General features: G+C 67.8%; 75 protein-coding genes. 39 read left to right on the top strand and 36 right to left on the bottom strand.

Annotation, left to right across the window (positions count from 1 at the left end; all coding sequences use genetic code 11):
- Positions 1 to 118: 118 nt before the first annotated feature.
- Both NLI01S_RS00775 and NLI01S_RS26185 read right to left on the bottom strand, forming a co-directional pair.
- Positions 119 to 1057: a VOC family protein gene (locus tag NLI01S_RS00775; RefSeq protein ID WP_067597468.1), complete on the bottom strand. Its 939-nt coding sequence runs from the start codon at positions 1055 to 1057 to the stop codon at positions 119 to 121.
- Between the two features lie 102 nt (positions 1058 to 1159).
- Positions 1160 to 1468: a hypothetical protein gene (locus NLI01S_RS26185; protein WP_223809054.1), complete on the bottom strand. Its 309-nt coding sequence runs from the start codon at positions 1466 to 1468 to the stop codon at positions 1160 to 1162.
- Between the two features lie 274 nt (positions 1469 to 1742).
- Here NLI01S_RS26185 and NLI01S_RS00765 point away from each other — a divergent pair, with 274 nt between their 5' ends.
- The 3 genes from NLI01S_RS00765 (at position 1743) to NLI01S_RS00755 (ending at position 6972) form a co-directional block, all read left to right on the top strand.
- Complete coding sequence (locus tag NLI01S_RS00765; RefSeq protein WP_223809053.1) at positions 1743 to 2351, top strand: transcriptional regulator; 609 nt, start codon at positions 1743 to 1745, stop codon at positions 2349 to 2351.
- Positions 2348 to 3736, top strand: coding sequence for a PEP/pyruvate-binding domain-containing protein (locus tag NLI01S_RS00760; RefSeq protein WP_067597459.1), 1389 nt, complete (start codon positions 2348 to 2350; stop codon positions 3734 to 3736). The genes NLI01S_RS00765 and NLI01S_RS00760 overlap by 4 nt, the downstream gene beginning before the upstream one ends.
- A gap of 98 nt (positions 3737 to 3834) precedes the next feature.
- Positions 3835 to 6972, top strand: coding sequence for an alpha-mannosidase (locus NLI01S_RS00755; RefSeq protein WP_067597456.1), 3138 nt, complete (start codon positions 3835 to 3837; stop codon positions 6970 to 6972).
- A 44-nt stretch (positions 6973 to 7016) separates the two neighbouring features.
- Here the strand turns inward: NLI01S_RS00755 and NLI01S_RS00750 are convergent, their stop codons facing one another.
- The 3 genes from NLI01S_RS00750 to NLI01S_RS00740 form a co-directional block, all read right to left on the bottom strand.
- Positions 7017 to 7901 (bottom strand): carbohydrate ABC transporter permease, encoded by an 885-nt coding sequence (locus tag NLI01S_RS00750; protein ID WP_067597453.1) that lies wholly within the window; start codon positions 7899 to 7901, stop codon positions 7017 to 7019.
- Complete coding sequence (locus tag NLI01S_RS00745; protein WP_084392219.1) at positions 7898 to 8734, bottom strand: carbohydrate ABC transporter permease; 837 nt, start codon at positions 8732 to 8734, stop codon at positions 7898 to 7900. Before NLI01S_RS00745 ends, NLI01S_RS00750 begins: the two co-directional genes overlap by 4 nt.
- A 99-nt stretch (positions 8735 to 8833) precedes the next feature.
- Positions 8834 to 10198, bottom strand: coding sequence for an extracellular solute-binding protein (locus NLI01S_RS00740; protein WP_067597447.1), 1365 nt, complete (start codon positions 10196 to 10198; stop codon positions 8834 to 8836).
- 173 nt (positions 10199 to 10371) lie between these two features.
- Here NLI01S_RS00740 and NLI01S_RS00735 point away from each other — a divergent pair, with 173 nt between their 5' ends.
- Positions 10372 to 11580 carry an ROK family transcriptional regulator gene (locus NLI01S_RS00735; protein WP_067597445.1) on the top strand — a complete coding sequence of 403 codons (1209 nt, stop codon included), beginning with the start codon at positions 10372 to 10374 and terminating at the stop codon, positions 11578 to 11580.
- 43 nt (positions 11581 to 11623) lie between these two features.
- Here the strand turns inward: NLI01S_RS00735 and NLI01S_RS00730 are convergent, their stop codons facing one another.
- Complete coding sequence (locus NLI01S_RS00730) at positions 11624 to 12709, bottom strand: hypothetical protein (protein ID WP_067597441.1); 1086 nt, start codon at positions 12707 to 12709, stop codon at positions 11624 to 11626.
- Positions 12710 to 13168: 459 nt separating this feature from the next.
- Here NLI01S_RS00730 and NLI01S_RS00725 point away from each other — a divergent pair, with 459 nt between their 5' ends.
- The 6 genes from NLI01S_RS00725 (at position 13169) to NLI01S_RS00700 (ending at position 21785) form a co-directional block, all read left to right on the top strand.
- On the top strand, positions 13169 to 15268 hold the full coding sequence (locus tag NLI01S_RS00725) for an acyltransferase family protein (protein WP_084392214.1): 2100 nt from the start codon (positions 13169 to 13171) through the stop codon (positions 15266 to 15268).
- Positions 15269 to 15517: 249 nt separating this feature from the next.
- Positions 15518 to 16933, top strand: coding sequence for a hypothetical protein (locus NLI01S_RS00720; protein ID WP_067597435.1), 1416 nt, complete (start codon positions 15518 to 15520; stop codon positions 16931 to 16933).
- Positions 16930 to 18129: a TRAFAC clade GTPase domain-containing protein gene (locus NLI01S_RS00715; protein WP_067597432.1), complete on the top strand. Its 1200-nt coding sequence runs from the start codon at positions 16930 to 16932 to the stop codon at positions 18127 to 18129. The genes NLI01S_RS00720 and NLI01S_RS00715 overlap by 4 nt, the downstream gene beginning before the upstream one ends.
- A 20-nt stretch (positions 18130 to 18149) precedes the next feature.
- The gene (locus NLI01S_RS00710) at positions 18150 to 20111 is read left to right on the top strand and encodes a GTPase-associated protein 1-related protein (RefSeq protein WP_067597429.1); all 1962 of its coding nucleotides are present in this window, start codon (positions 18150 to 18152) and stop codon (positions 20109 to 20111) included.
- A complete protein-coding gene (locus tag NLI01S_RS00705) occupies positions 20108 to 21571 on the top strand; it encodes a TRAFAC clade GTPase domain-containing protein (RefSeq protein ID WP_067597426.1) in 1464 nt (487 codons plus the stop codon). The genes NLI01S_RS00710 and NLI01S_RS00705 overlap by 4 nt, the downstream gene beginning before the upstream one ends.
- 1 nt (position 21572) lies before the next feature.
- Entirely contained in the window at positions 21573 to 21785 is a 213-nt protein-coding gene (locus tag NLI01S_RS00700) for a hypothetical protein (protein WP_067597423.1), read from the top strand.
- Between the two features lie 120 nt (positions 21786 to 21905).
- On the opposite strand, the gene NLI01S_RS00695 is transcribed toward NLI01S_RS00700, so the two are convergent.
- The 3 genes from NLI01S_RS00695 to NLI01S_RS00690 all read right to left on the bottom strand — a co-directional run bounded on the left by NLI01S_RS00695 (position 21906) and on the right by NLI01S_RS00690 (position 23304).
- Positions 21906 to 22511 carry a hypothetical protein gene (locus NLI01S_RS00695; RefSeq protein ID WP_067597421.1) on the bottom strand — a complete coding sequence of 202 codons (606 nt, stop codon included), beginning with the start codon at positions 22509 to 22511 and terminating at the stop codon, positions 21906 to 21908.
- Positions 22512 to 22530: 19 nt separating this feature from the next.
- Entirely contained in the window at positions 22531 to 22704 is a 174-nt protein-coding gene (locus NLI01S_RS25490) for an FAD-dependent monooxygenase (RefSeq protein ID WP_157090893.1), read from the bottom strand.
- Between the two features lie 183 nt (positions 22705 to 22887).
- Complete coding sequence (locus NLI01S_RS00690) at positions 22888 to 23304, bottom strand: YkvA family protein (RefSeq protein ID WP_067597418.1); 417 nt, start codon at positions 23302 to 23304, stop codon at positions 22888 to 22890.
- 610 nt (positions 23305 to 23914) lie between these two features.
- On the opposite strand from NLI01S_RS00690, the gene NLI01S_RS00685 reads away from it, so the two are divergent.
- The 8 genes from NLI01S_RS00685 (at position 23915) to NLI01S_RS00650 (ending at position 31353) form a co-directional block, all read left to right on the top strand.
- A complete protein-coding gene (locus NLI01S_RS00685) occupies positions 23915 to 25024 on the top strand; it encodes a hypothetical protein (RefSeq protein ID WP_371850593.1) in 1110 nt (369 codons plus the stop codon).
- A gap of 79 nt (positions 25025 to 25103) precedes the next feature.
- Positions 25104 to 25862 carry a Flp pilus assembly protein CpaB gene (cpaB, locus tag NLI01S_RS00680; RefSeq protein ID WP_067597415.1) on the top strand — a complete coding sequence of 253 codons (759 nt, stop codon included), beginning with the start codon at positions 25104 to 25106 and terminating at the stop codon, positions 25860 to 25862.
- Between the two features lie 6 nt (positions 25863 to 25868).
- On the top strand, positions 25869 to 27263 hold the full coding sequence (locus tag NLI01S_RS00675) for an AAA family ATPase (RefSeq protein WP_067597412.1): 1395 nt from the start codon (positions 25869 to 25871) through the stop codon (positions 27261 to 27263).
- Between the two features lie 49 nt (positions 27264 to 27312).
- Positions 27313 to 27723 (top strand): pilus assembly protein TadE, encoded by a 411-nt coding sequence (locus NLI01S_RS00670; RefSeq protein ID WP_067597513.1) that lies wholly within the window; start codon positions 27313 to 27315, stop codon positions 27721 to 27723.
- Positions 27720 to 28073, top strand: a complete 354-nt coding sequence (locus tag NLI01S_RS00665) for a TadE/TadG family type IV pilus assembly protein (protein WP_067597409.1) — start codon at positions 27720 to 27722, stop codon at positions 28071 to 28073. Before NLI01S_RS00670 ends, NLI01S_RS00665 begins: the two co-directional genes overlap by 4 nt.
- A gap of 35 nt (positions 28074 to 28108) precedes the next feature.
- A complete protein-coding gene (locus NLI01S_RS00660) occupies positions 28109 to 29434 on the top strand; it encodes a CpaF family protein (RefSeq protein ID WP_067597406.1) in 1326 nt (441 codons plus the stop codon).
- 64 nt (positions 29435 to 29498) lie between these two features.
- Positions 29499 to 30431, top strand: coding sequence for a type II secretion system F family protein (locus tag NLI01S_RS00655; RefSeq protein WP_067597403.1), 933 nt, complete (start codon positions 29499 to 29501; stop codon positions 30429 to 30431).
- A gap of 25 nt (positions 30432 to 30456) precedes the next feature.
- A complete protein-coding gene (locus NLI01S_RS00650) occupies positions 30457 to 31353 on the top strand; it encodes a type II secretion system F family protein (RefSeq protein WP_067597400.1) in 897 nt (298 codons plus the stop codon).
- Between the two features lie 10 nt (positions 31354 to 31363).
- Here NLI01S_RS00650 and NLI01S_RS00645 read toward each other — a convergent pair whose 3' ends face one another.
- Entirely contained in the window at positions 31364 to 31948 is a 585-nt protein-coding gene (locus NLI01S_RS00645) for a hemerythrin domain-containing protein (RefSeq protein WP_084392212.1), read from the bottom strand.
- Between the two features lie 480 nt (positions 31949 to 32428).
- Between NLI01S_RS00645 and NLI01S_RS00640 the strand changes: the two genes are divergently transcribed.
- Positions 32429 to 33592, top strand: a complete 1164-nt coding sequence (locus tag NLI01S_RS00640; RefSeq protein WP_067597398.1) for a DUF418 domain-containing protein — start codon at positions 32429 to 32431, stop codon at positions 33590 to 33592.
- 3 nt (positions 33593 to 33595) lie between these two features.
- On the opposite strand, the gene NLI01S_RS00635 is transcribed toward NLI01S_RS00640, so the two are convergent.
- The 3 genes from NLI01S_RS00635 to NLI01S_RS00625 all read right to left on the bottom strand — a co-directional run bounded on the left by NLI01S_RS00635 (position 33596) and on the right by NLI01S_RS00625 (position 39451).
- Positions 33596 to 35641 (bottom strand): serine/threonine protein kinase, encoded by a 2046-nt coding sequence (locus tag NLI01S_RS00635; RefSeq protein ID WP_067597395.1) that lies wholly within the window; start codon positions 35639 to 35641, stop codon positions 33596 to 33598.
- Between the two features lie 343 nt (positions 35642 to 35984).
- Positions 35985 to 38195: a serine/threonine-protein kinase gene (locus NLI01S_RS00630; protein ID WP_067597390.1), complete on the bottom strand. Its 2211-nt coding sequence runs from the start codon at positions 38193 to 38195 to the stop codon at positions 35985 to 35987.
- 929 nt (positions 38196 to 39124) lie between these two features.
- Complete coding sequence (locus NLI01S_RS00625; protein WP_067597387.1) at positions 39125 to 39451, bottom strand: ArsR/SmtB family transcription factor; 327 nt, start codon at positions 39449 to 39451, stop codon at positions 39125 to 39127.
- A 113-nt stretch (positions 39452 to 39564) separates the two neighbouring features.
- Here NLI01S_RS00625 and NLI01S_RS00620 point away from each other — a divergent pair, with 113 nt between their 5' ends.
- Positions 39565 to 40629 (top strand): LLM class flavin-dependent oxidoreductase, encoded by a 1065-nt coding sequence (locus NLI01S_RS00620; RefSeq protein WP_067597384.1) that lies wholly within the window; start codon positions 39565 to 39567, stop codon positions 40627 to 40629.
- A gap of 189 nt (positions 40630 to 40818) precedes the next feature.
- On the opposite strand, the gene NLI01S_RS00615 is transcribed toward NLI01S_RS00620, so the two are convergent.
- From NLI01S_RS00615 to NLI01S_RS00590, 7 genes are all read right to left on the bottom strand, one after another.
- Positions 40819 to 41706, bottom strand: coding sequence for an immunity 49 family protein (locus NLI01S_RS00615; RefSeq protein WP_223809052.1), 888 nt, complete (start codon positions 41704 to 41706; stop codon positions 40819 to 40821).
- A 295-nt stretch (positions 41707 to 42001) separates the two neighbouring features.
- Entirely contained in the window at positions 42002 to 42364 is a 363-nt protein-coding gene (locus NLI01S_RS26180; protein WP_223809051.1) for a toxin-antitoxin system YwqK family antitoxin, read from the bottom strand.
- A gap of 112 nt (positions 42365 to 42476) precedes the next feature.
- Positions 42477 to 42881: a hypothetical protein gene (locus NLI01S_RS24940; RefSeq protein WP_084392206.1), complete on the bottom strand. Its 405-nt coding sequence runs from the start codon at positions 42879 to 42881 to the stop codon at positions 42477 to 42479.
- 11 nt (positions 42882 to 42892) lie between these two features.
- Entirely contained in the window at positions 42893 to 45943 is a 3051-nt protein-coding gene (locus NLI01S_RS00605) for a YwqJ-related putative deaminase (protein ID WP_067597381.1), read from the bottom strand.
- A 60-nt stretch (positions 45944 to 46003) separates the two neighbouring features.
- A complete protein-coding gene (locus tag NLI01S_RS00600; protein WP_067597378.1) occupies positions 46004 to 46387 on the bottom strand; it encodes a DUF6507 family protein in 384 nt (127 codons plus the stop codon).
- The gene (locus tag NLI01S_RS00595) at positions 46384 to 46608 is read right to left on the bottom strand and encodes a hypothetical protein (RefSeq protein WP_067597375.1); all 225 of its coding nucleotides are present in this window, start codon (positions 46606 to 46608) and stop codon (positions 46384 to 46386) included. The genes NLI01S_RS00600 and NLI01S_RS00595 overlap by 4 nt, the downstream gene beginning before the upstream one ends.
- A gap of 387 nt (positions 46609 to 46995) precedes the next feature.
- The gene (locus NLI01S_RS00590; protein WP_067597371.1) at positions 46996 to 47238 is read right to left on the bottom strand and encodes a GntR family transcriptional regulator; all 243 of its coding nucleotides are present in this window, start codon (positions 47236 to 47238) and stop codon (positions 46996 to 46998) included.
- Between the two features lie 163 nt (positions 47239 to 47401).
- Between NLI01S_RS00590 and NLI01S_RS00585 the strand changes: the two genes are divergently transcribed.
- The gene (locus tag NLI01S_RS00585) at positions 47402 to 47740 is read left to right on the top strand and encodes a hypothetical protein (protein WP_067597368.1); all 339 of its coding nucleotides are present in this window, start codon (positions 47402 to 47404) and stop codon (positions 47738 to 47740) included.
- On the top strand, positions 47737 to 48093 hold the full coding sequence (locus NLI01S_RS00580) for a hypothetical protein (RefSeq protein WP_067597364.1): 357 nt from the start codon (positions 47737 to 47739) through the stop codon (positions 48091 to 48093). The genes NLI01S_RS00585 and NLI01S_RS00580 overlap by 4 nt, the downstream gene beginning before the upstream one ends.
- A 58-nt stretch (positions 48094 to 48151) precedes the next feature.
- Here the strand turns inward: NLI01S_RS00580 and NLI01S_RS26175 are convergent, their stop codons facing one another.
- From NLI01S_RS26175 to NLI01S_RS24930, 4 genes are all read right to left on the bottom strand, one after another.
- Positions 48152 to 48577: a hypothetical protein gene (locus tag NLI01S_RS26175; protein WP_223809050.1), complete on the bottom strand. Its 426-nt coding sequence runs from the start codon at positions 48575 to 48577 to the stop codon at positions 48152 to 48154.
- A gap of 72 nt (positions 48578 to 48649) precedes the next feature.
- Positions 48650 to 49042 carry a hypothetical protein gene (locus tag NLI01S_RS00570; RefSeq protein WP_067597361.1) on the bottom strand — a complete coding sequence of 131 codons (393 nt, stop codon included), beginning with the start codon at positions 49040 to 49042 and terminating at the stop codon, positions 48650 to 48652.
- A 161-nt stretch (positions 49043 to 49203) separates the two neighbouring features.
- Positions 49204 to 49593, bottom strand: coding sequence for a hypothetical protein (locus NLI01S_RS00565; protein ID WP_157090892.1), 390 nt, complete (start codon positions 49591 to 49593; stop codon positions 49204 to 49206).
- Positions 49594 to 50046: 453 nt separating this feature from the next.
- Complete coding sequence (locus NLI01S_RS24930; protein ID WP_084392203.1) at positions 50047 to 51669, bottom strand: polymorphic toxin-type HINT domain-containing protein; 1623 nt, start codon at positions 51667 to 51669, stop codon at positions 50047 to 50049.
- A gap of 1145 nt (positions 51670 to 52814) precedes the next feature.
- Here NLI01S_RS24930 and NLI01S_RS00560 point away from each other — a divergent pair.
- From NLI01S_RS00560 to NLI01S_RS00545, 6 genes are all read left to right on the top strand, one after another.
- Positions 52815 to 53024, top strand: coding sequence for a hypothetical protein (locus NLI01S_RS00560; RefSeq protein WP_067597356.1), 210 nt, complete (start codon positions 52815 to 52817; stop codon positions 53022 to 53024).
- 87 nt (positions 53025 to 53111) lie between these two features.
- The gene (locus NLI01S_RS24925) at positions 53112 to 54185 is read left to right on the top strand and encodes an OmpA family protein (protein ID WP_223809049.1); all 1074 of its coding nucleotides are present in this window, start codon (positions 53112 to 53114) and stop codon (positions 54183 to 54185) included.
- 360 nt (positions 54186 to 54545) lie between these two features.
- Positions 54546 to 54722, top strand: coding sequence for a hypothetical protein (locus tag NLI01S_RS00555; protein ID WP_223809048.1), 177 nt, complete (start codon positions 54546 to 54548; stop codon positions 54720 to 54722).
- Between the two features lie 202 nt (positions 54723 to 54924).
- Positions 54925 to 55422, top strand: a complete 498-nt coding sequence (locus NLI01S_RS00550) for an aggregation-promoting factor C-terminal-like domain-containing protein (protein WP_067597350.1) — start codon at positions 54925 to 54927, stop codon at positions 55420 to 55422.
- A 704-nt stretch (positions 55423 to 56126) separates the two neighbouring features.
- Positions 56127 to 56309, top strand: a complete 183-nt coding sequence (locus tag NLI01S_RS26170) for a hypothetical protein (RefSeq protein ID WP_157090891.1) — start codon at positions 56127 to 56129, stop codon at positions 56307 to 56309.
- A 585-nt stretch (positions 56310 to 56894) separates the two neighbouring features.
- Positions 56895 to 59417, top strand: a complete 2523-nt coding sequence (locus NLI01S_RS00545) for a glycosyltransferase family 4 protein (protein ID WP_067597347.1) — start codon at positions 56895 to 56897, stop codon at positions 59415 to 59417.
- A 109-nt stretch (positions 59418 to 59526) separates the two neighbouring features.
- Here NLI01S_RS00545 and NLI01S_RS00540 read toward each other — a convergent pair whose 3' ends face one another.
- Both NLI01S_RS00540 and NLI01S_RS00535 read right to left on the bottom strand, forming a co-directional pair.
- A complete protein-coding gene (locus tag NLI01S_RS00540) occupies positions 59527 to 59916 on the bottom strand; it encodes a hypothetical protein (protein ID WP_067597344.1) in 390 nt (129 codons plus the stop codon).
- Complete coding sequence (locus NLI01S_RS00535; RefSeq protein ID WP_067597340.1) at positions 59913 to 60098, bottom strand: hypothetical protein; 186 nt, start codon at positions 60096 to 60098, stop codon at positions 59913 to 59915. Before NLI01S_RS00535 ends, NLI01S_RS00540 begins: the two co-directional genes overlap by 4 nt.
- Before the next feature lie 174 nt (positions 60099 to 60272).
- On the opposite strand from NLI01S_RS00535, the gene NLI01S_RS00530 reads away from it, so the two are divergent.
- Positions 60273 to 60509 carry a GntR family transcriptional regulator gene (locus tag NLI01S_RS00530; RefSeq protein ID WP_067597337.1) on the top strand — a complete coding sequence of 79 codons (237 nt, stop codon included), beginning with the start codon at positions 60273 to 60275 and terminating at the stop codon, positions 60507 to 60509.
- A 103-nt stretch (positions 60510 to 60612) separates the two neighbouring features.
- Here NLI01S_RS00530 and NLI01S_RS00525 read toward each other — a convergent pair whose 3' ends face one another.
- Positions 60613 to 61020: a hypothetical protein gene (locus NLI01S_RS00525; protein WP_067597334.1), complete on the bottom strand. Its 408-nt coding sequence runs from the start codon at positions 61018 to 61020 to the stop codon at positions 60613 to 60615.
- 365 nt (positions 61021 to 61385) lie between these two features.
- Here NLI01S_RS00525 and NLI01S_RS00520 point away from each other — a divergent pair, with 365 nt between their 5' ends.
- The 4 genes from NLI01S_RS00520 (at position 61386) to NLI01S_RS00505 (ending at position 65265) form a co-directional block, all read left to right on the top strand.
- Positions 61386 to 61757 (top strand): hypothetical protein, encoded by a 372-nt coding sequence (locus NLI01S_RS00520; RefSeq protein WP_067597331.1) that lies wholly within the window; start codon positions 61386 to 61388, stop codon positions 61755 to 61757.
- A 323-nt stretch (positions 61758 to 62080) separates the two neighbouring features.
- A complete protein-coding gene (locus NLI01S_RS00515) occupies positions 62081 to 63175 on the top strand; it encodes a pilus assembly protein TadG-related protein (RefSeq protein ID WP_157090889.1) in 1095 nt (364 codons plus the stop codon).
- A gap of 649 nt (positions 63176 to 63824) precedes the next feature.
- Positions 63825 to 64367, top strand: a complete 543-nt coding sequence (locus tag NLI01S_RS00510; protein WP_067597328.1) for a hypothetical protein — start codon at positions 63825 to 63827, stop codon at positions 64365 to 64367.
- A 76-nt stretch (positions 64368 to 64443) separates the two neighbouring features.
- Positions 64444 to 65265, top strand: a complete 822-nt coding sequence (locus NLI01S_RS00505; protein ID WP_067597325.1) for a hypothetical protein — start codon at positions 64444 to 64446, stop codon at positions 65263 to 65265.
- Positions 65266 to 65279: 14 nt separating this feature from the next.
- Here the strand turns inward: NLI01S_RS00505 and NLI01S_RS00500 are convergent, their stop codons facing one another.
- The 6 genes from NLI01S_RS00500 to NLI01S_RS00475 all read right to left on the bottom strand — a co-directional run bounded on the left by NLI01S_RS00500 (position 65280) and on the right by NLI01S_RS00475 (position 74703).
- Positions 65280 to 66407, bottom strand: coding sequence for a pectate lyase family protein (locus tag NLI01S_RS00500; protein ID WP_067597322.1), 1128 nt, complete (start codon positions 66405 to 66407; stop codon positions 65280 to 65282).
- A 203-nt stretch (positions 66408 to 66610) separates the two neighbouring features.
- Positions 66611 to 68326: an ABC transporter family substrate-binding protein gene (locus tag NLI01S_RS00495; protein ID WP_067597319.1), complete on the bottom strand. Its 1716-nt coding sequence runs from the start codon at positions 68324 to 68326 to the stop codon at positions 66611 to 66613.
- A 70-nt stretch (positions 68327 to 68396) separates the two neighbouring features.
- The gene (locus NLI01S_RS00490) at positions 68397 to 70565 is read right to left on the bottom strand and encodes a dipeptide ABC transporter ATP-binding protein (RefSeq protein WP_067597316.1); all 2169 of its coding nucleotides are present in this window, start codon (positions 70563 to 70565) and stop codon (positions 68397 to 68399) included.
- Positions 70566 to 70580: 15 nt separating this feature from the next.
- A complete protein-coding gene (locus NLI01S_RS00485) occupies positions 70581 to 71486 on the bottom strand; it encodes an ABC transporter permease (RefSeq protein WP_067597313.1) in 906 nt (301 codons plus the stop codon).
- Between the two features lie 82 nt (positions 71487 to 71568).
- On the bottom strand, positions 71569 to 72549 hold the full coding sequence (locus tag NLI01S_RS00480) for an ABC transporter permease (RefSeq protein ID WP_067597309.1): 981 nt from the start codon (positions 72547 to 72549) through the stop codon (positions 71569 to 71571).
- 603 nt (positions 72550 to 73152) lie between these two features.
- Positions 73153 to 74703 carry a glycosyltransferase gene (locus NLI01S_RS00475; RefSeq protein WP_067597307.1) on the bottom strand — a complete coding sequence of 517 codons (1551 nt, stop codon included), beginning with the start codon at positions 74701 to 74703 and terminating at the stop codon, positions 73153 to 73155.
- A 631-nt stretch (positions 74704 to 75334) separates the two neighbouring features.
- On the opposite strand from NLI01S_RS00475, the gene NLI01S_RS00470 reads away from it, so the two are divergent.
- The gene (locus NLI01S_RS00470; protein WP_223809047.1) at positions 75335 to 75826 is read left to right on the top strand and encodes an ATP-binding protein; all 492 of its coding nucleotides are present in this window, start codon (positions 75335 to 75337) and stop codon (positions 75824 to 75826) included.
- Between the two features lie 13 nt (positions 75827 to 75839).
- Here the strand turns inward: NLI01S_RS00470 and NLI01S_RS00465 are convergent, their stop codons facing one another.
- The 3 genes from NLI01S_RS00465 to cmtR form a co-directional block, all read right to left on the bottom strand.
- A complete protein-coding gene (locus tag NLI01S_RS00465; protein ID WP_067597302.1) occupies positions 75840 to 76034 on the bottom strand; it encodes a hypothetical protein in 195 nt (64 codons plus the stop codon).
- 248 nt (positions 76035 to 76282) lie between these two features.
- Positions 76283 to 79567, bottom strand: coding sequence for an efflux RND transporter permease subunit (locus NLI01S_RS00460; RefSeq protein WP_067597299.1), 3285 nt, complete (start codon positions 79565 to 79567; stop codon positions 76283 to 76285).
- 573 nt (positions 79568 to 80140) lie between these two features.
- Positions 80141 to 80482 (bottom strand): Cd(II)/Pb(II)-sensing metalloregulatory transcriptional regulator CmtR, encoded by a 342-nt coding sequence (cmtR, locus tag NLI01S_RS00455; protein ID WP_190318325.1) that lies wholly within the window; start codon positions 80480 to 80482, stop codon positions 80141 to 80143.
- 89 nt (positions 80483 to 80571) lie between these two features.
- Here cmtR and NLI01S_RS00450 point away from each other — a divergent pair, with 89 nt between their 5' ends.
- The 5 genes from NLI01S_RS00450 to NLI01S_RS00430 all read left to right on the top strand — a co-directional run bounded on the left by NLI01S_RS00450 (position 80572) and on the right by NLI01S_RS00430 (position 85496).
- Complete coding sequence (locus tag NLI01S_RS00450) at positions 80572 to 81483, top strand: cation diffusion facilitator family transporter (protein ID WP_067597289.1); 912 nt, start codon at positions 80572 to 80574, stop codon at positions 81481 to 81483.
- 335 nt (positions 81484 to 81818) lie between these two features.
- Positions 81819 to 83120, top strand: a complete 1302-nt coding sequence (locus NLI01S_RS00445) for a TrkH family potassium uptake protein (protein WP_084392200.1) — start codon at positions 81819 to 81821, stop codon at positions 83118 to 83120.
- A 36-nt stretch (positions 83121 to 83156) separates the two neighbouring features.
- Positions 83157 to 83828: a potassium channel family protein gene (locus tag NLI01S_RS00440; protein ID WP_067597287.1), complete on the top strand. Its 672-nt coding sequence runs from the start codon at positions 83157 to 83159 to the stop codon at positions 83826 to 83828.
- A gap of 113 nt (positions 83829 to 83941) precedes the next feature.
- Entirely contained in the window at positions 83942 to 84952 is a 1011-nt protein-coding gene (locus NLI01S_RS00435) for a metal ABC transporter substrate-binding protein (RefSeq protein WP_067597285.1), read from the top strand.
- A 310-nt stretch (positions 84953 to 85262) separates the two neighbouring features.
- Positions 85263 to 85496 carry a DUF397 domain-containing protein gene (locus NLI01S_RS00430; RefSeq protein ID WP_067597282.1) on the top strand — a complete coding sequence of 78 codons (234 nt, stop codon included), beginning with the start codon at positions 85263 to 85265 and terminating at the stop codon, positions 85494 to 85496.
- Positions 85497 to 85645: the final 149 nt, after the last annotated feature.

Here is an 85645-nt window from a genome sequence, read left to right as displayed (position 1 = left end):
CCACCACCGGCCACCTCCAACCACCACGCCCACCCTTGGAATTACTCATCGAGGCCGGGGAGGTGTCCGGGGCCCGCCTTCCGAGGGATGAGGAAGGCGGGCCCCGTTCCGGTGCGGGTCAGGCCTTGAGCAGGTCCTCCACACCGGTGCCCGGAAGGCTGACGGTGACCTGGGTGCCCCACGGGTCCTTGGCGGAAACGGACCGGCCGTCGTCCGCGAAGGCGGTGCCCTTGGCCTTCAGACGGGCGACCAGCGAGTCGAGGTCCTCGCGGGCCGGCACGGTGACCGCCACGTCGCCCAGGCCCAGGCGCGAGGCGCGCGGGCCCACTCCCCGGCTGTTCCACGTGTTCATCGCGACGTGGTGGTGGTAGCCGCCCGCGGCGGCGAACAGGGCTCCGGGGTAGCTGCCCACGGTGGTCTCGAACCCGAGGGTGTCCACGTAGAAGTCGCGGGCCCGGTCGATGTCGCCGACCTGTAGGTGGACGTGGCCGACCAGGCCGGGCAGGCGGGGCGCGGAGTCCACGACGCTCTGGTCCAGGTGTTCGCGCAGGAAGGCGTTGGGGTCCAGGTACTCGGTGGCCATGCGCAGCTCGCCGCCGGGGGCGTAGCTCCACTCCGAGCGCGGACGGTCGATGTAGAGCTCGATGCCGTTGCCCTCGGGGTCGGTGAAGTAGAAGGCCTCGCTCACCAGGTGGTCGGATGAGCCGACGAAGCGGCTGCGGCTGTCCTGGGCGGCGCGGTAGACCGTGGCGGCCAGGCTCTGCCGGTCCTCGAAGAGGAAGGCGGTGTGGAACAGACCGGCCTCGCGGCGGTCGACGGCGGGCAGGTCCGGGGTGGAGACGAGCCGGACCATGGGTGTGGTGCCGCGGCCCAGGACCCGGTGGACGCGGCGGCCGTTCGCGCGCTCCTCCACCGGTTCGAGGGCGAGGGCGTTCGCGTAGTAGGAGCTCATCAGTTCGAGGTCGCCCACGCGCAGGGTGACCGCGTCCATCGCGGTGTTCGGGTTGAGGACTCGCGCGATGTCGTTGTTCTGCCGGGTCGTCGCGTTGGCGGCCATGACCTGGTTCCTTTCCGCAGGGGTCCGGGTGGTGCCTCGTCGCCCCACTCGCTTGACCACAGCATACCTTCCCAGGAAGATATTAGCTAGTCACTTGATCTCTCAAATATTCGGCGACGGAGGAACCCCTTGACACCAGGCGCTTTCGAACCCGGCACGGGGCACGTGACAGAACACCGAGGGGCCCGCCTCGATGCCGAACAGCATCGCGGCGAGCCCCTCGGCGTGGCCGGACGCCGGTCGGTCGGTGGGCGCCACGCCCAAGGCGACGGCCAGGTCCCGGCAGGACATGCCCGAGCCCTTGAACACGTTGGGCCGGTCGGCGCGACGGGTGAGCTCACCACGCACCAGCGGGGCCGGTCCGACCAGGTCGTCGACGTTCAGGGTGCCCTCCCCGATGGCGAGCACCACGTCACCGCACTGCCGCGACCGCGGAAGTGGCCGGGGCAGGCAGCGAGGTCAGACCCACCCCGTCGACGAGCGCTCTCGGGGTGAGCGTCTTGGCGTCCATGAGCACGTAGACGGCCTGGATTCGGGCAGCCCCAGCGCGGGGTCGCCGGCCCGCACGTGCCGTCGCCGCGTGCGGCCGCCATCCACCCCGGCCTACAATAGAGATGTTCCTATCATCCAGATGTTGACGACATTTGGATCCCATCGTTGGAGAGGGCCGATCCGCGTGCCACCGGTGACCACACCACACGACCTACTCGTCCTGCACGGCCTGCGCGTCGTCGGGTTCTGCGGCATCGAACGCCTGGCAGAGGCCACCGGGCTGAACCACGACGACGTCGAGTCCGAGCTGATCGACCTGGCCGTGGCCGGTCTGGTCACGCGTACCCCCGGACCCTTCGGTGGTTGGGGCCCGACCGAGGCGGGCCGGATCTCCGATGCCGAGCGCGTCGGCGCCGAACTCGACCGAACCGGCGCCCGCGACCTGGCCGTGCGCACCCACGAGGCCTTCGAGGAACTCAACCCGGAGGCGCTCGACCTGTGCGGCGCCTGGCAGCTGCGTCCCCTCGACGGGGTGGTCACCGCCAACGACCACACCGATCCCGCCTACGACGCCCGAGTGCTGGCGGCCTTCGCCGACCTCGAACGCCGACGCGACGGCGTCTGCGCGGACCTGGCCCTGGCCCTGCCCCGGTTCGGACGTTACCGGGTGCGGCTGGCCGGAGCCCTGGAACGGGCCCACGCCGGTGAACTCGACCAGGTGGCCGACGCCACCGACTCCTTCCACACCGTGTGGTCGCAGTTGCACGAGGACCTGCTCGCCACCCTGGGGATCACCCGATGAGCCCCAAAGCGCGTTGGACGCGCCCGCTCACGGCGGACGAGACGGGAACCCCCGATCTGCTGGGCGCCAAGGCGCACGGGCTCGTGGGCCTGATACGGCTGGCACTGCCGGTTCCGGCGGCCTTCGTCGTCACGACCGAGGCGTGCCGCGCCTTCCTCGACTCCGGTGTGTTCCCCGTGGGGTTGGACGCCGAACTCGACGTCGCCCTCGCCCGGCTGGAGTCCGTCACCGGCCGGACCTTCGGCGCCCCCGACGCCGGCCCCGGCCCCGATCGCCGTCTGACGGTGTCGGTGCGCTCCGGGGCGAGCGTGTCCATGCCGGGGATGATGGACACCGTCCTGGGCCTGGGCACCGGTCCCGATCCCGGGCAGGAGGTGCGGGCGGCGATCCGCTCCGTGTTCGCCTCCTGGCACACCCCGCGCGCCCGCACCTACCGGACCCTGCACGGCATTCCGCACGACCTGGGCACCGCCGTCGTCGTGCAGACCATGGTGGACGGAGACCGGGACGAACACAGCGGGGCGGGGGTGACGTTCGGGCGCGACCCGAACTCCGGGGCGCCCGGCCCCTACGGCGAGGTGCTGTTCGGAAGTCGCGGCGACGCGGTGGTCTCCGGAGGTTCCCGCACCCGACCCCTGGGCGATCTGGCCCACCGCGAACCCGGGGTGTGGGCCGACCTGACACGTGCGCTGACGCTCGTCGAGAAGGACCTGCGCGACGCCTGCTACGTGGAGTTCACCTTCGAGTCCGGCCGGCTGTGGCTATTGCAGGCCCGCCCGGGCCGGTTCACGGGTGCGGCGGCCGTGCGTGTGGCGGTGGACCTGGTCGACGAGGGGACGTCGACCAGGCGGGAGGCGCTGCTCCGTGTGGCGCCCGCGCACCTGGAACGGGTACGGACCCCGCGCGTGGTGCTCGCGCCCGGTGTGGAACCGCTCGCCCGTGGAATCGGCGCGGTCCCCGGCGTGGTGACGGGTCGGGCGGCCACCACCTGCGCGGCGGCGGTCCGGATGGCGGCCCAGGGCCCGGTTGTCCTGGTTCGCCCGGAGACCTCGCCCATGGACATGAGCGGGTTGGCCGCGGCCGCGGGTGTGGTCACCGAACGGGGCGGGCCGGCCTCGCACGCGGCGGTCGTGGCGCGTTCCCTGGGCAGGCCCGCCGTGGTCGGCGTCGGCGCGCACACGCTGACCGACGGGGACGTCGTCACGGTCGACGGCACCGCCGGCCTGGTGGTCGCGGGCCGCTCGGAGGTGACGACCCGCACCGCGATCCCGCACCTGAACAGGTTGCTGGTCTGGGCCGACGAGGTCTCCGGCGAGGGTCCCGATCTGTCCGAGGTCGAACGGCTTCGCGCCGCCCAGCGGGTTCTCGATCGCCACCGACCCTGAACTCCCCGCACACCACTTCGTCCAAAGCATTGACGAAGTCGTGTGACGCCGGCAACGTACGCAGCACCTGCCAGGGGACGAGTGATCGGAGACCCACCGTGCATGACGACCGGCGGCTGATCGAGGCACGACTGGAACGGGCTCTGCGGGAACGGGTGTGGCCCGCGGTGCATGGAACATCGGTCCCCTTGGAGGTGGCGCGCTGGGACGCGCCCGGGGAACCGGTACCGGCGGCGGAGGGGATCGCCGCGCCCTACGAACCCGCCCAGGTGGGTGACGCGTGGGGGCCGGCGTGGGGCACCACCTGGTTCCGGATGCGCGGCCGGGTGCCCGCCGAGTGGGCCGGTCGGCGGGTGGAGGCGGTGGTCGACCTCGGCTTCGACGTGGGCATGCCCGGCTTCCAGAGCGAGGGGCTGGTGCACCGCGCCGACGGCACCGTGGTCAAGGGCCTCAACCCTCGTAACGCGTGGATTCCGGTCGGTTCCCCCTGCGACGGCGGCGAGGAGGTGGAGTTCCACGTGGAGGCCGCAGCCAACCCCGTCATCCTCGACGATCCGCCGTTCCAGCCCACCGAACTCGGCGGTGGGCGCGGCCCCGATGACGAACCCCTGTACCGGTTGGCCCGCGCCGACCTGGCGATCTTCGAGCACCGGGTGTGGGAGCTGGCCCTGGACCTGGAGGTGGCCGGCGGGCTGGCCCGAGAACTCGACGAGGGCGACCCCAGACGCTGGCGGCTGTCGCGCGCGCTGGGCCGCACCTTGGACGCGTTGGACCCACAGGACGTGCCCGGCAGCGCCGAGCGCGCCCGCGCGGTGTTGGCCCCGGAGCTGGCCTCGCCCGCCACGGCCGGAGCGCATCGGATCTCGGCGGTCGGGCACGCCCACATCGACTCGGCGTGGCTGTGGCCGCTGCGCGAGACCGTTCGGAAGGTGGCGCGCACCAGCGCCAACGTGGTGGGACTGCTGGAAGACCACCCCGAGCTGGTGTTCGCGATGTCGCAGGGCCAGCAGTGGGCGTGGCTCAAGGAGTACCAGCCGGGGCTGTTCGATCGGGTGGTGCGGGAGGCCGAGGCGGGCCGGTTCGTTCCGGTGGGCGGCATGTGGGTGGAGTCCGACACCAACATGCCGGGGGCGGAGGCGCTGGCCCGCCAGTTCGTGTTCGGCAAGCGGTTCTTCCGTGACGAGTTGGGGGTGGACACCCAGGAGGTGTGGCTGCCGGACTCCTTCGGGTACTCGGCGGCCCTGCCCCAGCTGGTGCGGTTGTCCGGGTCGCGTTGGTTCCTCACCCAGAAGATCTCGTGGAACCAGGTCAACCGGTTCCCCCACCACACGTTCTGGTGGGAGGGGTTGGACGGCACCCGGGTGTTCACGCACTTCCCACCGGTGGACACCTACAACGCGGAGTTGACCGGGGCGGAGCTGGCGCACGCCTCCCGCAACTTCCGGGACAAGGGCGGGTCCTCGTACTCGCTGGTGCCGTTCGGGCACGGGGACGGCGGTGGCGGACCCACTCGCGAGATGTTGGGCCGGGCCGCGCGGTCGCGGGACCTGGAGGGGTCGCCTCGGGTGACGATCGAGCACCCCGAGGAGTTCTTCTCGCGGGCGCACGCCGAGTACACCGACGCCCCGGTCTGGTCGGGCGAGCTGTACCTGGAGTTCCATCGGGGCACCTACACCAGCCAGGCGGCGACCAAGCAGGGCAACCGGCGTTCGGAGCACCTGTTGCGCGAAGCGGAGCTGTGGTCGGCCACGGCCGCGGTGCGCGTGGGTGCCGAGTACCCCTATGAGCGGTTGGAACGGGTGTGGCGGACGGTGTTGCTCAACCAGTTCCACGACATCCTGCCGGGGAGTTCGATCCAGTGGGTGCACCGTGAGGCCGCCGAGTCCTACCGGGAGGTCGCCGCGGAACTGACCGAGATCATCGAACGGGCACAGGCGGCTCTGGCCGGCGCCGAAAGCGCCGCCGGTACCGGCGGTGAGGGCGGTGAGGGCGACGAGGTGGTGTTCAACCCGACCCCCCACGAACGCGACGGGGTGCCCGCGCTGGGGGCGTCGCCGCGTTCTCGGGTCCCCTCCCCCACCGTCGAGGGCTCCGTCGAACCCACCCTGACCGGCGACGACGACGGGTTCGTCCTGGACAACGGTCTGTTGACGGCGCGGGTGGACCACCGGGGGCTGGTGACGTCGGTCCTGGACCGTTCTGCCGAACCCGAGGGCCGGGAGGTGCTCGCTCCTGGGCTACCCGGCAACCTGCTCCAGTTGCACCAGGACGTCCCGAACCAGTGGGACGCCTGGGACGTGGACGAGTTCTACCGCAACAGCGTCACCGACCTCACCGAGGTCGACTCGGTCACCGCGCTCACCACCGAAGAGGCCGCCGAGGTCGCGCTCTCCGAGGGCGCCGTGGGCGTGCGCGTCACCCGTTCCTTCGGGGAATCCTCGCTCACCCAGGTTCTGTCGCTGTCACCGGGCGCTCGGCGGATGGACGTGGACACCATCGTGGACTGGCACGAACGCGAGAAGTTCCTCAAGGCCGCCTTCCCGGTGGACGTGCGGGCGCACGAGTCGTCGTCGGAGATCCAGTTCGGGCACGTCAAGCGGCCCACCCACACCAACACCTCCTGGGACGCCGCCAAGTTCGAGATCTGCGCGCACCGCTGGGTGCACCTGGCCGAACCCGGCTACGGGGTGGCGGTGCTCAACGACTCCACCTACGGGCACGACGTCACCCGTGACGTGCGCTCCGACGGTGGGACCACCACGACGGTGCGACTGTCGCTGCTGCGGGCACCACGCTTCCCCGACCCCGAGACCGACCAGGGCGAGCACCGGCTCCGCTACGCGTTGGCACCCGGCGCGGAGATCGAGGACGCGGTGCGCGAGGGGTACCGGATCAACCTGCCGGTGCGTTCGGCGCCGGGCGCGAGCGCGGTGGATCCGCTGGTGGAGGTCGCCGATCCCGGTGTGGTGGTGGAGTCGGTCAAGCTCGCCGACGACCGTTCGGGGGACGTGGTGGTGCGCCTCTACGAGGCTCGCGGTGGGCGTGCTCGGACGTCGCTGCGCACCGGCTTCCCCGTGCGCGGGGTGCGGGCGGTGAACCTGTTGGAGGAGGACTACGAGGGCGCCCCGGAGCTGTTGTCGGCCGTGGCACCGGCCGACGGTGACGGTCGGGGCCCGCGTCTGGTGAACGTGGGTCTGCGCCCCTTCCAAATCCTCACCCTGCGCCTGGAGCTCTGATTCGTCCCGCCGGTCCCCGAAGCCCCGGGACCGGCGGGTCTCCCTCAGCCCTTCATGGCGCCGCCGAGGGCGAACCGGCCGCCCATGGCGCGGGAGACCACCATGTACAGCGCCACCACCGGCACCGTGTACAGCAACGAGTACGCCGCCAGTTCGCCGTAGCGCACGCTCCCGTACTGGCCGAAGAACGCGAACACGCGTACCGCCGCCGGCATCTTCTCCGGGCTGGTGAGCAGGATGAACGGCACGAAGAAGTTGCCCCAGGTGGTGACCAGGGTGAAGATCCCCACCACCGCCAGGCCGGGGGCCAGCAGCGGAGCCACCAGGTGGCGCAGGGACTGCCAGGCGGACGCCCCGTCCACCCAGGCGGCCTCCTCCAGGGCGATGGGGATGCCGTCGATGAAGTTCTTGGTCAGCCAGATCCCGAACGGCAGGGTGCTCGCGGCCAGGAACAGGGTGGTGGCGGTCAGCGAGTTCAACAGGTCGGCCTGCACGAACATCCCGTAGACGGGCACCATGATCGCGGTGATGGGCAGACCGGTGGCGAACAGGACCGAGTACAGGAACGGTTTGCGAAAGCGCAGGTTGTACCGGGACAGCGGGTAGGCGGCCGGCATGGAGCAGAAGGCGGTGATCACCGCCGCTCCCCCACAGGTCAGGACGCTGTTCCAGATCGGCCGGTAGACGATCTCGGGGGTCATGATCGCGGTGAAGTGGTCGAGGGTGAGCGCGGTGGGGAGTCCCGCGCGCAGGGAGGGTTCGGTGTCCACGGACGCGAACAGCATCCACAACATGGGCACCAGGAACACCACGGCCAGCCCGCCCAGGATCAGGTACGTCAGCAGGGTCGAGGCGACTCGGCCGGGCGCGCTCACCACCATCCGCGTTCCGGTGCGTGCGCCGGTCCCGCCGCTCCGCTCACGACTCATCGCTGTTCCTCCCTGCTGAGCATCCACACGTAGACGACGGAGAACAGGCCGGCGACCACCAGCAACGCCAGGGCGATCGCGGTGCCATAACCCAGGTCGCCCATGCGCAGCGCCTCCTGGTACATCAGCAGCGGCAGCGTGGTGCTGCGCGCGCCCGGTCCGCCGGAGGTCATCACGAAGATCAGCGTGAACACCTGCACGGTCTGCAACGTGATCAGGAGCAGGGTGGTGGCCAGCGTGCGGCGCAGCAACGGCAACACCACGTGCACCAGTACCTGGAAGGAGGAGGCTCCGTCCACCCTGGCGGCCTCCTTGAGGTCGTCGGGCACCTCCGACAGACCCGCCGAGTAGGTCATCATCGAGAAGGCGGTGCCCTTCCAGACGTTGGCCGACACCACCGCGAGCAAGGGTGCGGTGAACAGCCAGTTCTGCGGCTCCGCGCCGAAGAACCCGAGGACGGAGTTGAAGCCGCCCTCCCGTTCCAGGAACGCGTACCAGACGAACCCGGCCACGACCTCGGGGACCACCCAGGCGCCCACCACGATCGCGCCGACCGTGGCGCGCACCGCGCCGTGCCGGTCGTGCATCAGCAGCGCCAGGGTCAGTCCGAGCACGGTCTGCCCGAACACGCACCCCACCAGGAAGAGCACGGTCAGGAGGGTGGCTTCGCGGAAACGGGTGTCGGCGAGCAGGCGTTCGAAGTTGGCGAAGCCGACGAACTCGGTCTGCGCGGCCTGCGCGCCGGTGAGGGCGGCGTTGGTCAGGGACGCCCACACCGTCCACAGGATGGGGCCGGCGAAGAACGCCAGCAGCAGGAACAGGGCGGGGCCCATGGGCAGGACCCAGCGGGCCGAGAGCGCCCACCGCCGACCTCGGTGGGCCTCGGCCTTCCGGGTGGTCCGGTCGTCGCGGGTGGTCGTGACCGCCACCGGTCAGGAACCGTCCGTCACGTTGTCCGGGCCCACTATCGACTCCAGTTCCCGGGCGTAGAGTTCGGCGGCCTCCTCCGGGGTGGCCTCGCCCAGCATGACGACCTCCATGGCCTCCTGGATCGCCAGGGACACCCTCGGGTACTCGCTGTAGGCGGGCCGGAAACCGGTGACGTCGACGAGTTCGGCGAACCGTTCGGCCTTGGGCGCGGCCTCCAGGAAGCCGGGGTCCTCGGCGACGTCGGAACGCACCGGGATCTGGCCGCCCTCGACCGCGAACTTCACCGCGTTCTCCTGGTTCAGGGCGTGGGTCATGACCCGCCAGGCCAGATCAGGGTCGGTGGCGTGGGCCCCCATCGACAGGGCCCAGCCACCGGACATACTGCTCACGCCCGCGCCTTGCCCGTCCCGGGTGGGCATGGGGGTGAACTCCATGTGGTCCTCCCACTCCGGCCATGGCCGGTTGGCGTCCTCGATCCAGGACTGGGTGGCCCAGGGGCCCTCCAGGCTGATCGCCATCTCCCCACCCGGGAAGCGCTCCTCGTTGTTGACGGTGCCGATGTTGGCGTCCAGGGCGTCCTGTGGGGCGAGGGTGAGGTCCTCGTCGAAGACGGTCCGGACGAACTCCAGGGACTCGGTGAACCCGGTGCTGGAGGAGACCCACTGTTCGGAGGATTCATCGAACAGGCTGTCGTCGGTGCCGCGGAGCAGCATCTGGAAGCCTTGGAGGGATGCGGCCTCACCGGCGGGGGTCCCCGAGTAGACGTTGAGCGGGACCACCTCGTCGCCGAACTCCTCCCGCACGGCGCGGGCGGTGTCGAGCACCTCGTCCCAGGTGGCCGGTTCCCAGGGGAGTTCCACACCGGCCTGTTCCAGGAAGTCGGTCCGGTACCAGAGGCCGCGCACGTCGGTGCCGAGCATGACCCCGTAGCGGGTTCCGTCCAGCGAGGTGACCGCCTCGGCCTCCTGTTCGTTGAACCGTTCGGCGTCCTCCCAGGCGTCGAAGTGGTCGTCCAACGGCATGAGGTAGCCGGCGTCGGCGTCCTGGTTGATGGTGAACGTGTCCTGGTAGATCAGGTCGGGGGCCTCGCTCGCGGAGCCGTTCATGAGGTTGACCTGGGTCTGGTAGTCCTCGGCCTGCGCCTCGATGGCGTTGAGTTCCACGGTGACGTCGGGGTTGTCGGCCTCGAACTCCTCCTTGACCTTGCGCATCAGCGAGTCCATCGCGATGAAGGTCCCGAACTTCTGGTAGGCGATCCGTACGGTGTCGGCGTCCCGGGCCTCCCCCGAGGAGCAGCCGGCGGCGATCAGGGCCAGGAGTGCGGCGGCGGCCGCCGCCCGGGTGGTCTTCCGTGGAGTTCCCCTCATCGTGTACCCCTCACGCAGCGATGGCCGGGCGACCCGGGAGAGTGAGCCGTATCACATGCTTACTAAAAACCTTGGATAAAGACAATGGGGGAAGTCGGGTGAACCGGTGCGGTTACCCTCGGGTGGGACGGGCGGCCGGGTGTCCGCACCGGCAAGGCGGAGGGACTCCACGCATGCGCACCAGCACCAACCTGCTCTGGTTGGGCGACCTCAACCAGAGCAGGGTGCTCGACGCGGTACGCCGCTCCGACGGGGTCAGTCGGGTCGAACTGGCCGAACGGACCGGGCTGACCGCGCAGACGGTCTCCAACATCGTGCGGCGCCTGTTGGAGGACGGCCTGGTCCTGGAGGACGGCCGGGCCCTCTCGCGAGGCGGCAAACCGGCCACCATGCTGCGGCTCAACGCCGGCGCCTACTACGCGGTGGGCATGCACATCGACCCGGCCTCCACCACCCTGGTCGTCACCGACCTGGCCGGCCGGGTGGTGGCCCGCTCCCGCCGGCGCACACCTTCGGCCCAAGGTCCGCGCCGGGTCATCGACGCCCTGAGCCGTTCGGTGCGCGCCATCGTGGCGGACTCGCCCGCCCCCGACCGGGTCCTGGGGCTGGGGGTGGCCACGCCCGGGCCGATCGACCGTTCCGCCAGCGCCGTCACCCCACCCCACCTGCCCGGATGGCGGTCGGTCCCGCTCCGTGAGGACCTGTCCGAACGCACCGGGCTGGCCGTGGTGATCGACAACGACGCCACCGCCGCGACCATCGGCGAACGCTGGGCAGGGGGCGCGGAGCGTTCCGAGGACATGGCGTTCGTGTACGTGGGCACCGGCATCGGCGGCGGCCTGGTGCTGGACGGCGACGTGTATCGCGGCGGCACCTTCAACGCTGCCGAGATCGGTCACGTGACCGTGGACCCTCGGGGACCGGACTGCCCGTGTGGCGACCGGGGCTGCCTGGAGACCTACACGGCCCCGCACGCCGTCGCCACAGAGGCCGCCCGCCGACGCGGGGAGGACCGGGCGGACTACGGACGCGGACAGGCCCGCACGGTGGCGGCGTACCGGAAGGTGTGCCGGGAGGCGCGCGCCGGGGACCCGGTAGCCGCGGCGGTGGTGGGCGAGGCCGGTAGGCGCCTGGGCGACGCCGCGGTGACCCTGCTCAACCTGGTGGACGTCCCGGTGGTGGTGTTGGGCGGCTGGGGCATGTCGCACATCGGTGCGCTGTACGCCCGGGCGCTGGACCGCGCGGTGGCCGAACGCACCATAGCCCGCGGGGTGCGCCGGGTGCGGGTGGAGCCGTCCCTGATCGGTGAGGACGTCGGGGCCATCGGCGCGGCCACCTTGGTCCTGCACGCCGCCTACTCCCCCAAGTTCACCGCCGTCTGAGCCCCGCGCCCGAGTGGGGCTGGGGGCGCTGTGATCGGCCGGATCAGTGGTCGGGATAGACGGACTGGATGCGCTCGGCCACGTGGGCGAAGCCACCGCGCTCCAGGAGGTGCACCTGTTCCCGAACGAACGCGGCGCGCTCGGCCTCGCCCGGGACCGAGTCGATCAGCCCGCGCAGGATGGCGACCTGGACGTCCTGCTGCATGGCGGCCTCGTCCTCACCGGGGTCGGCGGGCCACCAGTAGCTCTCATAACCCTCGTCGTCGACGCCGCTGCCGGAGACGGGGTGCTCGAAGTGTTCGATGATCTGGCCGGACAGTTCCTCGATCGGCTCCTCGGTCGACGAACGCGCGGGCGAGGGCCTCGGGTCCGGTGCGGGGCCTCCGGGTACGGGCCCCGGTCCACTCGCCGGGGCGTCCCGCAGGACGGCGCGCACCGACTCGGCCTCGTGTTCGGCCTCCCACAGGGCCCGATCCTTGCGCAGGCGGACGATGCTCCTCAGGCGTTCCTCGTCCTCGTCCTCCAGGTCCACGCGCACGTCGTCGGCCCACACCTCGACGATGCCGTCGGCCACGGGGGACTCGTTGGCGAAGAGCGCGGTCAACTCGACCTCGACCACCCCACGGTCCTCCGGGCGGGTGTGGGCCAGGACCTCGCGGGCACGCAGCAGGATCGAGTGCGAAGCGGGACCGGCGGGGTTGCGCAGCCGCAGGTCGATGCGGCCGGCCCACCGCCAGTGCACCCGCGCGGAGAACACGAATTCGTAGTCGTCCTCGGCGCTGGGCAGCGCGGTGCGGCGCAGACGCACCCCGCGGGTACCGCTCTCACCACTCGGCGCCGGAACCGGGTCGGGTTCGTCGCCCCGGTCGGAGCCCCGGTCGGAGCCATCGCGCCGTTCCTCCACCTCGACGGATCGCGGTTCGACCTCGGGTCCGGTCGCGGACAGCGCACGCACCAGGGCGGGCCCGACTCCGGCCAGCACCGCCGGCCGCGCCAGGGCCATCCCCAGCAGTAGCAACGCCACCGGAATCCACACCAGTGCCCACAGCCCGACCAGCGGATACAGCACCGCCGGGACGAGCAGCACCACGACGACCGCCGCCAGGCGGGTGCGGGTGTAGGGGGCCACGGGTGTCTCCTCTTGCGGGGGGCAGGGGAATGACTTGGGAAGGTCCACATGCCAGTCTGCCCGAGAACGAGCGTGCTCGTGCCACCAATGCCGAGTCGTGCTCCCGCGGAGACCCTCCCGTGTCACCGCGGGAACCTCCCCCGCCGGCCAGGAGGAATCGGACCACTCTTCCAGGGTGGGGCGACTCGACCACAACTCGATAATGTTCAGAAAGGGCGGAATCAGAAAGGCCGTTCTTCTTTTTTCCGCGTTCTTTCGGCGGGGAATCAGGAAACTCCGGCCAGGGTGTGATCTGCGTTACCCACATGTCACCGAGGGGTGGAACGGTGTCCGAGGGTGGGTGATTCGGTGACGTTCGGGACAGGTCGCGTTCACTTCGGAACGACGGTTCGGAAAATTCTCACTGAAGCATTGCCGTGTCCGTACCAAAGGTTTCTCCGAACGCGCCACCATGGCCCAATGCGATCACCCGCTCTCCCCGCGCAGCCGCCCGTCCCTTCCTCAGGCAAGGGCGATGGGCGGACCGGAACCACCTTGACCAGGTTCCGACCCGAGGTACAAGGCCTTCGCGCCCTCGCCGTCCTGCTCGTGCTCGTCTACCACCTGGAGCCGGAACTGCTCCCCGGTGGTTACGTGGGCGTCGACGTCTTCTTCGTGATCTCGGGTTTCCTCATCACGTCGTTGCTGCTGCGCGAGGTCACCGAAAACGGACGGGTGTCGCTGGGGAGGTTCTACGTGCGGCGGGTGCGCAGGTTGCTGCCCGCGGCCACCCTGGTCCTCCTCGTCACGGGTGCGGTGTCGCTGGTGGTGCTACCGGTGACCAGGCTGGGCGACACCGCCTGGCAGCTGCTCGCCTCGGCCCTGTGGGTGGAGAACCTGTACCTGGCCGACCAGGCGTTGGACTACCTGGCGGCGGAGACCCCGCCCAGCCCGGTGCAGCACTTCTGGTCGCTTTCGGTCGAGGAGCAGTTCTACCTGGTGTGGCCGCTGTTGTTCCTGTTGTGGGCGTTGGCGGCGCGTTGGTGGCGGGCGGGGAACGGGGTGTTGACCGCCGTGCTCGGCACCGTGTTCGTGACGTCCCTGGCCTGCTCGGTCTGGATGACCCTCTCCGGTGACGCGGGCGCCTACTTCTGGCCGGTCACCCGAGCCTGGGAGCTCGCGGCGGGCGGGTTGTCGGCCGTGGGGATGTCCCACGGGTCGCTGCCGGAACGTCTGCGGCTGCCGCTGGGATGGCTCGGGTTGGCGGCGATCGTGGCATCGGCCCTGCTCTACGACTCCGGTACGCCCTTCCCCGGGTACACGGCGCTGCTGCCGATCCTGGGCTGCGTCGCGGTGATCGCCGCCGAGAGCCCCTCCGGACCGGCCGCCTCGGTCGTGTTGAGCACCCGACCGGCCCGGTTCTTCGGCGACATCTCCTACTCGCTGTACCTGTGGCACTGGCCCGTCATCATCTTCACGCCGGCACTGCTCGGTCGGGGCTCTCTCGGCCCGCTCGGTGTCGTGCTCGCGGCCGGGGTCTCGGTACTGCTCGCCTGGGGGACCAAGGTGTGGGTGGAGGACCCGGTGGCCCGGCACAAGCTCGTGCGCACCGGCCGCGCCGCGTTGGCGCTGGCCGTGTGCGGGATCCTGGCGGTGGCCCTGGTATCGGCCGCCGCCACGCACCGGGTCGGCCGGATGGCATCGGTCGAGTTCGACCCGTCCGTGCACGTGGGGCCCAAGGCGTTGGAGGGCGGGGCCCCGTCCTCGGAGATGCTCTACCCCTCCCCCATCGACGCCGAGGACGACGTGCCCCGCACCTACGACGACGGTTGCCACGCCGGGTTCGACGACGACGATCCCAGCGACTGGTGTGCCTACGGCCCCGACGACGCCGAGTCGACCGTGGTGATCACCGGCGACTCGCACAGCCTGCAATGGATCCCCGCCCTGGAGGAGCTCGGCGAGAAGCGCGGCTGGCGGCTGGTGATCCTGAGCAAGTCCGCGTGCGCGTTCACCGACATCCTGGTGGGACGGGACGGCGGACCCTACGAGAACTGCCAGGAGTGGAACCGCGAGACGGTCGACGAGATCCTGGAGATCGACCCCGACCTGGTGTTCACCAGTTCCTCGGTGAAGGGCAACCCCTACGGCCTCGGGGACGAGGGCCCCGAGGAGGTCCAACGGGTCATGGGTGAGGGCATGGCGCGACTGTGGGATGAGATCACCGAGGCGGGCGTGCCGGTACTGGCCGTACGCGACACCCCTCGGGTGAGCCAGGACGTGTTGGACTGCCTGGCCGCCAACATCGGGAGCCCGACGAAGTGCGACCGACCGATCGAGCAGGCCATGGAGACCGCCGACCCGCAGGAGGTGGCGGTGGAACAGGTCGAGGACTCCGAGATCGTCGACCTCACCGACCGGTTCTGTGTCGAGGACACGTGTTCGGTGGTGATCGGCAACGTGCTGGTGTACCGGGACTCCCACCACATCACCGAGACCTACGCGCGGCTGCTGAGCGACGACCTGGCGACGCGGATGGACCAGGCGTTGTCGCGGACCTCGCAGAAGTCCCTGCCGTAGATTCACCCCTTTTCCCCTTTATCGGAGAGAATTTTCTCTTCCGTTCCGACGAAGGATCGAAAACGACCTCCGAGTCGTTTCGCGAAAGGGTGTTTCGCCACGTTGGGACGGGGCCCTGCGAAGTATGCTCGTCGAATCCCGTCGAGCACCTTCGTCCCCATGGTGAAAGGCCGCCCGTTGGATTCCACCGACGCCCCCGCACTCCGGGGAACGACCGCCCGAGCACGGACACCGTCTCCACCTCGGGGCGTGACCGCACGGGTGGACGGATCACGCGTGGTGGTGACGTGGCGGCCGGACACCGATGCCGAGGGCCCGGTCGGCTACCGGGTGAGCCGCCGGACCGGTCACGGAGGCACCGCTCGTGAGGAATTTCTCGGTGAGGTGACCGGCGTCGAACTGGTCGACGACCGAATCGGCGCGGGCGTGGACGCCCACTACACGGTGGTGACGGTTCGGCAGGGACAGGTGTCGAAGGCCGCGGTGAGCACCCCGGCGATGATCGCGCCGGACGTGTCCGAGGTGCGGACGACGGTCGATGAGTCGGAGGTGGCGGTGTCCTGGCGTCGGCCACCGGAGGCGACCCGGGTGGAGGTGCTGCGCGGAGCCGGCGCGCCACCGCACGGCAAGGGCACCGGGGTGGTGTCGGTGGAGCACGACGGGTCGGGCTTTCGCGACACGTCGGTGCGCGCCGACCAGGAGTACTTCTACCGGATACGGGCGGTGTACCTGACCTCGCAGGGGTGGACTCGAGGTTCCCAGGGACTGTTGATCAGGGCGGTTCCAGGGCCGCGGGCCGAACCCGTGCGCGACCTTCGCGTCGATCCGGGCACAGGTGGTCGGGTGGCGTCCTGGACCCCGCCCGTACGGGGTCGGGTGAGGCTGTACGTGGGCCGGACCGCGACCGCGGCGACGTCGGGGGCTCCGGTGGCGGGCGAACCCGTCCAGGGGTCCGACGGTCGCCACCGGCTGTCGCTGTCCCTGCCGGCCGGGGTCTCCCACGTGGTGGCGATGACCGAGGACGGGGAGCGCCGGGTGGTGGGATCGCCCGTACGGGTGGTCGTCGCCCCGCCCGTGACGGGTCTGCGGGCCGAACGGTACGACACCGTGGTGCGGCTCGGCTGGTCCTGGCCTGAGCACGCCTCATCGGCTCTGGTGACGTGGGCGAAGGAGAGCGACGGGGAGCCCATCGGTTGGGAGCGCCGCACGCGCGTGCGCTACGACGCCGAGGGCGGGTTCGAGACGCCCATGGGTTCGGGCCCCCTGGTGGTGACGGTCCGCACCACCATCCACTCCGGGACCGACGAGGCGTTGAGCGTTCCCACGACCGTGCGCCTGCCCGGCCGCGTCGTCCTGGACTACCGGGTCGAACCGGTGGGGCTGCTGCGCCGCGAACGGCTGGTGCACCTGAGCGCGGACGTGCCCTGCCGGATGCCGCGGATCGCGGTCGTGTTCACCCCCGGTGAGGTGCAGCCGCACGCGCGCACCGGCCGGGACCGGGTGTTGTCGGTCCTGCCCTCACAGGACCTGGAGGCCGGTGAGCGGGTGTCGGTGCGGGTGCGTCCGCCGTGGGACGCCGCCCCCGGTTGGTTGACGTGCTTCCCCTTGGGCCCGGGCGACGACGTGCGCCTTCGCCAGCCCTCGGTCAGGGAGCTGCGACTGTGAACCTCGTCGTCCCCGCGAACCCGCTCACGGGGCCGCGTCTGGTGTGCCCGTACTGCTACTCGGTCTTCACCGAACGGCGGATCGGTTTCCGTTGTCCGGGACGTCCCGGACCCGACGGTCGGATGTGCGCCGAGGAGGAGGACCGGGCGCTGCGCGACCACCTGGGCCGCAAGGAACGGCTGCCTCCGGTGTTCGAAGCCGACGGTCGTCGTCCCCGTGCCCACTGTCCGCAGTGTTCGTCGGCGAGCGACCGACAGGTGTGCCTGGTCTGCCACTCGCGGCTGCCGGTGAACTTCGGGCGGATGCGCGGCCGCGTGATCGCCCTGGTGGGTGCCCGCGACTCCGGCAAGACCGTGTTCATGACCGTCCTCATCCACGAGTTGAAGCACCGGGTGGGCGCGCGTTTCCGGGCGTCGGTGGGCGGCGCGGACGACCACACCCGGCACCGGTTCGGCAGCGACTACGAGGCTCCCCTGTACGAGGAGGGCCGGCTGCTGCGAGCGACCCGGCGCACCGGGGCGGCCCGCGAACCCCTGGTCTTCCGGTACACCGGGCTGCGCCCCGGCCTGCTGCTGGATCGCCCGCACCACACGCTGCTGTCGTTCCTGGACACCGCGGGCGAGGACCTGCACGACATGGACAGCGTGGAGACCAACCTGCGGTACCTGCGCAACGCCGACGGGGTGATCGTGCTGCTGGATCCGTTGCAGATGAAGGGCGCCCGACCCTCGGCCGCGCCCGGAACACGGATGCCCGCGCTGGAGAGTCCGCGGAACCGGTCGTTCGACATGCTCGGCCGGGTCACGGACCTGCTGATGCGACGGTCCGACCACGTTCGGGGGCGGATCAGGACGCCTGTGGCGGTGTGCCTGAGCAAGATCGACGCGCTGCGCGAGGACCTGGACGAGGGCTCCCCGCTGCACCGACCCCAACCGGAGGCGCCCCACTTCGACGTCCGTGACGGCCAGGACGTGCACGCCCAGGTCCAACAGCTCCTGCACCGTTGGGGCGCGGCAGACGTCGACGTCCACGTGCGCACGCACTACGCCAACGCCCGGTACTTCGGGGTGTCGGCGTTGGGTGAGGGGCCCGACGAGGACAACGTGCTGCACGGCGGGGTGCGCCCCTACCGGGTGGCGGACCCGTTCCTGTGGATGCTCTCGGAGTTCGGGGTGGTCCCGGCGAAGGACCGCTAGGGAAGGGAGACGTGCGGGCGATGGGGGCGGCGCAGCTCTACTACACCTCGTGCGAACGCGGTCTGTCCGGCTGCGGCGGCTACCAGTTCAACGCCGCCACCCCGGGTGTGGACACGCGCGTGCTACGCGAGGTGGAGCGGTTCACCGTGTACGAACCGCCGAGGTCGATGCCGGCGGAGGAGGCCCACCGGCACCCGGTGAACCTGTGTTACTCCCCCGACCTGGGCGGGGCGCGTGTGCTGAGCCGGGTGGTATCCAGTGGGCACGATCCGTCCGGCCGGCCGGGCAACTACTTCGCGCACAGTCTCCTGTTGGACGGGGAGGAGGGGCCGCTGCCCGCCGAGTTGTGGGGGGCGGGGTTCTGGACGGGTCGGCCGGTGAGCGACCCCGACCTGCCCTGGCTCTCCCTCGTAGCGGGACCGTTGGACCGTGAGCGCACCGCGGCCTGGCTTCGGGGCCGGGACGAGGCATTGCTGAGTCGACTACTGGTGGCGGTGGACGCGGCCATCGACGGGGGTGCTCCGGTGCTGTTGCCGGCCCGGGACGAGGACGCGGCCCACTGGGTGGCCGCCCTGTCCCACCTGTTGCCGCCCCGGCGTGCCCGACGGATGTCCTTCGCCACCTACAGCGGTAGCCCGGAGGACGCCCCGGTGCACGTCGTGGCGGTGCCGCCGGAGACCGACACGTGCGGGTTGCGGGATCGCTTCGTCGTCTTCGGGGCTTCGGGGTTGGGGGCCGGCGACTTCGCCGCACAGGAGGTGGGAGGACCGGAGACCACCCCGGACACGCTGTCGGTGGTCTCGACCGTGCTGTTGACCGGTGTCAAGCTCGCCCCACGGCTCTGGGCCTCGGCCGGGCTCTACGCCTCCGGGTCCGAGGAGGGTCTTTCGACGTGGCGGCCACCGCTGGCGGCGGCCCGTCTGAGCGACGCCCGTGTCCCCGTCACCGAGCCCGACCTGCGGGTGATCCGCGCCTGGTTGCCCGAGGTCGTGGGCCGGTTGCCCGGCGGGCCTGCCCGGGAACTGTTGGGGCGGCTCCTCGATCCCTCCCTGGAACGGGCGGACGACGAGCCGGCACGGCTCCAGACGGTGGCGCACGCCTGTGGTTCGTGGGAGCTGATCGAACGGGCCGAAGGGCTGCTCGTTCGGCACTCCCTGGCCCGGATCGCGTCCGGTGCGCCCGCTCCCCCGGTGGCGACCATCCGATCTCCGCGCATGTCGTCCATGGCCCGGGACCGGGTGGCCGCGCTGTTGGACGGCGCCCTCGAACCCACACGCGTGGTGGAGCTGCTGCGCTGGATCCGGGCGGGCGGGGTGTGTCCGCCCGAGGCCGCGTTGGAGCGTTACGGGGCCGGGCCCCTCGCCCGAGCCCTGGCCGACGTTCCGCCGGGTCGTGAACTGGTCGAGCTGTTGGCGGCGCACGCCCCGCTGCGACGCGGGGTCGCGCGGGCGCTTGGTTCGTTGCCGTGTCGGACCCTCGCCGTGCTGGCCGCCGACCCCATCGGCGCGTTCTTCGCGGCGGATCGGGAGGTCTCCCCCTCCGTGTCGGTGCTACGCGAACTACGCGTGCTGCTCACCGGCACGGACACGGGTCCCCCGGCCACGCGGGCGTTGGCCGACTGTCCGGAAGCACTGTTCGACGCCTACCGTCGCATGGCCGCCGAGTGCCTGGCCCTGCCGCCCAGGTCGATCCTGGGCCTGTCCGCGCGGCCCTTGGAGGCAGGGCTCGTGGCACGGGTCTTCCTGATCGCCCGACGACTGTGCGAGCAAGATCCGGAGACGGCGATCGACCGGGGCCGCTCGCTCCTCCTCGACGTGCTGGAACCCGCCGCGCTCACCTGGTCGCGCAGGGACGTGGCGGCGGCCCGTCGGGCCTTCCACGACCCCGGGCGGAAGCGGGACTTCGACCGGTGGATGCGCGGCGTTCGAGAACGCGACACGGCGGACGGCCTGTTCGGGCTGCGCTTCGGAGGGAACCGATGAGAGCCGAAGAGGACAGGATCGTGGACGGTGTCGTGGGGGTGTTCGCCCTCCTGGTCAACACGGTGATCGTGGTGGTCGCCGCCGTTCTGGCCGCCGGACTGGTGTTCCTGGTGGTCCTGCACCTGCGGCGGATCCACGAGGTGCTGTATCGGGGTGACGGCCCCCGTGTGAGACCACCGGGACCCGAGGAATCCGCGTGGTCGGGATACCACGGCGGTCCCCTGTGGCGGGACCTGGCCGAGGTGCACCGCCGGGTCCACCTCGATACCGGCCCGTTCGTGGTGTTCCTGGCGCCGTTCCTGTGCTTGCAGCTGGTGGTCGCGCTGGTCCACTCCGCCGTGGCCTGGGCGGGGGTCGGCGTGCTACGGCTGGTGGACGGCGCGTCGCTGTTCGTGCGCCGGATCCGCATGGTGTGTCCGCGCTGCTTCGAACACATGCGCTACCCGTCCTATGCGTGCGACGGATGCGGCCGGCGACACCGAGACGTGCGGCCCGGGGTACGGGGTGTGTTCCGCCGCCGATGCGTGTGCGGAGGGGGTCTGCCCACACTGCTGTTGTTGGGCAGCGCCGACCTGCGGACCCACTGCCCGCACTGCGCCCAGGTGTTGGAACACCGGCCAGGTGAGGCCCGCGAGTTCCTGCTGCCGTTGTTCGGGGCGACCGGCGCGGGCAAGACCCGACTCACCCATGGCCTGCACGTGGCCTTGGCGTACGCCGCCGGGCGTCACGTCCGCGCTCGCGCTGTGGCGATGGGGCGTGAGACCGAACGGAGGTTGCGCGACGGTCGGCCCCGACTGGCACCCGACCACCGAGTGCCGCCCACCCCGCCGGGGCGTCGGGCCCGCGGGCTGACCCTGCGTGTGGAGGCCGACCGGTGCGCCCTGCTGATGCAGCTTTACGACACCGCCGGGGAGTGGTTCAACACCACCGACCGCACCGAGGACCTCACCTACATGAGCGAGGCCACCACGTTCCTACTGGTGTTGGACCCCCTGGCGGTCCCCGCCGTGTGGAACGCCCTCGGTCCCGACGAACGGCTGCGGCTCGCCGGCGACCGTTCCCAGGTGCCCGATCCCGAACGGGCCTACATGCAGGTCCGCGACCAAGTGCACCGGCGGTATCGCGCGCACGGCACGGGCCGGGCGCGGACCCGCCTCGCGGTGGTGGTGACCCGCGGCGATTTGCTCGCGCGTACCTCCCTTGACCCCACGGGAGTTCCGCCCCAACTGTGGCTGCGCGAGGTGATGGGCGTCGAGAACCTGTTGCGCGCGGCCCGGGCCGACTTCGGCACCGTGGCGACCTTCGTGACCAGTGTCGTCGTGGACCCCGACGGCCGACCGGACCCCAGCCTGACGGAACTGCTGCGCTGGGTGCTGGCCCGCGAGGCGTCGGCGTTCGGCGAGATGCTCACCGACCCGCTGAGGGTGCCGGTTCCCGACACCGCTCCCCTGGAGGCGTGAGGTGTCCGTCGGCCCGAACTCGAACCCGTACCCTCATTCGTCCCGGTCCCGGCTCCAGTCCCCGATTCCGACCCCGCCCTACCGCGTCGCCCGTCGCGCCACCGCCTGGGTGCTGTACGCGGCCATCGCCCCGACCACGGTCCTCGTCTTGTTCCACCTGGCCCAGGGCACCCTGACCTTGCTCCATTCGGTCTGGTCCACCCTCGCCACCTGACCGCACACGCACTCTTCCCTGCCCACTCTCACTCGGGCGTTCCACCGTTTCGTGCGGCACGAGGGTGCACGGGGGATGGACGGGGATGGAGCGCCTGAGACACCCCACCTCCGGCGCCACTCAGCGACGTGGGGTGTTGACGATGCGAGCGCCCTCGCCATCCCTGGGATTGGACTGGCCCCACAACACGAATCCCAGACTCACCACCAGCAGCGCCACCACTCCAAGGCCATATCCGGTGCCGATGAGCCCTTGGCCCATGAGCACCCCGGTGTAGCCGACGGTGACCAGCAGGCCCAGTGCGCCGAGGAGGATGCCGGTCCAGGCGCGGTCGGTGAATCGACGCTGGTGGCCACGGACCACCTCCACCATCGCGGCGACCGCCTCCCTGGCGGCGGCGTCGGGTTCGCTCACCCGCACGCGGGACTCATGCCCCAGGATCACGGTGACGTGGGTTCGCCCTCGTCGCCCGGCGATGAAGAGTTCACGCAGCTTGTCCTCCTCGCGGCTCTCCTCGGAACGCTCAGCGGACTCGGCGAACTCGCTGAAGGCCTCCGGGGTGTGCCCGACCTCGCCTCCACCGTCGGTGAGACCGATCGTCAGGTCGCCCGCGCAGGCGTCGCGAACGAGCTCGGCCAGCGCCACGAGTTCGTCCCGGCGCAGGGCCGGATGCCCGAGGTCGGTTGATTCGACCCGCTCGGCCCGAGGCCGTGGTTCAGGGGACATTCCCCCATTATCGGCCGGGTCAGGGGATGCGTTGCGCGGTGCGGGTCAGGGCCTCGGCGACGACGGAGTCGGTTCCGGAGAGGGAGAGCCGGGGGGAGAGCCGGTGGGAGAGCCGGTGGGACAGCATGAGCCCGGCGGGGCCGGCCCCGATGATGGCGACCTGGGTCCGTCGGCCCTGGCTCGTCGCGTTCATGGGTGTGCTCGGCTCTCCGTGGCGTAGGGGGCGTACTCCGGGAGGGGAACACGTACACATTCGCAATAAGCACTTATGTGCGACATGCGTACGACATGGCCGGATCCGCTCGTTGTCCATGGCCCCCGTACACGAAACGCCCGGGGGATCGGGTCGATCCCCCGGGCGCTCGATGAGAGTCGGTCAGCTGTACTGCTTGCGATCACCGCCGACGTGGTCCTGGGCCCCCTGGCCGGGACCGTCGGGGTTGGCCCGATAGAAGGCCTCCCGGGCCTGCTGCTCGCGCTCCCACACCACGAAGCGTTCGCTCTCACCCAGGGCCATCGTGGTCAGCCACACCGCGACGGCGACGTCGTCGACCAGGCCCAACACGGAGAACAGCAGTTCGGGGATGAAGTCGATCGGCGAGATCACGTACACGACCAGCGCCAGCATGGTGAACAGCTTGCCGCCGCCGAGTTCGGGGTAGCGGCCGCGCAGCTTGGCGGCGATCATGCGCGGGAACGCGCGGACGCGCTGCCACACGGAGACCTTGCCGTCGGTGTTCTGGATGACCTGCCAGGCGGCCGCCCCGGCCGCGGCCCGGTTTGTGTTGCGCATCGTTCGCTCTCCTCAAGGGGGCAAGTGACTACTCAAGATATGACGCGATCTCGCCCCTGATCGTTCCCGCGGAGTGGCCACGCAACCGGGATAGAGACGTAGATGACACCACCAGAGGTGGGCCAGAGGGAGCCAGAGGGTGGCCGAAGGGGCCGGCGGTGCCACTGTGACTGCTTTTGCGCAGCTGGGAGGACTTTCGGTGGGAGTTCGTCCACAGCATTGACGGGGGCACTGGTGGTCCTGATCCGGAAAAGGCATCCTTGGGGAGTCGGCACACCCTTTGTCACGCGGGCCGACACATCGGGAACATCGAAAACCAAAAACCGGACCAAACACCACAAATCACCCAGCGTGGAGTGGCCGCATACGGCCAACGGCCCCCGATCCCCGCCCTGAGAGGCCACAGCATGCCCCCACAGCAGGTCGCCCCCGCCAGGAAGGCACCGGAAAGGCGTCTACCGGAACGCACCCAGCCGCACGGTAACGAATACCGCCCCTCCCACCCCGAGCCACCCATTCGTTACGATGCGTCCGAGTGGCACCCCGTCGCATGGGCTGCCGCTCCACATTTCGAATTCGCCGAACGCGCAGAACCGATGGAGCCCTCCCAGTGTCCAACGCCCAACCCAGGTCGGCGACGACCGTAGCCCTGTTGGCGGATATCCCCAGCACGGGGCACGTGGGTGAGGCCGGGGCCCACCGGTTCCCGCTCAGCGGAGAGACCGTCGGCGCGCGCAGTTCCGCCTTCGTCTCCTTCGCCATCGAACAGGTCAGGGCCGGCCGCAAGGTCGTCGCCCTCTACCCGGCCTGGCAGGCAACGGACGCCGAACGCGCGGTGAACTTCGCCCGCGGCGCCCTGCGCACCGACCGGATCGCCGGTATCGGCGTCGACCTGTCCCCACTGGCCCTGTCCCTGGTGGCCGACCAGCTCGCCTACCTGGCCCCCTACCTTCCACCGGGCATGGTCGCCGCCCTCAGTGGTGAACTGCCCAAACACCTGCTCGCCGGCGCCTGGCTCCGTACCGTCTCCGGCCTTTCCACCCTGCCCACCAGCATGCGCCAGCACATGGGCTCCTACGCGCCGTCGGTGTCCTTCCTGGCGTTCTGCGCGCCCACCGCGCGGGTGGGCCGACTACGCCCGGCCGAACTCGCCGCCGGGCTGCCGTTCCGGCCCGTCCAACCCGTGCAGCTGCTGAGTTCCACCCCGGATCCGGCCATCACCAAGGTTTTCGACGACAACCTGCCACAGGCCATCCAACCGGTGGCCACCCGCAACCTGCCCGCCCAACCCCTGGGCAGCGCCTACTGGGGCACCGCCAAGTACGTCGAGTTCGTGGCGCTGAGCGCCCACCCACAGGCCCTGGCCTACGCGGCCGGATCCATCCGGGCCTCCGCCTGCGCCTGGTGCGGCGAACCCATGGCCGCACGCCCCTGCCCGTTCTGCTCGGCCAACTCCGCCGGGCACCCCATCCGCACGTCCGCCGCCTCGCCGGTGCGTCCCCCGACCCCAGGGCCGAGATCGACCCCACCCATGGGGCCACCAACGGGACGGCCAACGGGCCCACACCCACCAGGGGCCGACGCTCCGGCGCCGGGGCCGCCACCCAACGGAGAGGGCCGCGTGCGCTCGCCACGGCCCCCACGATCCCCACAGTCCCCGACCGCCCCCGTGGAGGAACCACCGCACCGCCGACTGGACCCACGGTCCTACTCGCGGTGACAGCTCCCTCCCGGCCGGTTCCCATCGCCATGTCCGCGACGGGATCCACGACGACACTGGAAACGGATAGAGCCCTCTTATGAACCCCCGTCAGCGACGAGGCGTACTGCTCATGGTCGTGGCCGCGGTCGGCGCAGTGGCAGTATTCGCGTCCGTGTTCACCTACCTCGACAGCCAGCAGGAACGCCTGGGTCGGTTCGCCACGGTCCTGCGTTTGGTCGACGACGTGGAGGCCTACCAACCGATCACCCAGGAACAGGTCGAGTCGGTCGAGGTCCCCAGCATGTACTTCGACCCGGAGGTGTTCATCTCCGACCTCTCCGACGTGGACACACCCGCCGATCAGCAGTTGGTCGCCGCCTCCCACCTGGAGAGCGGCGTCCTCCTACAGCGGGGCATGGTGCAGCCGCAGCCGACCCTGACCGAGGGCGAACGCGAGATCGCCATCATGGTCAACGCCGAGACCGGCGTGGCCGGCAAGGTGCGACGCGGCTCGGTCGTGGACATCTACGGCACCTTCCAGCCGCGCGACCACGGCGAGGCCTGCGCCACCCGCGTCATCACCGAGGTCGAGGTCCTCGACATCGGTGAGCTGCGCAGCCAGGAGACCGACTCGGGGGTGACCGGTGTGGTTCCGGTGACGTTCCGGCTCGACCCGGACAGCGCGTTGCAGCTCGCCTACGCCGAGGAGTTCTCCACCAAACTGCGGCTGGCCCTGGTCAGCGCGGACGGTGGCGGTTCCGTGGGTGACGAACAGTTCTGCAGCGGGGACTTCGACGACCTGATCGATCAGGCCGCCGACCAGACCGACGAGCGGCGCGTGCCGCATGGGGGGTAGACAGCGGTGAACTTCCGCGTTCTGGCGGGGATGCCCACGTCCGAGACCGAGATGGTGCTCGCCGCACGGTTCGAGGAACTGGGCACGTGCGACCTGGTGGCCATCCGCAACACCGGCACGGCACTGCACGACGCGGCCGGCGAGTTCCCCGAACTCGACGTCATCCTCATCCACGAGGACATGGGGCCCGCGCCGGTCCTGGAGACCGTGCGCGACCTGTCCCACCGCCATCCCCAACTGGCGATCCTGTTGGTGTCCTCGGCCATGGACCCGAACACCTTCACCGGGGCCATGGAGGCGGGCGCCCGCGGGGTGCTGTCCGCGGACGCCGGGATCGGCGAGCTGGAGACCCGGATCGCCAAGGCCGCCGAATGGTCGCGCACCCTGCGTCGCCATCTGGAGTCCGCCTCCCACGAACTACCGGCTTCCGGGGTTCGCGGTCGGATACTGACGATCAGCGGCGCCAAGGGCGGGGTGGGCACCACCACCTGCGCGGTGCACCTGGCGATGGCGGCCGCCAGACGCGACCGGGTCGTGTGCCTGGTCGACCTGGACCTGCAAGCCGGTGACCTGCCCGCCTTCCTCGACCTCCAGCACCGTCGGTCGATCACCGACCTGGTGGAGAGCTCCGACGACATCAGCCCCGGCATGCTCGCCGAGACCCTGTACGTGGACCCGCGCGGCCCGCACGTCCTGCTCGCCCCCGAACACGGAGAACGCGGCGAGGACGTCAACGCCCGCGCCACCCGACGCATCCTCAGTGCCCTGCGCTCACGCTACGAACTGGTGATCGTGGATTGTGGGTCCACCATGAACGAGGCCACCGCGATGGCGGTGGAGCTGGCCGACAACGCCGTGGTGACGGTGACCCCGGACGTACCGGCGATGCGCGGGGCCCAACGGCTGATGGCGATGTGGGAGCGGCTACAGATCCGCACCCACGACAACGTGCACTCCCTGGTCACCCGGCACAGCCGCAAGAACGAGATCCAACCGGACTTCCTCCAGCAACTGCTGGGCACCAAGGTGCTGCGCACCCCGGTCCCGGCCGCCTACCGGGCGTTGGAGCCGGGCGAGAACAACGGCGACCCCACCAAGGTGACCGACGAGGGGCTGCGCAAGGCCTTCGCTCGGTTGGCCGCGGAACTGGACCTGTTCACCGCGCCCACCGGGCCGGGCGGCAGCGGCAAGGGCGGGTTCACCCCCTCCGGCGGCGTCACACCGGCACCGGGCGTCTCCTCGGACGGATCTCCCTCCACCCGGGACGTGTCCGGGTTCCTCAACGCCAGCGGCCACAACGTGTTCAACGGGCACGCGGTGACCGGAGCACGGGGCCCCGGGGGAACCGGTGGGTCGGGTGGCTGGGATCCGGGTTCGACGGGACGGGGGTTCGGTGGCTGAGCGACGCGGCGGCGCCCCCTCGCGTCGCGACGACCGGGGCGCGATCATCGTGGAGTTCGCCGCCATGGTGCCCTTCATGATGTTGGCGTTGGCCCTGGTGTGGCAGGTGCTGCTCATCGGCCTCACCTCCATGTACGCCTCGCACGGCGCGGCCGAGGCCGCGCGCCAGGCCGCGGTCACCCCCGACGACGTGGAGCGCATCGACGAGGAGGCCCGCAAGCGCGTGCTCTCGCCATGGGACGCCCCCGACGTGCTCACCACCTCCATCGTGGAGCGCGACGGCGCACGCTACGCCCGGGTGACCGTGGCGATGCCGGTGTTCCTTCCCGGTACGACCGGCCCCTGGGACATCGCGGGTGAGGCGAGGGTCGTCACCGAGGTCGTCCCGCGTGACGGCGTCGTCGAGCCGCCACCGGGCGCGGAGCCACCCGGCACGGAGCCGGAGGAGGACGACTCGTGAGACACCTCCTCTCCCCCCGAGCGCGTCGGGACGCCGACCGTGGCGGCCCCATCCTGGAATTCGCCGCGGTCCTGCCGATCCTGCTGCTCACCGTGGTGGTCGCCTTCGAGGCCTTCATCTCGTTCGTGGCGATCGAACGGCTGGAGTCCGCGGCGCGCGCCGGGGCCCGGGAGGGCACCGAGGAGGCCGCCCATCAGGCCTTGCCGAGTTGGTTGGACGAAGCGACCGTCACCAGCGGCACCAATGACAGTGACGGGTTCTACGTCGAGGTATCGCACTCGCTGCCGATCGTGTTCTCGGTGGACCTGAACGTGACACTGACCCGTCGGGTGGACATGCCGAACATGTGACGCGTGGCCCGTCCACCGAGGAGGAAACGAGGAACATGGGGCTGAAGGACCGCCTGGAAGAGGACCGTTCCAACGAGGAACGGGCCGACCGGAGCAGTGTGACGCACTGGCGGCGGCGACTCTTGGCCGAGATCAACCTGGAGGACCTGTCACGGCTGACCCTGGCCCAGCGCAGGGTTCGCCTGGAGAAGGTCGTCGGGCACATCCTGTCCCGCGAGGGGCCGGTGCTGTCGGACCGGGAACGTTCGATCCTCACCCGACGGGTCGTGGACGAGGCGTTGGGTCTGGGTGTGCTCGAACCCCTGCTCGCCGACGAGACCATCACCGAGATCATGGTGAACGGCCCCGACAACGTGTTCGTGGAACGCGCGGGCCGGATGGAGCGCATCGACGCGACCTTCAACGGCGAGGAGCAGCTCTACCAGACCATCGACCGGATCGTCTCGCTGGTGAACCGGCGCGTGGACGAGTCGTCCCCGATGGTCGACGCCCGTCTGCCCAGCGGCGAACGCGTCAACGTCATCATCCCGCCGTTGTCGTTGTCGGGTCCGGTGCTGACCATCCGACGCTTCCCCAAGCCCTACCCCATCGAAGACCTGGTGCGCATGGGCAGCCTGGACCAGGCCACGGGCGTGCTGCTGTCGGCGATGGTCCGGGCCCGGTTCAACATCGTGGTCTCGGGTGGTACCGGCACCGGTAAGACCACCTTCCTCAACGCCCTGTCGGCGTTCGTGCCCAGCACCGAACGCATCGTCACCATCGAGGACTCCGCCGAACTCCAGTTGATGCAGGACCACGTGGTGCGGTTGGAGTCGCGGCCCGCCAACATCGAGGGACGCGGCGAGATCGCCATCCGCGACCTGGTGCGCAACGCGTTGCGGATGCGCCCGGATCGCATCATCGTCGGTGAGGTCCGCGGGTCCGAGACGATCGACATGCTTCAGGCCATGAACACCGGCCACGACGGTTCCCTGGTGACGGTGCACGCCAACTCGGCCGAGGACGCCATCCACCGGATCCAGACCCTGGCCACCCTGGGCGACGGCCGGGTCCCCTACAACGCGCTGCGCGACCAGATCAACAACGCGGTGGACGCGATCGTGCACCTGGGCCGATGGCCCGACGGGTCGCGTCGTGTCTCCGAGGTGGCCGTGGTGTCCTCGCGCCGCAGCGAGGAGTTCCGGCTGGACTCGCTGTTGGAGTTCGCGTCGTTGCCCGCCGGGGCGGACCACGACGTGAAGGGCGAGTTCCGTCACCATCCCCTGCCACGCCACGTCGCCGGTCGGATCTACCACGTCGGCGAGAGCATCCCCTCGGTGTTCGGCGTGGTCTCCGACGGCCCTGGCGGAGGACACCGGTGACCACTTCTCCCCGTACCCCCCGATCCTCGGCCTCAGTGCCGGGCCCGACCCGATGGGAGTCAGCGTGACCTGGCAGTTCGCAGCGATCCTCGGTGGGGTCGCTCTGGTTCTGGCCGTGTTGCTGTGGGCGATCCGGGAGTTCGTGGCCAGCTCCGATCAGCGCCGTCTCATCGCGGCACGCAGTGCCTTGGCCCAGGCCGAGTACGACGCCTCCACTCCGATGGCGCGCCTGGACGTGGCGCTGCACCGCACCCAGTGGGGTGCCCGGCTCAGTCGCCGCCTGGCCCGTTCGGGCACCGAAACGCGGCTGTCCACCTTCCTGGTCGCGTTGGTGGGCGGAGCGCTGCTCGCCGTCATCGTGGTCTGGCAGATCCTCGCCCCGATGTTCGGGTTGCTGGCCGCGGTGGGGGTGGGGTTCCTGTTCTTCTCCTACCTGAGCCGGGCCGAGGCCAAGCGCCGCGAGGAGTTCACCGGTCAGCTGCCCGACCTGGCGCGGGTGCTGGGCAACGCCACCTCCGCCGGGCTGGCCCTGCCCACCGCGGTGGCCATCGCCGCCGACGAGCTCGACGGGCCCGCCGGTGAGGAGCTCGGTCGCATGGCCGAGTCGATGAAGCTGGGGGCGAGCTTCGAGGAGTCCGTAGCCGAACTGCGCGAACGTATGCCCTCCCGAGAGCTCGGCGTGTTGCTCTCCACCCTGATCGTGGCGTCCAGGTCGGGTGGTTCGCTGGTCAGTGCGCTGCGCAACATCTCGACCACCTTGGAGAACCGCAAGGAGACGCGGCGCGAGGTGCGCACCATCCTGTCCGAGACGACCAGCACCGTGTGGGCGTTGGGGTTCATGTCGGTGGGTGCCTTGTTCCTGCTCAACATGATCCAGCCGGGCATCATGCGCACCATGACCTCCCAGCCGGCCGGGATCGGGCTGCTGCTGGTCGTGGCGACCCTGTTCGTCATCGGATTCGTGGCGGTGTCCCGGATCACCAAGTTCAAGATGTAGCCCCGAATCCCCCGAAGGAAGTCGGATGAACCTGCTCCCCCTGCTGGTGGCACTGGCGTCGGCGTTGCTGGTGGTGCTCGCCTGTTATGGCCTGCACCTGAGCATGTCGAAGACGCGCGTGCCGGTGGACGAGCCGACCACGCGTCCCGTCGTCAAGAGCGACGAGACGTTCTTCCTGCACCGGATCACCGAGGCGATCGGCCGCCCCTTGGCGGGTTCGGTCCTGGCCTCGCTCACCGACAAGCGCCGTGGATCCATCCACGACCGGATCGAGGCGTCCGGCCGGGTCGACGGGCTGACCGTGGAACGGTACGTCCGGCGCAAGATCGGCGAGGTCGCGCTCTACGGCAGCCTGTCGGTACTGCTGTTCCTGTCCGACAACGCCATGTTCGGCCTGGTGATGCTGGCCTTCGTGGGTCTGACCGACCTGAGCATGTACGTCAAGGCCCAGGAGCGGGCCGACCAGGTGCAGTCACAACTGCCGGACTTCCTGGACGTGCTCGCGGTGACCGTGAGCGCGGGCATGTCGTTCCGCGCCGCCGTGGCCCGGGTCGCCGACTCCATGCCGGGTGTGCTCTCCGGCGAGTTCGTCATCGCGCTGCGCCAGATGGAGCTGGGCACATCCCGCCGGGAGGCGTTCGACGCCCTGCGTCGCCGCAACCGCAACGAGTCCCTCAGCAAGTTCGTGACCGCCATCCAGCAGGCCGAGGAACTGGGCGCCCCGCTCAGCGACACCCTGGTCGATATCAGCCAGGACATGCGTCGCGAGGACGCCCAGTACATGCGTCGCAAGGCTCAGCAGCTCAACCCGCGCGTGACGGTGGTGACCGCCACGACCCTGTTGCCGGGACTGCTCATCCTCATCGTCGGGTCGATGATCCTGGGCAGCGACATCGACTTCGGCAGTCTCCTCGGCGGCTGACCCTGGCGGGTCACTCCGCGGGGACGGGCGGCGGGAAGGGGATCTGGGACAGGACCGGGATCAGGCTCTCCTCCTCGAAGTCCAGGTGGGCGTTCAGCTCCCGGGACATCCGGTCGAGTTCGGCGCGGAAGAGGTCCGGGTCGGCGGTGGCCAGGTCGGCCGACAGCCGCTCCAGCTCGCCGCGGATCCGGTCCACGACCCGGTGTTCGGCGATCAACCGCTCGATGGGTTCGCGCAGGTGAGGGTAGCCCTGGGCGAGCCCCGGGAAGACACCGTCCTCGCCGGTGTGGTGGAAGTGCAGTGATTGGCAGAACGCCAGGCAGTGCCGGCGGATCTGTAGGTCGAGTCCCACCGGGGCGCCGGTTCCGGCGTGTTCGGCCAGGTACGCCTCGGCCTCGTCTCGGACCCGGTCGAGCTGGCCGCGCAGCCACCCGTGCACCTCGAACAGCTTCTCGGCGAGATTGGTGACCTCCCCGACGCTCTCCAGGGCGGCGGGTTGGAGTTCCACCACCGGTTCGGGACGGGTGTGCGGATGGGGCCTGTCGGTCTGAGTGGTCTGGTCGGATCGGTCGGACTGAGTGGTCTGGTCGGTCATGGAAGTACCTCCTGAGTGAGTGGAGGCGGCCGACCCCGAGCACACGAGGTATCGCCGTCCAAGGCGCTGTCCGGCACGGCGTGGCCGAAGCGCTGTGGCCGAAGCGACGTGGACTGGTCTGGCGGGGCAAGGCGAAGAGAGCGCACGTAAAGCGCCGAGGCGAATGGTGTTCGGGGAGGCCGCCGGTCAAGACGCCGGGCGGTGCGGCGGCCCGGAGAGGGCCGCGAGCGGTTCAGCCGCTCAGATTCCGTACGCGAAGTAGTGGCTCACGATTGGCTCCCCGAAGAATTCAGGCGCCTCCATGTCGACCGACCGGCCCACTGCTCTTGGTTCGGGACACGCGACGCCCCACCACTTTAACCGGCCGTGCGGGTAGGGGGAACCCCACCGGAGGTCTCGCCTCCGCCCCATGGGTTCCCTACTCACGGCTCCGTAGTTTCGAGGTCGTCCCCTCGCACACCTCACCCCTCGGAGAGACCCATGAGGCGTTCCCTCGCCCCAGACCTTGCCCGTGGCTTCATGTTGCTGTTCATCGCGCTGGTCAACGCGCGGTTCTTCCTCACCCACGCCGACACGGTTCGGGGCGTGGGCGACCAGGCGATCATCTTCGTCCAGTCCCTCCTGGTGAACGGCCGGGCGATCCCGCTGTTCTCGTTGCTGTTCGGCTACGGCATGGTGTGGATCGCCCGCCGGGTCACCGAGGCGGGGGGCGGGTGGGTGCACGTGCGGACGGTGCTGCACCGGCGCGGCCTGTGGATGTTGCTGATCGGCCTGGCGCACGGGGTGCTGCTGTTGCCGGTGGACGTCATCGGTGCCTACGGGTTGTCGCTGGTGCTGTTCCTGCTCTTCCTGCGGGTCGGTGACCGGACGCTGTTGTGGGCGGCCGGCGTGTTCGCGGTGGGCTCGGTGGCCCTGAACTCCCTGCTCACCTTCGTCCTGGGCGGTCAGGGCGAGGAGGAGGGCGCGGCCGCGTACGCCGCGGCGCCCTCCCTGGTGGAGTCGGACTTCGTGGCGGCGATGGGCGAACGCTTCACCGAGTGGGTGCTGTACACACCCGTGACCCTGTTGTCGGTGGTGATGCCCCCGCTGCTGGTGGGCGTGTGGGCCGGGCGCCACCGGATCCTGGAGCACCCCGAACAGCACCGGAGCCTGCTGGTGCGCACCGTCGTCGTCGGTCTGGGGCTCGCGGTGGCGGGCGGCCTACCGGACGCCCTGGTCGGCGCGTCCCTGGTGCCGAACCCGGGCCCGGGGGTCGAGCCGGCCCTGTGGATCCTGCACGACGCGGTCGGCTGGGCGGGTGGGGCCGGTTGGGCCGCCCTCATCGCCCTGGTCGCGCTCGGGGTGTCCAACGCGAACGCGACCGAACACCCGTTGGTACTGGCGGTCGCCGCCGTGGGCGAGCGTTCCCTGAGCTGCTATCTGACGCAGGCGGTGGTGTTCACCCTGGTGTTCGCGCCCTACGGGCTGGGTTGGGGCGCGACGGCGAGCGCCTCGACCGCCGCCGCTGTGGCGGTGACGACGTGGGCGGCGACATTGGTGTGGGCCGACCTGTCCCGACGACGCGGCGGACGCGGTCCGGCCGAGACGCTGCTGCGTCGACGGGTCTACGCCGGGATCCACCTGCCCGGTCGTACGGGTGAGTAGGGGTCAGCCCTCGTCGACGGGGCAGTTCATCATGGTGTTGGACTCCAGCGAGGTGTCCGGAACCGCGAAGAAGCCCGAGCCCATCGCCTCCTCGTCGCGCCACTCCAGGGTGCCGTCCACGTCGTAGCAGTGTCCGCTCATCTCGTGCGCCAGCGGCCCCGAGTGCGCGGCCGGCCGGTAGGCCACCCCTCCGCGTTCGGGGGCTCCGGAGATGTACACGGTCAGTGTCTCGGAGGGGTGGTCCGGGCCCAGCACGGTCAGGGGGGTCAGGGGTGCTTCCAGCTCGCTCCCGGTGCCGCCTCGGTGGACCTCCTTGTCGACCCCGGCGTTCTCCGCGGGGTCGAGCGGCACGAGGGTCAGGAAGTCCTCGGCGTACACGTTGTGGCTGCCCACGTCGGGGTGGTAGCGCAGCTCCACCGAGAACTCGGCCCCGTCGGCGGCCGGAGCCACCCGGGTCATGCACACGGACAGAACGGGGAACGCGCTCAGGCCCGGCGTGGCCAACCCGTAGTCGACGGTGTCGTGGTCGACCGGGTAGACGAAGGGCCAGATCTCGGGATCGACTATCGGGGTGCCCTCCGGCCCCGGGGTGAGCAGTTCGAGGTAGGTCTCGGTCGCGGTGGCCTGTGGGTCGAACGGACGCCACTGCGCCCGGGCCTCCTGGGCGTCGATCCGCTCGGTGTCGTCGCAGGACATGGGTTCGGGCTCGGCCGGTTCGGGTTCCGGTTCCGTCTCCTGGGCGCCCCCGCCCGCGGAGCTCCGGTCGGGTTCCTCGGCCACGACGTTCTCGGTCTCGGCGTCGCCGAGCGTCTCGAACAGCAGGTAGCCGATGCCCAGCGCCAGGGCCATGCCGACCGCGCCGACCACCAGCCACAGGCCCACGCGCGGCCCGCCGGCTGTCTCCTCGTCCTCTTCGAGCACCAGCTCCTGGGTGTGGTTCGCGGCTCCGGGTTCGCCCCGGGCCCCGAACAGGTAGGCGTTGGCGTCCGGTTCGGGCTCCGGGTGCGGGGCTTGGGCCGGGACCGGAGTACCGGCGGCGGCGTCACGGAAGGGCTCCGGCTCGGTCGCGGTCTGGGCCAGGGCGGCGTTGGTCCAGGTCACCGGATCGTGCGGGGGGATGTTCTGGGCGGACCAGTGTTCGGCGATGAGCGCGCGCAATCGGTCGGGCCAGGTGTCCGCGGTGGCCCGTTCGTCGATACCGAGCAGCAGCAGGCATTCCAGGTAAGCCTCGTCCGCGGAGGGACGGCGGCCGGGATCGGGGGAGAACGCGCGTTCGAGCAGCGGGCGCAGTTCCTCGGGGAGGGCGCTCAGGTCCACGCGCGCCTCGCGGGCACGGGCCGCCATCTCCCACACGATCTGTCCGGGGACCCGCCCGGGCACGTGGCCGGCGGGGTTGGGGCCGAACGGCGGGGTACCGGTGGCGGCGTAGACCACCAGACCGGCCCACCCGTGCACGTCTGTGGCGGTGGAGGTGGCGGCCCTCTCGTAGCGCTCGGGGGCCAGCCAACCCAGGCTCTGGGCGCTCTGGGTGGGCGCGCTCGGGTCGATGCGGCGGACGATGCCGTAGTCGAGGACCTTGGGGCCGTCCGCGGCCACGACCACGTTGCCCGGGCGCATGTCCCCGTGCACCAGGCCCAGGGAGTGGAAGCCGGCGAGGGCCTCGGCCATCCCGGCGGCGAGGACGAGGAGCTGGTTCCCGCTGAAGGGTCCCCGACCGCGCATGCGTTGCCACAGCTCGACCCCGGGGATGTACCCGACGGCCGACCACGGGCGTCCCTCGTGGACACCGCTGTCCCGGACCGGGACGGTGCACACACCACCGACCTGGCGCATGAGCGCGACCTCTTCGGCGGCGTCGGCGCCATCGGTCCATTCGGCGTCGGCGATCTTCAGGGCCAACGTCTCGTGGTCCGGCGAGACGGCGGCGTAGAGGGTGCCCAGACCGTCGGCTCCGAGCCGCCCGATCAGGCGGTAAGGGCCGACCTGGAGCGGGTCGCCGTCGGTCAGGGGAGCGACGTTCGGCGGTAGGGCGGGAGAGGAGAAATCCATTGGGGGCAGCTTTCCACACATCAAGGGACGGTTGTGGTGGCCTGTGCCGGGATAGCACATTCGATCCCGTGGTCCTGAGAATCTACCCAATCGTCGGGGTACCCGTCGCCGGGTCCGCGGTATCGAAAAGCCCTACGGGGCCGCCCGGAAAGGGCTTTCGGTCGACCATCCACCGCCACACGTGCGACCGCCCCCAGGCCGGGAAGCCGCTGTTCATCGTGGTTCCAGGTTCCATGCGTTCCTTCGCGAATCGACGAATGAGACCGGCGCCACAGCATCCAAAGGCCCCGTTTCGCGTCCTCGGCCGTTATCAGGTTGTTGGGCGGGAGGACGGAATTCGTACTCAGCCCGGAAAATCAGACAGGTGCCCGCGCAACTTCTTGAGCTGCTCCTCGCTTCCCGCATCGCCCTCGTATCCGTCGTCGTCCTCGACGACGGCCGGCGGTCGGGTGATCGTGCCGGGGCCCTCCTCCAGGCGCCGCCGCAGCGCGTCGACCTCCCTGCCCTGGTCCCGTCCCAGGACCGTTCCGATCGCGCCGAGGGCGAGACCGGCGAGGATCATCACCAAGGCGAGCACGCCCAGGGAGCTCGTGTAGGCGACGCCGAAGACCAGCCCCACCGTCGCCGTACCCGCGCCCAGGATCGACAGGCCCCGGGGCAGGTATCGGGAGACACCGTTCTCCAAGGCTTCCAGTCTCTCCTGTGACCGCTCCCGCACGGCCTCGCCGGTTCGCGACTCGGAGGGCGCTCCCTCGTCCCGGTCCTCCCCCACCGCCTTCGCCCGCAGTGCCCGCCGCGCCTCGGCGCGGTCGCGCAGCCGCTTTCCCCGCTCCGCCACCGTCGACAGGTCCTCGCGCTGGGCCCGCAGCGCCACGGCGACCGGCCACGGGTCGTCGGCCTCCTCGATGGCGGCGCGCACCCGTTGGAGGACCTGCTGTTCGGGACCCTCCTGGAACCCCTGCGTCACCCACGCCACCAGCACACCCGCGTCCGCATCGCGCTTGTCGTGGGTGGCGAGCATGTGGACGAGGTCGCCCTTGCGCACCGGCGAGATCTCCCTCGGAGTGAACGCCAAGGACTCGGCGACCCTGTTCATCCACTCCTGCCCCCTGCGCAGCCGATCGAACAAGACCCTGGCCTGGCGGGCGACCCTGCCGTACAGGACGCACGGAGCGCCCCACACGCACGGCGCGTGTTCGTTGCGGAAGCAGTGGTGCTTGCCGAACGCCCCCAACAGGTCATAGCGCTCGATGAAGTGCATGAGCGAGTCGTACTCGCCGTCCCGGTACGGCCAGGCGCGCCCGTCCCGGGTACTGAACAGGGCGCCCCAGGACATGTCGACGTCGCGGAAGAGCGCACCCAGGTGGGGGTCGAGTTCGGCGATCAGGTGGGCGGCCTGGACGTCGGCGCCCCCGTAGTCCTCCGGTAGCGCTCCCACCACCCGGTGGGCCCCACTGTCCTTCTCGGGCAGCCAACGCAGCAACGCGTGGCGTTCGCGCGGCTCACTCAGCATCTCGTGCGCCTCCGCCCACCGTTCCTGCATGCCCGCGGCGAGTTCGGTGGGGTCGGCGTAGTACACGCCCGCGATCTGGAAGGGCGACCGTCTACTGCCACTGACGCTGCGCCAGTAGGCCTGCACGCCCTCGTCCAGCAGCAGGGTGCCGCTCGCGTGGCCGGCCTCGAGGCGTTCGTGCTCGGGCGGGACCTCCTTGCCCAGGAGGATGGCCAGGAGTCGGTAGGACGTGGGGCGCCGCTCCGGTTCCTTGTGCAGACAGCTCGCCACGATCCTCGCCAGGTAGTCGGGCACTCCCCGCAGGTCGGGGGTGTCGTGTTTGATCCGTTCGAGGATGCGGTGGTCGTTGGGCGCGTCGAACACGTGCCCGCCGGTCGCCGCGAAGGCCATCACCGCTCCCCAGGCGTGCACGTCGATGGCGGCGGTGACCTCGGAACCGTTGGCCTGTTCGGGCGCCATGTACCGCGGAGTGCCGATGAGCCCGCTGGCCAGGGCGGTGCGGTTGTCCAGGGTGCGGGCGATCCCGAAGTCGATGACCCGGACGCCCTCGCTGGTGATGATGATGTTGGTGGGGGTGAAGTCGCGGTGGACGATGTTGGCGCCGTGCACGGCCCCCAGGGACGTGGCGGTGGCGAGCGCCAGCCGGTAGAGGGGGTCGCCGTACAGGGGTCCTTCCTCACCGACGAGTTCGCGCAGGGTCCTGCCCTCGACGTACTCCGTCACCACCCAGGGCGGGTCGTCCTCGGTCCCTGCGTCGAACACCTCGGCGATGAAGTACCGCTTGACCTGCTTGTTGTGCTCGACCTCCTTGCGGAAACGCTCTCGGTCGCGTTCGCGTTCCACCGGAGAAGCGCCGGCCGGCTCGTGCAGGACCTTGATGGCGGCGACGTGGCCATCGTCATGGCGCCCCAGGTAGACGGTGCCGAAACCGCCCACGCCCAGAACCTCGGTGAGCCGGTATCCGCCGAAGGTCTCGCCGATCCGGTTCCCGACGTCGTCGGTCGGCCGATGGCCGTTGGTGGACTCTTCACCGATGTTCACGAGTGACCCTTCTGCAAGCCGGGGGGAGCGAGGCACACTACCGGAAGGTGGGATGCCGTCAGCGGCCTCTTGGTGCTAGGACCTGCCCGCGCGGACGCGGTTCTCACCTCCGTCACCGGAACCATCGGCCGCAACCCCGTGCGACCATTGCGTCCGCGCGATCCCTCTTTCCCGTCGAACTCCAGATATCGGGCCCTTCGTCCTGAATCCCGTTGGCCCTACACGATCGCCCCGCAGTACCACCAAGTGGTTCCTTCGAGGCATATGAACCAACAAAATACCGATGGCCGGGTCCGGCCAAACCCCACGATCAACTTCGACGATTAATCTCGAATGGCTGCGGACGACGCACGTTCTCAGGCATACTCGTTGTCGTCGGACAGCCGACCGCGGTGGTCTTCGCATCGAGGACCGCGGCCGTCGTGGTGTCCACACGGTGTACTCGACACTCCACGTCCACTGGGTCGCGTCGGCCACGACCCGACCCAGCGGCACGGGTCAAGAATGGTCCGGGAAGGCGCTAGAGTACATCACGGGCCCGCTTTTCCACGTTAGTCACACGAGGCCGGGCGGGCCGAAGAGGAGAGGAATATCGATAGTTCGTCATTCCCGGGTAGAACTTTCGATAGTCCTATTTCCGAAGTACGGCGGTGAGGTTTATCGGGGGAATCCACGTTCTTCACGCACGTGGATACCTCACCACCGTCACAGGGCCTCTGGCTCTACTGCCCTCCGGCCGACAGGCACTGGGAGGGAGATGGGGACCAGAGGGTTCGGGGGCCCTTGCCATAGGGGGTGGAGGCCCGGCGATCTCTCGCATCAGGGGGGAAGGGATCGCCGGGTCTTCCGCACGTCTTGGGAACTCGATCGCGGCCACCTTCGTTGGTCCCATCGTGAACAAGCTGAGGATGACACCGGTCACGGTGGGGTCAGCGGTCCCGGCAGTTGAGCACCGTCTCGAGCAGCCCCGGAAAGCGCCCCTCCAGCTCCTGGTCGCGCAACGACACGAAGCACCGCGTGCCCTCGGTCCGATTCAGCAACAGACCCGCGTTGCGCAGGATCTTCAGGTGATGGCTGAGCGTGGACTGCGCGATCGGCAGATCGATGTCCTTCCAGGCCCGCTCGCCCTCCAGCGCCGCGAGCATGCACACGATCCGCAGCCTCGTGGGCTCGGCCAGCGCGGACAGGACCGTGACCAGTTCGACCTCGTCCAACGCCGGATGCTCCGGCCCCTTGGACACACCCCGGGGTGCCATAGCCCCACCTCCACTCACCCGTTCGGATTTGGTATGCGTTCAGGCGCGAGTGTACCGTCAATGTTCGATGATCGTCGATCATCGAACATCCGAGGTCAGTGGGGGTAACTGAGATGACCGAAGCCGAGAGCGCCAGAGAGAACCTTCCCGGATCACCCGTACCCGGGGGCGGGCTCGCCCTGTCCGTCCTGGACCACGCGAGCATCGTCGAGGGTTCCGAGCCCGGTCAGGCCCTCCGTGACGCCCGCGAACTCGCCCAGAACCTGGAGAGCTGGGGCTACACCCGGTTCTGGCTGTCCGAGCACCACAACATGCGCGCCATCGCCAGCGCCGCCACCTCCGTGGCCCTGGGCTTCATCGCCGAGGGCACCTCCACCATCCGCGTGGGTTCGGGCGGCGTCATGCTCCCCAACCACTCGCCCCTGGTGATCGCCGAACAGTTCGGCACCCTGGCCTCCCTCTACCCCGGCCGCGTCGACCTGGGACTGGGCCGCGCGCCCGGCACCGACCCGCGCACCATGCGTGCGCTGCGCCGCGACCACTCCGCCTCCTCCACGTTCCCGCAGGACGTCCAGGAGTTGCAGGCCTTCTTCGAACCGGCATCCCCCGGCCAACCGGTGCGCGCCGTGCCCGGCGAAGGGCTTCGCGTGCCGCTGTGGATCCTCGGGTCGAGCCTGTTCGGCGCCCAGCTGGCCGCCCATCTGGGGCTGCCGTACGCGTTCGCCTCGCACTTCGCACCGCAGGCGCTGTACGAGGCCCTGGCCTCCTACCGGGAGAACTTCGCGCCCTCCGAGCAGTCGACGCGGCCCTACGTCATGGCGGGGGTCAACGTGTTCATCGCCCCCACCGACAACGAGGCGCGGAAGCTGTTCACCTCCATGCAGCAATCGTTCCTGGGCACCCTGCGCAACGCCCGCGGGCTCCTGCCGCCGCCCATCGACCCCACGTCGCTCGACACCATGTGGCGGCCCGGGGAGAAGCAGCAGCTGGAGTCGATGCTGCGCTACTCGTTCGTTGGTGCACCCGAGACCGTCAAGGCCAAGATCGACCAGTTCGTCGCCGACACCGGCGTGGACGAGCTGATGGTCTCGTCGATGATCTTCGACAAGAAGGCCCGCATGTACTCCTATGAGGCGCTCGCCGACCTGTACGACCTGGGGGCGGCCAAAGAGGGCTGAGGGGACACAAGACCCTGGTCGGGGGAACTGGGTCAAGGGTGGCGGAACCGGGTCAGGCAGGACCCGGACCGTCTCCCCCGGCCACCGGGGTGTGGGGCGAGGTCGCGAGGGCCTCGCCCCACACTTATGTCCAAGGCTCGAGGGTGAGCAGACCTCTGCCCGTACAGCGGCCGATCACGCAGAGGCCGATCACGTGGGGAACTCGCCGTACCAGGACCTGCGCACGAGATGCTTGGGCAGATACCCGGATTCGACTTCGAGGCTGAAGTCAGGATCCACCTCCGCGGTGTCATAGGCCAGACACGCGAGGGCCAGAAGACCCAGATGAAAGACCCCATCGATCTCGTTGACACGGTCCTCGGTCGTCCAGAACTCGGCATGCGACACCAACCCCTCCGCCAGCGCCTCATTGAACCCGTCACTGTCCCGCTGCACCAAATAGCGGAAGGCATTCAACTGGGGGAAGATCAGCTTGTCGAGGCTCTCCGCGCTACCGATCTCGGACTGCTCAGGCGCAGACAGCTCCATCGCCTTGAGCAGGTTCTCACCCAGATCCGGGCCGCCCAGAACAAAGTCTTGAAGAGCGGCGATCCAGTAGTAGACGTAGGGGTTGTAGCGGGTTCCCTCCGACTCCCCGTACTCACGAAGCGTCTCCACCGGGATCTCACAGAGCTCCCGATACCGCTCCTGCTCACGACAGATGACGGCCAGGAAGAACGCGGTGGTCCAGTTACCCGCGTTGGCCGAGTAGTCAGGCCCCGTCGCCTTGGTCTTACGCACCTTGTGGTTGATCATCAACTCCAAGGGCTCGCCCTCAGGAGAAGTCGTGATCTTGAAGAGTGCGTAGTGCATCTGCATGTCGGCCACCCAGGCTTCCCAGGTGTCCAACTCGACCACCTCGGGATCCGCCACGGTTTTGTAGGTAGTGGCGATATGGAAGGAGCCGACCATGATGTCTACGCCACCGGGGTTGTGCTCTAGAATCTCCGAGTACTCCTCCCGATCTTCCCTATGGCGCTCGCTTCTCCCTGGCTCATCTCGATGGCTCAGATCATGCACAGGAATCGAGTATTTCACTTTTTCCCCTTCCGGAGGCCAAAAAATCTCATTAAATTCCCCAAAGCGGCCATCGTCCGAAGGTGGAAATGGTGGGACAGGCGGGACGGCGAAAGAAATGGCCATTCTCGTGGCCAGCTTCTACGTTACGGCCATACCCTACTGAGCTGAGGCAACGCCGGCGAGCCCTGGGGCACGGCAGCCTGATCCCGGTCCGGATCGCGGCCAACACCCAAACCGCACTGAACCTCAAAGAGCCACAGAAATAGATCTTGCCGAGAGGACTCCACAAGCCAACGGCTTTTGAGATGAGCTCTCAGAGCCAAGGGGCAGGATACTGTTCCCCAGTTTCAGGGTCGGCCATCAGGGTGGTGGGAGCGAACCGCTCCTGCTTGACGATGTTGAGATTCTCATCTAGTTCCCGATGGATTATCCTGTTACCCAAAGCGTCGTAGATGGTCTCCCGAAGCAAGCGTCCCTGCTCATCCCATTCATGCCAGGGTCCGACAGGCCCGTAGAGATAGTAACGGTTACCTTGCGCGACCAGCTTTCCGCTGGGACTCCAGACCAAAACAGGCCCGTCTTCCAACCCCTCAATAAATGTCCGAAGCTCCTTCCCGCCATTTTCTCCAAGCAGAATAGCTTCCCCGGTAAATGGAATTAGATCGAGAGTTTTCACGCCTGGAGATTCTTTCGAATCTTTCAGCTCGTCAAATCCAACCCGTTTGATGATTTTCTCCCTAAGCTAGGCCGGCACGCGATTTTCTCATGACTAACTTTACTGCACTCAACTATCTCCAGGGGGGATTTTCACCCTCCTCCCTGGCCTTACGGCTGACAATAACAGGGGCGCGCTTCTCCTCGCGAATAAGATTCCCCCCCTTATCCCAATTCCGGATTACTCTAGTATTTCCCAACCTGTCCTTAATCACTTCACCGACCAAGTTCCCTTCCTCATCCCAGTAATGCCATGGACCCACTGAACCATGGTTGGGCGTCAAGTTCCCCAAGGCGGTCAACTGCCCCCCCTCAGCCCAACTCAACTGAGGACCATCATTCTTTCCATCAATATAGGTCGTCAGCTCAGAAGGAAACCCATCTTCGTACTCTACAGCCTGCCCCGAGAAGGGTTCCCCATCCAGAAATGCGTAAGTCATGTCTGGATACTCTATTGACTCTTCATTTACTCTGCGCATTATACGACTCCTTAATGTGGGCCATTTCTTGGGTCGCCGGAAGGGAACCAAAACTTCTCCGAGTTCGGGCTAGGGACTCCATCAGTCATCCTACTACAGTTCGCGCAACACGGAGCTTTCTGGAATTCTTCTAGCTCTCCTGGTGTCATTCGGGGAGGAGCAGGCTTGTCAGGCGGGTTGTTCTTCGACCAATTTACGGCAGGATCTTCCTTGAACAGAAATACAGTATCCTGAGAAAAATCGCTGACCTGAGCATCCGGCCTACTCAGAAGGAGCTCATTGGTAGCTTTAACCTCAGCGTGACGAAGCGGATTGTCACCATGAGGAAATATCGGGTCTCCATTTTCGTCCTTTTCCGCCTCGTCGATCATCTTGTTTAGTCTGTCCCTAAGAGCCGGATGTAGATCCTCCGGTGAAATTTCGACGCTTCGGTCCCTGCCGTTGAAACCCTCTGCGAGTAGCCCGGTCTTACGATCAAGCACAATGGAGTAAACGCCACCGCGAGCCGCACCGAGGTCTTTCTGACTGACATGCCTCAGAGAGGGCGAGGCTTCCCCAGTCTTCAAGAACTCCACCATTGGACGCTTGTTTTTCTTGATACTCGGGTCAGTAAACCCGTTGATCTCCAATCGCCTTTCTTTCACCCTTTCGCGAATGAATTCATTATGCGGCCTTCCGTTAATCGTCTCTATGAGTCCGTTTTTCCTGGTTATTTCAAACCCATTTTGCTCGATGATTTCTTCAAGCAGCCCTCCCCTAGACGGGTCTACTGTAATTGGCCTAGGACTCCCCTCTGGAGTGAAACGAGGGCCAGGTAGATTTTCCAATTCACTCTTGGGGTAAACCTTCGGAAGCGACTCAGACCACTCACCCTCCGTTGGCTTACCATTAAGCGCATCCCCATCCCCTTGACTTACCCTCTCATGTTGGCCAGTTCGTTCTTGGTTATCCTCATTTCTGGCTTGATTGTCATCATTGTCACCTGCGTCGTTTCCATTTTCCCCTGGACCACTTATTGGAGATTCGTCAGTAATATCCGGAGTGGGGGCAGAGGGTGGGATCTGTTTCCTGTTGGCGAAGGTTTCCTCAGCAGAGGGATTCCTCTCGTCCTTGATATTGTTGGATCCGTTGTCGTTGCCTGAGCCATCCTTGGGCGACCCGGAGCCGTCGCCGTCCTGGTTACGGACAGTGGGGTTGCGGTCGCTGGTGTCGGTGCCGTGATCGCCCCGGCTTTCGGCGATCTCGTTGCCGAAGGGACGACCACCACCGGGCCCATCGACGTCAGTGAGCCGCACCTGCTCCACAGGGGCCGGCGTGTTCCTGGCAGCGGAGGCCTCCATGGTGTCGCTCGGACGACCACCACCGGCCATCGCCGGTTCCTTGTCCCCCATCCCCTCGGGCCCACGACCGTCGCCGGCATCACCGATCCACCTACCCTCTTCCGAAGCAGGTGCGCCATTCGAACCGGTCTTGGCTGCTCGGTCCACCTGATCGATCTGGTCTTGGCGGGTACTGCGGACCTGATCCCCGAAGGCCTGGTTGTCGGGGTGGTTCACGATGTCATCGAAGGCCAAGGTGTCGGCAACCGTGGGGTCCTGTACCGGGCGCTGGATGGGGCGTTGATCAGTCTCTGTAGTCGCCTGCGTCGGGCGAGCACCACTGGGACGTCCACCCTCGGTTTCCCCGGCCGTCTGCGTCGAGGCGGAACCGGCCGGCTCGACCCCGCTCTGGCCGGACGGCATCAAGCGGTTGACCATGGCCTTGAAATCGGCCAACTGGCTCGGGCCGAACCCGGTGGCGTCCAGGGCCCTCCCGGCCAGGTTGATCAGCGGCGACCCCGAACCACCGAACTGCGGCACCTGGGAGACATCGGGCAGATCGATATCCACCCCACCGGCACCGCCACGACCCGAGCCGCCCATCCCGTCCATGATGGACATCCCACGCCAGGCCATCAACGGCACACCCACCACCGCACCCACACCGGTGGCCGTCAGCGCCGCACCGCCCACCAGACCGATGACGTTCAACGCCGCCGTCCCGATCACATAACCGGGACGATCCCCCCACTCCTCCCACGGCACCACCGAGTGCGCCAGGTCCTTCCACGCCTCGCCCACACCCTCCCCGCCGTTCCACCCAAGCGAGTCGGACTCGGCGTCATACATCCCCACCAACGAGGCCGCCGAGGTCAGGTTGTCCCAGTGGTACTCCTTGAGCGCATCCCCCCACGAGGCCTGGAACCAGCCCTCCGAGGAGTGCGCGCCCACCATCGCGCCCACACCCTGCACCGCGTCCACACCGAAGTCCCACACCGCATGACTGACATCGACCCACCACCCGTGGTCGGTCTGGGCATTCTCATGGCCCCACGCCTCGGCCAATTCCGAGATGTCCTGGTCGAACCCGTGGTAGAACACGTTCGGGTCGAGCTCGGCATCCCCCTCGGGCTGCTTCTCGAAGTTGGTGCGCCCCGAAATCCCGGCGTTGATCGCGTTGGCGCAGGTGTTCTCGACCTCGGTGTAGTCGGTGATGATCTTTCCGCCCCGCTCGATCAGGGCATCGTTCTCCTCCTTCAACGGGCTGTCACCGAACCCGAGGAACCCACCGCCCTTGTCCCAGCCATCACCCTCGGCGGCGATCCGGGAACGCAGGTCATAAGCCTCCACCCGCAGGTTGGACCAGCGGGTCTTGATGTCGGCCACGTCCTCGGCGAAGTTCTCCAACGCCCGGGCAGCCCGGTCCAACTCCTCACCCACGGTGTCGCCGTCGGTGGCCACCGGGTCCAGGACCGAGAACAGGGTCTCGGCCTCCGGGGCGGAGTAGGGCCCGTTCAACCCGGCCCAAGAGCCGGTGATGTCGTTGCCGGTGTCGGCGATCGAGGTGCCCAGCTCACGCAACCCCGAAGCCATGGCCTCGACATAGCCCACCGACACCGACGGTTCGGGGAAGGTCAACGGGCTGATGACGCCCTCACCGTCTCTGAGACGGTCTTCCTGTTCCTTGACGCTCAGGGGGTCTGCGGGGGTGGCCGCGCCCGCACCCGGGTCCGCGATCGGCACAACGAACTCCAAAACAAGACAGGGGAAAAGGGGGGAAGGGGAAAACCAGGGATCAGCCGGTCAGACGGGCCGGCCCGCACCGGGACCGCCCACAGGACCGGACGGGGCGTTGGGGTCGGGCACGTCGCCGGCTTGGGCCTGGGCTTGGGCCGCCATGTCCTGATCACCCTCGACATAGGCGGTAGTGGCCTCACCCGCGCCCTGGAGGGCCGAAGCGGTCAGCGAGAGCATGTCGCCCAACATGGCGAAGTTGTGCTCGGCGAACTCACCGATCGCGATACCGATGGGGGCGCTGTTGATGTGGGAGTTGACCGCGGTGATCCGCGTTTCCAACTGACTCATGTGCCCCAACAGCCCCGAGCCGCCACCTTCCTCACCCAGATGTTCGGCTGTTTCGGAGAGCACCGAACCGACCTGGACCGGGTCGATGGACCACTCACTCATGCCCGTCCTCCCCGGGTCGGAGCACGGAACGCCTGGGGACGGAACATCTCGTCGGAGTCGACCTCATCGCTCGCCCAGTCGATCGCCTGCCCGGAAGCGTTGGGCGATGTGGAGTCGTGGACCGAGATGGTGTGCCACATCCGGTCCAGACAGGCCAGGGTCCGATGGAAGTCGGTGGCGCCTCGGGTGCGCACCCGTTCGGCGGCTACGGCGATGCGCACAGCGGGGTGCGGCGGCCGGTCCGATCGTTGTTCCTGCTGTTCCGGGGGTGGGGGTGTGTCCCCGGTCGGATATGTGCTCCCCGTTTCGTCATAGACGAACGCGAACCTCACGGGCCTGCCTTCCCAAGGGTCGATATGCGCCTGTTGTCAGTTTGGTTGCCTGAATCGTCGATGTGGTTGCGATTCTGGTGATTTTTCCGCGTCGGCGCACGCTTGGGGAGCCCTGGTGTGGCGTGGGATGGCGCTGGGCAGCCCGGGGGCAAGGAGTGGAACCTCCTCATCACTCCAGGTCACGACATGTGGGCTTCGACGGCACCCCGAGAGGACGAGGGAATCGGGTGACGAAGGCCACCACGAGGGAGCGGCGGTGGGGGCAGGGGCCGACACTCAGGTATCCGACGTCGGTGCGACGAACGTTCCCCGCTGGGGCAACGTCACCACCAGCCCTTCATCACGAAGGAGCGCGATTGCGCGGCGGGCGGTCTCCCGAGCGATCCCATAGTCAGCGACCATCGCCGCTTCCGAGGGAAGCGGATCTCGTGGCTTGAGCTTGCCCGCTTGAATCTGTTCACGGAGTTGGTGTGCCACCTGCATGTACAGAGGCGTGGGATCGAATCGGTCGACATGCATGCTTGCAACGTTAGGTACATGGCGCACAGCCTGCATATGGCAGACGTGCTAGACGACCCAGACAAGATAGACGTATAGTGAGGCCTTGACCTGATCATGAAAGTGGCCCGGCGGTGCGCCAACACCCCGGGCCCGGACAAGCGAAACCTTAGGAGCGCTTGCCATGCCATACGTTACTGCCTTGCTGTCCCTACTCATCCGGCTGTCCCGGCCCACACGAGGGGCGCACACCACCGCCTTCGGGTACCTGCGTGAGCTGGGTGGCGAGATGCGCCGTCGCCGGTCTCGCCGGGTCCGCCGCTACGTGGTCGCGCCGGCCGACCTCACCACCGCGTACTCTCCCGATCCCGAACCGCTGCCGCCCACTCCTTCGGTTCCCACTCCCCCGGTCCCGGTACCTCGGCGACCGATCGAGGACGCTTCCCTGCGAGTGGAGATCGTTCGGGGCCCTTACCGGGCCTGGGAGAGCCGGCGAGCTCTCCTGCAGGGGGTGCCCGCATGATCCGTGCCACTGACACCCTCGCCGACCGGCTCACCCGCCTGCTCAACGAATCCGACCTGCCCGTCGACGCCGTCACTCGACTCATCTCGGCGGACGCGGTCTTCGGACGCCTCGACCGTCTCCTTCGCTCCGGCGATGACCTGCCCGCACCCTGGGGCATCCGGATCGGTGGCGGGGGCGTGGAGTGCATGGAGGTGACCGAGCACTACGACGCGCTCTCCGAAGCGCTCCGGGAGACCGGTGGAGACGCCGCCTGTTGGCGGGCGCTCTGCCGCGCCAGAGACCGCTGGGGGATGCTGCGCACAGCCATCGCCGGCGGCGCGCCGCTTCCCGAGCCCTGGGAGCGCGGCTGACAACACCTTGAGGGCCCGGCCAGAAGTGGCACCCCGGCCGGGCCTTCGTGATTTCGATTCATCCCGGCTCCGTCTCAGAGGATTCGGGGTCCATCCGGGCGGCGCGCCGATTCAGCTCCTCCGCCTGGCGGTCCCAGTCCGGTCCGTGGAGGTAGAGGTCCGACGCGGCCATCCGCAGCAGGTACGGGTCATCCGGCCGCTGTAGGCAGGCCAGCCGGTAGGCCAGGTTGCGTGCCCACACCGGCAACCCCCAACGCCTCTCAAAATCGGTGCTGAGCATCTCCAAGATGTCGTCCGCGGGGGCGAAGGTCAGCTTCTCCACGAACTCCATGAAGGCGACCTGCCGGTCCTGGTCCTCGCGAGGCCCCTCAGGGTCCACCATCGCGTCAGCCGACCTGGAGAGTTCCGACACGTGTTCCTCCAGCACTTCGAACCGTTGGGCGAGGCTGAACCACCACTCGGCTTCGTCTGTTACGCCCCACATCGATGCCGTCAGTCCTCACTCCAGTGCCGGACCTCGTAGAGGGCCCGAACGGACCGAGCCCTCAGAAGGACCTCAGCGGAAGTGTCCTCGTCCATTCTTCCACTCCCGTCGCGCACGGGCGTAGCGCCAGGACGACGGGAAGCACAGCGGGATCGCGGTGAGCACGGTGAACGGAATCGCCTGGAGAACCGGCGGCCCACCGAACTCGTGGGACCAGACGTTGAGCCCCACGATCACCACGCACAACCCCGCCACCACGTACAGCACGGCTCCCCCACCACGCCCCAACAACAGCGCGCAGACCAGTGCCACACCACCGGGCAGCATTAGCCAAAGCGTCAACAGAACATCCATGGCCCCGAACAGATGAATGTTCTCCCATCGGATCGCACTGGGGATCATGACCAGCGTCCACGTCGGCATCAGCAGAAGGAGGGCCCTGAGGGTGTGCAGGGGAATCGGCATGCGAGGCCCCGGGTCCTGGACGGTCCTGCCCGGAGGGCGACCTGTACCACCCGAGGAGAACGGCGGCTGCTGGTGGGGAGGCTCTGGGGAGACCATGGGTTCCTCATCCGAAAGAGTCAGGGCCTGGATCAGGCCGTGTCGTGCATCGGCGCGGTGGCGCGCTATCTCCGTCGCATCGTCGGGTTGCGATGGGAATATGAGAAGTGCGCTCGTGAAGTGGAACTCAGAGCCAACACCAGGCAGACCACGAGGAAGAGGAACCCGATGAATCCCGCCGGGTCCCCACCGAGGAAGCGTCCTATCTGGAGAAAGGTCAAAACGCTGTACAGCACCACCATGCAGACCCACACCCACTTCTCACCACGGCCGGCCCGGACGGCGAACAGCACGAAGCAGGCGGTAAGGAGAAAGTACGGGAGGGCGTAACCGACCCCGAAGGCACCCCCACCGGCCTCCACGATCGACACCAAGCCGTTGCCGACCATCATCACGGCGAGCACCCACAGCAGTACCCGCAGGGTCCGCACCGAGAGCGGTGGTTTGTACTTCATGAAACCGTCCATAAATATCAACCCGAAAAGAAGATCAACCAGCTTTCCCAGATAATGAACTATTAAATTTTCGACACCATTGACATCCCACCAACTGCGAGGGAAAATATCCTGGAGAAGGATTTGCGCGTATTGATATTTCCATCAACCCGTTCAAAGGACTCGATCCGAGTACGGGATATATCCATAGTGGCAACCCCGCCCCCACCCTCCAAGTTCGAGAAAATCAATATGCATCGATAGCACCGCAGGACCCCATGCCTTTCCTCCCGCATCAAGGGGCGAAGAAGAACAGGCGCCTCCTTAACTTGGGAACGCAGCGCTTCCACAGAACTCCAGCGAGCAGACCACCCTTCATGCTCCGCCTCCAACTGAACATCGATCAGCTCATTAAAATCTATATAGCAAACACGGAATTCTTCATCATCCACACCAATTGCGGGCAATTTAACGTCAATCCTCTCCGTAGACATCAATGCGAATGGATGTATTCGGATCGATACGCCCATCCTGGATTCTTGTTTGAAGTTCATCCCATCGATGATGCCCTCCAACAATAGTCCCACCAGGCGTCACTGCAATACCATCTCCTTCAGAAGCGTTATTGATCGAATCGAGAAGCTCTTCATTGCTCAGTTCTTCGTGATACCACTGCGACGCCGGATCCCGGGTCGACTGCCCCTCAGTGTACTTTCCACTGAGGTCTCCAGCCGACTCATAATTTGACGACCAATCAGGGCAGGGGTCGGAATTATGAACAAGGACCGAAGTCCACCCTGAGACGACATAGTAGGCCCGTAGGTCGTCCACAGTAAGATTATGGACGGGTTGACTACTTGTCGAGTAGGAATCAATGGTACTGACCTGCACCCAAACACCGGCCGAGGTGCGCAACCAATCGCCTGGCTGCAAATCGATAGCGTCGGTCCATCCCCGATCGAACACCCAAAATGGATGGTTATCAGTAGCAGTCACCGAGTCTGTTTTACCCGAGCCATCATCTACCGCCACCTCGACCAGAGTCTTGGCGCCGGTACCAGTGATGAGATGGGTGACCTCACGGGGCCCCTGCTCCCCGGTCTCAGGATCGGTGGCGAGCACCCGATCACCCACCGTCATCAGTTCGATGGGTTTCGTGGTTCCGTTCGCAAGCAGCACGAGGGTTCCAGGAACAAAACTGTTGGAACAGTCCGTTCCATCACGATCTCGATCACTGGAGCCGTCTCCGCCCCGATCGGAGGATCCACCACCGTTACCGAGGAATCTGAAGGGTTTGAGCAGCGCACCCGGAACTTGCGTGGCCCAGTAGCCCAAGTCCTTGACGAAGGCATCCCCAGTAGACAGGTTCTCGTCGTTGCGTCGTGGTGTCTCCCACATCCCATCCCACATGTCACCGAGGCTGCCTACGGGGTCGTTCCACAAGGCGGACAGACCGTCCCCGGTGTTCGACCACGTCTCCTTGAAGCTGTCATGGCTGCACAGGTGGATGTGACACGCGGCGGTCTTGCCGTCCTCAATGACCCCGTCAGCACCTTGCGCGATCCCTCCACCAGCACGGCAGAGATAGTGGAGCACCCAACCACAGTCCCAGTTATAGTCCCCGTGGTCTTCGAACTCGAAGGCCGGCTGTCCCCCGGTCGCCCAATCCCAGGCGTCACCGAAGGACCAAGTCTGCTGAACGACGAAGTCGTCGCCCGTCCATACCGCGGGGGCGGCACCACCCTCACCGCTCTCAGGGTCGTAAGGGGCAGGTTCAACCTCAGGAGCGTTCCCGGAGCCTTCCGATCCGGGTTGCTCCCCCTCGGAAGAGCCGGACCCTGGTGAGTCGGATCCGCCGCCAGCCTCACCTTCCGGAGAACCCGAGCCCCCTCCCACAGAACCGTCCCCGGCTCCACCTTCGGGTACGGTTCCCTCCCCGCTCAGAGCATCGTCCACCGCACCAGCGATCCCATCGCTGATCTGGCGCGGGATCCCCGAGATGAACAGCCCGGCGACGATGAGCGAGACCAGCACGATGACCGCGCCATACTCAACAAAGGACGCCCCTCTATCTGGATCGTGAATGCGGCGCAGCATTGGGCCATCCGCTCAAGTGGGGTTTTGGGGACAGCGGCATCATAGAGCTGAAGTCACTCGCACGCATGATGCGCTATATGGCCGATTGTGGACAGGACTAAACAATAGGTCCTTGGGCTGCACAAACACGAGAGTGGTACACGTCATCGCATCAGTCGAACTGGGTCAGCGCCCTCATGTACGCAGAGACGTTCCTTCTTAGTGAGCAGTGGTGTTCGTACGGGTCCCGGCAGTCCGATCATGTCCCGGGGCCTTCTGGTCAGAAGGAGGACCATCAACGCGGCCTGGCCCACCGGCTTGGCCCCGCCTGCCAGGTAAACCAACTCCGTTGGAGGGAAGGAGCTCATATCGGTGTAGTGGGGCGGTGGTGGGATCTGCTCGAGGTGGCGGCGGGTAGCGCGAGGCGGATGGCCGGCTATCCGCCCGGTAGCAACGCACCAAAGGTCATCACCAGGAGCGTGAGAGGCAACGCGTGGTCATCCAAAGCTGAGATGTCTTTCAGGCTCGCAGGACCGGCTCGGTTGGGGCGGTCCTGGCGACAGGTATCCCGGCTGGGGGCAGGGCAGCGGCGGGGGCCGAAGAGCTGTCCCACGGTGAGAAGACCGAAGCCTCCAGGTGGTTTTCCACCCGCTGATGCGCACAGTGAAGTTGTGACCTGCGGGGACAAGGAGTCACTGACCTGCTCGGCGATATGAGCGACCGACTAGCTGGAACCAGGTACCAGGATATGAGCCGTGAAGATCGTCCACGTCGGACGCCAACGCTCTGAACTGGGTGAATACACCCACTCGTGACGTATCAGAGAAGTGCGTGCGATCATGGGAGCTGGGGGAAGTCGAGCGGTCACACGAAGCGGCGGCCACGTGAACACAGAACTCAATGCGCACCCGCATTCACCTGGGATTTCACGGAAACCCCCAGAAATCTCAGGCTGGCTGCGCTGCAATGAGCGTGACGTCAACAGGCCTGGCCACATCCGGTCAGAGGCCGGCGTAGTGCACCACCTCCTATTCGATAGTGGAGTGATGAGGGGTCACAGAGCCCCCGTCACAAGCGCTGGCGGACCCAGGCCCCAGGTCCATCATCGGGTTGCCGCGCAGTAGCGGTAGTCCACAGAGCCCCCACCCCGGTAAGGAGTCACCTCCATGAATTTCACTCACAAGCTTTGGGCCAAGGTCAGCACCGTAGTCATGCCGCAGGACGCCGAGCACAAAGACAAGGGTGCCGGTTTCGTCGAGTACGGGGCCATCATCGTGTTCGTCGGCATCGTGGCCGCTGTCCTTTACGCAAGCAATATTGGCGACATCATTGTTCAGGGAATCATCGGCGCAATCAGCGGCGTCTTCGGAGTCTAGGAGCGACGGGGAGCTAAAGCCAAAACCCATCAGCGCAACTGGATAAGGCATCCCAGACAACTTCATTAGCCAAATCCAGAGACAAGCATGAAAGAGAAAACAGAGAAATGGAACCCATTGGCAAATAGCAGAACCTCTCCCCCGAGAGCACCCAGGAAAGCAGTACTGGCGTCAGGATCGGCTGCCATGGTTATTTTCTTTTCCTCTGGATGCGTCGTTAGTTCGGATTCTCCCCCAGGCGAGGGTAGCGATAATTCACCTCCCTCCGGAGAGTCCTCACCTACCCAAACAACCCCCCAAAACCACCCCATTGCCAGTTCTGTTACTACGTCAACTGAACTAGGAGCCGACCTTCAGGTTGATGTCTACGCACTTGAACGACTGGAAAATGATCTTCTCCGCCTACGCCTAGGAGTTACTAACAACTCTTCGGATAGCTTTGACATAGGATTCGGGCTATCGGATACCGAGAACCATCGCTCTGCCAGCAATATCAGCCTTATTGATGATGTCAACCAGCAGCGATATCTCAGCTACAATCAAAGCAACGGAAAATTCTTCTGCAGTTCCCTGGAAGGGACCATTCCGAGCGGTGAAACCGAAGACCTGTGGGTAATTTACCCTGAACCTCCAGGAGACCTGGAAAAGGCGACACTTATTACGCCTCTCACGCCACCCTTGCTCGATGTTCCAATCAGCAGTTCTTCTGGTTCGGTCGAGAACGCAAACCTCGAAGACCCTCAGGTTCTTGATCTTACTAATATCTCCGACAGCCTCGAAGAGGACCAGACTGGCCGAACGGAGAGTTCAGACGAAGTAAGCATCATCCTGTCATCTGACGTACTCTTCGACACAAACAGCTCTAATTTGAGTGCGGATGCCCGCGATATTCTGGAGCAGGTCAGCCAGGAGATTGATGATGCTAATTCCTCCGAAGTTTCCATCGATGGTCACGCCGACAACACCGGCGATGACTCCATCAACATCCCCCTTTCGAGGGATCGCGCCGAAAGCGTCGAATCAGCCCTAGATGGAATGATCACCCGCGGGGGAATCACTTTCGAGGTCGAAGGGCATGGTTCAGCAGACCCTATTGCAGACAACGAAACCGAAGAAGGACGAGAACGCAACCGCAGAGTCAGCGTGACATTCGAGAAGTAGGTGGAATAAATGAGAACATGGCTCCGCGCAATCGGTTTTAGTGCATTTGCATTGGCCCTTAGTTTCAGCACAGGCTCCAGTGTACTTGCTTCCCCAGCCCCCACTACTGAAAACTTGGATTCACTAGGCACAGCAGAATCTAATGAAGATGTGAGCGCTGGCCTAACAGCAGAGGCACATGCGGCCGAGAGAAGCGAATCAGGCACCCTTCTGTCTGTAACCTGGAGCATTAAGAATGAAGGAAGTTCCGAAGTCCGCTTCAATTGGCCTTCTGGAACTTCATACATGTACAGCCAACCCGTCTATTACTCTGGGGTCACCACGTCGAGCCCGGATGGAAATACGAGATACCATCCAATCATGGACGGAGTGAGTGACTGTGTTTGCTCAGGCCAGCTTTCACTCGATTTCAAAGTACTGATTAAACCTGACGAACAGGTCGCCTACTGGTCCATGTACTCCGTGCCTGAGGACGTGGACGCCATCACCCTGGAGATCCCTGGCTTCGAGCCGATCGAAAATATCCCGATCTCCTGACCGCTGACCCGACGACCACTCACTCCCCCACACCTGGATTCCGCTGGAGGCGGCGTTGACCACTCCCCACCGCCCCGAACTCGGGGATTCACGACGGGACTCTTCGACCAGGCCCTCAGGCCGGGTAAACCGCCGGCTCAACAAAGCCCTGCGCCGGCTCCGTCCCGCCCTCGGGGAGAACAGCGACCGTGGCGCGGGTTTCGTGGAGTTGGCCGTCGTCACCGTCTTCGCCGCCGCGCTCATCACGCTCATCTACCAGAGCGAGCTCAGTTCCACCTTCAACAACGGGGTACGCCAAATGGTCTGTCTGGTCGGTGGACCCGAATGCGGTGACCAGACCTGGGTGGATCACGATCGCCCCGATGACCCCGAAGAGTACGAGTGGGGTGGCGGCAACAACCACGCGGACAACAAGAACATCGCCATGCAGTCCGCCACGTCCTACGGCTGGACCGACCAGGAATGGACCTGCCTGGACAGCATGTGGAGCCAGATGTCCGGCTGGGACCCGAGCATCGTCGACCCGCAGTACGGCACGCACGGCATCGTAGGGTTCAATCCCTCCGTGCACGGAGCCATGCCGGATGGCTTCCGAAGCAGCGCCTCGGTACAGATCGACTGGGGGCTGAGCTACATCGAGAGCACCTACGGCACCCCCTGCCAGGCATGGTCGTACTGGCAGAGCACCAAGTCCTACTGAGGCAGCTGGAAGAGCTCCCCCACCGAACCATCACCAGGCCGTAGCCGAAGAGCCCTTGGCGACGCGCTCCGAGATCGCTCGCACGCGACCTCTCAGGCCGTCCGTGAGCCGCCACAGAGGCGCCCGTTTCGCCGTTCCCGGTCCCGCGTTCGACCCCGGTCCCCGGCCCTCGGGTCCCCCACCGTGCGGGCCGCCCCAGCCTTCCCGGCACCGCAGCCGTATGGATGGCGCTCTCGTCCTCTGCGACCTGCGGATCCCCGATGGTGGCCAGATTCGGCCACGGAAAGTCACCTTCGGGCCACGACTTTTTCCGTCTTATCCGGCAGAGTGTCCATCGAAGGCAACGCAGCGTTGCCAAGCACGAAACATGAGAGGTAGGTCTTCCACCACACGTTTGCACGGTGGACACGGAAGTGGCCTACTTCTCCGCGTCCCGACGGACCCACGGGTGTTGCCCCCGCATCCGCCCTCGGCCCGTCCGACAACGAGCCCCCGACTCGTCAGGAACCGTCTTGGACAGCACACCTCCCAACACGCCCTCGTTACCTGGAACCTCCCCCGCCACCGCGACCTCCGGCGCTTCCGCCACACCGGACGCACCCGTCTCACCCGTTTCCCCGGGCACCCCCTCACCCCTGCCCAAGCGGGTGGCTCGATGCCCGAGGCCACGGCACGCGAACACCCTGGCTCGAACACTCCAGTGGTTGACCCTCCTGGCTCTGATCGCCGTCCGTAATCCCCCGACGCACGGCGATACGCCCCCACGACCCTCTCCCAACGAGACCGAGACCGGCACGCGCCGACGACCGTTCACCGTCGACCGTGCCCGTCGGGCGATCTCGCCCTCCGAGGGCACTCGGATCACGCGGTCCCCGCTCGGCGGGTGACCCCGGACCAGGAGGCGGCACCGGTGTGGGGGGCGGGCCCCACCCGGTAGGTGTACGGTTCCGCGGCCTGGGGGTTCCCGAACCCCGGAGGGTCGTTCGGGAACCGTTCCGGTCTCGTACCGGACGAGTCGGAACCCACCGTGTCGCCTCCGCCCCGCTCCCCTGCCTCTTCGAGCACCCCTTGCAAAGGCGGGGGAGCGGGTTCTCAGACCACGGGCATCTTTGCGGGTTCCCGTGTCGTGGGCGGGCGCGCGACCGCGTGTCGTGTCCTCCTTGTCGTGCGTCCGTCCCATACTCTCTCCGACGGGTACGCTCACCGAGAAGCGCCATCCCGCGCGGGCCTTCGCGGCTGCGCTTTCACCATTCCGGTTTCCACTGTTCGGAATCGCCGCAAAACCCCTACAGGTAGCGGCAAATCTTCGGACATTACTGGACAGATCAGAACTTTTACCCCCATTCCCCCTCATAATCTGATCGCTCATCCCCACACCACCTCCACTCGGAGAGGCGACTCGGTGTGGGTGCAGGGGACACGGGCGCCGTCCTTCGCACCCGCGAAGGACGGCGCCGGAACATGGGGGCTCAGTGAAGATCGCCTATCTGATCAACGACATGTACGGCATCGGCGGCACCGTGCGTACGGTCGCCAACCAGGCGACGGCCCTGTCGGCACGGCACGAGGTGGAGATCGTCTCGGTGTTCCGGCACCGCGCGGATCCCGTCCTTCCCGTCCCCGCCCAGGTCACCCTGCGTCCCTTGGTCGACATCCGACAAAGGGACGCCCAGGCCACCGGGGTCGGCGGGCGCCCGCTGTACGAGGGTTCGGAACGGGCCGGTCTGCCACCGCTCCTCTTTCCTCCGGAGGACGGCCGGGGCTCCACCCACAGCCGCCTCACCGATGACCGGTTGGAGGAGTACCTGGCCACCACCGACGCCGACGTGGTCGTGGGCACCCGCCCCGGGTTGAACGTGCTGATCGCCCGGGCGGCGCCCAAACGGATCGTCAAGGTCGGTCAGGAGCACCTCACCTACGAGCAGCACTCCGACGAACTTCGCCGAGTGATGGCGGAGGAGTACCCGAACCTGGACGCCTTCGTCACGGTCACCGAAGCCGACGCGCGCACCTACTCCGAACGGATGCCGTTGCCGGGCGTGCGGTTGCTGTCCATCCCCAACTCGGTGCCGGCGCCGCCGTTCACCGTCAACGGGCACAACACCCGCACGATCGTCGCGGCGGGCCGACTCGCCCCCAGCAAACGCCACGATCTGCTGGTACAGGCGTTCTCCATGGTCAGCGACGAGTTCCCGGACTGGACGCTGCGCATCTACGGGCGCGGCAGCAGGCGCGGGGCACTCGGCAAACTGGTGGGCAAGCTGGGATTGCAGGACCGGGTATGGCTGATGGGCCCGCATCCCCGGGTGGAGGAGGCCTGGGCCCAGGGCGCGTTCGCGGCGGTCACCTCCAGTGAGGAGCCGTTCGGGATGACCATCGTGGAGGCCATGCGCTCGGGGCTGCCGGTGGTGAGCACGGACTGCCCGCACGGGCCGGCGTCGATCATCCGGCATCAGGAGGACGGCCTGCTGGTCCCCAACAAGTCCGCCCCGGGGATCGCGGAGGGGCTGGCGCACCTGATGGGCGATGACGAGTTGCGGCGGCGCATGTCCGCGGCGGCGCTGAGCGATTCGGAACGCTTCGACCCGGTGAACGTGGTGCGCCGGCACGAGGAGCTCTTCCACGAGCTGGCCGGGGCGAGCATGCCCGCGCACCCGGTCCCGCACCTGCCGACGCCGCGGGCGGAGACACCGGCGTCGTGTCTGGTCCAGGTGGGCCCCGACGGGGTGACGGAGTTGGACTTCGGTCCGAGCACGGAGTCCGGGGAGGTCCACGACCCGATCGACTCACGGGTGCCGGACGCGGTGGTGCTCACCACGGAGAATCGACGGGTGGAGCTGACCCCGGATTCCGAGGGCCGGGTCCTGGTGGACGCCGCCGAGCTGGACCTGACCACCGGGACCTGGCAGGTGTGCCGGGTCGATGGCTCCTCGGAGCGAACGGGCTCCGTGGACTCCGGGAACCGGGAAGGCGGGCAGGAGACCCCGGTGCGGGACGTGACCATCCACCAGCACGGGTTCCCGCTGTCCAGCACGCACATGAGCGGCCTGACCCTGGTGATCCCCGCGCGTTCCCCGAAGGGCCGGTTGATCCTCCAGGTGCGGAGTTCGCGACACCACGCCGAGGTCGAACACGTGGAGGTCGCCGATGGTCTCATCACCGTGCAGGGGAGGGTGCTGGGTCGGACGCGACCCGACGCCCGGGCTCGCATGGTGGTACGGCTGCACGGCTCCCCGCAGCCCCGCCACGAGTTCCCGTCGGCGGTGGCGCACGGGGGCGAGTTCACGGCGGTGATCGATCCGGAAACGGTCGCAGGTGGGCGGCACGGCGACTCCGACAAGTGGCAGTTGCGGCTGGTGTTGTCCGACGGGACCGAGTGCACCGTGGGCCGCCACCTGTCCGGGGTGGTGGGTTACAAGAAGATCATCGAGTACTCCGCCCAGCCGGTGAAACCCACCTATGGTCCGGGGACCAAGGTGCGCCCGTACTACACGGTCAACGACCGGTTGGGGTTGAAGACGTCTCCGTTGGCTCCGACGATTCCGGTGGAGTCGGTCCAGGTCCGTCCGGTCGGGCGTCGTGGGGAGGATCTGCGCCTGGAGGTCCTGCTGGGTTCGTCGTTGCCCGAGGGGGTGGCGTACGCGGTGGAGGTGGTGCGCGGCACCGACGCGGGCCGGCGTTTCCCGTTGGAGGCGGTGGCGGCCGCGTCCGACCGGGAGGAGTCGCGGTTGGTGGGCCGGTTGCCGTTGCTGCGGCACGACGACCACCTGGGGACGACGATCCTGCGGGCGCGGTGGCAGCTGCGGTTGTTGGCCGGGCCACCCGAGGCGTTGGGACGGTTGGGGGCCAAGGCGATCTTCCCGAGCACCAATCGCACGTGGAGTCACGGCGTGTACGTGCGATCGGCGACCGTGGCGCCGTTGGACTCGGGGGACGTGCGGTTGACCGTCGCCGACGTGCACATGATGGACGGGCTGAAGCGTCGGTTCCGCTGACGGGGCCGGGGGCGGGGGCGAGTGGTCGGAGCACGGTCGAGGAGGCACGGTCGACGGGGCGCGGGTGGTCGAACCCGCGCCCCGTGCGTGGCTCAGAGCGATTCATGGGTCAGGACGACGGCCACCAGGGTTCGGGCAGGGGCGCCCCGAACCGGAGCGCGGTGTCGAGCCTGCCCCACCGATCCCCCGCCCGTGTCAACGCCCGCCAGGAGAGGTTCGTGTCGCCGAGCGTGCGCAGTTCCTCGCTCACCTGATCGTACAGGTCGGTGATGCGGGAGTGCTCGGCGTCCGAGGCGTAGGGGTCGATGCGCCAGGAACTGGGCAGTGACCGCCCCCGCCTGAGCATCCGATCCAGTCGGGAGAAGGTCGTGTCCGCCCGGTCGAGGTCGGCTCGGGCGTGCGTGGGACTGCCGGGGCAGCGTAGGAGGTGGGTGAGGTGGCGGACCAGTTCTTCGGTGTGTGCGCTGTCGTCATGGGTGAGGATGTCGGCGGCGGTCATGCGGCCACCTCCCCGAGGACGGGGATGGACTCGACGTAGCGACGTACGCGTCGGGCCCTGCGCGCGCGACGTGCGCGGCCGACGCTGAATTCGGTGCGCAGGGCGCCCAGGTAGGTGTCGTAGGTGGTGTGCCAGCCACGGCTGGGCCGGAACAGTCGTACGAGGAGGGCGAGGATTGCCATTAGGGTCTTCATGTCGTCCTGTCTGTTCAGGTCGGCCACGGCCCCGGGGCGTGCGCTAACACGTCGCCGGGGTCCCGTCTTTCGCGGGTCTTCCAACGGTAAAGCACTTGTATCAACTTGTCACGTCTCGTTACGTCCCGCTACAGGCCGTTCTGACCCGTTTAGTGTCGGACTATGCACGAACTCGAAGGCCCCGAACCGATGTACCGGCAGATCGCCGACATCATCGCCGCACAGATCGAGGACGGTACCTACCGACCTAATTCCCGGCTTCCCTCGGAAGCGGAGGTCTGCACCCGATTCGATGTCTCCCGCCGCACTGCACGAGAGGCGTACGCGATCCTCATCGAACGCGACCTCGTCGTGACGTCCCAGGGCAAGGGCACCTACGTCAAACGCCGAGAAGCCTGACGGGCGCGGAATCATCGTGACGGTGCACGGGCGCGGCACCTTCGTGGCCGCCCGACCCGACGCCGCCCCCACGGGCGGGGACGACCACCCCTGACCGGAACCGCTACCCGTCGCCGGGGGCGACCGCGTGTTGTGTGCGGCCGAGAAGTCCGGGGTGGTCGACGGCCCAGGCGATCAACGACAACCCCACCACCGGCAGCAGGTACACCCCGACCGGGGCGGACCACAGCAGCCACACCACCGCCAACGGTGCGAGCAGCCCGGCGGAGACCAGCGAGGCCAGGTGGCGGACGTCGGGTGGCATGAACAGCGGGAACAGGACCACCAGGAACACCACGTACCCCATGGGCAACACGGCGCCGTTGGGCAGTTCGATCGCGAAGACGTCGAAGGTCCGCGCCAGTGGGCCGATCAACAGGGCCGCCACGGGTGGCGCCGCGCAGGCGGCCAGGGCCGCGCGCGGGTAGGGCGTGGTCGGGAGCTGTTCCGTGGGTTCTGGTGGACGGTTCACGGCCGCTGGACCCTCCGTGCGTTCGGCCACGGCCGAGGGCGGCCATGGTCTGGGCAGCAGAATACGCCGCGGTCGACCGCCCTAGATTCGGCCGAGCGCGACTTCCCACGGCCAGGGGTTTCGGACAGCGCATGGTCGCTCACGGGGAGTTTCGGTCCTGTGCGTCCGGCCACCTTCCAACACCTTCGTACGCGGCGGTTCCAGCGCATTCCGCCCAAAGCGCCACCGGGCGAGCCACCGCTTTTATGGGCGCAACGACCGAGGGGGGAGTTTTCCACAGGTTCCGCGATCTCGCTTGTCCCACCCCTGGGAACAGCGCATGCTCTACCCATGTCCCCCGGTCCACCTGCGAAGAGGTGAGTCGAATGTCCCGTGAGCCACTGCGCCCCGAACCGTCCGCGGTCCCCGAGGTGCCCGTGGTGGAGCCGCCGGCCGACGGGAAGGCCCTGCGCGCCGCGGTGCGTCGCGTGTCCCCCGAAGCGCTGTCGACCTTCGACATCCAACACCGCTATGTCCGCGACCTGTGTTCGCGTACCGGCGACCCGATTCCGGTGCGCATGTTCCTGCGCCGGTGGGGCGTGTTCGTGGAGTTGCGCGACTGCCCACGACGGGCGGCCCGGCTGGCCCGGCTCGAACTGGCGGCCGCGGAGGCCACCGACACCGAGACGGCCCGGGCCGCCGCCCAGGAGATCGCGCACATCCTCGACGGCGCCAGTCGTCGGTCGCCTGCCCCCTGACCGGGTCCCTTCGAACGAGACCACGTGACCGGCTCCGCGTGACGTGAGTGCCGTGAGCGATCTCCCGAGGCGGTCACTGGCCGCCTGTGGTCACCCCGCTCCACGCGACACCGCCGCCACCTGCGGTGACGACCCCGCACCGGACGCTACGCCCCGGTCGACCCTGTACCGGTGGAACCGCCCGGGTTAAGCTGCCCGGCGCAGGGGTGTGTGCGATTCGTGTTCGGTCGCCTACGTCCCCGTGCCGTTCCTGGCCCTCGGGTCGGGCGCGGCCCCGCCCGAGCCCCCGCCCCGCTCCCCGCGGGAACGACCCCCGGACCAGCATGCGACGTATCCTCCGCAGTCCCGAACGATCCCCAACGCGGCGTCGACGGCATCTCCAGGGACGCCGCGACGACGGCCAGGCCAACATCCTGCTGTTGTTCGGCATGACCATCGCCCTGTTGGCGCTCACCGTGCTGTTCGTGCGGGTGGGGTTCGCCAACGACCAGCGTTCCCAGGCCCAGACCGCGGCGGACGCCGCCGCCCTGGCCGCGGTGAGCGCCCTGCGGGACAGCGCGTCCGACCAGCTCGCCGGTGGTTCCTATCCGATGCCCCGCTACGACGAGGAGATCGCCGAGTCTCGGGCTGAGGACTTCGCGCGGGAGAACGGGGCGGTGCTCACCGACATCCGGGCCAGTGACAACGTGATGGGCCGTTCCGGCAACATCGTCCGGGTGGAGGTACGAGGTGCGCTGTGCCAGCGGGAGTTGGAGCCGGACGCCTCGCGGCACTGGAACGACATCGTCTGCGAGGGCGAGGAGGACATGAGCGAGACGTCCTTCGGCAGCGCCGCGGCGATCGCGATCATCGAACTCGACGCGGCCTGTGGACGTGACGACGACGGGCTGAACTGTGACGGTTCGCCGGTGGGCGACTCGGACCAGGCCGCGGGGCTGTTCGACGTGCACCTGGTCGACCAGGAGGGTCAGTACGAGTTCGATCCGAACTCGGTGTTCGGCGGAGGCGCGATCGTGGACTGCGAGAACCTCGGTGGCCTGCACCCGCAGATGTGCGCCGCCCATCAGGCGCTCAACGACCAGTTCCCGGGCTTCTACCTGTCCGCGGGCGGTTACCGCGACGAGGCCAGCAGCGACCACGGGTACGGCGAGGCCGTGGACTACATGATGGCGGAGCTGGGCGGGACGCCGACGCCGGACATGCACGCCACCGCCATCCAGGTGATCGACTGGCTCATCCAGAACCACCAGGAGCTGAACGTCAAGGGGATCATCTACGACTACCACATCTGGAATCCGGCGCGGGACGCGGTGGGACCGTGGGATGGCGTGAAGAGGTCCGCCGGGTACCGGGACGGTCCAACGCAGAACCACGTGGACCACATCCACCTGTCCGCCGGGCCACCGCCCTTCCGCTAGTCCTGGGAACCATAACCGAGAACCCCCTCTGAACAGGGAGTTTGCGGTTATCCACAGGTTCGGACTCGGGGCTTGCCGGGATGACCCGGGCCGCCGAACCTTGAGACATGACGCGAGAACACGTCGTACCTCACGGAAGCGTCCCGCTCCTTCTCCGCCCCCATGGCGCCCCTCCCCCGCCGCGGCCTCGCCGTCCAGGGGGATCCTCGGTGTCGTCGGGCACGCCACCTCCCGGCCGCGAGCCACTACCGGGCGTCCTGCGGCCGGAGTCGGCGGAGCCGGCAGGGGACGCGGTCGCCTTCGGCCGCACAGCCGCCCACCCGTGGGGTGTGGACCCGTACCCACGGGGCACCCGGATGACCCGGACACGGTCGCACGTGGCGGCCGACCGGCCCCTGCCGCGAGGGGTTCGGCCGACCACACCGGCCCGGACCGCGCTGGACGTCGCCCATGGAGCTCCGGTCAGGGAGGTGGGCGCATGACCCAGGGGCCGCGCCGCCGGCCCGCACCGCACGTGCGCGCTCGGGTTCCGCTCCGGGCCCGGCACGAGGATGGCGAAACGAGGAGGCGGGGCCGCCACTCGCCCCGCCGAGACCGGGACACGAGAGCACGGGGCGACCAACCGCCACACCCGGACCAGGGCGCGGGGGTGCTGGAGTACGCCGCGCTCCTGACCCTCATCGCGTCGCTCGCGGCCACGCTCACGGTGGTGGCACCACAGGTGGCCGAGCCGTGGGGAACGGCCGCGGAGCGCGCCCTGGACCCGGAATCGACCACGACCGACCACGAAGGCACACCGTTCGGTGACGCAGACCTGGACCCGGTGGAGGTCGCGGAGACGGTCCTGCGCTGTCTGCCCACCCCGGACCCGGTGGGCAGGGTGGACTGCGTGCTCGCCCTGTTGGGGCTGTTGGATTCGGACCTGTTGGAGGCCACGCTGTTGCAACTCACCCCCGAGGAACTCCACGGTCTGTTCGCCGGGGGCAGGTTCGACTCGACCGTGGCGGCGCGCACGGCGGTGCGACTGGTGTGGGAACACGGTTCACGACGCCTGCTGCGGGCGCTGGCGGAAACGGAGACCTTCGGCTTCCTTCGGGGGTATCTGGAGTCCCCTGAGATCCAGTACACCCTCCGTTTCGTCGGTGTCGGCGGGGATTATGTGCGTGTCGTACTCGAACGGAGCGGTGAGTGACCGCGTCGTACTCCCCGTAAGCGGTACACCCCTCACTTCGAACCGCAGAAACGAGGCGTTGTCAGTGTCGACATCGATGCTTTTCACCGACCCGGCGGACCAGGCTCCGGCGCAGAGCCCGGACTGGCCGATGACCCTGCTCGTGGTCGCGGTCTGTCTCACGGTCATCGCGAGTGGTTGGGGGGTGTCCCGTCTGGTCCTCGACGGTGGTTCGCAGGGGGCGTCCACCCCGGTGGACCACCCGAGTCCACGGGCCCGCCCACCCGCGGAGCGACCCGAGGAAGCCGACCCCGCGGACGCTGAGGCAGTCCTGGAGGCGGCCGCGGAGGAGCTGAGATCCTCGCCCTCGGTACAGGTGAGCTACGCCCAGTACTCGCAGGGCACGGAGGCGGGCCGGGGTTGGGCCCGCGCGGGCGAGGACCTCGACGTCGAGTTCGAGCACTACCACCGGACCGAGGAGGAAGTGGAGGTGTTCCGCTACGAGCTCGCCGGATCGGGGCACCTGATGACCGCCGAGAAGGGGTTGAACGGGCTCACCCTGCTGGACCCGCCCACCGAGGCGGACCTGCGGTTGTGCTCGGTGGATTTCCTCCTGGCCACCATGGACGCGCTGGTGGAGTCCGCCGTGGGACTGGAGCTGGTGGAGACCGAGGAGGTGCGTCTGCCACGGGGACCGGAGGGGGTCCCGGCGAGCACCCACACCGCGCACCGATACTCGGGGAACTTCCCCGCTTCGATGGGCGGCTACGACCCCGACACCGGCGACAACACGTTGACGCGTCTACCGGACGCCGAGTTCGACCTGTGGATCGACGAGGACGGCCACCCCCGCCGGCTCAGCTACGAGACGGCCGACGGGGACGGGGAGACCTACGACTACCACGCGGTGGGCAACTGAAGGGACGGCCGGGTTCAGAGCGTTCCGGCTCGCGCGGTGACCAGGTCGGGGACGCTGACGGTGTCGTCGAGTTCGTAGGCGTAGGGCGGGTCGGGGACCTCGCCGCGCAGCTCGGGCTGTTCGGAATCGACCAGCAGGTTGTCACGGGTGACGACGTCGCCGGGTTCCTCCTCCTCGCTGGAGACCGACAGGGGGGTGCGTTCGAAGTAGTTGCCCTCGACCAGCACCTTGGAGCCTTGGGCGGAGCTGACCCCGTACTCGGGGTTGTCCCGGAAGTAGTTGTTGAACACGTGGACGTGCTCGGCGTTGCGGGCACGCGGGTGTCGGGAGGTGGTGCCGTCGAAGAAGTTGTGGTGGACCGACACCCGCAGCGCGCCGGTGTCGTCCTCGGTGGAGCCGATGGTGACGGCGGCCTCGGCCTCGACGAAGTGGTTCCAGGACAGGGTGACGTGGTCGGCGCCGTCGGTCACCATGACCAGGGCGTCGTCGTCTCCCCCGGTGAAGGTGGATCCGTCCACCCACACGTGGTGGGCGTCGCCGTGGACGGCGATGGCGGTGCCGTCCACGTCCATGGTGACGTTGGCGACGATGACGTTCGTGGAGCCGTCGACGTCCAGTCGACCATCGGTCAGTTCGGCGCCCTCGCCCACCCCCAGGACGGTCTTGTCGGAGCCGACCGCGATGGTGCCGTCGAGGTCGATGTCGCCCTCGACCTCCACCACGAGGGGTTCGTCGGAGGAGAGGTGTTCGGCGAGGTCGTCGGCGTCGGTGGCGGTGACGGTCTCCCCTTCGGCGCCACCGGTCACCCCGGGGTGTTCGGTGTCCTCGCCCTCGGTACCATCCTCGGCTTCCTCCGTGTCCCCACTGCCTTCGCCGTCATCGCCGCCATCGCCGTCATCGCCGGGTACCGCCTCCACCGTTCCGGGCTCGGCCGCCCAACCCACCGGGGTGCCGTAGGGCCATTCCTCCTGTGACTCCTGCGGCGGTGGACTGGTCTCGTCGACGTCCTCCGGGTCCGGATTCACCGCCGCGCCGGTGGGCGTCTCGGTTTCCTCGGCGGTTTCCTCGGAACGGGAGCAGGAGACCAGGGCCGCACACAGCAGGACCACGAGACAGGACGCGGCGAGAGGGTGGAGTCGCATCTGGAACTTTCCAACGAGCGGGGAGGGAGGGGGGTGTCGAATCGTACCGATTCTCTCAGGCCCGGGGAGAGTCTGGGCACGGCCATCCCCGACAGCGCACGGCAGAGGGCGCCCTCCCCCTTGCTCGGGGAACGACGCCCTCTGGTGGTGTTCGGGCCGTCCGGGCGCTCACCGCGCCCGGAGGTCGGAAGCGACCGTGGAGGTTACTCCGCGGCCCAGCCGATGTCCTCGTACACGAAGTCGGCGGCCAGACCGAACTCACCGAAGTTGTGCAGGTCGTCCTTCATGACCCAGAAGCCGGGACGCTCGAACAGCGGGATGGTCAGGACCTCTTCCCACAGCAGGGCGTCGATCTCGTTGGCGATCCGGGCGTACTCGTCCGGGTCGGTCTCGACCACCATCTCGTCGAACAGCTCGTCGATCTCCGGGGTGGAGTGCTTGCTGTTGTTGGCGCCCCAGTTCTCGCCCTCCTCGTCCAGCGGCATGCCGTAGTTGCCCTTGGAGTCGCCGCCGAAGGGTGAGGTGCCGGTGAGGACGTAGGTGACCATCTCGTAGTTGCCGGGGGTCACGTACTCGGAGAAGAGCGCGTTGGCCGGCACCTGTTGGACGTCGACCTCGACGCCCACCTCGGCGAGCATCTGCTGGGTCATCTCGGCCTCGTCCACGGCCAGGTCCATGCCCTCGGAGGCAACGTAGGCCAGGGTCAGGCTGTCGCCGTCCTCGTTGGTGCGGAACTCCGCACCGTCCTCCAGGGTCCAGCCGGCCTCGTCCAGGAGCTCGGCGGCGCGGTCGAGGTCGCGCTCGCCCAGGTCACCGCTGTTGTCCTGGTAACCGTTCTGGCTGGAGCGCAGGAGGCGGTTGACCTCACCGGTGATGGGCCACTCCACCGCGCCGAGGGCGACCTCGGCCATGGTGTCGCGGTCCATGGCCAGGGCGATGGCCTGACGAACCTTCTTGTCCTCCAGACGCGGGCTGGAGCCGTTCAGCGCGGTGAAGCGGTGACCGTGGTTGACGGCGCGGGTGAAGTAGGCGCCCTCACCCTCCATGTCCTTCACGCGCTCGTAGCCGGCGGCGTCGTAGCCGAGGTAGAAGGCGTCGACCTCACTGTTGGCGAAGGCACCGGCCTGGGCACTGGTGTCCAGACCCGCGAAGATGATGCGGTCGAGCTTGGCCTCCTCTCCCCACCAGTCCTCGTTCTTGTGGACGGTGATGCGGGAGGCGACGTCGTCGAACTCCACGTCGCCGAACGGACCGGCGGTGACGGGGATGTCCTTGTTGTAACCCTCGGCGAAGAGCTCCGCGTCCTCCATGTACTCCTTGGGGTACAACTCACGGAAGAGCGTGGGCCACTCACCGTAGGGCTCGCTCATCTTCAGGGTGAAGGAGTACTCGTCCTCACCCTCGACGACCTCGTCGACCCACTCGTAACCGTCGGTGGAGATGATCTCGAAGTCGTCGCCGCGCTCACCCTTCATGGTGGTGACAACGGCTTCGTAGTCCTCCCAGGTGATGGGCTCACCGTCGGACCACACCGCGTCGGGGTTGAGCACGTAGTCGATTTCGAGGCCGTCGTCGCTGACCTCGTAGTCGAGAACGTAGTTCTCGTTGGGAGCGAACCCGCCCTCGGCGTCATAACGGGTCACGGACGGCATGACCGCGGCGATGACTCGGCGCACGTCGCCCTTGTTGCCCTGGACGTGGAGCATGTTGTGCTGCTCTTCGTACTCGCTCAGGGCCCAGATGAAGTCACCTCCGTCCTGGAGGTCGTCGCGGTCCGCGGGGTTGAGGTCCTCGGCCGGCAGGGACGCCTGCTCTGCTTGGGCGTCGCCCTCGTCCTGACCGTCGTCGCTCGCGCAGGCACTGGCCAACAGCACCAGCGCGAAAGCGGGGGCGAGGTAACGCGCCTTCCCGATACGCATGGGGATTTCCCTCCTAGGGATGGTGTGACCGGTGCGCGGGGCGGCACCGGCCGTGCCTTCGAACCGTGGATCAGACAAGGTCGCTCCGCCGTTCCGCGAAATGGCAGGCGGATCCCTGGTCCCCACCGTTGGTGGGCCGGATCTCCGGCTCGACGCTCATGCACTGCTCCTGGTCGGACTCCGAGAGAGTGATGAACTTCTGGCACCTCGTTCGGAAGCTGCAACCCGAGGGCGGGTTCGCGGGGCTGGGGAGGTCCCCTTCCAGAACGATGTGCGTGCGTGTCCGTTCCCGTTCCGGGTCCGGAACGGGGATGGCGGACAGCAGGGCTTGGGTGTAGGGGTGGCTGGGCCGGGTGTAGATCGACTTGGTGTCGCCGATCTCCACGATCTTGCCGAGGTACATGACCGCCACCCGGTCGGCGATGTGCCGGACCACGGACAGGTCGTGCGCCACGAACAGGTAGGCCAGGCCGAGCTTGGCCTGGAGCTCCTCCAGCAGGTTGATCACACCCGCCTGGATGGACACGTCCAAGGCGGAGACCGGCTCGTCCAGGACCAGGAGTTTGGGTTCCAGGGCCAGGGCCCGGGCGATGCCGATGCGCTGACGCTGACCACCGGAGAACTCCGCGGGGAAGCGGGTGACGTGCTCGATGTTCAGTCCGACGAGGCCGATGAGCTCGTAGACGCGCTCGGTGACCTCCCGGGCCGGGACCTTGTGGGTGCGCAGCGGCTCGGCGATGATGTCGAAGACCGGCATACGCGGGTCCAGGGAGCTCATCGGATCCTGGAACACGATCTGCATGTCACGGCGCAGCCCGAACCTCTCGCTTCGGGAGAGCGTGCCGACCTCACGGCCCATGACCTCGACGCTGCCGCGCTGGGGCCGTTCCAGGCTCATGATCTCCATGAGGGTGGAGGACTTGCCGCAGCCGGACTCCCCGACCAGGGCGAGGGTCTCCCCCTCCCGGATGTCGAAGTCGATGCCGTCCACGGCGGACACCGTGCCGACGCGACGCCTGAAGACCGCGCCCTTCATCAGGGGGTGGTGCTTGATCAGGTCCTGGACCCGCAGCACCTCGGGAAGGCTCTCCCGGTCACCCGCGGCCCTCGCCGGCTCGGGGATCTCCGGCACCGGGTAGATGTCCTGGGCGGTCCACCCGTTGGCCTCGATCTCGGCGGACCGGACGCACGCCACACGCTGCGCGTCGGTGTTCTCGTCCTGGTCGGCATCGGCCTCGGAGGCGCGCGAACCGATGGTGAGCAGCTCGGGCTCGGCCTCATCGCATTCGGGCCGGGCGATGGGGCAACGCGGCGCGAAGGGGCAACCCGGTGGCAGGTCGGTCAGGGACGGCGGGTTGCCCTTGATCGGCACCAGCGCGCCCTGGTCCTCCAGGTCCATGCGGGGAACCGCGCCGAGCAGACCCATGGTGTAGGGCATGCGGCTGCCGTAGTAGATCTCGTCGACGCTGCCGATCTCCACGGGACGGCCCGCGTACATGACCAACAGTCGGTCCACGAAGCCGGCGACGACGCCGAGGTCGTGCGTGATCATGACGATCGCGGCCCCGGTCTCGCGCTGGGCGGTACGGAGCAGGTCCAGGATCTGCGCCTGGATGGTGACGTCCAGGGCGGTGGTGGGCTCGTCACAGATGATGACGTCGGGGTCGTTGGCCATGGCCATGGCGATCATGACGCGCTGGCGCATGCCGCCGGAGAACTCGTGCGGGAACGAGCGGTAACGCGCCTCGGGGTTGGGGATGCCCACCAGGGACAGGAGTTCCACCGCGCGGGCATGGGCCTTGTCCTTGCCCGCCTTGGGGTTGTGCACGAGGAAGGCCTCGGCGAGCTGGTCGCCCACGGTGTACACGGGTGTCAGGCCCGACAGCGGGTCCTGGAAGACCATGGAGATGACCTTGCCGCGCTTGCGGGCCATCTCCGTGTCCTTCTTGCCCAGGATCTCCTCGCCGTGCAGGCGCACGGAACCGGTGATCTCGGCGTGCTCGGGCAGCAGCCCCATGGCGGCCATGGAGGAGACGGACTTGCCGGATCCGGACTCGCCGACGATGCCCAGGACCTCACCGGCGTGGACGGCGTAGCTGACGCCGCGCACCGCCTTGACGTCGGGGTTGTTGTTCATCCCGGGAAAGGTGACGGTGAGGTCGGTGACCTCCAGGACCGGGGTGCGGGCCGTGTCGTCGTTGTTCGTGGACTCGGTTTCCACGATGGTCTCGGTGCTCATTGGTGTGCCTTCCCCCTAGGACCTACGCGACTTGGCGTTGGGGTCGAGGGCGTCGCGCAGCCCGTCCCCGATCATGTTCACGGCCAGAACCAGCAGCACCAGCAGCACCGTCGGGAAGATGAAGACCCAGGGCGCCGTGGTGGCGAACGAGGCGCCGTCGGCGATGACCACGCCCAGACTGATGTCGGGGGACTGAACGCCCAGGCCGAAGTAGCTCAGCGCGGTCTCGCCGATGATCGCGGTGCTGACCATGATGGTGGCGTCCGCGATGAGCAGCGACGACATGTTCGGCAGGATGTGCCGGAAGATGATCTTGTGCGGGGGGACGCCCATGAAGCGGGCGGCGTGGATGTACTCGCGTTCACGGAGCGAGATGGTCAGTCCCCTGACCATCTTGGAGGTGACCATCCAGCTGAACACCGCCAGGAGGATGACCAGAATGAGCCAGCCTCCGTTGCCGACGAAGTGCCGGGACAAGATGGCGAGGATGACGAAGTTGGGCAGTACCAGGGCCAGGTCGGCGATCCAGGTGAGGGCCTTGTCGGTGAACCCGCCGAAGTAGCCGGCGAAGGCACCGATGACGGCCGCCATCGCGGTCGAGATCAGAGCCACCAGAAGACCGATGAGCAGTGACTTCTGCAGACCGGCCGTGGTCTGGGTGAAGATGTCCTGGCCGGTGCGGTTGGTGCCGAACCAGTGGTCGGGTGAGATCCCTTGCAGGAGCGCGGTGTAGTCCCGCTCTCCCACCCCCCAAGGGCTGATCACCGGGCCGAGGAAGGCGAACAGGATCAACAGCGCCAGGATCACGATACCGACGATGACGCGGCGGGTCTCGATGAGCTGGCGGGCGATGTCCTTGAACCGGTTGGGCGCCGGTGGCGCGGTGGGCGCGTCCGATGTCGTCTCGGTGACGGTGCTCATGGCGTGGTCTCCAACAAAGCTGCTGCGGGGGCACCCTTGTGGGGCGCGGGGATGCTGGTCTGTTCGGTGGTGCGGGACATCGTCACACCCTCACCCGGGGGTCGAGCCAGGCGTAGAGGATGTCCGAGAGGAACGACGCCGCCATGATGGTGACGGCCATGAACCAGGAGACCGCGGCGACCACGTGGACGTCCTGTTGGGAGATGGAGTCGATGAGCCAGGCGCCCATGCCGTGCCAGCCGTAGATCTTCTCGGTGAAGGTCGAACCCGAGACCAGGGCGCCGAAGGTGAACGTGAAGTAGGTGATGGTGGGGATCAGCGCGGTGCGCAGGGCGTGCTTGAACAACGCCCGGCGTCGCGTGAGTCCCTTGGCCATGGCGGTGCGCACGAAGTCCGACCCCAGGACGTCCAGCATCATGTTGCGCTGGTAGCGGGCGAAGGCGGCGAACAGGGCCAGTGCCAGGACCAGGGTCGGCAGGATCGCGTGGTGGATCCGGTTGAGGAGCAGCTCCCACGCGTTTCCTTGGAAGCCCGCCGAGTACTCGCCGACGTACTTGAGGAAGGTGAAGCCGAGCCCGTCGTTGATCGCGACCGCGATGACCTGGATGACGATCGCGATGACGACCGTGGGGATCGACAGCACGAAGAAGGAGGCGCCGGTGGCGGCCTTGTCGAAGGCGCGGTACTGACGCACGGCGGCGTAGGCGCCGATGGCGATGCCCAGCGCGCTGCCCAGGATGGTGGCGACGGTGATGAGCCGCAGGGTGACACCGGCCTTCATCCACATCTGGGCGGAGACGTCGCCGCCCTGGATGTTCTTGCCGAAGTCACCGGTGACGACGCCCTTGAGCCAGGTGAGGTATCGCTCGGCGAGCGGGGTCTGGTCGTTGAGGTTGAGGGTGTCCAGCTGGGCGTTGACGACCTCGGGCGCCGGTGGTGGCTGCATCTGTTCGAAGTACACGCGCGGCTGCAGGTTGGTGGCCGCGAGAAGGTACGCGAAACTCGTCGCCAGAAAAATCAGGACGACGTAGTTCAGCAGCCGCCTCGCCAGGAACTTGCCCAAAACTATCTCCGAACCTCACACCGAGCCCGGCGCTTGATCTGTGCTTGTGAGTCATCACCACGGTGAGTGATCTCGGTCGGGCAGGGGTTCGCTCGCGCCCGAACCGTAAGGACGGCTAAGCGCTCGCGCTCTCCCGACCCCACGAGGTTCACTCTCGGTGGTCGACGAAACACGCTGACATCCGATTCACGGTCCGTGACCGGAATGTCAAGAGTCTGCGTGACTTCTAGACACTTGCCGGTAACCGACGCATCAAGAAAGGACAACGGTGGCAATTTGGAGCGCAAGTACTTGATGAAATGTCGAATTTCACACAGACTGCACTTGATCGAACACAAATAGTCACCATCGACATCCTGAACTGGCGAAATGTCGATCACCCAGGGGCATTTTCGTAAACGACGTTTACAGAAATTGAGTCTTCCGCGGGCCTCGCCCTGGGAAACGTCGACACTCACGTCACACACGGAACAAAGTTCACCGGAGCGACATCCGTTCCCCCGCGAACGAGACCGGACATCACCCAGGGTCACCAGAGAGGGCATCCAGGTCCCCGAAGCCGGTCACCGAACACACGAATGTTCTCACCGCGTGTGACACACGTTAACGCTCACTAACGACCGATGTTGACTCGGACTTGCGCAAGGAGGCCGAAGAACCCCCTCCCACCTGCCGGTATACCAAGGACGTGGTCGACACCGGCGGTCGGGGACGGGGCACCAGCGGAGCCACCGAACCGGAACGCAGTACCCCCCACCAGGTACCGAACGCACACGCCGCGTCCCCGGCGACGGACAGCGCCGTCCACCCCAGGGGACCCACCACCGCGGCACCGTGTCGGCGGCGCCAGGAGGCCAGGTGCGGCACGGTCAACAACGCGGCCACCGCCAGGGCCCGATGACCCGCCCTTCGCCCCTGGCCGGACCCATCGCCCGGAGAGCGACCACGCGCCCAGGCCAGCGCACTACCCGCGGCCACCCCCGCCGACACCGGCCACCAGGTCGTGCGCATCTCCCGAACGAGAGCCCGCACCGTGTGCGCGGACTCCACGAACCCGGGACGAACCGCGTCCACCGGTGACAACGCCACCCCCGAGCGCAAGGCCCCGGCCGTGGCCGCCACCCCTGCGGCGGCCACTGCAAGCCCGGTCAGGGGGCGTCCGGCCGCGACCAGCGCCACGGCGGCCAGGGTGGTCGGACAGACCCGCGGACCGGTCGCACGCAGGCCATGGCGTCGGGCCGACACCGCGCCGGCCGCCCCGGACTCCCAACGCGCGCGCAGGTAGGTCCCGAGTCCGTTGGCCATGGGCGTCCGTACCCGGGAGCGGGGTTCGTACCGTATCGACCGGCCCCGCCGGGCCAGTGCCCAGACCGGATCGGCCTCGGCGACCGCGCCCAGATCGGGATCCGACCGGGTGGGTCCGCGGCGCACCACCATCGCGCGAAACGATTCCAAGGGGGTCGATGCGAGCACCGATCCGGGATCCAGACCATGGTCGGCATCCGATGCCCGAAGGGCCGCGACGGTCATGCCCAGGTTCCCTCGGGGTTCCCGAGCGGCCAGGACGCGCGGCACGACCGCCGCGACGTCGGGGTCGACGAAGTGGCCGAGCGCGGCGCGGAGCCACCCGGGTCCGGGTTCGGAACCGATGTCCAGGAAGGCGACGAACTCGGCGTCGCAGGCACGCAGCCCGGCCGCCCGGGCTGTGGCGCCCTCCACGGGTCCTCGGACCACGCGCGCACCGTGTCGAAGGGCCACCTCTTCGGCCCTTCCGGTCACGCCGACCACGAGCACGCGCACGTCGGGGTGCCCGGTGTGGAGGAGGACCAGGGTCGCGTCCAACGCGTCCGCGTCGACGTCGCCGCCGTGCCCGACCAGGACGACCTGGGTTTCGGCTCCGGGTTCGGTGGGTCGGGGGCGTGGATGGGCCAGTCCGGCCTCTACGAGGATCCGGGCCAGCACGCGTTCATGGTGATGGTCGGGCCGGGCCCCGCTGAGCCACCGGATCACCGAGCTCACGCCCTCGGCAGGCAGCCGCAGGGCATGGGGTGGGGATCCGCCGACGAGGACGTGGCCCTCGTCGGTGAACCGGACGGCGCGGTCGATCTCGACACCGAGACCCATGGGCAGTGGTTCGGGGGTTGGCACGGCCATGACCCATACCTTGGCCCGTGATGAGGGACACGCGCAAGAGTGGACGAAGTGGCAAAATTCGACCCAACGTCATCTGATTGTTATCTTGTTACGAGAGTCCGCCGGAGCGCCGTTCCCCGCTTCGATCCAACGGTCGAGGACTGTCCCGGACCACTTCATCCCCCCTTTATCCAGCTCAGGCAGGGTTACCCTGTCCGAACCAGGTCGACTGGGTTTCCAGGGAGGCACGGAGCGTATGCTGAGCGCGAGTAGGCCCTTCAGTGTCGTAGGGCACACCGAACACCGGACATGACCATCGCCCATGGGCTGCCCGCAGGCCCCACCACCACACGACGTGAAGCCCCGCGGCTTCGCCGCCGACACATGTCGCCGCCCTCGTACCGCACTCTCGGCGATACCGAGTCACTTCCCTCCCTGACCCAGGGGGCTTCGCCCCGTGTGTCCACGCGCCGTGACCCACAAAGGGCATGGACGCTCCGAGGGCCAGGCTTCCCATCAGCCCTGCCCGCGCACACACATTCCCGGGGAGTGAACCCACATGTGTGAGACCGCCATCCCTCGTTCCGCGCCCTCGGACCACGACCACTCGGCTTCGATCCCTCTCCACCGTTCCCAACGCCCGGCGAGACCCATGGCAGAGTCCAGAAGCACCCAGAACACCACCACCCGACAGGACGGCGGCGATCGACGCTCCGCCCGTACGGGGTCCATTCCCAGACCGGCCCGCAGACGCTTTCCCGGTCTGCCGAGCCAGATCTCCTACGCTCGCAGATTCGTGGCCAGGCAAATGGCCGAGTCACCGGAACTGACCACGGCGACACTGTTGACCAGTGAGCTCGCCACCAACGCCATCAGACACAGCGCTTCGGGGTGCGACACCGGCAAGTTCGAGGTGTGCGTGCGGCTGGCGCCGGGTTGGGCCCGCGTGGAGGTGCGCGACCTGGGCAGCACGACGGAAGCGCCCCTGCCCCAGCATCGGGACCCCTACGACACGGCCGAACACGGCCGCGGGCTCGACCTGGTGGAGGCGCTCGCCAGCAAATGGGGCACCGAGCCACGACTTGACGGCCGAGGCCGCCAGGTGTGGTTCGAACTCGAATGGGACGGCGACGGCCGGCCCTAGAAGATCTGGGTTCTCAGTCCTCCGAGCCGGAGGCGGATTCGGTCGGGGTCGCGGAGGCGGCCGGGGCCGGGTTCGCGGGGGCGGGGTCGGTGGCGGGGAGCTTGAAGCGCTCGTACAGTTCGCGGGCGTAGTCCTTGGCCTCCTGCGAGGGCTCGTCCCCGAGCTCGTCGCGCAGCAGGTCTTCGAGGTTCTTCTTGGCGTCATCCATGTGGGGCAGCCTGCCTGGAGTGCGCGGATAGCACAAATCGACATACCGGTGACAGAGAGGGAGCGTCCCAGATGCCCTGATTCGCAGGGGTTTCCGGGCTTTGGCCCACCCCCGCTTCCGGGCGTGTCGCGACGATGTCACCGCTACGGGCACTGACGACGAAGGGGCGGCCCGCACGTGGTGTGTGCGGGCCGCCCCTTTCTCTACGGTCGCGTCTCTACGGTCGCGTCCTTGCGGTCGCGCTCGGGTCAGCGGCCCTGGCCAGAGTGCTCCTGGGAGGAGGTCTCCTCGGGCACCCGGCCGGCCTCGCCCGTGGCGGTGCCGCCGTTGCTCTCGGCGTTGTAGAAGGCGTCGCCGGTGACGGCGACCCCCGCCTTGGCACGGGCCTTGGCGCGGCGACGCTCGTAACGAGCCTGCGCCTTGGCCTCACGCTTCATCCGGCGTACCTCCACCAGCTGGTAGAGGACCGGCACCAGGATCAGGGTGAGCAGCGTCGAGGTGATCAGACCACCGATCACCACGAGGGCGACGGGTGCGGACACGAACGCTCCGCCACCGGCCAGACCCACGGCCATCGGAATGAGCGCGGCGATGGTGCCGACCGCGGTCATCAGGATGGGCCGCAGACGGTGACGCGAGCCCTCGACGATGGCCTCGCCCAGTTCCATGCCCTTGTCGCGGTTCTGGTTGATCAGGTCCATCAACACGATGGCGTTGGTGATGACGATGCCGATGAGCATCAGCATGCCGATCAGGGCGGCGGCGCCGATCGGGGTTCCGGTCAGCCACAGCAGCCCCAGCGAACCGGTGGCGGCGAACGGGACCGAGATCAGCAGCATGAGCGGCTGCATCAGACTCTTGAACGTCGCGACCATGATCAGGTAACAGATGACGATCGCGGCGAGCAGGGCCAGGCCCAGCTGGGCGAAACCCTCGGTCTGGTCCTGGCTGACACCGCCCAGGTCGGCGGTGGCGCCGGAGGGCAGGTTGAGCCCGTCCAAGGCCTGGGTGATCTCGGCGCTGACCGCGCCCAGGTCGGAGGCGCTCGGGTTGGCCGACACCGTGGTGCTGGTGACACCGTCGATGCGGGTGAGTTCCGGCGGCTGCTGGACCTCGACGACCTCGGCCACGTCGGCGAGCTCGATCAGTTGCCCGGTGGGCGTGGCGATCGGCAGTTCCTCGAGCTCGGCCACGGTCTGCGGCGCGTCCTGGACCAGGACGACCACGTCGCGACGGATGTCGTCGATGGTGGCGGTACCGACGTTTTGGCCATTGAAGGCGGCGGCGATGGTCTGGCCGACCGCGGCCTCGCTCAACCCCTGCTCGACGGCCTCTTCCCCGTCGACGCGCACCTCCAGGGAGGGCTGCGACTCGGAGACACCGCTGGTGACGTCTTCGGCGCCGTCGATGGCGCGCAGCTCGTCCTCCACCAGCTCGGCGGCCTCGGCCAGGGTCGCCTGGTCATCGGCCGTGACCCGCACCTCGATGCCGGAGCCGCCCATGCCGCCCGTGGAGTCCAGGCGCGGTTCGTGCTCGGTGTCCAGATCGGCGAAGGTGTCGCGCAGGACCTCGCGGTTGCGCAACTGGTCGGTGTCGGGGTCGGCGGTGATCGTGTAGTCGATCTGGTCGGCGGCCCCACCACCCATCATCGGGTTGCCACCCACGTTGACCTGGTAGGTGTCGATCCAGGCCATTCCGGCGAGCGCTTCCTCGACCTTGGCGGCCTCGGCGTCGGCGGCCTCCAGGGAGGTGCCCGGTTCGAGCTCCTGGATGGCGGTGTAGCTGTTCTCCTCGGCCTGCCCGAGCCAGTCGGTCTCGGAGGTGGCCGCCAGGGCGACGGTGCCGGCCAGGATCGCGACGCTGGCCGCGAGGGTGACCGCGGTGGCGGTCTTGCGCTTGGTGGTGATCCAGCGAATGATCGGCAGATAGGCGCGTTGCAGCAGGGTGCGCATCTCGCGCTCGTGCGCCTTGCGCTCGATCTCCTCTCGCGGGGTGTCCCCGACCTCGGCGGGCCGCAGGAACCAGTAGCACAGCACCGGCGTGATCGTCAGCGCGACCAGGAGCGAACCGGCCAGGGCAAGGCTGCTGGTGACCGCGAACGGCATGAAGATCTCGCCGACCATGCCGCCGACGAAGGCCAGGGGCAGGAACACGGCGATGGTGGCGAAGGAGGAGGAGGCCACGGCCGTGGCGACCTCGCGGACGCCGTCCTTGACGGCCGACATCCGTTCCTTGCCGTAGTCCATGTGTCTACGGATGTTCTCCAAGACGACGATGGAGTCGTCCACCACCCGGCCGATCGCGATGGTGATCGCGGCCAGGGTGAGCATGTTCAGGGTGAAGCCGAAGGCCTGCATGCCGACGAAGGCCGCCAGGACCGACACCGGAATGGACACCGCCACCACCAGGGTGGAGCGGATGGACAGCATGAAGACCAGGATCACGATGACCGAGGCGACGAGACCGTAACCGCCGGCCTCGAACATGTCGGTGATCGAGTCGTTGATGAAGGGCGCCTGGTCGAAGACGACGGCGAGTTCGACGTCGTCACCGAGAAGGTCGGACTGCTCCTCGAGCACTTCCTGGACGCCGTCGGAGACCTCGACGGTGTTGCCGTCGGGGGTCGCCATGATCATGAGGGCGATGCTGGGGTCGCCGTCGAGTCGGGCGATGGAGGAGGCGTCCTCGGTCACCATCTCGACGTCGGCGACCTCGGAGACCCGCACCGCGGAGGGCGCCGCGGCCGGCGGGGCGCCGGGCATGGCGGCGGACTCGTCGGCGGCGCCCGCGGAGGGCTGCACCCACAGGTCCTCGATCGCTTCGAGGTCGGTGTACTGGTCGCCGGTGGTGACGCTGAGGCTGCGACCGTCCTCGTCGATGGAGCCACCGGCCATGAGCAGGCCGCTGGACTCCAACGCGTTGGACAGGTCCTGGACGCTCACGCCCGCGTCGGCGAGTTCGTCCTCGTCGGGGGTGATCTCGACGCGTTCATCCGGTAGACCGGTGAGGTTCGCCGAACGGACGCCGGGCACCGATTCCAGTTCGGGGATGAGCACGTTCTCGATGGTGGACGCCATCGCCTGCTCGTCGCCGTTCTCGGAGGCGGCGGCCAACAGCATCACCGGCATCATGTCCATGCTCATGGCCATGACGGAGGTGTCGACGTCGTCGGGGAGCATGCCGGCGATCTGGTCGACGGCGACCTGGGTCTCGCGGACCAGGGCGTCCTGGTCGCGGCCGTAGTCGAACTCCGCCATGATCTGCGCCGAACCGGTGCTGGAGGTGGAGGTGATCGTGGCGATCCCCTCCACGCCCTGCAACGCCTGTTCGAGGGGCTCGGTGACCTGTCCCTCGACGACCTGGGGGGTCGCGCCCTGGTACTGGCCGGAGACCATCACCATCGGCAGGGTCATCTCGGGGAAGAGTTCGCGCTTGGCCGAGAGTGCGGCGAAGGCGCCGAAGAGCAGCACGGCCAGCGTGATGAGAAGGACCAGCGCCCGGTTGCCGAGCGATATGACCGAAAGGCGGTTCACGCGCGCGTTCCTTCCGCGTGGGGGGCGGTGGGTCCGTCCGGGGACCGCTCGCCGTGTGCCGTGATGGCCGTTCTGGACATGAGAGGTGTTCGCTCCTAGCTCGCCGGGTGGTGGGACGGTCCCGGACCGGGGCGCGCCCGTCCATGGTCGAACGGGCGACCGGGGTCACGGGCCGATCCGCGAGTCGTGTGATGGGGGATGCGGGTGTTCGTTTCGTCCGGGGCGGGACGCCCGCTCGGGTCGATCCGTCGTCGGGCCCCGCATCCGCCGGGCGCACGCTCACCCTACGTCGCGTTATATCGGAAGTTGCGCCGACTCCGGAGAGTTCAGGGAACTATCAGGGAGATGTCAGTCTTCCGTCAGGGTCGGCACCGACCAAAGTTAGGGACACTCACCGGGTGACGGGGCTCCCCTGGCACGAAGTGGATCTTCACACCGACCGGGGCGCCTCCCGAAGGCGTAACAGACATCATGGTGACCGATTTCGGTCATCCGGAAGCGAGCACGGGGAGTACACACGATGCGCACCCGTACGCATGCGTCGGGTGCGCGGCGACGGCGCGGCGGGATGGCTCAGACGGCCCTGGGCTGTTCCTCTGAGGGGGTGAGCGCCTCGTGGGGCTGGGTGGTGCCCCAGACCACCCGAAGGAGGTCGTCCAAGGCGTGGGCGAGGGATTCGTCGACCAGTTCGTAGCTGACCTGCCGGCCCTGGGCGTGCGTGTGCACGAGTCCGCAGTCGCGCAGGCAGTCCAGGTGGTTCGAGACGTTCTGTCGGGTGAGCCCGAGTCGATCGGCGAGCCCGGCGGGGTAGTCGGGCCCCTCCAGGAGGGCCAACAGCAGACGGCACCGCGTGGGGTCGGACAGCGCGCGCCCGAGGCGCTGGATCGCGGAGAGGCGTTGCTCTGAGGTCAACATGAAAACCATTGTACATTTTTTGCTGTATCGACAGTACAGGCTGTATAAACAGTCTTGAGTGTACTAACGGTTCTGAGGACGGAGGAACAATGGGCGTGGGACACGACCACGGGCCGATCACGGCCGGGGCCGCCAACAGGCGCAGGCTCGCCGTGGTTCTGGGGCTGATGCTCACCGTGGCGGTGGTCCAGGTCACCGGGGCCGCACTCAGCGGCAGTCTCGCCCTGCTGGCCGACGCCGGACACACCGTCACCGACTCCTTCGGAGTGGCCTTGGCGTTGGTGGCCGTGTGGATCGCCGGCCGGCCGGCCACGGGCAGGCGTACCTTCGGGCTCCAACGCGCCGAGATCCTCGCCGCGGCCGTCAACGCGATCGTGTTGTTCGTCCTGTGCGGCTTCATCGTGGTGGAGGCGGTCGACCGGTTCCGCGAACCCGCACAGGTGTCCGGGCTCGGCATGATCGTGGTCGCCGGGTTCGGTCTGGTGATGAACATCGTGGCGATGTTCGTGCTGAGGTCGGGTGCGAAGGAGAGCCTCAACGTCAAGGGCGCCTATCTGGAGGTGATGAGCGACGCGCTCGCCTCCGTGGGCGTGATCATCGGCGGTCTCATCGTGCTGTTCACGGGATGGCGGCAGGCCGACACCCTGGTCTCTCTCGCCATCGCCGCGATCATCGTGCCCCGCGCGTGGTCGCTGCTGAAGGAGGCCGTGCACATCCTGCTGGAGGCCGCGCCCAAGGGCGTGGACCTGGCCGACCTTCGCTCGCACCTGATGGGCCACCCCGCCGTCATCGACGTGCACGACCTGCACGTGTGGACCATCACCTCCGGGGTCCCGGTGATGTCCGCGCACGTGGTGGTGGCCGAGGAGGACCTGCACGACACCGGCCGGATGCTCGACGAACTGCACGAGTGTCTGAGCGGACACTTCGACGTGGACCACTCGACACTGCAATTGGAGCCGCCGGGCCACGCCGACCACGAGGGCGCCCGCCACGACTGAGGACGGGCGGGAACGAGCCGGCGGCGCGGCGGCTCAGGGGCGTACGGAATCGACCCGGCCCGGCTCTCCCCGGAGCCGGGCCGGCCGGCCGGGCGAGATGCCGCGTCGGTTTCACCGGCCGAGCCTGTGTGCCCCGTGACCGGGAGGTTTGGCAGAATCGTTCGGGTTCCCGAGCAAGGAGTATCCGTGGACATCGCACCCGACCATCGGCCGGCACCCCGGTGAGCCGGCCGTCACCCCGAAGGCGTGCCCGGTTCTCCATCCGAAACCCCCGTCCGGAACGCTCGAACCCCCACGGCACACGCGAGACCAAACCGTGGCACAAGCCCGCGCGCATGTTCCTGCTGATCTTCGTGAGCGTCGACCTGATCGGCGCCCTGCTGCTCACCACCCCCTTGGCCACCGTCGACGGGCGGGGATTGCCCTTCCACGAGGCCTTCTTCACCGCGACCTCGGCACTGGCCGTGTGCGGACTCAGCGTGGTCTCCCTGGGCAGGGAGCTCAGCGGCTTCGGTCAGGGCGTGGTGCTGGCCCTGGTCCAGGGCGGCGGCATGGGCATCATGACGCTGGCCTCCCTGTTGGGCACCGCCGTCATCCACCGCTTCGGGCTGCGCATGCAGCTCACCGTCCAGGCCGAGGTTCGCACCCTGTGGGTCGGCGACGTGCGCGAACTGGTCGGTCGGGTGCTGACCATCTTCCTGGTGTTGCAGGGCCTGACCTTCGTGCTCATCACCCCGCGCATGTGGTCGGCCTACGACCTCACGCTTCCGCAGGCCCTGTACTCGGGGTTCTTCCACTCGATCATGGCGTTCAACAACGCCGGCCTGTCGCTGTACGACGAAAGCTTCACCCGCTTCTCCGGTGACGGGTTCATCCTGTTCCCCGTGGCGTTCGCGATGATCCTGGGCGGAATCGGCTTCCCCGTGCTCATCGAACTGCGTCGGCGGCTGGGGCGGCTTCACCGGTGGTCCCTGCACACCAAGCTCACGGTCACCACCACGGGCATCCTGTTCGCCGCCGGGGTCCTGCTGATCACCGCCATGGAGTGGAGCAATCCCAACACCCTGGGCGGACTGCACTGGTGGGCGAGGATCACCGACGGCTTCTTCACCGGGGTGATGCCGCGCAGCGGCGGGTTCAACGCCGTGCCCATCGGTGAGATGCAGGACTCCACCCTGCTGGTGACGATCATGCTGATGTTCGTCGGCAACGGCAGCGCCGGGACGGCGGGCGGCATCAAGGTCGCCACCCTCGCGGTGATCTTCCTGGTGGTCAGGGCCGAGGTGCGCGCCCACGACCAAGTGCACGTCTTCGGACGGCAACTGCCCACGGAAGTGGTGCGGCAATCCCTGAGCCTGGCGTTCCTGTCCGCCACCGCGGTGGCCGGCACCACCTTGCTGATGCTGTGGGCCACCGACTTCACGCTCCTCCAGGTGTTGTTCGAGGTGGTGTCGGCCTTCGGCGTGGTGGGCCTGTCCGTGGGGATCACCCCGGACCTGGCCGCGTGGAACCAGTACCTTTTGGCGATCCTCATGGTGGCCGGCCGGGTCGGACCCATCACGTTCGTCACCGCGTTGGCCTTCCGGGACCGACAGCGTCGTTACACCCTGGCCGAGGCCCGGCCGATCATCGGCTGAGTTCGACCACGAACCGAAGCACCGAGGAGACAGACCATGCCCCACCGCGATCGGATCGACGACAAGCGCGTCCTGGTGATCGGCCTGGGCCGGTTCGGCAGTTCGCTCGCCCTGGAACTGGTCAGACACGGCTGGGAGGTGCTGGGCATGGACTCCAACCCGCGTCTGGTGCAGACCTACGCCGACGCGCTCACACACACCGTCATCGGCGACGCCACCGACGAGGAGACCCTGCGGCAGGTGGGCGCGCCCCAGTTCAACCGGGCGGTGGTGGCGATCGGCAGCCACCTGGAGGAGAGCATCCTCACCACCTCGTTGCTGGTCGACCTGGAGGTGGCCGGCATCTGGGCCAAGGCCACCAGCCGGCGGCACGGGCGCATCCTGGAGCAGGTGGGTGCGGATCACGTGGTGTTGCCCGAGCACGACATGGGTGAGCGGGTGGCGCACCTGTTGTCGGGTCGGATGCTCGACTACAAGGAGGTCGAGCAGGGGTTCGCCGTGGGCAAGACCCGGGCTCCGGAGTCGATGTTGGGCCGGACCCTGCGCCAGACGCGGGTTCGACAGAAGTTCGGCATCACGGTGGTGGCGGTCAAGCGGGTGGGTTCCTCCTTCACCTACACGACGGAGGAGACGGTGCTGCACAAGGGCGACGTGATCCTGGTGGCGGGCCGCAACCAGGACGTGGAGCGCTTCGCCGAGAGCAGGTGACTCGGGCGGAAACGGGTGACCTCGGAGGACGTCGACCCATCGGGACACACGCCGGGAAGCCCGAGCAAAGCAGGCAAATTGACAACCGTTTTCATTTTCCCGAAAATAGTCCCATGAGAACCAGGACCTCCGTGCGCGCCGCCGCCCTCGGCGCCGCCATCGCCATGATCATCACCGGCTGCGGAAGCGAGGGCGGTGACACCGGTGGCGACGGGGTCTCCCCCGCCGACGCCGACCTCACCGTCGTCACCGGGGTCTACCCGCTCGAATGGCTGGCCCAGGAGATCGGCGGGGACACCACCGCCGTCGTCCAACTGACCGAGCCCGGCGCCGAACCGCACGACCTGGAGCTCACCGGCCGCCAGATCGCCGAGGTGAGCGAGGCCGACATCGTGTTCCACGTGGGCGGCCTCCAGCCCGCCGTGGACGAGGCCGCCGCCCAGGAGGGCGAGGACACCTCGCTCGACGTCGCCGACCTCGTGTCGCTGCGCCCCGCCGGCGGCGGTGAGGACGAGGACCACGATCACGACCATGGTCACGACCACGACCACGAGGGCGAGGACGACCACGCCCACGAAGAGGAGGACGGGCACGACCACGGCGAGTACGACCCCCACTTCTGGCTGGACGTGGACCTGATGGCCGAGACCGCCGAGGCGCTGGCCGAACGCATGGGAGAGGCGAACCCCGAGGGCGCCGACACCTATCGCCGGGGGGCCGAGCGGGTCGCCGGCGAACTGGCCGCCATCGGCGAGGAGTACGAGGAGGGCCTGGCCTCCTGCCAACACCGCGAGGTCGTCGTCGGACACACGGCCTTCAGCTACCTGACCGACCGGTACGACCTGGAGCAGATCGGTGTCAGCGGGGTCGACCCGGAGAACGAGCCCTCCCCCTCGCAGATCGCCGACATCGCCGACATCGTCAACGAGCGCGACATCTCCACGATCTTCACCGAACCACTCATGCCCGCCGAGACCGCGGACACCATCGCGGCCGAGACCGACGCTCAGGTGGAGGTGCTCGACCCGCTGGAAGGCGTGACCGATCAGTCGCCCGGCGACGACTACCCCTCGATCATGCGCGGGAACCTGGAAGCGCTGACCACGGCGCTCTCCTGCGAATAGCCACAGGCACCCGCAAGGCCCCGTCGACACTTCGGCGGGGCCTTCGCGCGTTACCGAGCGTCCATACGCGCCACTTTTCAGACCAAGGTCCCCAAAGCAACCCCCAGGCTCATGACCAGCGAAGACGCCATGATTGAACACCTTGTCGGCGAAAACACGATTACATAGCGCTTACATCCGACCAAACCCACGGACAAGTGGCGAGCATCACGCTATGCTCGTGAGAGTGATGGTGCTGATGCACGTGCATTCGTTAATGCATTAGCACGCACGTTTCCCCTCAGTCGAAGACGCAAGGAGCGACAGGAACATGACCGCACACAACGGTATCCGCGCGACCGATCTGACCGAGGCCTCCTGGCAGAAGGCCAAGCGCAGCAACTCACAAGGGGCCTGCGTCGAGATGGCACGTCTCCACGACGGATCCATCGCCGTCCGCAACTCGCGCTTCCCCAGTGGGCCGGCCCTGGTCTACACGCAGGAGGAGATCGACTGCCTGATCCTGGGCACCAAGGACGGCGACTTCGACAACCTACTCGGCTAGGGCGGCCTACGAGCGGAACGGAAGGGCCCACCCGTATCTCGTGACACGACGGCGTGGCACACCGTGGAGTGGTGTGCGTGCCGACCCGGTGAAGCCACCCCTTGCTCTCTCCAGGGTCACCCGGGCTACGGGCTCCAGCGCGAAGAGGG

This window comes from Nocardiopsis listeri NBRC 13360 (assembly GCF_001570765.1).
GTDB classification, from domain to species: Bacteria; Actinomycetota; Actinomycetes; order Streptosporangiales; family Streptosporangiaceae; genus Nocardiopsis; species Nocardiopsis listeri.
The sequence above is the reverse complement of the archived record's forward strand: the minus strand, read 5'-3'. Positions and strand labels throughout refer to the sequence as shown.

Excerpts from the sequence above, each read along its gene's own strand:
- NLI01S_RS00440 (WP_067597287.1), top strand. The coding sequence starts at position 83,157 with ATGCCCCACCGCGATCGGATCGACGACAAGCGCGTCCTGGTGATCGGC.
- NLI01S_RS00435 (WP_067597285.1), top strand. The coding sequence starts at position 83,942 with ATGAGAACCAGGACCTCCGTGCGCGCCGCCGCCCTCGGCGCCGCCATC.
- NLI01S_RS00570 (WP_067597361.1), bottom strand. The coding sequence starts at position 49,042 with ATGCCGATTCCCCTGCACACCCTCAGGGCCCTCCTTCTGCTGATGCCG.
- NLI01S_RS00505 (WP_067597325.1), top strand. The coding sequence starts at position 64,444 with ATGCTTTTCACCGACCCGGCGGACCAGGCTCCGGCGCAGAGCCCGGAC.
- NLI01S_RS00600 (WP_067597378.1), bottom strand. The coding sequence starts at position 46,387 with ATGAGTGAGTGGTCCATCGACCCGGTCCAGGTCGGTTCGGTGCTCTCC.
- NLI01S_RS00515 (WP_157090889.1), top strand. The coding sequence starts at position 62,081 with ATGCGACGTATCCTCCGCAGTCCCGAACGATCCCCAACGCGGCGTCGA.
- NLI01S_RS00475 (WP_067597307.1), bottom strand. The coding sequence starts at position 74,703 with ATGGCCGTGCCAACCCCCGAACCACTGCCCATGGGTCTCGGTGTCGAG.
- NLI01S_RS00465 (WP_067597302.1), bottom strand. The coding sequence starts at position 76,034 with ATGGATGACGCCAAGAAGAACCTCGAAGACCTGCTGCGCGACGAGCTC.
- NLI01S_RS00470 (WP_223809047.1), top strand. The coding sequence starts at position 75,335 with ATGGCAGAGTCCAGAAGCACCCAGAACACCACCACCCGACAGGACGGC.
- NLI01S_RS00565 (WP_157090892.1), bottom strand. The coding sequence starts at position 49,593 with ATGAAGTACAAACCACCGCTCTCGGTGCGGACCCTGCGGGTACTGCTG.
- NLI01S_RS00625 (WP_067597387.1), bottom strand. The coding sequence starts at position 39,451 with ATGGCACCCCGGGGTGTGTCCAAGGGGCCGGAGCATCCGGCGTTGGAC.
- NLI01S_RS00580 (WP_067597364.1), top strand. The coding sequence starts at position 47,737 with ATGATCCGTGCCACTGACACCCTCGCCGACCGGCTCACCCGCCTGCTC.
- NLI01S_RS00590 (WP_067597371.1), bottom strand. The coding sequence starts at position 47,238 with ATGCATGTCGACCGATTCGATCCCACGCCTCTGTACATGCAGGTGGCA.
- NLI01S_RS25490 (WP_157090893.1), bottom strand. The coding sequence starts at position 22,704 with ATGAACGCGACGAGCCAGGGCCGACGGACCCAGGTCGCCATCATCGGG.
- NLI01S_RS00490 (WP_067597316.1), bottom strand. The coding sequence starts at position 70,565 with ATGAGCACCGAGACCATCGTGGAAACCGAGTCCACGAACAACGACGAC.
- NLI01S_RS00660 (WP_067597406.1), top strand. The coding sequence starts at position 28,109 with ATGGGGCTGAAGGACCGCCTGGAAGAGGACCGTTCCAACGAGGAACGG.
- NLI01S_RS00710 (WP_067597429.1), top strand. The coding sequence starts at position 18,150 with ATGGGGGCGGCGCAGCTCTACTACACCTCGTGCGAACGCGGTCTGTCC.
- NLI01S_RS00735 (WP_067597445.1), top strand. The coding sequence starts at position 10,372 with ATGCGCACCAGCACCAACCTGCTCTGGTTGGGCGACCTCAACCAGAGC.
- NLI01S_RS24930 (WP_084392203.1), bottom strand. The coding sequence starts at position 51,669 with ATGCTGCGCCGCATTCACGATCCAGATAGAGGGGCGTCCTTTGTTGAG.
- NLI01S_RS00645 (WP_084392212.1), bottom strand. The coding sequence starts at position 31,948 with ATGACCGACCAGACCACTCAGTCCGACCGATCCGACCAGACCACTCAG.
- NLI01S_RS00725 (WP_084392214.1), top strand. The coding sequence starts at position 13,169 with ATGCGATCACCCGCTCTCCCCGCGCAGCCGCCCGTCCCTTCCTCAGGC.
- NLI01S_RS00430 (WP_067597282.1), top strand. The coding sequence starts at position 85,263 with ATGACCGCACACAACGGTATCCGCGCGACCGATCTGACCGAGGCCTCC.
- NLI01S_RS24925 (WP_223809049.1), top strand. The coding sequence starts at position 53,112 with ATGAAAGAGAAAACAGAGAAATGGAACCCATTGGCAAATAGCAGAACC.
- NLI01S_RS00555 (WP_223809048.1), top strand. The coding sequence starts at position 54,546 with ATGGACGGAGTGAGTGACTGTGTTTGCTCAGGCCAGCTTTCACTCGAT.
- NLI01S_RS00760 (WP_067597459.1), top strand. The coding sequence starts at position 2,348 with ATGAGCCCCAAAGCGCGTTGGACGCGCCCGCTCACGGCGGACGAGACG.
- NLI01S_RS00520 (WP_067597331.1), top strand. The coding sequence starts at position 61,386 with ATGTCCCGTGAGCCACTGCGCCCCGAACCGTCCGCGGTCCCCGAGGTG.
- NLI01S_RS00635 (WP_067597395.1), bottom strand. The coding sequence starts at position 35,641 with ATGGATTTCTCCTCTCCCGCCCTACCGCCGAACGTCGCTCCCCTGACC.
- NLI01S_RS00445 (WP_084392200.1), top strand. The coding sequence starts at position 81,819 with ATGTTCCTGCTGATCTTCGTGAGCGTCGACCTGATCGGCGCCCTGCTG.
- NLI01S_RS00530 (WP_067597337.1), top strand. The coding sequence starts at position 60,273 with ATGCACGAACTCGAAGGCCCCGAACCGATGTACCGGCAGATCGCCGAC.
- NLI01S_RS00585 (WP_067597368.1), top strand. The coding sequence starts at position 47,402 with ATGCCATACGTTACTGCCTTGCTGTCCCTACTCATCCGGCTGTCCCGG.
- cmtR (WP_190318325.1), bottom strand. The coding sequence starts at position 80,482 with ATGTTGACCTCAGAGCAACGCCTCTCCGCGATCCAGCGCCTCGGGCGC.
- NLI01S_RS00745 (WP_084392219.1), bottom strand. The coding sequence starts at position 8,734 with ATGGGCCCCGCCCTGTTCCTGCTGCTGGCGTTCTTCGCCGGCCCCATC.
- NLI01S_RS00690 (WP_067597418.1), bottom strand. The coding sequence starts at position 23,304 with ATGCGCAACACAAACCGGGCCGCGGCCGGGGCGGCCGCCTGGCAGGTC.
- NLI01S_RS00740 (WP_067597447.1), bottom strand. The coding sequence starts at position 10,198 with ATGAGGGGAACTCCACGGAAGACCACCCGGGCGGCGGCCGCCGCCGCA.
- NLI01S_RS00540 (WP_067597344.1), bottom strand. The coding sequence starts at position 59,916 with ATGACCGCCGCCGACATCCTCACCCATGACGACAGCGCACACACCGAA.
- NLI01S_RS00695 (WP_067597421.1), bottom strand. The coding sequence starts at position 22,511 with ATGTCCCCTGAACCACGGCCTCGGGCCGAGCGGGTCGAATCAACCGAC.
- NLI01S_RS00620 (WP_067597384.1), top strand. The coding sequence starts at position 39,565 with ATGACCGAAGCCGAGAGCGCCAGAGAGAACCTTCCCGGATCACCCGTA.
- NLI01S_RS24940 (WP_084392206.1), bottom strand. The coding sequence starts at position 42,881 with ATGCGCAGAGTAAATGAAGAGTCAATAGAGTATCCAGACATGACTTAC.
- NLI01S_RS00750 (WP_067597453.1), bottom strand. The coding sequence starts at position 7,901 with ATGAGTCGTGAGCGGAGCGGCGGGACCGGCGCACGCACCGGAACGCGG.
- NLI01S_RS00535 (WP_067597340.1), bottom strand. The coding sequence starts at position 60,098 with ATGGCAATCCTCGCCCTCCTCGTACGACTGTTCCGGCCCAGCCGTGGC.
- NLI01S_RS00450 (WP_067597289.1), top strand. The coding sequence starts at position 80,572 with ATGGGCGTGGGACACGACCACGGGCCGATCACGGCCGGGGCCGCCAAC.
- NLI01S_RS00495 (WP_067597319.1), bottom strand. The coding sequence starts at position 68,326 with ATGCGTATCGGGAAGGCGCGTTACCTCGCCCCCGCTTTCGCGCTGGTG.
- NLI01S_RS00650 (WP_067597400.1), top strand. The coding sequence starts at position 30,457 with ATGAACCTGCTCCCCCTGCTGGTGGCACTGGCGTCGGCGTTGCTGGTG.
- NLI01S_RS00500 (WP_067597322.1), bottom strand. The coding sequence starts at position 66,407 with ATGCGACTCCACCCTCTCGCCGCGTCCTGTCTCGTGGTCCTGCTGTGT.
- NLI01S_RS00485 (WP_067597313.1), bottom strand. The coding sequence starts at position 71,486 with ATGAGCACCGTCACCGAGACGACATCGGACGCGCCCACCGCGCCACCG.
- NLI01S_RS00705 (WP_067597426.1), top strand. The coding sequence starts at position 20,108 with ATGAGAGCCGAAGAGGACAGGATCGTGGACGGTGTCGTGGGGGTGTTC.
- cpaB (WP_067597415.1), top strand. The coding sequence starts at position 25,104 with ATGAACCCCCGTCAGCGACGAGGCGTACTGCTCATGGTCGTGGCCGCG.
- NLI01S_RS00560 (WP_067597356.1), top strand. The coding sequence starts at position 52,815 with ATGAATTTCACTCACAAGCTTTGGGCCAAGGTCAGCACCGTAGTCATG.
- NLI01S_RS26175 (WP_223809050.1), bottom strand. The coding sequence starts at position 48,577 with ATGTGGGGCGTAACAGACGAAGCCGAGTGGTGGTTCAGCCTCGCCCAA.
- NLI01S_RS00775 (WP_067597468.1), bottom strand. The coding sequence starts at position 1,057 with ATGGCCGCCAACGCGACGACCCGGCAGAACAACGACATCGCGCGAGTC.
- NLI01S_RS00640 (WP_067597398.1), top strand. The coding sequence starts at position 32,429 with ATGAGGCGTTCCCTCGCCCCAGACCTTGCCCGTGGCTTCATGTTGCTG.